This is a genomic window from Sphaerisporangium corydalis, from assembly GCF_025506355.1.
In the GTDB taxonomy this organism is placed as follows: Bacteria; Actinomycetota; Actinomycetes; order Streptosporangiales; family Streptosporangiaceae; genus Sphaerisporangium; species Sphaerisporangium corydalis.
This window is the reverse complement of record NZ_JANZYP010000012.1, coordinates 57,672-156,815: the sequence shown is the minus strand read 5'-3', so window position 1 is coordinate 156,815 and position 99,144 is coordinate 57,672. Positions and strand designations below refer to the sequence as shown.

The 99,144-nt window shown below is 71.0% G+C and carries 83 protein-coding genes, 4 tRNA genes and 1 riboswitch (1 of these 88 cut by a window edge); of the genes, 41 read left to right on the top strand and 46 right to left on the bottom strand.

Annotation, left to right across the window (positions count from 1 at the left end):
• Positions 1-63 precede the first annotated feature (63 nt).
• Positions 64-1,674: a DUF1996 domain-containing protein gene (locus NYZ98_RS11835; RefSeq protein ID WP_262842674.1), complete on the bottom strand. Its 1,611-nt coding sequence runs from the start codon at positions 1,672-1,674 to the stop codon at positions 64-66.
• 348 nt (positions 1,675-2,022) lie between these two features.
• On the opposite strand from NYZ98_RS11835, the gene NYZ98_RS11830 reads away from it, so the two are divergent.
• Both NYZ98_RS11830 and NYZ98_RS11825 read left to right on the top strand, forming a co-directional pair.
• Positions 2,023-2,463: a hypothetical protein gene (locus tag NYZ98_RS11830; protein ID WP_262842673.1), complete on the top strand. Its 441-nt coding sequence runs from the start codon at positions 2,023-2,025 to the stop codon at positions 2,461-2,463.
• Positions 2,460-2,876 carry a hypothetical protein gene (locus NYZ98_RS11825; protein WP_262842672.1) on the top strand — a complete coding sequence of 139 codons (417 nt, stop codon included), beginning with the start codon at positions 2,460-2,462 and terminating at the stop codon, positions 2,874-2,876. The genes NYZ98_RS11830 and NYZ98_RS11825 overlap by 4 nt, the downstream gene beginning before the upstream one ends.
• A 134-nt stretch (positions 2,877-3,010) precedes the next feature.
• Here the strand turns inward: NYZ98_RS11825 and NYZ98_RS11820 are convergent, their stop codons facing one another.
• On the bottom strand, positions 3,011-3,202 hold the full coding sequence (locus NYZ98_RS11820) for a ferredoxin (protein ID WP_262842671.1): 192 nt from the start codon (positions 3,200-3,202) through the stop codon (positions 3,011-3,013).
• Between the two features lie 14 nt (positions 3,203-3,216).
• A complete protein-coding gene (locus NYZ98_RS11815; protein WP_262842670.1) occupies positions 3,217-4,413 on the bottom strand; it encodes a cytochrome P450 in 1,197 nt (398 codons plus the stop codon).
• Positions 4,414-4,536: 123 nt separating this feature from the next.
• Here NYZ98_RS11815 and NYZ98_RS11810 point away from each other — a divergent pair, with 123 nt between their 5' ends.
• From NYZ98_RS11810 to NYZ98_RS11795, 4 genes are all read left to right on the top strand, one after another.
• The gene (locus NYZ98_RS11810) at positions 4,537-5,202 is read left to right on the top strand and encodes a TetR/AcrR family transcriptional regulator (protein WP_262842669.1); all 666 of its coding nucleotides are present in this window, start codon (positions 4,537-4,539) and stop codon (positions 5,200-5,202) included.
• Between the two features lie 224 nt (positions 5,203-5,426).
• Positions 5,427-8,351: an ATP-binding protein gene (locus NYZ98_RS11805; RefSeq protein ID WP_262842668.1), complete on the top strand. Its 2,925-nt coding sequence runs from the start codon at positions 5,427-5,429 to the stop codon at positions 8,349-8,351.
• A 132-nt stretch (positions 8,352-8,483) separates the two neighbouring features.
• The gene (locus tag NYZ98_RS11800; RefSeq protein WP_262842667.1) at positions 8,484-9,584 is read left to right on the top strand and encodes an alpha/beta hydrolase; all 1,101 of its coding nucleotides are present in this window, start codon (positions 8,484-8,486) and stop codon (positions 9,582-9,584) included.
• A gap of 7 nt (positions 9,585-9,591) precedes the next feature.
• Positions 9,592-11,982 (top strand): GMC oxidoreductase, encoded by a 2,391-nt coding sequence (locus tag NYZ98_RS11795; protein WP_262842666.1) that lies wholly within the window; start codon positions 9,592-9,594, stop codon positions 11,980-11,982.
• A 143-nt stretch (positions 11,983-12,125) separates the two neighbouring features.
• Here the strand turns inward: NYZ98_RS11795 and NYZ98_RS11790 are convergent, their stop codons facing one another.
• A complete protein-coding gene (locus tag NYZ98_RS11790) occupies positions 12,126-12,767 on the bottom strand; it encodes a DUF4142 domain-containing protein (protein WP_262842665.1) in 642 nt (213 codons plus the stop codon).
• 166 nt (positions 12,768-12,933) lie between these two features.
• On the opposite strand from NYZ98_RS11790, the gene NYZ98_RS11785 reads away from it, so the two are divergent.
• Together NYZ98_RS11785 and NYZ98_RS11780 are read left to right on the top strand one after the other, a co-directional pair.
• A complete protein-coding gene (locus NYZ98_RS11785; protein WP_262842664.1) occupies positions 12,934-13,485 on the top strand; it encodes a sigma-70 family RNA polymerase sigma factor in 552 nt (183 codons plus the stop codon).
• On the top strand, positions 13,482-14,330 hold the full coding sequence (locus NYZ98_RS11780) for a zf-HC2 domain-containing protein (RefSeq protein WP_262842663.1): 849 nt from the start codon (positions 13,482-13,484) through the stop codon (positions 14,328-14,330). The genes NYZ98_RS11785 and NYZ98_RS11780 overlap by 4 nt, the downstream gene beginning before the upstream one ends.
• Positions 14,331-14,510: 180 nt before the next feature.
• On the opposite strand, the gene NYZ98_RS11775 is transcribed toward NYZ98_RS11780, so the two are convergent.
• Together NYZ98_RS11775 and NYZ98_RS11770 are read right to left on the bottom strand one after the other, a co-directional pair.
• Complete coding sequence (locus NYZ98_RS11775; protein WP_262842662.1) at positions 14,511-15,998, bottom strand: NADH-quinone oxidoreductase subunit NuoF family protein; 1,488 nt, start codon at positions 15,996-15,998, stop codon at positions 14,511-14,513.
• Positions 15,995-16,510 (bottom strand): hypothetical protein, encoded by a 516-nt coding sequence (locus tag NYZ98_RS11770; protein WP_262842661.1) that lies wholly within the window; start codon positions 16,508-16,510, stop codon positions 15,995-15,997. Before NYZ98_RS11770 ends, NYZ98_RS11775 begins: the two co-directional genes overlap by 4 nt.
• A gap of 521 nt (positions 16,511-17,031) precedes the next feature.
• Here NYZ98_RS11770 and NYZ98_RS11765 point away from each other — a divergent pair.
• Positions 17,032-17,778, top strand: coding sequence for a GNAT family N-acetyltransferase (locus NYZ98_RS11765; RefSeq protein ID WP_262842660.1), 747 nt, complete (start codon positions 17,032-17,034; stop codon positions 17,776-17,778).
• 15 nt (positions 17,779-17,793) lie between these two features.
• Here NYZ98_RS11765 and NYZ98_RS11760 read toward each other — a convergent pair whose 3' ends face one another.
• Positions 17,794-18,441 (bottom strand): response regulator, encoded by a 648-nt coding sequence (locus NYZ98_RS11760; protein WP_262842659.1) that lies wholly within the window; start codon positions 18,439-18,441, stop codon positions 17,794-17,796.
• Positions 18,432-19,679, bottom strand: a complete 1,248-nt coding sequence (locus NYZ98_RS11755) for a sensor histidine kinase (RefSeq protein WP_262842657.1) — start codon at positions 19,677-19,679, stop codon at positions 18,432-18,434. The genes NYZ98_RS11760 and NYZ98_RS11755 overlap by 10 nt, the downstream gene beginning before the upstream one ends.
• A 212-nt stretch (positions 19,680-19,891) precedes the next feature.
• Between NYZ98_RS11755 and NYZ98_RS11750 the strand changes: the two genes are divergently transcribed.
• A complete protein-coding gene (locus tag NYZ98_RS11750; RefSeq protein ID WP_262842656.1) occupies positions 19,892-21,274 on the top strand; it encodes an acyltransferase family protein in 1,383 nt (460 codons plus the stop codon).
• A 50-nt stretch (positions 21,275-21,324) separates the two neighbouring features.
• Here the strand turns inward: NYZ98_RS11750 and pgeF are convergent, their stop codons facing one another.
• Complete coding sequence (pgeF, locus tag NYZ98_RS11745; protein WP_262842680.1) at positions 21,325-22,017, bottom strand: peptidoglycan editing factor PgeF; 693 nt, start codon at positions 22,015-22,017, stop codon at positions 21,325-21,327.
• Positions 22,018-22,404: 387 nt separating this feature from the next.
• Complete coding sequence (locus NYZ98_RS11740; RefSeq protein WP_262842655.1) at positions 22,405-23,091, bottom strand: DUF4232 domain-containing protein; 687 nt, start codon at positions 23,089-23,091, stop codon at positions 22,405-22,407.
• A gap of 883 nt (positions 23,092-23,974) precedes the next feature.
• Between NYZ98_RS11740 and NYZ98_RS11735 the strand changes: the two genes are divergently transcribed.
• Positions 23,975-25,024 (top strand): hypothetical protein, encoded by a 1,050-nt coding sequence (locus NYZ98_RS11735; protein ID WP_262842653.1) that lies wholly within the window; start codon positions 23,975-23,977, stop codon positions 25,022-25,024.
• Between the two features lie 23 nt (positions 25,025-25,047).
• Here NYZ98_RS11735 and glgA read toward each other — a convergent pair whose 3' ends face one another.
• The gene (gene glgA / locus NYZ98_RS11730) at positions 25,048-26,223 is read right to left on the bottom strand and encodes a glycogen synthase (protein ID WP_262842652.1); all 1,176 of its coding nucleotides are present in this window, start codon (positions 26,221-26,223) and stop codon (positions 25,048-25,050) included.
• Between the two features lie 67 nt (positions 26,224-26,290).
• On the opposite strand from glgA, the gene glgC reads away from it, so the two are divergent.
• The 3 genes from glgC (at position 26,291) to NYZ98_RS11715 (ending at position 29,656) form a co-directional block, all read left to right on the top strand.
• Positions 26,291-27,526 carry a glucose-1-phosphate adenylyltransferase gene (gene glgC / locus NYZ98_RS11725; protein WP_262842651.1) on the top strand — a complete coding sequence of 412 codons (1,236 nt, stop codon included), beginning with the start codon at positions 26,291-26,293 and terminating at the stop codon, positions 27,524-27,526.
• Positions 27,527-27,601: 75 nt separating this feature from the next.
• A complete protein-coding gene (locus NYZ98_RS11720) occupies positions 27,602-27,916 on the top strand; it encodes a DUF5709 domain-containing protein (protein WP_262842650.1) in 315 nt (104 codons plus the stop codon).
• 168 nt (positions 27,917-28,084) lie between these two features.
• A complete protein-coding gene (locus NYZ98_RS11715; protein WP_262842649.1) occupies positions 28,085-29,656 on the top strand; it encodes a hypothetical protein in 1,572 nt (523 codons plus the stop codon).
• A 12-nt stretch (positions 29,657-29,668) separates the two neighbouring features.
• On the opposite strand, the gene NYZ98_RS11710 is transcribed toward NYZ98_RS11715, so the two are convergent.
• The 4 genes from NYZ98_RS11710 to NYZ98_RS11695 form a co-directional block, all read right to left on the bottom strand.
• Positions 29,669-30,694 (bottom strand): mechanosensitive ion channel family protein, encoded by a 1,026-nt coding sequence (locus tag NYZ98_RS11710; protein ID WP_262842647.1) that lies wholly within the window; start codon positions 30,692-30,694, stop codon positions 29,669-29,671.
• A gap of 70 nt (positions 30,695-30,764) precedes the next feature.
• A complete protein-coding gene (locus tag NYZ98_RS11705) occupies positions 30,765-31,760 on the bottom strand; it encodes a ribonucleotide-diphosphate reductase subunit beta (protein ID WP_262842646.1) in 996 nt (331 codons plus the stop codon).
• Entirely contained in the window at positions 31,760-34,003 is a 2,244-nt protein-coding gene (locus tag NYZ98_RS11700) for a ribonucleoside-diphosphate reductase subunit alpha (protein WP_262842645.1), read from the bottom strand. The genes NYZ98_RS11705 and NYZ98_RS11700 overlap by 1 nt, the downstream gene beginning before the upstream one ends.
• Positions 34,004-34,117: 114 nt before the next feature.
• A riboswitch (cobalamin riboswitch) is annotated at positions 34,118-34,317 on the bottom strand.
• Positions 34,318-34,496: 179 nt separating this feature from the next.
• Complete coding sequence (locus NYZ98_RS11695) at positions 34,497-35,459, bottom strand: Bug family tripartite tricarboxylate transporter substrate binding protein (RefSeq protein WP_262842644.1); 963 nt, start codon at positions 35,457-35,459, stop codon at positions 34,497-34,499.
• Between the two features lie 124 nt (positions 35,460-35,583).
• Here NYZ98_RS11695 and NYZ98_RS11690 point away from each other — a divergent pair, with 124 nt between their 5' ends.
• Together NYZ98_RS11690 and NYZ98_RS11685 are read left to right on the top strand one after the other, a co-directional pair.
• Positions 35,584-37,956, top strand: a complete 2,373-nt coding sequence (locus tag NYZ98_RS11690) for a DEAD/DEAH box helicase (protein ID WP_262842643.1) — start codon at positions 35,584-35,586, stop codon at positions 37,954-37,956.
• Between the two features lie 387 nt (positions 37,957-38,343).
• The gene (locus tag NYZ98_RS11685; RefSeq protein ID WP_262842642.1) at positions 38,344-39,372 is read left to right on the top strand and encodes a polyprenyl synthetase family protein; all 1,029 of its coding nucleotides are present in this window, start codon (positions 38,344-38,346) and stop codon (positions 39,370-39,372) included.
• A gap of 58 nt (positions 39,373-39,430) precedes the next feature.
• On the opposite strand, the gene NYZ98_RS11680 is transcribed toward NYZ98_RS11685, so the two are convergent.
• Positions 39,431-40,102, bottom strand: coding sequence for a response regulator transcription factor (locus NYZ98_RS11680; RefSeq protein WP_262842641.1), 672 nt, complete (start codon positions 40,100-40,102; stop codon positions 39,431-39,433).
• 127 nt (positions 40,103-40,229) lie between these two features.
• A complete protein-coding gene (locus NYZ98_RS11675; RefSeq protein ID WP_262842640.1) occupies positions 40,230-41,552 on the bottom strand; it encodes a sensor histidine kinase in 1,323 nt (440 codons plus the stop codon).
• A gap of 209 nt (positions 41,553-41,761) precedes the next feature.
• Here NYZ98_RS11675 and NYZ98_RS11670 point away from each other — a divergent pair, with 209 nt between their 5' ends.
• Both NYZ98_RS11670 and NYZ98_RS11665 read left to right on the top strand, forming a co-directional pair.
• Positions 41,762-42,550 carry a peptidase inhibitor family I36 protein gene (locus NYZ98_RS11670; RefSeq protein WP_262842639.1) on the top strand — a complete coding sequence of 263 codons (789 nt, stop codon included), beginning with the start codon at positions 41,762-41,764 and terminating at the stop codon, positions 42,548-42,550.
• A gap of 202 nt (positions 42,551-42,752) precedes the next feature.
• Positions 42,753-43,745 carry a sigma-70 family RNA polymerase sigma factor gene (locus tag NYZ98_RS11665; RefSeq protein WP_262842638.1) on the top strand — a complete coding sequence of 331 codons (993 nt, stop codon included), beginning with the start codon at positions 42,753-42,755 and terminating at the stop codon, positions 43,743-43,745.
• An 87-nt stretch (positions 43,746-43,832) separates the two neighbouring features.
• On the opposite strand, the gene NYZ98_RS11660 is transcribed toward NYZ98_RS11665, so the two are convergent.
• The 5 genes from NYZ98_RS11660 to NYZ98_RS11640 all read right to left on the bottom strand — a co-directional run bounded on the left by NYZ98_RS11660 (position 43,833) and on the right by NYZ98_RS11640 (position 48,798).
• Complete coding sequence (locus tag NYZ98_RS11660; protein ID WP_262842636.1) at positions 43,833-44,987, bottom strand: pirin family protein; 1,155 nt, start codon at positions 44,985-44,987, stop codon at positions 43,833-43,835.
• Positions 44,988-45,035: 48 nt separating this feature from the next.
• On the bottom strand, positions 45,036-46,856 hold the full coding sequence (gene glmS, locus NYZ98_RS11655; protein WP_262842635.1) for a glutamine--fructose-6-phosphate transaminase (isomerizing): 1,821 nt from the start codon (positions 46,854-46,856) through the stop codon (positions 45,036-45,038).
• 16 nt (positions 46,857-46,872) lie between these two features.
• A complete protein-coding gene (locus tag NYZ98_RS11650) occupies positions 46,873-47,148 on the bottom strand; it encodes a hypothetical protein (RefSeq protein WP_262842634.1) in 276 nt (91 codons plus the stop codon).
• Between the two features lie 92 nt (positions 47,149-47,240).
• Complete coding sequence (locus NYZ98_RS11645; RefSeq protein WP_262842633.1) at positions 47,241-47,996, bottom strand: ABC transporter permease; 756 nt, start codon at positions 47,994-47,996, stop codon at positions 47,241-47,243.
• Positions 47,986-48,798: an ABC transporter ATP-binding protein gene (locus NYZ98_RS11640; RefSeq protein WP_262842632.1), complete on the bottom strand. Its 813-nt coding sequence runs from the start codon at positions 48,796-48,798 to the stop codon at positions 47,986-47,988. The genes NYZ98_RS11645 and NYZ98_RS11640 overlap by 11 nt, the downstream gene beginning before the upstream one ends.
• A gap of 57 nt (positions 48,799-48,855) precedes the next feature.
• Between NYZ98_RS11640 and NYZ98_RS11635 the strand changes: the two genes are divergently transcribed.
• The 5 genes from NYZ98_RS11635 to NYZ98_RS11615 all read left to right on the top strand — a co-directional run bounded on the left by NYZ98_RS11635 (position 48,856) and on the right by NYZ98_RS11615 (position 50,027).
• Positions 48,856-49,503: a TetR/AcrR family transcriptional regulator gene (locus NYZ98_RS11635; protein ID WP_262842631.1), complete on the top strand. Its 648-nt coding sequence runs from the start codon at positions 48,856-48,858 to the stop codon at positions 49,501-49,503.
• Positions 49,504-49,641: 138 nt separating this feature from the next.
• Positions 49,642-49,713, top strand: a tRNA-Gly gene (locus tag NYZ98_RS11630).
• Between the two features lie 10 nt (positions 49,714-49,723).
• A tRNA-Cys gene (locus tag NYZ98_RS11625) sits at positions 49,724-49,794 on the top strand.
• 75 nt (positions 49,795-49,869) lie between these two features.
• A tRNA-Gly gene (locus NYZ98_RS11620) sits at positions 49,870-49,941 on the top strand.
• A 14-nt stretch (positions 49,942-49,955) separates the two neighbouring features.
• A tRNA-Val gene (locus NYZ98_RS11615) sits at positions 49,956-50,027 on the top strand.
• A gap of 112 nt (positions 50,028-50,139) precedes the next feature.
• Here NYZ98_RS11615 and NYZ98_RS11610 read toward each other — a convergent pair.
• From NYZ98_RS11610 to NYZ98_RS11600, 3 genes are read right to left on the bottom strand one after another with little or no spacing between them, the layout of a single operon-like run.
• Positions 50,140-51,003: an SDR family oxidoreductase gene (locus NYZ98_RS11610; RefSeq protein WP_262842630.1), complete on the bottom strand. Its 864-nt coding sequence runs from the start codon at positions 51,001-51,003 to the stop codon at positions 50,140-50,142.
• Complete coding sequence (locus NYZ98_RS11605; RefSeq protein WP_262842628.1) at positions 51,000-51,437, bottom strand: SRPBCC family protein; 438 nt, start codon at positions 51,435-51,437, stop codon at positions 51,000-51,002. The genes NYZ98_RS11610 and NYZ98_RS11605 overlap by 4 nt, the downstream gene beginning before the upstream one ends.
• Positions 51,434-51,865, bottom strand: coding sequence for an SgcJ/EcaC family oxidoreductase (locus NYZ98_RS11600; RefSeq protein WP_262842627.1), 432 nt, complete (start codon positions 51,863-51,865; stop codon positions 51,434-51,436). The genes NYZ98_RS11605 and NYZ98_RS11600 overlap by 4 nt, the downstream gene beginning before the upstream one ends.
• A 390-nt stretch (positions 51,866-52,255) precedes the next feature.
• Here NYZ98_RS11600 and NYZ98_RS11595 point away from each other — a divergent pair, with 390 nt between their 5' ends.
• The 3 genes from NYZ98_RS11595 to NYZ98_RS11585 all read left to right on the top strand — a co-directional run bounded on the left by NYZ98_RS11595 (position 52,256) and on the right by NYZ98_RS11585 (position 57,196).
• Positions 52,256-53,740 (top strand): fibronectin type III domain-containing protein, encoded by a 1,485-nt coding sequence (locus tag NYZ98_RS11595; protein WP_262842626.1) that lies wholly within the window; start codon positions 52,256-52,258, stop codon positions 53,738-53,740.
• 25 nt (positions 53,741-53,765) lie between these two features.
• Positions 53,766-56,639, top strand: coding sequence for a peroxidase family protein (locus NYZ98_RS11590; RefSeq protein ID WP_262842625.1), 2,874 nt, complete (start codon positions 53,766-53,768; stop codon positions 56,637-56,639).
• A 176-nt stretch (positions 56,640-56,815) separates the two neighbouring features.
• Positions 56,816-57,196, top strand: a complete 381-nt coding sequence (locus NYZ98_RS11585) for a DUF427 domain-containing protein (protein ID WP_262842624.1) — start codon at positions 56,816-56,818, stop codon at positions 57,194-57,196.
• An 82-nt stretch (positions 57,197-57,278) separates the two neighbouring features.
• On the opposite strand, the gene NYZ98_RS11580 is transcribed toward NYZ98_RS11585, so the two are convergent.
• The 3 genes from NYZ98_RS11580 to NYZ98_RS11570 form a co-directional block, all read right to left on the bottom strand.
• Positions 57,279-57,713 (bottom strand): CBS domain-containing protein, encoded by a 435-nt coding sequence (locus tag NYZ98_RS11580; protein WP_262842623.1) that lies wholly within the window; start codon positions 57,711-57,713, stop codon positions 57,279-57,281.
• Between the two features lie 93 nt (positions 57,714-57,806).
• Complete coding sequence (locus NYZ98_RS11575) at positions 57,807-59,045, bottom strand: dihydrolipoamide acetyltransferase family protein (RefSeq protein WP_262842622.1); 1,239 nt, start codon at positions 59,043-59,045, stop codon at positions 57,807-57,809.
• 1 nt (position 59,046) lies between these two features.
• Positions 59,047-61,224, bottom strand: a complete 2,178-nt coding sequence (locus NYZ98_RS11570; protein WP_262842621.1) for an alpha-ketoacid dehydrogenase subunit alpha/beta — start codon at positions 61,222-61,224, stop codon at positions 59,047-59,049.
• A gap of 139 nt (positions 61,225-61,363) precedes the next feature.
• On the opposite strand from NYZ98_RS11570, the gene NYZ98_RS11565 reads away from it, so the two are divergent.
• The 4 genes from NYZ98_RS11565 to NYZ98_RS11550 are packed head-to-tail and all read left to right on the top strand — an operon-like array spanning position 61,364 to position 65,253.
• Positions 61,364-61,870 (top strand): VOC family protein, encoded by a 507-nt coding sequence (locus NYZ98_RS11565; RefSeq protein WP_262842620.1) that lies wholly within the window; start codon positions 61,364-61,366, stop codon positions 61,868-61,870.
• Positions 61,867-62,565, top strand: coding sequence for a GntR family transcriptional regulator (locus NYZ98_RS11560; RefSeq protein WP_262842619.1), 699 nt, complete (start codon positions 61,867-61,869; stop codon positions 62,563-62,565). Before NYZ98_RS11565 ends, NYZ98_RS11560 begins: the two co-directional genes overlap by 4 nt.
• Positions 62,562-63,035 carry a (2Fe-2S)-binding protein gene (locus tag NYZ98_RS11555; protein WP_262842618.1) on the top strand — a complete coding sequence of 158 codons (474 nt, stop codon included), beginning with the start codon at positions 62,562-62,564 and terminating at the stop codon, positions 63,033-63,035. The genes NYZ98_RS11560 and NYZ98_RS11555 overlap by 4 nt, the downstream gene beginning before the upstream one ends.
• A 37-nt stretch (positions 63,036-63,072) precedes the next feature.
• Complete coding sequence (locus tag NYZ98_RS11550; protein WP_262842617.1) at positions 63,073-65,253, top strand: molybdopterin cofactor-binding domain-containing protein; 2,181 nt, start codon at positions 63,073-63,075, stop codon at positions 65,251-65,253.
• A 173-nt stretch (positions 65,254-65,426) separates the two neighbouring features.
• Here the strand turns inward: NYZ98_RS11550 and NYZ98_RS11545 are convergent, their stop codons facing one another.
• Positions 65,427-65,891, bottom strand: coding sequence for an ATP-binding protein (locus NYZ98_RS11545; RefSeq protein ID WP_262842616.1), 465 nt, complete (start codon positions 65,889-65,891; stop codon positions 65,427-65,429).
• Between the two features lie 215 nt (positions 65,892-66,106).
• Here NYZ98_RS11545 and NYZ98_RS11540 point away from each other — a divergent pair, with 215 nt between their 5' ends.
• The 4 genes from NYZ98_RS11540 (at position 66,107) to NYZ98_RS11525 (ending at position 69,257) form a co-directional block, all read left to right on the top strand.
• On the top strand, positions 66,107-66,946 hold the full coding sequence (locus NYZ98_RS11540; RefSeq protein WP_262842615.1) for a helix-turn-helix domain-containing protein: 840 nt from the start codon (positions 66,107-66,109) through the stop codon (positions 66,944-66,946).
• Positions 66,940-67,158: a DUF397 domain-containing protein gene (locus NYZ98_RS11535; RefSeq protein ID WP_380706332.1), complete on the top strand. Its 219-nt coding sequence runs from the start codon at positions 66,940-66,942 to the stop codon at positions 67,156-67,158. The genes NYZ98_RS11540 and NYZ98_RS11535 overlap by 7 nt, the downstream gene beginning before the upstream one ends.
• 31 nt (positions 67,159-67,189) lie before the next feature.
• A complete protein-coding gene (locus NYZ98_RS11530) occupies positions 67,190-67,855 on the top strand; it encodes a TetR/AcrR family transcriptional regulator (RefSeq protein ID WP_262842614.1) in 666 nt (221 codons plus the stop codon).
• 415 nt (positions 67,856-68,270) lie between these two features.
• Complete coding sequence (locus NYZ98_RS11525) at positions 68,271-69,257, top strand: FAD-dependent oxidoreductase (protein WP_262842612.1); 987 nt, start codon at positions 68,271-68,273, stop codon at positions 69,255-69,257.
• A 6-nt stretch (positions 69,258-69,263) separates the two neighbouring features.
• On the opposite strand, the gene NYZ98_RS11520 is transcribed toward NYZ98_RS11525, so the two are convergent.
• A complete protein-coding gene (locus NYZ98_RS11520; protein WP_262842611.1) occupies positions 69,264-70,283 on the bottom strand; it encodes an LLM class flavin-dependent oxidoreductase in 1,020 nt (339 codons plus the stop codon).
• Positions 70,280-70,639 (bottom strand): VOC family protein, encoded by a 360-nt coding sequence (locus NYZ98_RS11515; protein ID WP_262842610.1) that lies wholly within the window; start codon positions 70,637-70,639, stop codon positions 70,280-70,282. Before NYZ98_RS11515 ends, NYZ98_RS11520 begins: the two co-directional genes overlap by 4 nt.
• Before the next feature lie 98 nt (positions 70,640-70,737).
• Between NYZ98_RS11515 and NYZ98_RS11510 the strand changes: the two genes are divergently transcribed.
• Both NYZ98_RS11510 and NYZ98_RS11505 read left to right on the top strand, forming a co-directional pair.
• Entirely contained in the window at positions 70,738-71,346 is a 609-nt protein-coding gene (locus tag NYZ98_RS11510) for a TetR/AcrR family transcriptional regulator (protein WP_262842609.1), read from the top strand.
• Positions 71,347-71,740: 394 nt separating this feature from the next.
• Positions 71,741-72,769, top strand: a complete 1,029-nt coding sequence (locus NYZ98_RS11505; protein ID WP_262842608.1) for a glycoside hydrolase family 11 protein — start codon at positions 71,741-71,743, stop codon at positions 72,767-72,769.
• A 213-nt stretch (positions 72,770-72,982) separates the two neighbouring features.
• On the opposite strand, the gene NYZ98_RS11500 is transcribed toward NYZ98_RS11505, so the two are convergent.
• From NYZ98_RS11500 to NYZ98_RS11475, 6 genes are all read right to left on the bottom strand, one after another.
• Positions 72,983-73,855, bottom strand: a complete 873-nt coding sequence (locus NYZ98_RS11500) for a DUF3037 domain-containing protein (RefSeq protein WP_262842607.1) — start codon at positions 73,853-73,855, stop codon at positions 72,983-72,985.
• 178 nt (positions 73,856-74,033) lie between these two features.
• A complete protein-coding gene (locus tag NYZ98_RS11495; RefSeq protein WP_262842606.1) occupies positions 74,034-75,128 on the bottom strand; it encodes a hypothetical protein in 1,095 nt (364 codons plus the stop codon).
• 4 nt (positions 75,129-75,132) lie between these two features.
• Positions 75,133-76,344, bottom strand: a complete 1,212-nt coding sequence (gene fxlM / locus NYZ98_RS11490; protein WP_262842605.1) for a methyltransferase, FxLD system — start codon at positions 76,342-76,344, stop codon at positions 75,133-75,135.
• Positions 76,345-76,371: 27 nt separating this feature from the next.
• On the bottom strand, positions 76,372-77,670 hold the full coding sequence (locus tag NYZ98_RS11485; RefSeq protein WP_262842604.1) for a lanthionine synthetase C family protein: 1,299 nt from the start codon (positions 77,668-77,670) through the stop codon (positions 76,372-76,374).
• Positions 77,667-80,507, bottom strand: a complete 2,841-nt coding sequence (locus NYZ98_RS11480) for a lantibiotic dehydratase (RefSeq protein ID WP_262842603.1) — start codon at positions 80,505-80,507, stop codon at positions 77,667-77,669. The genes NYZ98_RS11485 and NYZ98_RS11480 overlap by 4 nt, the downstream gene beginning before the upstream one ends.
• A 50-nt stretch (positions 80,508-80,557) precedes the next feature.
• Positions 80,558-80,710, bottom strand: a complete 153-nt coding sequence (locus NYZ98_RS11475; protein WP_262842602.1) for a hypothetical protein — start codon at positions 80,708-80,710, stop codon at positions 80,558-80,560.
• Positions 80,711-81,017: 307 nt separating this feature from the next.
• Here NYZ98_RS11475 and NYZ98_RS11470 point away from each other — a divergent pair, with 307 nt between their 5' ends.
• Positions 81,018-82,442 carry a hypothetical protein gene (locus NYZ98_RS11470; protein WP_262842601.1) on the top strand — a complete coding sequence of 475 codons (1,425 nt, stop codon included), beginning with the start codon at positions 81,018-81,020 and terminating at the stop codon, positions 82,440-82,442.
• Here the strand turns inward: NYZ98_RS11470 and NYZ98_RS11465 are convergent.
• The 5 genes from NYZ98_RS11465 to NYZ98_RS11445 form a co-directional block, all read right to left on the bottom strand.
• Positions 82,439-83,452 (bottom strand): NAD-dependent epimerase/dehydratase family protein, encoded by a 1,014-nt coding sequence (locus NYZ98_RS11465; RefSeq protein WP_262842599.1) that lies wholly within the window; start codon positions 83,450-83,452, stop codon positions 82,439-82,441. The two genes, NYZ98_RS11470 and NYZ98_RS11465, sit on opposite strands and share 4 nt — an antisense overlap.
• Before the next feature lie 882 nt (positions 83,453-84,334).
• Positions 84,335-85,795 (bottom strand): NAD-dependent succinate-semialdehyde dehydrogenase, encoded by a 1,461-nt coding sequence (locus NYZ98_RS11460; protein WP_262842598.1) that lies wholly within the window; start codon positions 85,793-85,795, stop codon positions 84,335-84,337.
• Positions 85,796-85,809: 14 nt separating this feature from the next.
• On the bottom strand, positions 85,810-87,045 hold the full coding sequence (locus tag NYZ98_RS11455) for a M24 family metallopeptidase (protein WP_262842678.1): 1,236 nt from the start codon (positions 87,043-87,045) through the stop codon (positions 85,810-85,812).
• Between the two features lie 5 nt (positions 87,046-87,050).
• Positions 87,051-88,019, bottom strand: a complete 969-nt coding sequence (locus NYZ98_RS11450; RefSeq protein WP_262842597.1) for an NAD(P)-dependent oxidoreductase — start codon at positions 88,017-88,019, stop codon at positions 87,051-87,053.
• Positions 88,020-88,097: 78 nt separating this feature from the next.
• Positions 88,098-89,159 carry an alpha/beta hydrolase family protein gene (locus tag NYZ98_RS11445; protein WP_262842596.1) on the bottom strand — a complete coding sequence of 354 codons (1,062 nt, stop codon included), beginning with the start codon at positions 89,157-89,159 and terminating at the stop codon, positions 88,098-88,100.
• Between the two features lie 106 nt (positions 89,160-89,265).
• On the opposite strand from NYZ98_RS11445, the gene NYZ98_RS11440 reads away from it, so the two are divergent.
• On the top strand, positions 89,266-90,834 hold the full coding sequence (locus NYZ98_RS11440; protein WP_262842595.1) for a phytoene desaturase family protein: 1,569 nt from the start codon (positions 89,266-89,268) through the stop codon (positions 90,832-90,834).
• A gap of 133 nt (positions 90,835-90,967) precedes the next feature.
• On the opposite strand, the gene NYZ98_RS11435 is transcribed toward NYZ98_RS11440, so the two are convergent.
• From NYZ98_RS11435 to NYZ98_RS11420, 4 genes are all read right to left on the bottom strand, one after another.
• Complete coding sequence (locus NYZ98_RS11435) at positions 90,968-91,720, bottom strand: ABC transporter ATP-binding protein (protein ID WP_262842594.1); 753 nt, start codon at positions 91,718-91,720, stop codon at positions 90,968-90,970.
• Positions 91,717-93,681: a branched-chain amino acid ABC transporter ATP-binding protein/permease gene (locus NYZ98_RS11430; RefSeq protein WP_262842593.1), complete on the bottom strand. Its 1,965-nt coding sequence runs from the start codon at positions 93,679-93,681 to the stop codon at positions 91,717-91,719. The genes NYZ98_RS11435 and NYZ98_RS11430 overlap by 4 nt, the downstream gene beginning before the upstream one ends.
• Positions 93,678-94,556, bottom strand: a complete 879-nt coding sequence (locus tag NYZ98_RS11425) for a branched-chain amino acid ABC transporter permease (RefSeq protein ID WP_262842592.1) — start codon at positions 94,554-94,556, stop codon at positions 93,678-93,680. Before NYZ98_RS11425 ends, NYZ98_RS11430 begins: the two co-directional genes overlap by 4 nt.
• Positions 94,557-94,657: 101 nt before the next feature.
• Complete coding sequence (locus NYZ98_RS11420) at positions 94,658-95,941, bottom strand: amino acid ABC transporter substrate-binding protein (protein ID WP_262842591.1); 1,284 nt, start codon at positions 95,939-95,941, stop codon at positions 94,658-94,660.
• Between the two features lie 210 nt (positions 95,942-96,151).
• On the opposite strand from NYZ98_RS11420, the gene NYZ98_RS11415 reads away from it, so the two are divergent.
• The 3 genes in view from NYZ98_RS11415 to NYZ98_RS11405 are tightly spaced (each overlapping or abutting the next) and all read left to right on the top strand, a layout consistent with a single transcriptional unit that may run on beyond the window.
• On the top strand, positions 96,152-97,060 hold the full coding sequence (locus NYZ98_RS11415) for an ABC transporter substrate-binding protein (RefSeq protein WP_262842590.1): 909 nt from the start codon (positions 96,152-96,154) through the stop codon (positions 97,058-97,060).
• Positions 97,057-98,220 (top strand): MFS transporter, encoded by a 1,164-nt coding sequence (locus tag NYZ98_RS11410; protein WP_262842589.1) that lies wholly within the window; start codon positions 97,057-97,059, stop codon positions 98,218-98,220. The genes NYZ98_RS11415 and NYZ98_RS11410 overlap by 4 nt, the downstream gene beginning before the upstream one ends.
• Positions 98,217-99,144: the 5' portion of a LacI family DNA-binding transcriptional regulator gene (locus NYZ98_RS11405; protein ID WP_262842588.1), read on the top strand. The gene runs 152 nt beyond the window's last position; 928 of the gene's 1,080 nt are visible here — the first part of the coding sequence; its start codon is at positions 98,217-98,219; its stop codon lies beyond the right edge, outside the window. Before NYZ98_RS11410 ends, NYZ98_RS11405 begins: the two co-directional genes overlap by 4 nt.

Sequence of the window (99,144 nt, the reverse complement as noted above, 5' to 3'; positions counted from 1 at the left end):
GGGGGCCCCCCCCCCTTCTCCGGTATCGGACAGAAGCGGTACCGGCTCCGGAAGGGACTGCGATCAGCCGCAGCGCCTGCCGGTGTTGATGCAGTTGACCGCCTGCTTCATCAGGTTCTCCGGCATCACGTTGATGAAGTCGCCGTGGTCGGTGACCGGCTTGTGCAGCTGCTCAGGGAAGCTGTCGAGCGCGAAGCCCGGGCCGGGAGGCAGGTTGTAGGTGATGCGCTGCTCCAGCTTGGGAATGGCCTGGAACCCCGCGGGGCACGAACCGTCGGCCGCGGTGAACGCGACGTGGGTGCGGTGGTTGGCGCTGTCGATGTTCTTACCGTCCCAGCAGCTCTGGAACTGCAGGAGCCGGACGACCTGGCTGCCGCGCGGGCAGATCGGGTACTTGTCCTTGAGCTGACGGTTCTCGAACCCCGTGCAGGTCCACCGGGCGTTGGCGTTCGTCGGCCCGTTGGTGAACGACTTGGCGTCGCCGGTGATGATGCGCAGGAAGGTCGGCATCGCGACGACCTTGCTGGTGGCGTTGCCGCTCAGCGTGATGGTCGCGGTGGCGGGGCGCACGATCTTGCCGATGTTGCCGTCGAGGCCGCCGCCCGCCTTCTGGGCGTCGTTCTCCTGGCCGCTCTGGAGACGCACGACCGGCCAGTAGTGCGTGGACTTGTCGCCGTTGGAGCACGTGGTCCCAGCAGCCTGCAGGCTGTCGTTGGTCGAGAAGCCGCTGGTGTCCAGGTTGCCGACGTAGTCGTGCACGTGGTGGGCGCCGTTGGTGACCCCCGGTGCGACGATGACGTTGTCCGAGTTGTGGTGGCCGTTCTCGTTACGCCCGCATCGGGAGACGAACGTGCCTCTCGAACCCGCCTGCCCGACGCGGGGGCGGTCGACGTTCGGCTGCACCTTGCGGATGTCGACGAAGTCGTCAGGCGAGGGGCCGGTCGCGCCACCGGTCGCCGAAGGACTCGGGGTCGGCGTCGCCGAGGCGGGGGGAGCGGAGGGATCGCCGCTCGGGTCACCGCTCGGGTCGCCCGACGGCTGCGCCGAGGGGTCGCCCGACGGGTCCGCGCCAGGACCAGGAGGCGTGCTCGGGTCGCCCGACGGCTGCCCCGTGGGGTCGTCGCTGGGCGCCGGAGTGGCCGGCGGGTTCGTCGTCGGGTCGTCGGACGGTGTGGGGGCCGGCGTCTGACCGCCGCCGCCCGCGCCGTTCTGCACCGAGCAGGAGGTCAGCCCGGAGAGGTTCGCCCTGCCGCCGGCCCGCCGGAGCGAGTTGGCGATGCGGTTGACGCTGATCGAGCGCTGAACCCTCAGCGGGTTGAGGACGAAGCCACGGATCTGGCTGTTGCTCGCCCTGTTGCCGAGCCTGGCGAGCCGCGAGTTGGCCTGCGCGATCTGCCGGTCGATCTGGGTCAGGTCACGCTGTACCTGCGTCCGAGCGGCGGCCGGGATGTTCGGCACCCTCTCGGCGACCGACGGGCAGTTCACCGTCCGGGCCATGGTCGTGCTCACTAAGCTGGAACCGGCGTTGACGGTGAGGCCCGTCAGCGACACGTCCGTACTAACGGCCTGCCCAGCCGGGATCAGGCTCGCCGCGACGAGGCTGACCCCCGCCCCACCCAGGGCAAGGACACTCAGGACGGGCCTGAACCGCCGTCTAAGCTGCATTCGGATCATTCGAACTCCTCCCGGAGTACGTACACATGGCGGCATTGGTTGGTGCCCCATCGCCACGAGGTACGCGGGGTGGGCCGGAAGGGTTCGATGATTCGCGAAAAGTTTTATTTCCGCGCGACGCGATCGTGATCCCGGAGGTCTCCCGGCCCCCTCGGGCGCGGCCCCGGCCGCCGTGCGGAGGCAGCCTGCCCGCCCTCGGTCGCCCCCGCGAAGGTGTGTTCTCTCGCGCGCGTACCCGCGCGGCGCACGCGCCTTCTGAGGAATACCGGATCGGGGTGAACCGAACGCCTCATCCCCGCGTACCCGATGACGGTGACTTCTGCAGGACCACTGGATCGGAGATCTGCCATGGGACGCCCCAGCCCCGCCACTCACGTGGCCATGCGCGCGACCGCCCTACTCGGGTCCGTCCTCACCCTCGCCCTTCTCACGGGGTGCGGCGGCGGCGAGACCACGGACAAGCCGGCCCTGGCGGCCGGGAACTCGGCCGCCAACGCCGGGCCGCCCGCCACGCTCAAGCAGCTCGCCACCAAGACCGGCTGCAAGAAGCCCGAACTCCAGACCGACGCCGACGAGCTGCGCCAGGGCGTGTGCAAGACCTCCAAGGGCCAGTACACCGTCACCACCTTCGCCACCGACAAGGGCAAGTCCGACTGGCTGGAGGAGGCCAAGCGGTGGGGCGGCAACTACCTCGTCGGCACGCGCTGGGTCATCGCGGGCAACGACCCGGGGATGCTGCAGACGTTCAGTCAGGCGGTCGGCGGCAACATCGTGACGTCCACGCCATGATCGCCGCCAGGAGGGTGGCCGCGCTGGCCGGCGCGGCCGCCGTGCTCGGGGTCCTCGCGGGCTGCGGCGCCGCGAACGGGGCCACCGCCGCCGCCCCGTCCACCGTCGAGGAGATCGCGATGCGGACGGGCTGCGGCAGCCCGAAGATCCAGGTCGACGCCGCCGAGCTGCGGCAGGGCATGTGCAAGACCTCCAAGGGCCAGTACTCCGTCACCACCTTCGCGACGGAGAAGGGCAAGCAGGAGTGGCTCGACGACGCGCTCAGCTACGGCGGCGCGTACCTCATCGGCACGCGCTGGATCGTCCTCGGCAACACCCCCGAGATGCTGGAGTCCTTCCGCGGGCTGCTCGGGGGCAAGGTGCAGGTGGGCGGGCACAAGATGCCGTCCGGCGCGCCGATGCCGGGGCACTAGCCGGGCGGGCGGGCGCCCGGGGGGACGCCACGCGACGCCCGGCGGGCACGGACCCTCAAAGACCTCAAGGACCCTGAGCACCTCAGGACCCCAGCACCTCAAGGTCCCCTGAGCACCTCAGGACCTCGAGTGCCTCATGACAGCGACAGGGCCCCGGACGGGCACACCTGAACGGCGCGGCGGACCGCCGCCCGCCTCGCCTCCGGCGGCTCGGGTTCGAGCACCAGCACGGTGCCGTCGTCCTCGCTCTGGTCGAACACGTCGGGAGCGGTGAGAACGCACATCCCCGCCCCGATGCACCGATCGGTGTCCGCGTTGATCCGCATGTGTGGTGAACCTCCTACCAGGCGACCGGCAACCGGTGAACGCCGTAGATGGCCATATTGGACCGCATCTCCACCTCCTGCGGTGGGATGGCGAGGCGCAGGCCCGGGAAGCGCCGCAGCAGCGCAGGGTATCCGATGCGCATCTCGATGCGGGCGAGCTGCTGGCCGAGACACTGGTGGATGCCGTGGCCGAAGGCGAGGTGCCCGGTGGCCTGCCGTGTGATGTCCAGGTCGTCGGGGGCCTCGAAGCGCTCGGGGTCCCGGTTGGCCGCGCTGATGGACAGCGTGACCGCCTGGCCGGCCTTGATCACGCGGCCCTCCAGCTCGACGTCCTCGGTGGCGGTGCGCACCGGGCCGATGTGCACGATCGTGAGGTAGCGCAGGAGCTCCTCGACGGCCGAGTCCACCAGCGAGGGGTCGCGGCGCAGTGCCGCGAGCTGCTCGGGGTTGTCCAGCAGCGCGTACGTGCCGAGGGCGAGCATGTTGGCGGTGGTCTCGTGGCCGGCGACCAGCAGCAGCACGGACGCGCCGGTGATCTCCTCGTCGTCGAGCTGACCGGTGGCGACCAGCCCGCTGATGAGGTCGTCGCCCGGGTCGCGGCGCTTGGCGGCCACCAGCTCGCGCAGGTAGCCCATCAGGTCCGACAGCGCCTCACGCACCTGCTCGACCGAGGAGTCGAGGTTGAGCAGGGTCGCGGAGTCCTTCTGGAACCGGTGGTGGTCGGCGTAGGGGACGCCCAGCAGCTCGCAGATGACCAGGGAGGGGATCGGCAGCGCGAACATCTCGACCAGGTCGGCCGGGGAGCCGGCCTTCTCCATGGCGTCCAGCCGGTCCGAGGCGATCTTCTCGATCCTGGGCTCCAGGTCGCGCATCCGGCGGACGGTGAACTGGCCGGTGAGCAGGCGGCGGAAGCGGGTGTGCACGGGCGGGTCCTCGCGCAGGAAGAAGCCGGGGAGCTTCGTGAGCGTCTGCTGGGACAACCGCTGCCCGATCGGCGGGTGCATGACCTCGATGCGGGTACTGAAACGGGGGTCGGCGAGCACCGTGCGGACCGTGGAGTGGCGCGTGGCGAGCCAGCCCACGTGACCGTCCCCGAAGATCATGGGCCTGAGCGGGCCTTCGCCGCGCCAGAGCCGCAGCTCAGAGGGCGGGTCGAACGGGGTGTCCCGGGCGAGGGGAAGCGGGACGGGGTCGGACAGGGCCTTGGTCATGACGCGCTCCTTGGACTTGACAGCCGTCGAAACTGGCGGACCTTCCTGTTGTCACCAGAAAACAGTACCTTCTTTGAAATTGCAATGGATGAAAGAAAGCATCGGATGTAGTAAAGTTCCCCCATGGACCCTGGGCCGGGTTTGCGGGAACGCAAGAAGCTGCGGACGCGCCGCGCGCTCATCGAGGCCGCCCTGCGGCTGTTCGAGGAGCGGGGGTACGAGGAGACGACCCTCGCCGAGATCGCCGCGGCCGTCGACGTCTCCACGCGCACGTTCTTCAGCTACTTCGCGAGCAAAGAGGACGTGGTCTTCTACGACACGCGCTGGCGTGTCGAACGGGCCATCGCGATCATCGAGGGCCGCAGGCCAGGCGAGCCGGTGGCCTGCCTGCTGGGCCGGGTCGCCGACGTCGTCCTCGGCCCCGGCGCCGAGCCGGTCCTGGAGCTGAGCCCCGCCCGCGCCCGGTTGATCATGTCGGTCCCCGCCCTGCGCGCCCGGGGACTGCACCTGCTGTTCGAGGTCCAGCGCGAGCTGGCGGAAGCGCTGCGGCAGGCCTGTCCCGGCGAGCTCGACCGGGTGGAGGCCGCCGCGGCGATCGGCTCGTTCGTGGGGGCGGCGAAGATGGCCGCCATGGCAGGCAGGGACCAGGGCGACCCGCCGGCGGCGATCTGGGAGGCGGCCCGCAGGGGCGTCGACATCGCCGTGAACGGGCTGTGCTCACTCGGCGTCACGCCCGCGGAGGCGACCAGGACACCAGACATCACCAGCGGATTAGCTACGAAAGGGTAACCGATCAGGGGATGTCGCGCGCATTCCATCGGGAAAAGGTTTGATCGGGGTGATCGGCTCGCCACCGGCCTGTTTTACGACAAAATCATCCTCCGAGGGTGTCCGCGTGGTGAGCCCTCGACCGTGAACACCGCGTGCCCTCGGGAGTCCCGCGCCAAGTCCGTGGCGGAATTCGATTGCGGCGCGGCTGTTCGTGGTGTTCCGTCTCGCTGTGGGGTGCAGACATGAGCAGTCGTGAGACTCTGCCATTCGGCGAGGGCGCCGAGACGGTCCTCACCGGCGGGTCTCCTCTCGTCGGCCGGGGCGACGCGCTGCAGGCGTTCGCCCAGACGGTCGAGGCGACGGTCACCGGCGGGTTCCAGTTCCTGGCCGTGGTCGGCGAGCCGGGGGCCGGCAAGACGCGGCTGCTGGCGGAGCTGACCGCGCTCGCGGGCACGCGCGGGCTGACCACCCTGTGGGGCCGTGCGGCGGAGTTCGAGCAGATCATGCCGTTCAGCGCGCTGGTCGACGCCCTGGACGACCACCTCGAGGCGCGCGGCGAGGAGGTCTCCGACCGCCTGGGCGCCCCGCAGGCGCGCCAGCTCGCCACTGTGTTCCCCGCGCTGGCCGCCAAGATGCCCGAGGAACCCGAGGACACCGGGCCCGGCGAGCGCGCCGACCAGAGCGGCATGGTCCGCTTCCGGCTGTACCGCGCGCTGCGCCAGCTCATCGACGAGCTGGCCGCCCCCGCCGGGCTCGCGCTGATCCTGGACGACGTGCACTGGGCCGACGACAGCTCCGCCGAGTTCCTCGACCACCTGCTGCGCCACCCGCCGCGCGGCAAGGTGCTGGTCACCGTCGCCTACCGCCCCGCGCAGGTCACCCCGAGGCTGGCCGCCCTGGTGCTGAGCGCGGGCGCCAACGGCCGGGAGGTCACCGTCGGCCCGCTCAACCAGGCCGAGGTGGAGGAGTTCCTCGGGCCGCGCGTCAACCGCACGCGCGGCCGCGCGCTGTACGAGGCCAGCGGCGGAAACCCGTTCTACCTGGAGGCGCTGGCCCGCATGGGCCGCCTGGAGGTCAGCGAGCTGCCCGCGACCGTGCGCGCCGCGCTCCAGGTCGAGCTGGGCGACCTGTCCCCCGGCTCGCTGCTGGTCGCCCAGGCGGCGGCGGTGACCGCCGACGAGTTCGAGCCGGCGCTGGCGGCGGTCACCGCCCAGGTGCCCGAGGAGGCGGCGCTCGCGGCGCTGGACGAGCTGGTGGCCCGCGACATCGTCCGCCCGGCCGCAGCGGGCCGGTTCCGGTTCCGCCACCCGCTGGTGCGCCAGGCCGCCTACCAGTCCTCGGCGGCCGGCTGGCAGCTCGCGGCGCACGCCCGGCTGGCCGTCCACCTGGCGACCCTCGGCGCCCCGGCGACCGTGCAGGCCCATCACGTGGAGCGGTCCGGGTCGTTCGGCGACCAGCGCGCCGTCACCACCCTGATCACCGCCGCCCGCGCGGTGGCCGCCCAGGCGCCGGTGACCTGCGCGCACTGGCTGCGCAAGGCGCTGGACCTGATGCCGGTGGAGCCGGGCACCCTGGAGAACCGGCTGGAGCTGCTCATGGAGCTCAGCCGGGCCCAGGGCGTCAGCGGCCGGCTCGCCGAGGGCCGCGACACCGCCCGCGAGCTGCTGCGGCTGCTGCCGGCCGATCAGCACGCCCGCCGGGCCAGGGCCGCGCGCATCTGCGCGCTGATGGAACGCCAGCTCGACCGCCCCCACGAGGCCAGGGCCCTGCTGCTGGACGAGCTGAGCCGCATGCCCGACCCGAGGGCCGCCGCCGCGATCCCGCTGCGCATGCGGCTGGTCGCCGAGAGCATGATGCGGGTCGACTTCCGCGCCGCCCAGGCCGTGCTGGACCTGATGCCCGACTCCGACGACGACTGGGAACCCGACCTGGCCATGGCGGTCGCGGCGCTGCGCCCGATGCCCGCCTACGCCGCCGGGCGGATGGACGACGCGCTGCGCATGGCCGACGCGGCCGACCGGCTCATCAGCACCGCCCTGGACGAGCACCTGGCCGAGTGGCTGGACGCGGTGGCGTGGCTGTGCTGGGCCGAGACCAACATGGGACGCCACTCGGTGGCGCTGCGGCACTTCGAGCGCGCCGCCGACGTGGCCCGTTCCACCGGCCAGACCTACATCCTGACCAACCTGCTGGCGGGCAAGGCGCGCACGCTCATCGTGCTCGGCCGCCTGCCCGAGGCGCTGGAGACGGCGGAGGAGTCGGTCGAGGGCGCCCGCCTGCTGGAGTCCGGCCAGCAGCTCGTCTTCGCGCTCACCCAGCTCTGCCTGGCCTCGGCCTGGTCGGGGGACTTCGACGTCGCGGTGCGCGCCGGCGAGGAGGCGGTGGCCGCCGGGGTCGGCGGCGGCGAGGTCTGGGGGAACATGGCGCGCAACGCCCGGGGGGTGGCCCTGGTCGCCGCCGGACGGCTGGAGGAGGGCGTCGAGGCCCTGATGGACGCGTGCGGCGGTTTCGAGAACCCCCGCCTGGACCGGGGGACGCTGCTGGCCTCCTGCGAGCTGCTGGCCTGCACCGAGGCGGGCCGGGGGAACCACGCCGAGGCCGCCAGGTGGGCCGAGCGCGCCGCCGGCCTGGCCCACCCCCACCTGCCGACGTTCTCCGGCCTGATCCCCCTGGCCCGCGCCCACGTCCTGCGCGCGAGCGACCCGGCCGCCGCGGCGGCGCTGGCCGAGGAGGCCGCGATCCTGCTCACCGCAGGCGAGCGGCGCATCGACGCCGGCCGGGCGCTGCTGGTGGCGGGCCTGGCGCACGGCGAGGCCGGCCAGCGCGGCCCGGCCCGTGAGAAGCTGCGCGACGCCACCGAGGTCTTCCGCGACTGCGAAGCCCGCGCGCTGGAGGGCCAGGCCGTGCGCGAGCGCCGCCGCCTCGGCGTCCGCGTGTCGGCCTCCGCCCCCACGGGCCCGGCCGGGCCGGGCGCCTCGCCGTACGGGCTGTCGCCCCGCGAGCTGGAGATCGCCACGCTGGTGGCCGGAGGGCTGACCAACCAGCTCATCGCCGAGCAGTTGTTCCTCAGCGTGCGCACCGTCGAGACCCATCTGTCCCACGTCTTCGCCAAGCTCGGCGTCGGCTCCCGCGTCGGGGTGGCCACCAAGCTGAACCGGAACGCCTGATCGGGAGTCTCACCTACGGAGCCTCGTGCTCCACGTACGGGGTTCCCGCGTCCATGTACGGGGTTTCCACGATGCCGCGCACGCCGGGCGATTGGCATTGTTGGAGCGGGTCGCGACCAGGAGGACGGTCAGATGGAGCACCGCATACCGAGGTACACGCTGGAGGGCGTGACGGGCGCCGAGGTTTCGGTGCATCCTTTCTCGACCGAGGACGAGCTCGGCCTGACGTTGACGCGGTTCCTTGGGGAGGAATCCGACGACGTCGTGCTGCTCGTCCACGGGCTGACGTCGTCCAGCGACATGTTCATCATGCCCGAGCACCGCAATCTGGTGAGTTTCCTGCTGGACAGCGGTTTCGGCGACGTCTGGACGCTCGACTTCCGGATGAGCAACCGGTTCCCCTACAACATGGAGACCCGGCGCCAGACGCTGGACGACATCGCGGCCTTCGACCACCCAGCAGCCATGAAGGAGATCCGCCGTCACGTTGGGGCACGGCGGATCCATGTCATAGCGCACTGCCTGGGCTCGGTGTCGTTCCAGATGAGCCTGTTCGGCGGAGCGGTCGAGGGCGTCACCAGCATGGTCGCGAACAGCGTGGGGCTGACCCCGCGGGTCCCCGCCTGGGCCCGCGTCAAGCTCGCCGCGGGGCCGGCCCTGCTGGAGTACGGCCTCGGCCTGTCCTACCTGGACCCGCGGTTCAACGACGCACCGCCGCTGACCCGCCGGTGGCTGATGTCCCGCGCGGTGTCGTTCTTCCATCCCGAGTGCCGTGAGCCGGCCTGCCACATGCAGAGCTTCATGTGGGGCAGCGGGCGGCCGGCGATGTACCGCCACGGCAACCTCGCGCCGGAGACCCACCTGCAGGAGCGCCTCGCCGACCTGAACGGCGCGGCCGACGTCAACTACTACCGGCACATCCACAAAATGGTGCGGGCCGGGCGCGCGGTGAAGTTCGACCGGGACGACCCGGCCCACGCGCGCCTGCCCGACGACTACCTCGCGGGCGCCGAGCGCGTCGAGACGCCCGTCCTGTTCGTGACCGGGGACCACAACGACGTGTTCACCGACTCGAACGTCTTCTGCCACCGCGTCCTGGACCGGCGGGTGCCCGGGCGTCACGAGCTGCAGGTCATCTCCGGGTACGGGCACATCGACCCGCTCATCGGCAAGAACGCCCATGTGGACGTGTTCCCCCGCATCCTGGACTTCCTCAAGCGGAACGCCGGCTGACGAGCTCATGAACAAGGCGAGGGCGCGTCGCGCCAAGTACGACGAACACGTGGACGTCGTGGTCGTGGGGTCCGGCTTCGGCGGCTCCGTCGCGGCGTACCGCCTGGCCTCGGCGGGGCTGTCGGTGGTGGTGCTGGAGCGGGGCCGTGCCTACGCGCCGGGCATGTTCCCGCGCAGCCCCGCCGAGATGGGCAAGGCCTTCTGGGATCCCCGCGAGGGCCACTACGGCATGTACGACGTGTGGAGCTTCGGAGGCTGCGACTCCGTGGTGTCCAGCGGGCTCGGCGGCGGCTCGCTCATCTACGCCAACGTGCTGATGCGCAAGGACGAGCGCTGGTTCGTGCACGAGGAGCCGCTCGCCTCGGGCGGGTACGAGTCGTGGCCGGTGTCGCGCGCGGACCTCGACCCCCACTACGACGCCGTCGAGGAGATGATGGGCGCCACGCCCTACCCCCTCGGCCACTCCGCCTACGCGGGCACCCCGAAGACCATCGCCATGCGGGACGCCGCCGCCGAGCTGGGCCTGGAGTGGAGCCTGCCGCCGCTGGCGATCAGCTTCGCCCCCTCCCCCGGCGCCGATCCCGGCCTCGGGCTGCCCATCGCCGAGGCCCCGTACGGCAACGTGCACGGGGTGCAGCGCCGTACCTGCCGGCTGTGCGGCGAGTGCGACATCGGCTGCAACGACGGGGCCAAGAACAGCCTCGACCACACCTACCTGTCGGCGGCCCGCCGCGGCGGCGCCGACCTGCGCACGCTGCACGAGGCGCGGGCGTTCCGGCCGCGCCCGGGCGGCGGCTACGCCGTGGACTACATCCGGTACCACCCGGCCACCGGCACCCAGACCATCACCTGCGACCGGCTGGTGCTCGCCGCCGGCACCTACGGCACCACGTACCTCATGCTGCGCAACCGCGCGAGCATGCCGGGGCTGAGCGGCATGCTCGGCAGCCGCTTCTCCGGCAACGGCGACCTGCTCACGTTCCTGCTGCGGGCCAAGGACCGCAGCCGCACCCGCCCGATCGACGCCAGCCGCGGCCCGGTGATCACCAGCGCGATCCGCCTGGCCGACGACGTGGACGGGCCGCGCGAGACCGGCCGGGGCGCCTACATCGAGGACGGCGGCTACCCGGCGTTCGTCAACTGGCTGGTCGAGGGCGCCGACGTGCGCGGCGAGATCGGCCGGGGGGCGCGGTTCGTCGCCGACCGGCTACGGGCCCTGCTGTCGCACGACACCAACCTGTCGGCGGAGATCGCCGACCTGGTCGGCGACGGCGAGCTGTCGGGAAGCTCCCTTCCCCTGCTCGGCATGGGCAGGGACGTGCCCGACGGGCGGCTGCGGCTGCGCGACGGCAGGCTGGACGTGGAGTGGGACGCCGCCGCGAGCGAGGAGTACTTCGACCGGCTGCGCGCCACCATGCGCCGCATCTCCGACGTGCTCGGGGCCGAGCACGCCGGGCTGCCCGCCTGGCTCGGGAAACGCGTCGTCACCGTCCACCCGCTGGGCGGCGTGCCGATGGGGCGGCACCCCGGTGAGGGCGTCTGCGACGCCTTCGGCGAGGTGTTCGACCACCCCGGGCTGTTCATCGCCGACGGCGCGGCCCTGCCGGGCCCGGTGGGGGCCAACCCGTCGCTGACCATCGCGGCACTGGCCGACCGCATGTCCACCCGGCTGCTCGAACGGGGCCCGGTGGCGGCATCGCACAGGAAAGAAGGACAGGTCCTCATGACCGTGGAGACCGGACAGGCGCTCATCGGCCCGTCCGACGAGGCGATGGGCCTCACGGCGGGCGATCCCGCCACGCGTACGTCGCTGTCGTTCAGCGAGGAGATGGGCGGGTTCATCTCGCTCGGGGTGACCGATCCGAGGTCCGGCGACGTGACCGGGCGCTCGGACGGCGACCGCCTGTCGTTCCGGCTCACCATCAGCGTCGACGACGTGAACCACTTCCTGGCCGAGCCCGAGCATCGCGCCCGGGCCGAGGGCTGGGTGGACGCCGCCTTCTGCGGGGGCCGGCGTCCGATCGAGCGGGGCTGGTTCAACCTCTTCGCGCCCGGCGGCACGCCCGACCGGCGCGAGATGCGCTACCGGCTGTGGTTCACCGACGACCAGGACCGGCGCCGGACCCTGGTCGGCTGGAAGGACGTGCACCACGGCCCGGCGACGCGGCTGTGGCTCGACACCTCGACCCTGTTCACGCGTCTGCTGCAGGGTCACGTACCGGAGGGCGAGGACGACGAGGCGGAGATGGTCGGCGCGGGGACGCTGCACATCCAGCCCGTGGACCTCGCCGCGACCCTGAAGAGCTTCCGTACCGAGGGGCCGCACGGCGTCGCCGCGCTGGCCCGGTTCGGGAGATTCTTCGTCGGTCAGCTCTGGGACGTCTACGGACCGGGGTGAGGCGGAAACCCCGAGGCGGCCGATCGGTGAGGGGGAGGTGGATCCCCCGCCGATCGGCCGCCGGCCCCGGGGGGTGAGGCGGCGCCGGTCGCGGTCGAGCGCGGCACCTCGGTGAAACGGATGGCTCTGGACGCCTTCGTCCCCTACTTGGAGGGGGCAGGGGAGGGAGGCGGGGGCGTCGGCAGGGCGGCGAAGTCGACCCTGCCGGTGCTTTCGAGAAGGGTCATGTGCTTCATCACCACATCGACCGCGACCTGCGCGAAGGACCGGATCTCCGAGTTCTTGGTGCCCGCGCGGACGACGGCGACCGCGGCGAACACCTTGCCGTGCGCCGCGCGCAGCCGGTCGGCGAAGGTCTTGTCGTACTCGTCGCCGGTCTTGGTGGACAGCTCGGCCATCCACCCCTGCTGGTCGGCGTTGGGCGTGCTGGGAAGCTCCACGTTCAGCTTGGCCGCCAGGGCCCGCACCTGCTCGTCGAGCTTGGTGTGGTCCTCGATGAGGTGGCGGCCGACCTCCTTGACCCGGGCGCTGCCCGCGCGCTGCTGCGCCTGCTGCCCGGTCGGGATCTCCCACAGGCCCGCCTGACGGACCCTGATCAGGAAGTCACGGTCCGCGGGGCCGATGGGGCCCGACTCGGTGTCGGCGAAGTCGCCGGGGGCGGCTCCGCTGGCCGACGTGATGCCGTTCGGGGCGATCATGAACACCGCGACGGTGGCGATCACCAGGAACGCCAGTGCGGCGAGAACCTCGACGATCCGCATGGACTTCAGTTGAACTCGGTTCACCGAACGCTCTCTTCCCCTCGTGTCCCGGATCCCTCGGGCGCGCTTGTCAGGAGGAGGTACGGCGACGGTTCAGCATCGGTTCACCCAATGTGGTGAGATTTTCGAATCTTTACGGAAGTTACGCGATTTGCTCACGCGACGCGTGATCCGCTGCCACCATGTGCCTGTGCAGCGTCATCGCAGCGTCCGGTCCTTACCGGAGGAAGCCCACGACGAATCGGAAGAGCAACTGGTCACCACGCTCTACCGCGAGTTCGGCGGTCCCCTCCTCCGCAATGTGCGCAGACTGACTGGAGGCGACCAGCAATGGGCAGAGGATGTCGTACAGGAGACGGTCTTTCGCGCGTGGCGGAACGCGGGCAAGCTGAACAGGGAGCCCGGTCTCCTGTGGGCGTGGTTGATGACCGTCGCCCGCAGGATCGTCATCGACGCCCACCGTCAACGCTCCGTACGCCCGCAAGAGGTCGAACCTGACAGGCTCGACAGCGTCGCCATTCCCGACGGGTCTGAGCCGATGCTGTCGGCGATGGTCGTATCGGAGGCCCTGTACAGCCTCTCGGAAGAACACCGGGAAGCTCTCGTGCAGACCTACCTTCACGACCGTACGATCAATGAAGCGGCAGAAGTGCTGGGAGTTCCGCCCGGGACGGTCAAGTCCCGGGTGTACTACGCGCTTCGCGCCCTCCAGAAGACGATGAAGGAGAAGGAGAGGGGGTGACCGGTCTCATGGATTCACCCCCTCACGTCGAGGTGGCCGCCTACATCCTCGGAGCCCTGAACAAGGAGGACTCCGAGGCGTTCGACCTCCACCTGCTCGACTGCGCCAGCTGCCAGGACGAGCTACGGGACATGTACGAGCTGCCCGACGCGCTGGATGTGATCAAGCGCGGCATGAAGGGCACGGTGAACGGCGCGGCCCGGGGCACGGTGAACGGCGCGGGGCACGGCACCAACGGCGCTACGCGCCCCTCCGTGAACGGCTCCGCCCACAATGGCGTCGTCCAGGACCTGTGGTCACCCCATCCGCGCCAGCGCGCCCCCGTCCCGAGCCACCGCCGGGCCGACCCGCGCGTGGACCGGCCGCGCGACGAGCTCGCCGCGGCGCGTGCCCGGCGCCGGCGGGCCATGTGGCTCGGTGTCGCGGCGGCCCTGGTCATCGGGGTCACCGGTACCACCACGGCGCAGCTTCTGTGGCCGCGCGACGACGCCTCGACGGTGTCGATCGCCGCGGGCCCGACCGATCTCAGCGAGGGCACCAGCCCTGACACCGGCGTCAGCGGCTCGGTCGGCCTGGCCCCCAAGGGCTGGGGCACCGAGGTGGCGTTCCAGCTGAGCGGCGTGCGCGGGCCCGAGCGGTGCAGCCTGGTCGCGGTCTCCCACTCGGGGGACACCGACATCGTGTCCGGCTGGCGGATTCCTCCTGGTATGGGGTATGGGGTACCGGGACATCCTGATCCGCTGCGCCTGACCGGCGGCACGGCGCTCGCCAAGTCCGACATCGATCATTTCGAGGTACGCAGGGAGGACGGGGTCAGGCTGCTCGCCATCCCCGTCGTCGCCTGAACCGCACCAAGGGGAACGGGGAGCGGGCAGGGGGCTCGCGAGGGGGATGCCGGCCAGGCCGCCGCGCCTGGCCGTGATCTCCGGCATGCCGGGCCGTCCGGGACGGCCGACATGCCGGGCAGGGCCGCGAGGACGGGTCACCGCGGCCGTGCGACGGGGACGAAACCAGCCTTCTATCTCCTACCGCCTGCTCTCGGTCGGCGCGGGAGTGAGCCGCAGCGCGAGCGCGGGGCACATCTCGATGGCCCTGCGCGCGTCGCCTTCCAGCCGTCCGGGGACGGACGCGGTGCTCACCACGGGGTAGCCGTGCTGGTCGAGCCTGATCAGCTCGGGGACGACCAGGGAGCACAGGCCGTGGCCCTCACAGCGTGACCAGTCGAGGATGAGCTGCGCCTCGGCGGCGCGCGAGGCCGGTTCGACCGGCAGGGGCAGCACGCCGCGCACCGGCAGCCCGCAGGTGCCGTAGGCCGCGTGCGTCATGATGTCCTCGGCGAAGACGTCGATGGCGGACAGCACGAACCGCGCGGTGCCGTCGGGGTGCCCGCAGGCGCCCCGGCCCTTCATCGTCGCGGCGGCGCGCTGGACCGCCTCGATGTGCCCGTTGCCGTCGGCGAGGGCGCCGAACGCCTGCGCCAGGTCCGGCAGGCCCATGTAGCAGGGCCCGCACTGCCCGGCGCTCTGGCCCGCCATGTACCGCGCGACCCTGGCGGTCTCGCCGAGCGGGCAGGACTCGAATCCGAGCGGCACGACGATGCCGGCGCCGAGGGCGCCGCCGAGGGCCTCGAAGCCCGCGCGCGACACCTCCGCGCGCTCCACCGCCTCGGGGGTCATCCACTTGCCGTGGTACCCGCCGAGCAGCACGCCCTGGCCCACCGTCGCGTCGCACAGGTCCAGCACCTCGCGGAGCCTGACCCCTGTCGGGGTCTCCACCACCGCGGGGCGCCGGGCCGATCCGGTGACGCTGAGCAGTACCGTGCCCGGTTCGGAGGGCAGGCCCACCGACGAGTACATGTCCACGCCCAGCATCGCCATGAGGGCGAGCTGGGCGTAGGTCTCGGCGTTGGAGAGCATGGTGGGCATGCCGCTCACGCCGCTGTCGCTGGAGCGGACCTTGCGTCCCGGCGGGATGGGACGCTCGCCGTTGATGCCGCGGACCAGCGCCCCTCCCTCACCGGAGATGAAGCGGTCGGGCATGCGGACCACGCGGACCGAGTCCGTCATGCCCCGCTCGTGGATGGCGTTGAGCAGGGAACGCTCGCCGGGCCCGCCGTGGGCGACGCCCACGACGGTCTCGACGGCGGAGAGTGCTCTGGCCACCAGGTCGGCGCCATCCAGGATGAGGTGCGGTGCCCGGGTGAGCAGCACCTTGTCCTTGTGCGCCGCGGGCTCGCCCTCGGTGGCGTTCACCACCACCGTGATGGGCGCGCCGCGGCGCCCGGCCGAGTCCACCACGGCCCGGAGCTTGCGGGCGAAGGGGAAACCCGCACCGCCCCGGCCACGTAGGTCGCCGAGTTCGGCGAGCGCGATCAGGTCGTCGATCGGCAGCCTCGGCATGTGACCGTGCACCCGGCGATGGGTGTCGTAGTCGAGCCGGGGCGAGCTGTCGAGGCCGGCGGTCAGACGACCGGGGCCGATCCTGAAAACGTCCTGCACACCGTATGTGGTCAACGCCGTACCTCCTTTCTCAACGTGACCCAGAACTCCTCGTCGAACACGTCGTCGACGCGGATCTGCTCGGCCTTGCGCCCGATGTTGGCGGGGCGCACGGCGGCCGGGCCGTCCTTGGGTCCTCGGGTCACGACCAGGCGTACCAGCATGGCCAGTGCGACACCGACGAGGGAGCCGACGTAGCACATGGTCACCCAGCCGGCACCGGGCCGGCCGGCGGTCAGCCCGTGCACGATGGAGACGGGCCACGACACGTAGGCCAGGGTGTGCAGCATCCGCCACATCCAGGGCCATCTCATGCCGACGAACCGCCCGCGGAACGCGCCGGTGGCCGCGACCAGGATCATCAGGTCGGAGGCGATGGTACCGAGCCCGACGGCGAAGCCGGCGGACCCGCTGAACGGCAGGACCGCGTCTGACGCGCCCACACGCCCGCGCATGATCTGCATGATGACGTGGGTGATCAGGAAGCCCACCGCGAACACGGCGAAGGCCCTGTGCAGTCCCTGCATGAGCACTCGGTTGCGTACCGAGAGGATCAAACGATCGGTGGCGGCCAGTCCGACCACCACCGTGCCAGTCAGTCCAAGGAGAGTGAACACCCCCGCGTAGAAGATGAGGAACTCTTGTACTGCGACGAGTACCGACGCTCCGAGGAGAGCCGTACCCGCCAGTAGCGACGTGGACGTGAACAGACCGACCACGATTGGGGCCCGTGATCGAGTCCGTTGCGGAGCTCGTCGATGTCGCGTTTGGTTCATCCCGTCCTCCGCCAGATAACGCGACCGGCCTGAACCGGACAACGTGCCGCTGGGTGCCTACCGGGATCTATCGGGACATTTGCGCGCGCGATCACACTAGCGCCTCCACAGCCCCGCTGGTACCAGAACGTTACAGAATTTCGGCGCGCCTGAAGTTTGCACAAGTCCGGGATCGTATCACTGTACAAAGCAGACTTATCCTGATATAAGATCACAAACTCACCGGGTAAATCAGTGGCCGGGCGCCGTGACCGGCTCTAACGTTTGCAGACGTGGAGACTCTCAGCCGCCTGACGGTCAACGATTCCGACGGCCGTCCGGTGCTCAGCTACGTCGAGGGCACCCGCGACGGACGCCCGTGCGCCGACCTCGCCCAGGTGCTCGCGCCCGGGGCGGTCGAGACGGTGCTCCGCGAGATGCCGGGCTGGGTGGTCTCCGGCGACGAGGACTTCGGCCGGCGCCTGATGGAGGCCGGCGGGCGGCGGCTGCGGCACGCCCACGCCTACTCCTGGGACCTGCGCGCCGACCCCGCCCCGCCCGAATGGGCCGAGACCGGCTACGGCGTCGTCGCCTGTGACGCCGTCCCCGCCGCCGAGGTCTTCCCCGCGTGGCGCGGCGCCTATCCCCCCGATCACCCCGACCACCGCACGGGCGACGACGACGCCCTGCTCGCCGGCGACCTGGCGCCGATGCTCTCCGGGGAGGCCTACGGCCCGCTGCTCCCCTGCGGCGGCCTGCTCCTGCGGGAGGACCGGGTCGTGGCCGGGGTCATGGTCGGCGCGTTCGCCGGCGACCCCCCGTTCCACGGCCCCTGGGTCCTGGACATCTTCCGCGACCCCCACCCCCGGTTCGCCGGACTCGGCGCCGTCATGCTCCGCCGCGCCCTCGCGCTCGCGACCATGCACGGGCTGCCCGCCCTCGGGCTCGCCGTCACCGAAGGCAACCCCGCGCGGCGCGTGTACGACCGCCTCGGCTTCCGCCGCACCCGCACCACGATCAACGTGATCATCCCTGGGTGACGCGGCGGCCCGCCGTCAGGACCGCAGGTAGGCCAGGACCGCGAGCACCCTGCGGTGCTGGTCGCCGTCGTCGGCGTACAGCCCGAGCTTGTTGAAGATGCTCCGCACGTGCTTCTCCACCGCGCCGTCGGTGATGACGAGCTGGCGGCCGATCGCCGGGTTGGACTTGCCCTCGGCCATCAGCCCGAGCACCTCGCGCTCTCTTGGGGTCAGCGAGCCCAGCGGGTCGTCCCTGCGCCGCCTGACCATGAGTTGCGCCACCACCTGCGGGTCGAACACCGTGCCCCCTGAGGCGACGCGGCGCAGCCCGTCCAGGAACTCCTCCACGTCGGCGACCCGGTCCTTCAGCAGGTAGCCGACGGCGCCGCGGGCGTCGGCGAGCAGGTCGTCGGCGTAGGAGACCTCGACGTACTGCGAGAGGATCATCACCGGCGAGCCGGGGACCTGGCGCCTGGCCTCGACGGCGGCTCGCAGCCCCTCGTCGGTGAAGCTCGGCGGCATCCGGACGTCCACGACGGAGATGTCCGGGCGGTGCTCGGCGACGGACGTGACGAGCGCGTCACCGTCCCCCACCGCCGCCACCACCTCGCAGCCGAACTCCTCCAGCAGCCTCACCAGGCCTGATCGGATGAGAACGGCGTCATCGGCCACGACTACCCGCACGGCACCTCCGCGATGATCAACGTCGGCCCGCCGACCGGTGACTGGACGATCAGCTCGCCGTCCACCGCGCGGAGCCTATCTGCCAGACCGGCCAGGCCGTGTCCCTTGGCGACGTGCGCGCCGCCGACCCCATCATCGCCGATGGCCAGCAGCAATGTGTCACCGGTGCGGCTCAGGGACAGCGTGCACAGTTCCGCCCTGCTGTGCTTGGCGATGTTGGTCAGCGTCTCGGCCGCCACGTAGTAGACCGAGTTCTCCACCACGGCGGTGTACCGCTCGACGGTCTGCACGTCGAGTTCCACCGGGATGGTGCAGCGGCCGGCGAGGGCCGCGAGCGCGGGGGCGAGGCCCCGGTCGCTCAGGATCGGCGGCGCGATGCCCCGGGACAGGGCCCGCAGCTCGTCGAGCGTCTCGCGGGTCGCGGTGATCGCCTCCGACAGCGTCGCGTGCGCGGCCTGCGGGTCCTTCTGCAGCTGCCGCTGGGCCCGGGACAGCTCCATCGCCAGGTACACCAGGCGCTGCTGCGGCCCGTCGTGGATGTCACGCTCCAGCCGGCGCAGGGCGCTGGCCTCGGCCGACACCGCCGCCGCCCGGCCTTCGGTGAGATCGTCGATGCGCTCGTGCAGCTCGGCCACCCCGGTCAGCAGGGCCCGGCCGAGCCCGGCCTGGAGCAGCGCGGCGCCCCGGACGATCCCGGGCAGCGTGATCGCGAAGACCGCGCCCATGACCAGGTAGAACGCGCTGTCGATGACGTACCCCCTGCCGAACCCGAGCAGTTCGGGGAGCTGGGTGTTGCCGGGGATGTTGGAGGTGATCCAGCCGTAGAGGGGGTACAGCAGGCCCGTCACGGTCACGGCCCACCACACGACGGTGACCACGAAGGTCACGATCGCGACCGGGAAGACCACTATGCCGTGCAGCAGGTCGAGCCAGGACTGGCCGTTGGCCAGCGGCTGGACCAGCCGGCGTGCCCAGCCGGCCGTCTCCGGGGGCTTCTTGTAGCGGGGGCGGGCCACCGGGCGGCCGAGGATCTCGGGGAGCCAGCGCCGCTCCACGTCGGCGAACCCGCGCGCCACCAGCATCGTCACGGCGAGCACGGGAAGCCCGACCCAGACCACCAAGGTGCCGAGCCCGGCCGACAGGCCGGCGGTCAGCAGGCTGAAGCTCAGGATGGCGAGGGGGAGCCCGAGCAGGGTGTACCTGGTGTCGGTGCCGAGGTGCTTGAGGAGGGATCTCATGGCGTCAAAACTACGAGCGCGGCCCGGGCGCGTTCGAGCCCGTGCGCAGGCCTCACGAAGGTAGGGAAAGCCCTACTCGGAACGGTCATGTGATCTCCCCTGAAGACACCAGTATCCGTCACTGCGCCGGCGGGTCCGCCAGCGAGAGCCTCGTGTCATCGGAATTCCTGATTTTTCCTGAACTCCCCCCTTGACGATACGAGGTGTCCCCCGTGCGCACCCTGCTCGACCGACCCGTGCCCGCCCCCCGGACCGAGGTGACCGGCGGAGGGACCACCCTCCCGGCCGCCGCTCCCCCGCGCCACGGCCGGCCCGGCCGGGACCTGTTCATCGACCTGCTGCGCCTGTTCGGCATCGCCGTCGTGGTGCTGGAGCACTGGAGCATCCCCGTCCTGGCCTACGCCGGCGGCACGATCTCCACGGGGAACGCGCTCACCGCGCCCGGCGCCTTCGCCGTCACGTGGATCACCCAGGTGATGCCGCTGGTCTTCTTCGCCGGCGGCGCCGCCAACGCCATCAGCCACCGGTCGCACCTGGCCCGCGGCGGCGGGGAGCCGCTGTGGCTCGCCGGCCGGGTGCGGCGGCTGGCCTGGCCGGTGCTGCCGCTGGCGGCCGTGTGGATCCCCCTGCCCCACCTGCTGCTCGCGCTCGGCCTGCCCGCGCAACCGGTGGAGACCGCCGCCCGCCTGGCCGGCCAGCTCCTCTGGTTCCTCGCGATCTACCTGGTCGCGGTGGCGCTCACGCCGGTGCTGCTCCGGCTCGGCGAGCGGTACGGGGGCCGGGTGCCCGCCGCGCTCGCGGCCGGGGCCGTCCTGGTGGACGTCGTCAGGTTCAACGGCGTCGAGGCCGCCGGGTACCTCAACATCGGGCTCGTCTGGCTGGCGGTGCACCAGCTCGGGTTCCTGTACGCGAGCGGGCGCCTGGCCGGGTTCCGGCTGATGGCGGCGGGCGGCTTCGCCACGGCCGCCGCCCTGGTCGCGTTCGGGCCGTACCCGGGCAGCATGATCGGGATGCCGGGCGCCCCGATGTCCAACATGGCACCGCCGACCGCCGCGCTCCTCGCCGTCGCCTTCGGCCAGATCGGCCTGGCGATGCTGCTCCGCCCCTGGATCATGCGCCTCGCGTCCCGGCCCGTCGCCGGCCGGGTCGTGGCGTGGGCCGGCCCGCGCATGATGACCGTCTACCTGTGGCACATGAGCGCGCTGTTCGTGGTCGCGGGCGTGACCGTGGTCGGCCTGGGCGTCGCCACCCCGGCGCCGTTCGGGGCCCCGTGGCTGGCCGGCTGGCCGTTCTGGCTGGGCGCGCTCGCGCTCACCGTATGGCCGCTCATCCGGCTCTTCGCGCGGTTCGAGGAGCCGCCGGCCGGCCCGCGCACCGACCCCGGCTGGGCCAGGGCCGTCACGGCCACGGCGCTGGCGGGGGCCGGGCTGCTCACGCTGACCGTCACGGGCTTCGTCCCGGGGGTCGCGCCGATGCTGGGCGCCGCCGCCGTCCTCACCGCCGTGGCCCTGGTCACCCCGATCACCCCCCGCGCCCGCGCCGTCCCCCGCCGTTCGCCGAAGATGACCGCTCGTGAAGGGGCGGCCCTCCGGTGAGCACGGCCGCCCACGACGGACGGGGGCTCGTGACGGACGGGGGCTCGTGATCAGTCGCCGGGCGTCAGCCAGACATAACCAGCGAAACGGCCGGTCAGCCGCTCCCTGCGATGGGAGTAGAGACCGGCCGTCTCGATCGTGCAGCGGTCGTCGTGCCGGACGTCGTCCACGCCCGCGCGCTTGAGCTGGGCGGCGATGCCCGCCCGCAGGTCGAGCGCGGGAGTGCCCGCGGGGGTGGCCGACCACGTCTCCGGCAGGACCGACGCCACCTGCTCACGCAGCGCGTGGGGCACCTCGTAGCAGGTGCCGCAGGCCAGCGGGCCGACCAGGGCGACCAGGTCGGTCGCGCCGTGGGAGCGCATCGCCTCCACCAGCGCGGGCACGACGCCGGCCGTCGTGCCGACCCGGCCCGAATGGGCGCCGCCGACCACGCCCGCCACCGGATCGGCGAGCAGGACGGGCGCGCAGTCGGCCGCGAGTACGGCGAGACCGAGCCCCGGACGATCGGTGTAGACGCCGTCCAGCGAGGGCGGGTCGGTGCCGAACGGCTCGGCGGTGTAGGCCACGTCACGGCCGTGGACCTGGCGCATGAACACCACGTCCCTCGGATCGAGCCCGAAGTCCTCGGCGGTCCGCGCGCGGTTCGCCGCGACGGCGGCGGGATCGTCGCCGACCGACCCGCCGAGGTTGCGCGTGCCGTACGGCCCGGCGCTCACCCCTCCGTGGCGGTCGGTGAACGCCATCCTGACCCGGTCGATCGCAAGCACCACCCCAGACTACCGAGCCCCGCCGCACCGGCCGCCCCCGATTTCCGCAGCGGCCGGACATCCCCCCTGAATGCGGCGGAAGCCGGACGCCCCCGCAGGAAGGCGCGGGAGGCAGGATGTTCCCGCAGGTGAGCGGGCGATCTGATGTCTTCGCCCGGGGTGCGCGGGAGGCCGGTTGAACCCTGATGTCGATCTTCACGTAGACAGAACTGAAGCCGAGATGCCCCATCCACAGATCAGATCGGAGTCAGACACACGTGGACGTTCCGCTACCAATCGCGTTGCTCATCGCCGGCGGGATCCTGCTCATCCTGTGCTTCATGCTAGGCATATTCCACCCCTGACCTGGCGAAAGCACCTTGATCACCGCAGGACGCGGGTGCCTGGGGCCATCGGGGACAGGTCGATGCGGCCGTCGTCGCACGGGGCCGCCCGGAAGGGGATCTCCAGATGGGTGCCGACCTCGTCGGGCGGAAGGATGATCAGGCGCGCGGACTCCGGGCACCTAGTCTCTCGCCCGGTCGGCACCACGGTCCAGTGCACCAGCGCGTGCGCCCCCGCGCCCGGCCTCAGGGTGACCCGGTGCGCCTTGGCGGCGTCCCTGCGCGTCCGGGTACGCAGCACGTCGCCCCTGGCGTCGATCATGATGAGCCCGGAGAAGCCGTACACCCAGCACGTGCGCTTGGACTTGTTGATGAAGATCAGCGCCGCGTTGCGCTGGCCAGCGCCCGCGTCCACGGCGCTGACGCGGGCCGCCAGCGCTCCGCTGTGACACCGGCCGGCCGCCGCCGTGCTCGCGGAGGCCCCTCCCGCGTGCACGGTCTGGGCGGCGGGCATGGTCTGGGCGGCGGGCCCGTCGCCCGTACCTGAGCCCTCCCCTGCCGGGCCGCCCGCCCCGCCCGCTTGACCGCCCGCCGCCGGCGCGACCGCCGCCGGTGGGGTGCCGGGGCCGGAGGGCGCCACCGAGCCGCAACCGGCCGACGCCATCATCAAGCCCGCCGCCACGGCGAGGACCACGGCCGGCCGGCGGACGTCGTTGCTTCGCTTCATGACCAGTACGACGCATGCCCGGCGGCTTTTGTTCGGTTCCAGGCGCATGTCGCACGCTTGTCGCACGCCCCTGTCGTGTGCCGCGCCCGCTTCCCGGCCGGTGAACCGCGTCGTCGCGGGCGACGGATCATGCTCTTCACGGGCGCAATAGAGATCATCGACCCGGGCGAATCACTCGCGGAGCGGCGGAAGCGCGTGAATACCCACCGTGCGGTGATTCGGTCGGCACATCACCCCGAAATTCGCCAACCGGGCGGGCGGCCGTACCCACATATCCGGTCACAATACTCATTATGGATGGGGGCCGGGCTCGGGACGAAAACTGTCGTTGACCTGCTCTAGAGTTGTGGATGACCATTCGCCTACCGGCTTCCGGGAGACGTCACGACTTCAGGTGTGGCGCCGCTTTCTGGTAGGACAATTCCCTAGATTAGGACATCTGACTGGCCATAGCGACTTGCCATTTACCTCACGTAAACTGCCGTAATTATGATGACTCAGCCCTTATCCGCGACCGGCGCTGATTGACGACCTTCGAGAGGGAAGTGCTTTGGTGAACGAATCCGGCTCCGGTTCTGTCTGCGGCCGCTGCGGAACCGACGCGGGACACCTCGCCGCGTGCCCCCGCTGCGGAGCACCCCTCCCCCCGAGGTCCCTCCGCGACCCTGGCTTCCCCCCGCAGGAACCCCTCTTCCCCGGCCCCCCCTCACACAACCCGCCCCCCGAATACCCCCCGCACGACCCAGCCCACCCGTACCCCCCGCAGGGGGTCACTTCCCGCAGGTTCGCGCCGCAGGATCCCTCCCACGGATACCCCCCGCACGAGGCCCCCTCCCAGGCCTTCACCCCTCAGGACCCTTTCCATGGGCGCCCCTCGCAGGAGGTGCCTTTCCACACATTCGCGCCGCAGGATCCCTCCCAGGCGTACGTCCCGCAGGAGCCCCCCTCCCGTGGCTTCGGGCCGAGGGAGCCCACCCGCGTGTATCCGCCGGAGGAGGTCTCCTCCCCCTTGTTCGGGCCGCAGGAGCCGTCCGCGCCGCCGTCCCGGGCCGGGTCGCACCGGCCGCCGAAGGGCCCGGCGCGGCGTACCGGCCGCACGGTCGTCATCGTGGCCGGAGTGGTGCTGGTCTGCGGGCTCGCGTGGTGGTTCCTCGCCGGCCTCAACGTCGGCGGCGCGGGCGACGCGGCGAGCCGGGAGACGGTGGCCGCCTCGGAGGACGCCGCGGTCGCCGGAGGTCTGGACGGGGACGTCCCGCCGCCCCCGCCCGTCTCGTCCCTGGCAGGGAGCGATTCGCAGACGGGCGACCCGGCGGCGAGCGGCCCGGCCGGCGACCCCGCCGACGGCCTGACCCAGGGCGACCGGGCCGAGGGTGACCAGGCGGAGGGCGACCAGGGGGATGGCGATCCAGCGGACGGCGACCAGGCGGAGGGTGATCCGGATGAGGGCGACCAGGCGGGAGCCGAGCCCTCGGCGGCGCCCGCGTCCGGCCGGGCCGCCGAGCAGGCGACGGCGATCGACGGCCTGCTCTCCGACAGCACCGACGCGCGTTCCGGACTCGGGAAGGCGATAGCGGACGTCAGCAAGTGCGACCGCGCCGGCGAGGCGGTCATCCGCAGGATCACCGCCTCGCGAAGCGGGCAGCTCACCCAGGCGCGGAGCCTGGAGGTGGACGCCCTGACCGGCGGGGCGGCGCTGAAACGGTCCCTCGTCGAGGCCCTCGACGCCTCACAGAAGGCCGACGCCGCGTTCCTCTCCTGGGCGTCGCGCCGCCTGGCGGGGGGCTGCCGGGGGGCGATCACCGACGATCCCGACTACGGCACCGGCCTGGCCAGGTCCGAGGACGCCAAGGCGGCCAAGCTGCGGTTCGTCGAGGCCTGGCGCCCCATCGCCGCCGCCCACGACCTCACCGCCCGCAGAGGCGACCAGATCTGACCCCGCCCACGACGGGCCCGCGGTCAGAGGAGGCTGGTGTAGAGGGATTGGGTGCGGGTGGCTATGGCGGGCCAGGAGAAGTGGCCGACGGCGCGCCGGCGGCCCGCCTCGCCCATGGAGGCGGCCAGGGCGGGGTCGGCGAGCAGGGTGTTGACCCGGTGGGCGATGGCGTCGGCGAACGCCTCCGGGTCCTTGGGCTCGCCGTCGATCCCCTGGTCGATGGGGATGAGCAGGCCGGTGGAGCCGTCGGCCACGACCTCGGGGATGCCGCCGGTCGCGGTGGCCACGACGGCGGTCTCGCAGGCCATGGCCTCCAGGTTCACGATGCCCATCGGCTCGTACACCGAGGGGCACACGAACACGGTGGCGTGGGTGAGGATCTGGATGACCTCGCTCCTCGGCAGCATCTCGGAGATCCAGACCACGCCCGCCCTGCTCTCCCGCAGCTCGCCGACCAGCCCGGCGACCTCGGCGGCGATCTCAGGGGTGTCCGGGGCGCCCGCGCACAGCACGAGCTGGGCCTCCGGGGCGAAGGAGCGGGCCGCGCGCAGCAGGTGGACCAGCCCCTTCTGCCGGGTGATGCGCCCGACGAAGACGACGTACGGCCGGTCGGGGTCGATGCCATGCCTGCTCAGGACGCCGGTGCCCCGGTCGGGCGCGTACTCGCCGGTGTCGATGCCGTTGTGGACCACCGCGACGCGCTCGGCGGGGATCTCGGGGTAGCAGGCGAGCACGTCGCGCCGCATGCCCTCCGAGACGGCGATCACCGCGTCCGCGCCGAGCAGCGCGGTGCGCTCGGCGAAGGACGACAGGGAGTACCCGCCGCCGAGCTGCTCGGCCTTCCACGGGCGCAGCGGCTCCAGGCTGTGCGTGGTGACCACGTGCGGGATCCCGTAGAGGAGCTTGGCCACATGCCCCGCGAAGTTGGCGTACCAGGTGTGGCTGTGCACCAGGTCGGCGCCCTCGCAGGCCGAGGCCATCTCCAGGTCGACGCCGAGGACCTGCAGGGCCGCGTTCGCGGTCTCCAAGCCGCCGGGGACCCGGTAGGCGTCCACGCCGCCCTCGTCGCGGCGGGCGCCGAAACAGCGGACCCGTACGTCGGCCAGGGTCCGCAGTTCCCTGGCGAGGTACTCGACATGGACTCCGGCCCCGCCGTACACCTCGGGCGGGTATTCCCGGCTCAGCAGATCGACGCGCATGGGGCAACCTTAGCGTTTCGGGAAGTTTCGCCGGGTTTAGCTGGGTAAAGGCGGGTAACGTCTGCGTATGACGACGTCCAGAATCCTCGCGATCGTGCTGGCCGGTGGCGAGGGCAAGCGGTTGATGCCGCTCACGGCAGACCGAGCCAAGCCCGCGGTGCCGTTCGGCGGGATCTACCGGTTGGTCGACTTCGTGCTCTCGAACCTGACCAACGGGGGCTATCTCAAGATCGTCGTCCTGACGCAGTACAAGAGCCACAGCCTGGACAGGCACGTCACGCGGACCTGGCGGATGTCGACCATGCTCGGCAACTACGTCACGCCGGTCCCCGCCCAGCAGCGGCTCGGCCCGCGCTGGTTCGCCGGCTCGGCCGACGCGCTGTTCCAGAACCTCAACCTGATCTACGACGAGCTGCCCGAGCACTGCATCGTCTTCGGCGCGGACCACATCTACCGCATGGACCCCCAGCAGATGGTGCGCCAGCACATCGACTCCGGGGCCGAGGTGACCGTGGCCGCGATCCGCCAGCCGCTGGCGCTGGCCGACCAGTTCGGGGTGATCGAGACCGACCCGGCGGGGCACCGGATCGTGGCGTTCCGCGAGAAGCCCACCGACGCCATCGGCCTGCCGGACGCCCCCGACCAGGTCTACGCCTCGATGGGGAACTACGTCTTCAAGACCCAGGCGATGATCGACGCGCTCCGGGAGGACGCGCTCGACCCGGCCAGCAAGCACGACCTGGGCGGGAACATCATCCCGATGTTCGTGAAGTCCGGCGGCGCCGAGGTGTACGACTTCGCGAACAACGTCGTGCCCGGTTCCACCGAGCGCGACCGGGGCTACTGGCGTGACGTCGGGACCCTGGACGCGTACTACGACGCCCACATGGACCTGGTGTCGGTGCACCCGGTGTTCAACCTGTACAACGACCGCTGGCCGATCTACACCGGCCACGACCCGCTGCCGCCCGCCAAGTTCGTGCACAACGACGGCGACCGCGTCGGGCACGCCGTCGACTCGCTGGTGTCACCGGGCGTGATCGTCTCGGGGGGCACCGCCTCGCGCTCGATCCTCTCGCCCGGCGTGGTGCTGCACTCCCACTCCCAGGTCGAGGACTCGGTGCTCATGGGGTGCGTCAAGGTCGGCAGGGGCGCGATCGTCCGGCGGGCCATCATCGACAAGAACGTCGTGATCCCCGACGGCGCCCGGATCGGCCTGGACCTGGACCACGATCGCTCGCGCTTCGCCGTGACGCGGGAGGGCGTGGTCGTGATCGGCAAGAACGAGGTCATCGAGAGGTAGCGCCCGCGACCCAGGTGAGCGACATTGTTTCCGCCTTTAGGCGAGTTAGTGGCAGATGGGGGTAAGGGCCGGAGTATGACCGAAACAACACGGGGGCCCGACGACATGGGCGACGACGAGCAGCTCACCGAGATCGAGGAGTGGACCGAGAACCTGCCCATCGGTCACGAGATCATCGAGGACGATCCCGAGGACCGGGACGGGATCACCCGCCGGGTCTGGCAGGAGGCGCCCGACCGCTCGCGGGTGCCGCGCGAGGAGCACCGGTTCGTCGCCCCGGACGAGGGCGCCCATCCCGACGAGGAGTCCGAGGAGTACGCCCAGGAGATCGGCCGGGACGAGGGCGACCTGTCCGCCGAGGAGCGGGCGATGCACATCGAGCCCGAATGACCCCGGCGCGCGTCCAGCCGGACCGGACCCCCGCGCGCCGAACCGGATGATCCCGGCGGCCGGTCGTGACCGCCGCCGTGCTCCGGACGGTCCCGCGCGGGCCGCGAGCGGCGGGCAGATCTGATCAAGACCGGTTGAAGGCCACGGTCCCGCGCTAAAGTCCCGGATGTGCGGAGATCACGACCTTTCTGGCGGCTGACGCCGGCCGAGCGGCAGGTGTGGGACGCGTACCCGTCCGGCGCCTGGGTCGACCTGCGGACCGGTGACGCCGCGCGCGACGACCCCGCCGGCGGCGCGGGGTGGGGGCGGGCCAGGACCGTGCGCGCCGAGCTGATCGTCGCGCTCCTGCTGGGCGCGCACCCCGCGCGGGCCGGGCAGGTGGCGGGCCTGCGGCTCGCCGGGGCGCGGATCGTCGGCTCGGTCAACCTCTCCGACGCGACGATCACCACCAAGCTGCACCTGCTGAGCTGCCACCTGTCCGGCGTCGTGTCGCTCACCGACGCGACCGTCAGGGGCGTGCGCTTCCGTGGCTGCGACATCCACCGCATCCGCGCGGCCCGCTGCACGGTCGACGGGCTGTTCGAGCTGGACGCGTGCACGGTCCGCGCGGGGGTGCGGCTGGACAACGCCCACGTCACCGGGCAGCTCCGCCTGGCCAGGTCCCGGCTGCACGCGCCGGACGGGCCGCAGACCGCCACGGAGAGCTTCAAGGAGGACAAGAGCCGGCCGTTCACCGACGCGGAGAAGCGCGAGCGCGGCTGGGACCAGAACCACTGGGCGCTGTGGGCCGGCGGGCTGACCGTGGACGGCGGCGCCTTCTGCCGGGACATGCGGACCGTCGGCGGGCTCAGGATGATCGGGGCCCGTTTCAACAGCGGCCTGTACCTCCAGCGCGCGGTGATCAAGGCCAACGGGCCGCACGCCGTGTACGCCGACCACATGCAGGCGTCGAGCGTGGAGTTCAGCGCCGGGTTCACCGCCGAGGGCACCGTGCGGATGCGCGGCGCGCGGGTGGCGGGCGTGCTCTCCTTCGACATGGCCGTGCTGGACGCCGACGACCGCTGCCTGCACCTCAGCCACATGCAGGTCGACGAGCTCATCCTGCGGCCGTCCTCGGCGCGCGGGGAGGTCAACCTCGGGTACACCCGGGTCGGCGTCCTGCTCGACCACCCCGAGGCCTACCCCGGGCACGTGCGGCTCAACGGGGCGACCTTCGAGTCGCTGCGGGGCGACATGACACCGGCCGACCGGCTGAGCTGGGTGAGCCGTGACCCGGAGGGCTACCGGCCGCAGCCGTACGAGCAGCTCGCCGCCTGGTACCGCAAGATCGGGCACGACCCGGAGGCGCGCGGCGTCCTGCTCGCCAAGCAGCGGGCCCGGCGGGCCACCCGGCGGGTCCCGGGCCGGATCGCCGGCTACCTGCTGGACGTGGTCGTGGGGTACGGGCACCGCCCCTGGCTCGCCGGGGTGTGGTTCGCGCTGCTGCTCGCCGCGGGGACCGCCGTGTTCGCCACCCATCCGCCCGCCCAGGTGGGCCTGGACGAGCGGCGGATCTTCCACCCGTTCCCGTACACGCTCGACCTGCTGGTGCCGGTGAGCGTGTTCGAGCAGCGGGGCGCCTGGGAGCCGGTGGGCTGGACGCAGTGGCTGGCGAACGTCCTCATCGCGTCGGGCTGGATCCTCGCGACGGCGCTCATCGCGGGCGGCACCCGCGTGCTGCGCCCCTCGAACACGTCCTGAACCGGGCGCCGCCTACCCCTCCACGCGGAAACGCGGGAGCGAGTCCGGGTGGTGCTCCCGGATGTAGGCCACCAGGTGCTCGCGGATGTCGCACTTGAGGTCCCACACGCTCGGCGCGTCGGAGGCGCTCATCAGCGCCCGCAGTTCCACCAGCCCGTTCGGCTGGACGTCGGTCACCTGGAGGGTCCAGTCCTTCTGGTCCCACAGCGGGTGCTCGCGCAGCCGCCGGTACAGCTCGGCCCTGATGTCCTCGACGGGCACCGACCAGTCGACGCGGAGCATGACGTGCCCGATGACCCGGCTGCCGTGCCGCGTCCAGTTCTCGAACGGGGTCGCGGTGAAGTGCGAGACCGGCAGGATGAGCCGGCGCTCGTCCCACAGCCGCAGCACCACGTAGGTCAGGGTCAGCTCCTCGATGCGGCCCCACTCGTCGTCGACCACCACCACGTCGTCCAGCCGGATGGCGTCGCTGAACACCAGTTGCAGCCCGGCGATGAGGTTGCTCAGGGTGGACTGCGCGGCGATGCCCGCCACCACGCCGAGGATGCCCGCCGAGGCCAGCAGCCCGGCGCCGAGGGCCCGCACGGCCGGGAAGCTGAACAGCATCGCCCCCATGGCGACGACGATGATGACCGCCGCGGCCACCCGGCGCACCAGCGTGATCTGGGTGCGGATGCGGCGCGCCCTGCGGTTGCCGTCGCCCTCGACCATGCCGAGGCGGGTCAGCACGACGTCGGTCACCGCGTACGCCGCCTGGACGACCAGCCAGGCGACGCACGCGATGAGCAGCACGGTGACGGTCCGCTCGACGGCCTCGTCGCCGAACTGCCCGGACATGCCCGGCGCGTACACCCGGTCGAACGCGACCACGCCGGCGGTCGCGAACCCCGGCCACGTGCAGCGGTCGACGAGCGGGCCCGCGAGGGAGAAGCGGCCGTTGACGCGGCGGGACCGCAGCAGCCGCCTGAGCAGCTCGACCGCCACGATCGCCGCCAGCACGACCGCGACCAGGACCACCCAATTCACCGCTGAGGACACCGCCGCGCTCCCTTCGTGCCGTCGTACCGTGCGCGGGCCTTCTTACCGTGTGCGGGGGGAAAGGCGGGAATCAGAACGCCTCGTCGAGGCGCACGCTCCCTTCCACCGCGACCTGGTAGGCCGACACCCTGCGCTCGAAGAAGTTGGCCAGCTCCTGCACGTCCTGCAGTTCCATGAAGGCGAAGGGGTTGGCCGTGCCGTACCGTATCGGCAGGCCCAGGCGGGCCAGGCGCCGGTCGGCGACGTACTCCAGATACTCGCGCATCTGGCCGGCGCTCATGCCGGCCAGGCCGTCGCCGCACAGGTCGCGGGCGAAGGCCAGTTCGGCCGCGACGGCCTCCTCGACCATCCGGGTCACCATGCCGCCCAGCTCGTCGTCGAACAGGTCCGGCTCCTCGGCCCGCACGGTGTCCACGACCGAGAACGCGAACTCCATGTGCATGGACTCGTCGCGGAACACCCAGTTCGTCCCGGTGGCCAGCCCGCCCAGCAGCCCCCGCGAGCGCAGCCAGTACACGTAGGCGAAGGCGCCGTAGAAGAACAGTCCTTCGATGCAGGCGGCGAAGCAGATCAGGTTGAGCAGGAACGCCCGGCGGTCGTCCCGGGTCTCAAGGCGGGTGAGCCCGTTGATCGAGTCGATCCAGCGGAAGCAGAACTCCGCCTTGTCCCTGATGGAGGGGATGTGCTCCACGGCCGCGAACGCCTTGGCCCGCTCGTCGTGGTCGGGCAGGTAGGTGTCCAGCAAGGTGAGGTAGAACTGGACGTGCACGGCCTCCTCGTAGAGCTGGCGCGACAGGTACAGCCGCGCCTCGGGGGCGTTCACATGGGTGTACAGGTTGAGCACCAGGTTGTTGGCCACGATCGAGTCGCCGGTGGCGAAGAAGGCCACCAGCCGGTTGATCAGGTGCCGCTCCCCCGCGTCCATCTTCGCCAGGTCGGCGAGGTCGGACTGCAGGTCCACCTCCTCGACCGTCCAGGTGTTGCGGATCGCCGCCCGGTACCGCTCGTAGAACTCCGGGTACCGCATCGGCCGCAACGTCAGGTCCATTCCGGGGTCGAGCAACATCACTGGCACGCCTCACAGATCTCGGGGTTCTCAAGGGAGCACGCGACCGCGTCCGGGTCGGGCACGGCCGCGCGCGCCCCGGGGGCCACGGGGGCAACGGCCAGGGCCTCGGCGGCCACGGTGGTCTGCGCGATGCGCGTGGCCGGGCGCGAGCGCAGGTAGTAGGTGGTCTTCAAACCGGCCCGCCAGGCGTAGGCGTACATCGAGGACAGCTTGCCGATCGTCGGGGTCGCCATGAACAGGTTGAGCGACTGCGACTGGTCGATGTACGGCTGCCGCGCGGCGGCCAGGTCGATCAGGGACTTCTGCGGCAGCTCCCAGGCGGTGCGGTACAGGCCCCTGACCTCTTCCGGGATCGCGGCGATGCCCTGGACCGACCCGTCGGCGCGCTTGAGCTCGTCCCTGATCTGCGGGTTCCACAGCCCAAGGCCCTGGAGGTCGCGGACCAGGTAGCGGTTGACCTGGAGGAACTCGCCCGACAGCGTCTCGCGCTTGAACACGTTGGACACCTGCGGCTCGACGCACTCGTAGCATCCGGCGATCGAGGCGATGGTCGCGGTCGGGGCGACGGCCAGGAGCAGCGAGTTCCGCAGGCCGGTCTCGGCGATGGTCTCCCGCAGGGCCGCCCACTCGGCGGGGTGCGCCGGGTTCGCGGCCGGGAAGTGGTCCAGGTGCAGGACGCCGCCGGCGGCGCGCGTGTCGGCGTACGACGGGTGCGTCCCCCGCGACCGCGCGAGGGCAGCGGAGGCGCCATAGGCGGCCAGGGCCATCTCCTCGGCGATCCGCGTGGACAGCGCGAGCGCCTCAGGGGAGTCGAACGGGAGCCGCAGCGCGAAGAAGACGTCGGCCAGGCCCATCACGCCGAGGCCGATGGGCCGCCAGCGCAGGTTGGCCGCCTCGGCCTCGGGCGTCGGGTAGAACCCCCGGTCGATGGAGGCGTCCAGGAAGCGGACGGCCGTCGCCACCGTGGCGCGCAGCCGCGCCCAGTCGACCCCGTCCTCCCCGAGGTGGGCGGCCAGGTTGACCGAGCCGAGGTTGCACACCGCGGTCTCGGCGTCGCTGGTCACCTCGAGGATCTCGGTGCACAGGTTGGACAGGTGGATGACGTTCTCGGGGCGGGCGGTCTGGTTGGAGGCCCGGTTGGCGGCGTCCTTGAAGGTCATCCAGCCGTTGCCGGTCTGGGCGAGCGTGCGCATCATGCGGCCGTACAGGGCCCTGGCGGGCACCTGGCGGGCGTACCGCCCGGCGGCCTCGGCGGCGCGGTACGCGGCGTCGAACGCGTCGCCCCACAGGTCGACCAGCTCGGGAACCTCCTTGGGGTCGAACAGCGACCACACGCCGTCGTCCTCGACGCGGCGCATGAACTCGTCGGGGATCCAGTTCGCCAGGTTGAGGTTGTGGGTGCGCCGCGCGTCCTCGCCGGTGTTGTCGCGCAGCTCGAGGAAGTCCTCGACGTCGGCGTGCCAGGGTTCGAGGTACACGCAGGCGGCGCCCTTGCGCCGGCCGCCCTGGTTCACGGCCGCCACGCTGGAGTCGAGCGTGCGCAGCCAGGGGACGATGCCGTTGGAGTGCCCGTTGGTGCCCCGGATGAGCGAGCCGCGCGACCGCACGCGGGTGTAGGAGATGCCGATGCCGCCCGCGTACTTCGACAGGCGCGCGACCTGGCCGTAACGCTCGTAGATGGCCTCCAGCTCGTCGCGGGGCGAGTCGAGCAGGAAGCAGGACGACAGCTGCGGGCGACGGGACCCGGAGTTGAACAGCGTCGGCGAGCTGGGCAGGTACGACAGCGTGGACATGAGCCGGTAGAGCTCGGCGGCCTCGGCGACGGTTCCGGCCAGGCCGCACGCCACGCGCAGGAAGAAGTGCTGCGGCCGTTCCAGGACGCCACGGGTCACCGGGTGGCGCAGCAGGTAGCGGTCGTAGACGGTGCGCAGCCCGAAGTACTCGAACCTGGCGTCCCCGTCGGGGTCGACCAGGTCGTCCAGCTCGGCCTGGTGGGCCTGGACGAACGCGTTCAGGGCGTCCTGGACGAGTCCGGCCGCGTGCGTGGCGGCGATCGAGTCCGAGAACGACCGCACCCCGTGCGCCGCGGCCTCGTCCACGATCTCCGCCGCCAGCAGCCCCGCGGCGAGCCGGGAGTTGGCGGGGTCGGTGACGACCCGGGCGGCGGCCTCCTCGATGGCGAGCCGCCTCGCCGCCTGATCCTCCCGGATCGGCGCCGGCAGGTCGCGTGTCACGGTCATGTGCTCTCCCTCATAGCGTTCGGATCCCCGCTGTGGGAGCACGCGTCGGAGCACGACCGGTGGACCCGCCGGGCGGGCACGCCGGAAACCCCGCCCGCGGCCCTCCCTCGGGGCCTGGACGACACGTCACCGGCAGGTCTTCGGACTCGCGGGCGCCTGGCTCGTGCCTACTGGCCGTCGCTTCCCAGGCCGGGGCCGGCCCAGTGCTCGAATGACGGCGGTCGTTCCCGCTCACCGCTGCGGGGCAGCCCCGGAATCGCACCAGGTTCCCTCTTGCCTCGCCCCAAGGGCGAACCAGCAACGATCAGGATCCTACATCTAGTGGCCACCCGCACAACAACCCCTACAGGTTGTGTTCGAGGTCGTCACGTACCGCCACCCTCCCCCTAGGCGAAGGATGCGTCATACGCGCAGGACGAGGGTCACGGTAAGGGCCGTGTCACCCGTGCGGGCCGTGTCACACGCGCAGGCCGGAGTCACGGTAAGGGCCGTGTCACACGCGCAGGCCGAGGTCGCCGAGTGCGCGGCCCAGCCGGGCGGTCTCCACGCGCAGCCACTGGCGGAAGTCCTCGCCCTCCAGGTAGAGCGGCGTCCAGCCGTCGCGCGCGCACAGCTCGGTCCAGCGGGCCGACTCGGCGACGTCGTGGCACAGGCCGGACAGGGCCGCCCGGTCCTCGTCGGGCAGGTCGGCCGAGCCGAGCAGGCCGCGCCAGTCGGCGCAGGACAGGTGGACGTCGCACTCCAGCAGTGTCGGGGCCCGCACGCCCTGGATGCGGTCGGGCGAGGAGACCGCGAGCGCGTGGAGCTCCCCTGTCCGCACGCGGTCGCGCACTCCGGCGTGGCCGCCGAGGGCCGCCGCCACCCGCCCGCCGGCGAGCGCGGTGACCGCCTCGGCGCTGGTCGGGTAGGCCACGTAGTGCAGCGTGCGGGCGTCCACGCCGAGGCTCTGGGCGAGCATGCCGAACAGCAGGTGGTCGACCCCGCCCTCGGCCCTGCCGCCGACCGCCACCCGGGCCGGGTCGCGCCGCATGGCGTCGGCGAAGGCCCCGAACGTCGCGAGGCGGGAGGCGGCCGGGACGACCAGCACCTCCCACTGGCCGCAGAGCCGGGCCAGCGGGGTGGTCCCGGCGAAGGCCGTGGCCTGCCGGACCGGGGGCACGGTGCAGACCAGCGCGGGCTCGGCGAGCAGCACCTGGTCGGCGCGGCGCGCCCGGGTGAACTCGGCCAGCGCGGCGCGCGCCGGGCGGTCGACCACCCGCAGGCGTCCCACCAGGCCGTCCCGCTCGGCCGCGCCCGTGAGCGAGCGGGCGAGCCGGTCCGCCTCGCCTCCGTACGGGCCGGGGACCATCATCGACAGGGACGTCGAGGCGAGCTTGCGCGAGCCGGTGGCGCTTCCGCAGCCGGCGGCCAGGGTGACGAGCCCGGCGCCGAGCGCGAGCACCTGCCGTCGACGCATCGTTAACGCCCTTTCCCCCGATATAAGACTAAATGCCCAGTTTGGCGGCCTCGCACACGAGTTGTGGCCGCGGCGTGCCCGGCACGTGTAATCATGTGACCCAGTCGCGGCGAAGGGCGGAGATGTGGGCGAGGTGACGGCCGGGGAGGCGCGGGCGCCCACCACCAGGCAGGCCAGGGCGATCCTGCTCCAGGCCGGCCGCCTCCTCTCCGAGTCCCGCACCCTGCTCGCCGACCACGCGCGCGCCAGGGACGAGGTCCAGCGGGCCCTGGCCGGGCTGCGGGCGGAGCTGGCCAGGGACGAGCTGGCCGCCATCCCCGTCGCCCGCCTGAAGGACGTCACCGGCGGGCGGCTGCGCCTCGGCGCGATCGAGCAGGCCGGCTACGCGACCGTCAAGGACGTCCTGGACGCCACCCCGTACGCGCTCCAGCTCGTCCCCGGCGTCGGCGCCCGCACCGCCGCCCAGGTGATCGCCGCCGCCGGGCAGATCGCGCGCGCCGCCGAGGAGACCGTCACCTTGCGCATCGACGTCGAGCGGCGCGACCCCCGGGCGACGGCGCTGCTGGTCGCGCTGAACCGGCTGGTGACCGCCGGCCCCGACCTCACGCGGGCCTGCGACGCCGCCACGGCGGTCGACGCGAGGCTGACCCCGCTGCTGCCCGGCGCCCGGCCCGCCCAGGGGTGGCTGCGGATGATGCTCGCCGGCCGCGCGGGACGCGAGCGGGCGCGGGAGTCGCTGGCGCGCATCGGCGCGTTCCTGGCGGAATCGGCCGCGAGCGGCACCCGGATGCTGCTCGCCCAGGCCGCCGTGGACCTGCTCCGCCCGCCCGTCCAGGCCGTCGAGGCGTGGATCGACTTCGAGATCCAGGCGCCCGAGTACTACAGCCTGCTCGCCGAGATCGCCGCCCTGGAACCCGACCGGGTCGCCTCTGAGGGGTTCGTCCCGAGCGACCTGTCCGCCCGGGTCAACGCCCAGGCGCTGGACGACACCCACCGGCGGGTCTCGCTGCGCGGCTACCAGGCGTTCGGCGCCCGCTTCGCCCTCGCCCAGGGCCGGGTGATCCTCGGCGACGAGATGGGGCTCGGCAAGACCATCCAGGCCATCGCCGCCCTCGCGCACCTCCGGGCCGGGGGCCACACCCACTTCCTGGTCGCCTGCCCGGCCAGCGTGCTGATCAACTGGTGCCGCGAGATCGAGACGCGCAGCACCCTCAGGCCCTTCCGCGTGCACGGGTCGGACCGTACGGGCGCCCTGGCGGAATGGGTGCGCGGCGGCGGGGTCGCGGTGACCACGATCGACGCGCTGCACCGGCTGGAGGTCCCCGCCGAGGTGACGCTCGGCATGCTGGTGGTCGACGAGGCGCACTATGTGAAGAACCCCGAGGCCCGGCGGTCCCTGGCCGTGGCCCGGTGGTGCGCACGCACCGGCCGGGTGCTCTTCCTGACCGGGACCCCGATGGAGAACCGCGTCGAGGAGTTCCGCACCCTGGTCGGCTACCTGCGGCCCGAGATGGTCCCCGAGATCCGCGCCAGCGACGCCGCCGCGGGCCCGGAGGCGTTCCGCCGCGCCGTCGCCCCCGCCTACCTGCGGCGCAACCAGCAGGACGTGCTCACCGAACTGCCCGATCTGGTGCACGTGGACGAGTGGGAGGAGCTCAGCGCGGCCGACTCCGACGCCTACCGGGCCGCCGTGGCGGCCGGGAACTTCATGGCCATGCGCCGCGCCGCGTACGCCGTCCCGGAGAAGTCGGCCAAGCTCGAACGGCTGTGCGAGATCGTGGAGGAGGCGGCGGGCACCGGACTGAAGGTCGTCGTCTTCTCCTACTTCCGCGACGTTTTGTCCACCGTCCGAACCGCCCTCACCCCCGCGAACCCCACCGGCGACCTCGCCCCGGAAGCCGTGAGCCCGACCCAGGACGCCACCGAGCCGACCCGGGACACCGCCGATCCGGTCCGGGGAGGCGCCGGCCCTGTCTGGGGAGCCGCCGGCCCTGTCTGGGGAGCCGCCGGCCCGATCCAGGACGCCGCCGACCCGGCCCGGGGAGCCGCCGGGCGGGTTCACGGGCCGATCTCCGGAGGGCTGCCGCCCGCCCGGCGTCAGGAGATCGTGGACGAGTTCACCGGCGCCGACGGGCACGCGGTGCTGCTCTGCCAGATCCAGGCCGGCGGCGTGGGGCTCAACCTGCAGGCGGCCTCGGTGGTCGTCCTCTGCGAGCCCCAGGTCAAGCCGACCATGGAGAGCCAGGCCGTCGCCCGCGCCCACCGCATGGGACAGGTGCGCAAGGTCCAGGTCCACCGCATCCTGGCGGCCGACAGCGTGGACCAGCGCATGCTGGAGATCCTCCGCACCAAGAGCAGGCTCTTCGACGCCTACGCCCGGCGCAGCGACCTGGCCGAGTCGGCGCCCGACGCCCTCGACGTCTCCGAGCAGTCCCTGGCCCGCGAGATCGTCGAAGCCGAGCAACGCCGCCTCGCCCTTTCCACCACCGACTCCTGAACAAAGGGCCTCGCTCCGCTCGGACTGTCTTCTTGGAGCTTCGCGGTATCAAGGCGGCTACGACCTGGCAAGGACCCGGCGAAGCCCTCAGAGCACGGCCCGAGCGGAGTGAGGCCCTTAACCAGATCAGGCCAGTGACCTGTTGGAACCACCGGAATCCCGCTGTCCAGGGTCTCTCCCCCGTACGGGGGAGGGGGTTCCCGTGCCGGGGGGAGTCGCCGGGGTGGGTGATCGCGCGATCGTGAGGTGTGCGGATCTTCCGCGCTTTCCACCAAGGGGGACACCTTGCCTTCCACATCGCTCTTGCCGACGTCCCCGGACGCCCCCGGCCGCGGAACGCGGCGGCGCGGCGCCCGCGCGGCTCGTGGACGACGGGGCTGAGCGGCCGTGCCGACCATCACCGACGACACCCTCGCCGCCTGGACGCGCCGCTCGCTCGACGCCGTGGAGGACCTGCTCCGCACCACCTTGGACACCCCCGGCGACCCGTTCCTGACCACCGTCGCCACGCACCTGCTCGCGGCGGGCGGCAAGCGGGTGCGGCCCACGCTGGTGCTCCTGGCCGCGCGGTTCGGCGACCCCGACCGTCCCGAGGTCGTCCGCGCCGCGGCGGCCGTCGAGCTCATGCACGTGGCCTCGCTGTACCACGACGACGTCATGGACGAGGCGGCCACCCGGCGCGGCGTGCCGAGCATCAACGCCAAGTGGGGCAACCGCGTGGCCATCCTGGCCGGTGACTATCTGGTCGCCAGGGCCGCCGAGCTGGCGGCGCCGCTGGGAGCGGCCGCTGCGGAGGAGCAGGCCCGCATGCTGACCCGGCTGGTCACCGGGCAGCTCCGCGAGACGGTGGGCGCGGGGCCGGACGCCGACCCGGAGCGCTACTACATGAGCGTGATCGCCGACAAGACCGCGGCCCTGTTCACGCTCGCGACGCGGCTGGGGGCGCACGCCGCGGGCGCGCCCGCCGGCCACCTTGAGGCGCTGGGGGCCTACGGTGAGGCGCTCGGCATCGCCTTCCAGCTCGCCGACGACGTCCTGGACGTCACCCAGCCGACCGCGCGGGCGGGCAAACCGGCCAACGCCGACCTGCGTCAGGGTGTGGCCACGTTGCCGGTGCTGCGGGCCCTGCGCGTGCGAGGCCGTGGCCAGGGGCGGCTCAGGAACAGGCCGGCCCGGCTGCGCAGGATGCTGGCCGGGGGGCCCATCACCGACGCGGGCGACCTGGCCACCGTGACGCGGCTGCTCCAGCGCTCCCCCGGGCTCGCCGAGGCCCGCACCGAAGTGGAGCGCTACGCGGACCGCGCCAGGCGCGCCCTGCTCCCGCTGCCCGCCTCACCCGCCCGCGACGCCCTGGCCGACATGTGCGACCAGCTCATCTCCCGCTGCGACCCGGCACCCCCCGCCCAACCGGCCTAACAAACCACCCCAGAGCCGGCGGACCGGACCCGTGCTCCTGACGGGGGCGAGGGTTCGGTCATCCGACCGGGCTGACGAAGCCGGACTCGTAGGCGACGATCACGGCCTGGGTGCGGTCGCGGGCGGCGAGCTTGGTGAGCACGTTGCCGACGTGCGTCTTGACCGTCTCGGCCCCCACTGTCAGCCGGGCGGCGATCTCGGCGTTGGACAGGCCGGTGGCCATGAGGCGCAGCACCTCCTCCTCCCGTTCGGTCAGCCGGGCCCGCCGGAGCCGGTCGCCGGCGGGCCCGCCCGCTCCCGCGCCGCCGTACGCGCCGGCCAGCCGGCGGATCGCGGCGGGGAAGACCAGGGACTCGCCGCGCGCGACCACCCGTACCGCCTCCACGACCTCCGGCGGCCGGGTGCGCTTCAGCAGGAACCCGCTGGCGCCCGCGCGGAGCGCCTCGTACACGTGGTCGTCGTTCTCGAAGGTGGTGACGACCAGCACCCTGGGCGGCCGGGCCGACGCGGCGAGCAGCCGCCGCGTGGCCTCGATGCCGTCGATCGCGGGCATCCGCACGTCCATGAGCAGGACGTCGGGACGGGTGCGGGCCACCATGTCCATGACCTCGGCGCCGTCGGCCGCCTCACCCACCACAGTGAGGCCGGGCTGGGCGTCGAGGATGACCCGCAACCCCACCCGGACCAGCTCCTCGTCATCGACGATCCCCACCCGGATGTCCGCGCTCATCCCGAACCCCCGCCCGACACCCTGATCCTCCCACTCACGACGAAACCCCCGCCGAGCGCCAGATCCCTGCACTCACGACGAAAGCCCCGCTCGACACCGGATCCCCCGCTCACAACGGGTCTCCCGCTCACAACGCGTCTCCCGCCGGAAGCCGGACCGAGACGCGCCACTGGCCGTCGTCCGGGCCGGCGGTCATGGCTCCGCCGAGCAGGGCGACGCGTTCGCGCATGCCGTCCAGCCCGCGCCCGCCCTCGCGCCGGGGCGCGTCCCCGGTGACCGGGTTGGCCACCTCGATCGCGAGCGTACGGCCGTCGACGGCGACGCGCAGCGCCACCGGCACCGGGCCCGCGTGCCGGAGCACGTTCGTCAGGCTCTCCTGGATGATGCGGTACCCCTCCGCGGACACCGAGGGGGGCAGGGAGGCGACCGAGCCCTCGACCTGGGTGCGGACCTCGACCCCGGTGCCGCGCGAGTGCGCCACCAGACGGTCCAGGTCGGCCAGCCGGTGGCGCGGCCCGTCGTCGGGCGGCCGCTGCGGCGGGCCGCCGGCCGATCCAGGGGCCGGCGCCCCATCGTCCGGCATCTGGTACATCACGCGGTCGGCTGGGCCGCCGTCGCGGAGCATGCCGAGCACGCGGTCGAGGTCCTCGGTGGCGGCCCGGCCCGCGTCCTCGATCGCGACCAGGGCGCGGCGGGCGAACCCGAGGTCGGTGTCGAGCAGGTGCAGCGCCGCCGCGGCCTGCAAAGTGGTGACCGTCAGCGCGTGCCCGATGGAGTCGTGCAGCTCGCGGGCCAGCCGGTCGCGCTCGGCCATCCGCGCCGCCCGCGCCTCGAGGGCCGCGATCCGCTCGGCCGGCGAGGGGCCGAGCAGGACGGGCGCCATGACCGCCGCCAGCGCCCCGAGGCCCGCCACGGCGTACAGGACGCCGACGAGCAGCACGGCGCCCGCCAGAGACAGCCACCCGGGGTCGTGCTCGTCCAGCGGCCCGACGCGGACGCCGGCGACCACCTCCCCCGCGATGCCGAACCGCTGGACGAGGAGGACCACGCCCAGCGCCAGCGGGACGAGCACCAGCGTGACCACAACGCCGCCGATCGCGAGATGGACGGTGAACCACAGCGCCGCGCGCAGCCGCGTCTCCCGCTCCTCCCGCCAGGAACCCGCTGAGGCGGGCGGATCAGGCAGGGGGACGCCGAGCAGCGACCGCGCGGCGACGATCTCCAGCGCGCGCGTGCCCCGCAGGAAGGGGGGCACGGCCGCGATCAGGACGGTCAGCGCCATGACCGGCAGGACCAGGCCGCGCGGCGTCCGCTCCCCGGCCAGCGCCCGCGCGAAGGCCGCCCCCGCCAGGACGTACGGCAGCAGCAGCACGCCGCCGAGCAGCAGGTGGACCCCGCGCCGGTAGGTGGCACCGCTCACCAGCGGGGCGACCACGGCACGCACGCTCACATCGGCCATCCTCTCGCGTCCCACTTTGCCACTTCGAAACACTCGCATTGCCGGGCCCATACTCCCGTACCATCTTCGTTACTCAAAGTAGTCAGACGATTACGTTTATGATAACGTCCCGCTGTTCCCCCAGGCGGGACGACATGCCCCGCCCGCTCCGAGGCGGATCCCGGCCGCCGGGGTCCTGGCACAGACGAAGGAGATGGACCGTGACGACCCAGCAGTTCACCACGGAGACCCGTCGCAACGTCGAGCGTTTCCTGGCGTTCTCCGAGCACGTCGGCGAGCTCCACGAGCAGGAGGTGCTCGACGTCCTGCGCGAGCAGGGCATCACCACGCTGGAGTCGCTGATCCGGCACACGCTCAGCGCGCCCCGGTCGGCCGCCCCCGTGCCCGCCGAGCCCGCCTGGCCGGGCGCCGCGTCCGCGTCCGAGGGCTCCGTCCACCGCCCGCCGTCCATGGCCGTGGTCGTGGACGGCGTCGAGCACGCCCCCGAGGACCTGCGGCGCTTCGACGGGCAGCCCCTGCACTTCGTGGCGAGCCGGGGCGCCGGCGGTGAGCCGCGCCTGCTCGCCTTCACCGACGACCAGCCGCTGCGCACCGCCCTGTGGGTGTCGTCGCTGCTGCGCGAGCAGGAGCGAGCGACCTCGGCGGCGAGCGCGTCCGCCCCGTTCACCAAGGGCCAGGTGCAGATGTTCCAGCACCACAACTTCGACGGCGACTGGTTCTGGCTGAGCGCCGGGTTCGGCTACAACGACCTCACCCGCGTCTACCACGGCCCCATCTGGTCGAGAAGCGACTGGAACGACACCATCAGCTCCATCTCCGCCACCGACTGCAACGTGACGTACTACGAGCACATCAACTGGGGAGGCAGCTCGTTCTTCTCCCCGGCGTACACGGGGAACCCGGCGGACGGGCACGCCTGGGGCGACCTCGGGTCCATCGGGTGGAACGACCGCATCTCCTCGGTCGCCAACTGGGGCGTCCCCCGCTGACCCCCACCACCTTCCCGAGGGAGCCGCCAGGGACCGGCCGCCCAGGCCGGTCCCCTTCCCATCGGCGCCGTGCGTCTTCGGCCGGTCGGTGGGGTTGTGGTTTTGTCGGTGGTCTCGTCTATACAGGAATGGCACGTGAGGAGGCCGTTCACCGGCGCGAACGAGGCGCGGGGGGTCCTCAGGTGGGAAAGGAGCGAGCGTCATGGTCATGGCGGACGAGCAGGTGGACGAGTTCCCGCGTCTGGCGGACCCCTTCAGGCGGGAGCTGCTGGCCCACTGCTATCGCATGACGGGCTCGATCCATGACGCCGAGGATCTGGTACAGGAGACCTACCTGCGGGCCTGGCGCGCCTACGACCGGTTCGAGGGGCGCTCCTCACTGCGCACCTGGCTCTACCGCATCGCCACCACCACCTGCCTCACCGCGCTGCGGAGCCGGGGCAGGCGCCCGATGCCGACCGGCCTCGGCACCGCCGGCTCCGACCCGGACGACCCCCTGGTCGACCTTCCCGAGGTGGCGTGGCTGGAGCCGGTGCCGGACGCGATGGTCGGCGCCGCGCGGTCCGACCCCGCCACGATCGTCACCTCGCGCGAGAGCATCCGGCTGGCCCTGATCGCGGCCCTGCAACATCTGCCGCCCCGGCAGCGCGCCGTCCTGATCCTGCGTGACGTCCTGCAGTGGCGGGCGGCGGAGGTGGCCGAGCTGCTCGGCGTCACGACGATCGCCGTCAACAGCAGTCTGCAGCGCGCCCGGGCCCAGCTCGACCGCTCGGCGCCGGTCGAGGACGAGATGGCCGAGCCCGAGTCCCTCGACCAGCGTCTGCTGCTCGACCGCTACGTCGCCGCCTTCGAGCGCAAGGACATCCCGGCCATACTCGAGCTGTTCACCTCCGACATCGTCTGGGAGATGCCGCCGTTCGCCGCCTGGTACCACGGCCCCGAGCCCGTCGGCCGCCACCTCCACGCCCGGTGCCCCGCCCGCCCCGGCGGCCTGCGCCTGGTCCCGGTCGAGGCCAACGGCCAACCCGCGTTCGCGATGTACATGCGCGACGAGCACGGCGAACTGCGCGCCTTCGCCCTCCAGGTACTGACCGTCAAGGCCTCCGGCATCACCCACGTCGCGAACTTCCTCGACACCCGCCTGTTCCCCACCTTCGGCCTCCCCCCGACCCACACGGCCCTAGCAGTGGCATAACCCATCACAAAATCGCCCACTCCCCCGGTCAGGCCTCGCGAGGCGCGGGTGCAAAGAAAACGCCCATAGTTCACTTGCCCGTGCTGGTCAGCGGTGGCGGCCTCGGGGTTTGAGGGGGGTGGCGGGGAGGGTGGGGGCCGGGAGGGGTGGGCCGTCGTAGGCGGTTACGGTGCCGAAGTCGGTGCCCTTGGACCATTCATCGCGGAACTCGGTGATTTCCTGGTGACTGCGGCCGACGAAGTTCCACCACATGACGATCTCCTCCTCGAACGGCTCGCCGCCGAGGAGCAGCACCCGGCTGGGACGCCGGGCGCGGAAGGTCAGTTCGGACCGCCCGGAGCCCAGGTAGAGCAGCGGACCGGGCTCAAGAGGATCTTCACCGGACTCGGCCTCCCCGGGCTCGGCGGCGGCCTTCGTGTCGTCCGGCTCGGCACCAGGGCCGATCTCGGCGGCGGGGCCGATCTCCCCGCTGGGGCCGGTCGCAATGGCGGAGCCGGTCGCGGTGGCGGGGGCGGTCGCGGTGGCGGGGGCGGTCGCGGGGGCTGGACCCGGCTTGGCGGCGGGGTCGGTTTCGGGGTCGGTGACGTCGATGGCGCCGGTGAGGGTGAGGAGGGCGTATTCGAAGGCGGGGTCGAGGGGGAGGGTGAGGTGGGACTGGTCGTCGAAGGTCAGTTCGGCGCCGACCAGCGGGGTGTGGATCCTGGCCGGCGAGGTGACGCCGGCCAGTTCGCCCACGATGACGGTCACCCGCACGCCGAGGCCGGTCAGCACGGGCAGGACGGGGTGGTGTTCGAAGGCGGGCTCGATGTGCCGGGCGCCCTCCGGGAGGGCCACCCACAGCTGCACCCCGTGCAGCACGCCCTCGCGCACCGACTCCTCGGAGTGGGAGATCGCGCGGCCCGCGGTCATCAGGTTCAGCCGGCCCGGGTCGACGAGCTGCTCGCTGCCGATGCTGTCCCGGTGGAGGATCTCGCCTTCGAGCAGCCAGCTCACGGTCTGCAGCCCGCTGTGCGGGTGCGGCGGCACCCGCATGACCGCCGTCTCCGGGCCGTAGTGGTCGAGGAAGCACCAGGCCCCGACCATCCGGCGGTCGCGGTTCGGCAGGGTCCTGGTGACCTTCATGCCCCTCGGTCCCCCGAGGACCACGTCGCGGCCGGGCAGCAGCTCGCGTACCGGACCCTCGCCGGCGGCGGCCCGGCCGCCGCACACCGTCTCCCGGGGTTCCCGTTCCAGGTTGCTCACGCGACGACCTTATGTCGCCCTCGCACCTGGTCGGCCCCGGGGGCGGGGTCACTCGACGGTGACGCTCTTGGCGAGGTTGCGGGGCTTGTCGACGTCGCGTTCGAGGGCGACGGCGGCGTGGTAGGCGAGGAGCTGGAGGGGGATGCCGAGCAGGATGGGGTCCAGCTCGACCTCGTTCTTCGGCACCACGATCACGTCCTCGGCGAGCTTGCTGTCGGGCACGCGGTGGCCGACCATGAGCACCTTGCCGCCCCGGGCGCGGATCTCGCCGAGCGTGGTGAGGTTCTTGTCGAGCAGTTCGTCGTCGGGCACGATGGCGACGGTCGGCATGTCGGGGCCGATCAGCGCCAGCGGGCCGTGCTTCAGCTCGCTCGCCGGGTACGCCTCGGCGTGCACGTAGGAGATCTCCTTGAGCTTCTGGGCGCCTTCGCGGGCGACCGGGTAGCCGCGCACGCGGCCGACGAACATCATGCTGGGGTTGGTGGCGTACTTCTGGGCGAGCGCCTCGATGGCGTCGCTCTGCTTGACGATCTCCTCGATCTGGTCGGGCAGCCTGCGCAGGCCCTCGACGATGCGCCGCCCGTCGGCGGGCGACAGGTCGTGGACGCGGCCGAAGTGCAGGGCGATCAGAGCGAACGCCACGGCCGTCGAGGTGAACGCCTTGGTGGAGGCGACCGACACCTCGGGCCCGGCGTGCAGGTAGACGCCGCCGTCGACCTCGCGGGCGATGGCGCTGCCGACGGCGTTGACGACGCCGAGCACCCGCCCGCCCTTGCGCTTGAGCTCCTGCACGGCGGCGAGGGTGTCGTAGGTCTCCCCCGACTGGCTCACCGCGACGTACAGGGTGTCGTGCTCGACGACGGGGCTGCGGTAGCGGAACTCGGAGGCCGGTTCGGCGTCGGCGGGGATGCGGGCCAGCTCCTCGATGAGCTGGGCGCCGATCTGGCCGGCGTAGTAGGCCGAGCCACAGCCGATGATCTTGACGCGGCGGAAGGCGCGGGTCTCGCGGGGGTCGAGGTTGAGGCCGCCGAGGTGGGCGATGTTGAACCGGGCGTCGAGCCGGCCGCGCAGCGTGCGGGCCACCGACTCGGGCTGGTCGGAGATCTCCTTGAGCAGGTAGTGCTCGTAGCCGCCGGTGTCGTAGTGGCCGGCGTCCCAGTCGACGGTCAGCGGCTCCTTGGAGGTGGCGCGGGCGTCCATGGTGAAGGTGTGGAACCCGTCGGCCTTGAGCACGGCCAGCTCGCCGTCCTCCAGGTGGACGACCTGCCGCGTGTAGCGGACCAGGGCCGCCACGTCGGAGGCGCAGAACATCTCCTTCTCGCCGATGCCGATGACGATCGGGCTGCCGTTGCGGGCGACCACGATCTCGCCGGTGCGCTCGGCGTCGATCACCGCGATGCCGTACGTGCCGACGACGCTCTTGAGCGCCTTCCTGACCGCCTCCTCCAGGGAGTCGGTGTCCTGGACGGTACGGCCGATGAGGTGGGCGAGCACCTCGGTGTCGGTCTCGGACAGGAAGACGGCGCCGTCGGCGACTAGCTTGGCGCGCAGCTCGTCGGCGTTCTCGATGATCCCGTTGTGGACGACGGCGATGCGGTCCTTGCCGTCGAGGTGGGGGTGGGCGTTGACGTCGTTGGGCACGCCGTGGGTGGCCCAGCGGGTGTGCCCGATGCCGAGGCCGCCCTTGAACCTGCCCGGTACGACCGCCGCGAGGTCGGCGACCCGGCCCTTGACCTTGCGTACCTTGAGCCCCTTGTTGCTGACGACCAGACCGGCCGAGTCATAGCCCCGGTATTCGAGGCGCTGCAGACCCTCCAGGAGGATCGGCGCCGCATCCTTCGGTCCGATATAGGCGACAATTCCGCACATTTCGATCTCCTTGGCGCTAGCCGTACACGATGCGGCGCAGTTGGCGCAGGGACAGCTCGGGTGCCGCGACACGGCGGGCGGTCAGCTCACCGGCGATGCCGGGGAAGATCTGGTCGTTGGTGAGGCCCCTGGCCCTGAGCTCGCCGTGGCGGCGCCGGACGAACTCCTCGACGGACTCGGAGAAGTACGCCACCACCTCCGCCACCACGCGGGCCGCCTCTCCTGGCCCGAGCGGCGTCGTCCGGGTAAGGTGCGCGATCAGATCATCGTAGGAATGCCGTGCCGTGGACACAGGCGAGGACTTTACGCAGGAAAACGATGGCACGCCAAGAATCCTGCCCGAAATCGGGCAGGATATACGCGATCCCTGGCTCGTGACGGCCCTCAGAGCAGTCTGCTGCGTCCCCAGCCCCGGCTCAGCGCGACGCACGCGGCCGTGCCGGCGACCACGCCCAGCGCGGCGAGGATCCCCGCCGGCCGGAGCGTCGCCGCCACGTCGCCCCGGACGGCGGCCTGGAGCATGGAGACCGCCCAGTATCCCGGCGAAGCGGGCGCGATCGCCTGCGCCCAGGGCGGCATCATCGCGACCGGCACGAACGCGCCGCCGAGCGTGCTGACGGCCATGGCCCCGACGTCGCAGACCGCGCTCAGCTCGCCCTGGCTGCGGACCAGCGCCGCCACCGCCGTGCCGATCGCGAGCAGCGCGAACCCCCATACGGCGACCGCCATCGCGAGCAGGAGCACCGGACCGGTCACCGGCATGCCGACCACCGCCGAGCCGAACGCGAGCAGGATCGCCTGCTGCACGGCGAGGATCACGAAGACCGGGATGGCCTTGCCCGCCAGCAGCTCTATCGGCCTGGCCGGCGTCGCGCGCAGCCGGTCCCAGGTGTGCCAGGTGCGCTCGCTCAGCGTCGCCGTCCCCACGATCGACAGGGACAGGACCGAGAACATCACCAGCATGCCGGTGACCGCCTGCGTCGGGCCCTCGGTCATCGAGCCGCCGTACAGGGGCTTGAGGACCAGCATGAGCGCCATCGGCATGACCAGGTAACTGATCAGATGGCCGGGGTCGCGCAGGCGAAGGATCGTGTTGTGCCTGGTGAGGACGGCCACGCGGTGGAGCGGGTCATGCCGCATGGGCCACCGCCCGGTACAGGTCGTCGAGGGACGGCCGCCGCACGTCGATCGCGCGCACCGGCCGGTCGAGACCGGCGAGCAACTCGGCCAGCGTCGCGGTCGGATCGGTGGTGGTGACGCGGATCTCCTCGTCGTCCATGCTCAGCCGCACCTCCCCCGGCAGCCCTCCGAGCAGCTCGGCGGCGGTGCCGCGCGCGATGATCCTGCCCGCCCTGGCCACGGCGAGGGTCGCCCCGAGGTCGGCCAGCTCGGGGAGGTAGTGCGTGGTGTACACGACCGCCGCCCCCTCGGCGGCCCGCGCGGCGACCGCGTCGAGCAGGGCCTTGCGGGTCTCCGGATCGGCGCCGGCGGTGGGCTCGTCGAGCATCAGCAGCGCCGGGCGGTGCAGCATCGCGGTCGCGGCCTGGGCCCGCCGCTGCTGCCCGCCGGACAGCACCCCGACGTGCCTGTCGAGGAACCCCGTGAGCATGAGCGACTGCGCGATCTCGTCGATCGCGCGGGCGAGGGCGCGCCGCCGCAGGCCCGCGAGCCCGCCGAACAGGCGCAGCGTCTCGCGCACGGTCAGGCTCGGGTACAGGGCGAGCCGCTGCGGGGCGAACCCGGTCTCCGCCCTCGGCACGCCGACGGTCACCTGCCCCTCGTCCGGCTTGACCAGCCCGGACGCGACCTCGGCGAAGGTCGTCTTTCCCGCGCCGTTGTGCCCCACCAGCCCGACGATCTCCCCGGCGCGGGCCTCCAGCGAGAACCCGTCGAGCGCGAGGGTCGCGCCGAACCGCTTGACCAGCCCTGTGACCTTGAGCATCGGCCCACCCCTTCTTAATCTACACCGTAGACTACTCTACGGTGTAGACTGCGGCAAGTGGGGAAACGGAAGATCAAGACCGAGCGCCGGCCCGAGATCCTGGACGCCGCGCTGGCCATCGCCGCCGAGCGAGGGCTGGACGCGGTGTCGATGCGCACGGTCGCCGAGCGCGTCGGCGTCACACCGATGGCGCTGTACGGCTACTTCGAGGGCAAGGACGCGCTGCTCGACGCCCTCGTGGGACTCCTGCTGTCCGACCTGCCCGCGCCGGACCCGTCCGCGCCCTGGGAGGAACGGCTGGAGCTGATCGCCAACGGCGCCCGGGACACCGCGCGCAGGCATCCCGCCGTGTTCCCCCTGCTGTTCTCCCGGCCCTCGGTCACCCCCGCCGCCGTCCTCGTCGTCGACCTGCTCTACCAGGCCCTGCTGGACGCGGGCGTCCCCGAGGCGCACGTGCCGAGGGTCGAACGCCTGGTCAGCACGTTCGTGCTCGGCTTCGCCGTGTCCGAGGCCGGCGGGCGCTTCTCGGCGGGGTCGGCGGACGCCCGTTCCCGGCGCGGCGGGCCCGAACCCGGCCACCTGCCCGCGCACCACCGGCTCGCGGCCCACCTGGACGCCGCCGTGGACTGGGACGCGGAGTTCCGCGCCGACCTGGAGGACCTGATGTGGACGATCAAGGCCGCGGCGGCGCGCGGGACGGGCTGATCGCCGCCGATCGCCCGCCCCGCGCGGGGCGATCGGAAACCTGGCGTTCACCTACGGCTCGCGCCGCCGACTGCGCACACCGAGTCGCCGGACGCGCTAGAGTCTTTGCGTGGCCGGGGATCGCTCCCCGGTTTTCACGCGGACGTGGCTCAGTGGTAGAGCATCACCTTGCCAAGGTGAGGGTCGCGGGTTCGAATCCCGTCGTCCGCTCGGAAATCCTGGTGGAGTGGCCGAGAGGCGAGGCAGCGGCCTGCAAAGCCGCGTACACGGGTTCAAATCCCGTCTCCACCTCTGCGGGATCACGCACCTGCGAGATCCGGTAAAGTTGTACAGGCATCGCTCGGGAACCGTTTTCCGAGTGATCGTGCGGACGTGGCTCAGTGGTAGAGCATCACCTTGCCAAGGTGAGGGTCGCGGGTTCGAATCCCGTCGTCCGCTCTGATTCTCATCGAGGGCGATTAGCTCAGTGGGAGAGCGCTACCTTGACACGGTAGAGGCCACTGGTTCAATCCCAGTATCGCCCACCCTCCGAAATCCCCAGGTCAGCCGACCTGGGGATTTCGTTTTTCCCGGCCGACTCCGGCGCTGCGGCGGGTCAGGGCCGGAAGGTCAGAACCGGCCGGAAGACCGTGCGGGTCAGGGCCGGAAGAAGGCCGCGTGGCCGGTGGCCCACTCGGCGAACGTCCTCGGCGCCCGCCCGGTGAGGTCCCGCACCGTCGGCAACAGCCAGTCCTTCTCCGGCAGGTTCAGCTCCCGCGCCTGGCGCACCAGGTCGAGCACGGCCTCGACGACGAACGCGGGCATGTAGCGGCTCATCCGCTCGACGTGCTCGGCCTCGGACACCTCCTCCACGGTGATGTCGAGGTCCAGCACCCGCGCCAGGGTGCCCACCCGGTCGCGCGCGCTCTGGTACTCCCCGCCGCTGATGGGATGGATCTTGCCCTCGTGTCCGGGCCGGAGCAGCGACACGCTCGCGACGGCGGCGATGTCCGCCGGGTCGACCACGGCCGACCGCAGGTCGAGGAACGGGATCCGCAGGACCTCCCCCGACCGGATCGCCGGGGCCCACTGCAACGCGTTGGACATGAACTCACCCGGACGCAGGAGCGTCGCCGCCAGACCGGCGTCGGCCAGCGCGGCCTCGGCGATCAGGTGCCCGGCGGCGATCAGGTTGCCGGGGTCGCCGGCCGCCGAGGCCGACGACAGCGCCGCCACGCGCGTCACCCCGGACGCCGCGATCATGGTCGCCGCGGGGCCGGCGGCGCCGGTCGCCGACCGGGTGGCGTCCAGGAACAGGAAGACCCCGTCCACGCCGCGCAGCGCGTCCGGCAGCCCGTCGCCGGTGGTGAGGTCGCCGCCGAGGACCTCGGCCCCGGCGGGGAGCACGCCCCTGGCGCGGGACGGGTCGCGGGTGAACGCGCGGACCCGCTCCCCCGCGGTGAGCAGCCGCGTGACGAGCTCGCGGCCCACGTGGCCGGTGGCGCCGGTGACAAGGATCATCCGTTCTCCTCGATCTTTCGTGCCAGGCCCGTGACGGCCCGCCGTACGGAGTCGCTGTAGCCGACGAACAGCCGGTTGGCCAGGGGTACGGCCCAGCGCAGGTGGGGGGCGACGTTGAGGACCCGGTACGTCACCCGGGTGCCCGCGTTGTCCGGGTCGAAGCTGTATTCGCCCCGGTACCACCAGTGGCCCTGGACTCCGATGGTGCGGCGGGCGCGGTCGACGTCGATGTACAGCAGGTGCTGGCCGCCGGAGTGGGCGTCGAACCTTTCCGGGCCCCCGCTGAGGACGAACTCCCTGACGCCGTCGGCCAGCAGCCAGAGGTTGTCCCTTCCCACGCGCCCGGGGCGGACGGCCATCACCAGGTCGAGCACCTTGTCGAGCGGGGTGCGGATCACGTCGCTGGCCTCGGCGACCGTACTGCGGCGGCTCACGGCCGAGGCCCAGGGGAACCGTCCCAGCCCGGGATCGGGGTCTCGCGGGTGTTCTGGAAGGAGGCGATCCGCCACGCGCCGTCCTGCTCGACGGCCACGTGGGTGACGACGCTCGTGGCGCCCGGCTGTCCGGGCTCGCGCACCGGCGACTCGGCGACGGTGACGCTCACCGCGACGCCGGGCCGCAGGAAGCGGATGGACGGTTCCGGGGCGGGGCCGTCCTGGCCGCCCATGGGGATCTTGGCGAACAGCGCTCGGTGCGTCTCGGCGATCTCCCGCGCGCCGCGGATCCGCTGGCCGAACCAGGTGATGTATTCGGCGTCCTCGGTGAACAGCTCGCCGTACGCCGTGGCGTCGCCGGCCGCCCACGCGGCGGCGGCCCTGGCGAACAGGTCGAGGATCGGCCCGGGGTCATGGGCGATGGTCATCTGCTCATCTCGCTCTCTGGGGATGGCCCGCGATGGGGTGAGGCAGTCTTCATTAGTGCACGTTCGCTTATTGCAAGTGGCAATATTTCAGTACGCCTCGATCACGTCAAGCGCCCGCAGACCGTCCCAGGCCCGCGGACCGCCCCGCATGCCCTATGACGGGGGTCACTCCAAGCCGCGTCCGAGCCGCCCCCCGCGAGCCGCCCTGGGGGCCCGGCGGGAGGCGCCGGCACGTTACCGCGACGTTTCTTCGATACTTTTGCCAAGCATTGACAAATGGCCCTGGCCTGGTGATACCTTGCTGGAGAGAGAGCGCTCTCTGCATGCCCCGCGCCGACCGGAACCGGCGTCGCGGATCACCCCAGACCCCCCAGCCCTGGGAGTTGTGTCATGCACAAAGCACTAGCGGCACGGGCCCTCATCGCCCTGCTGACGTTCATCGCCGGAGGCGTCGGCATCGCCGCCGCCACCCCCTTCGCGGCGACCGCCGCGGCGGTCCCCGCCACCCCCGACGAGATCGAACTGACCGCCCACAGCGACTCGTCCATCGAGGTCGAGTGGGAGGCCAGCCCCGGCGCGACCAGCTACCGGATCTACCGGGGCACGGCCTCCGGCGCCGAGGGCAACACGCCGATCGCGACCGTGAACGCGCCGGCCACCAGCTACGACGACATCGGACTCAGCGCGACGCCGACGTACTTCTACCAGGTGAGCGCGGTCAACTCCTCGGGCGAGTCCGCACGCACGCCCGAGGACGCCTCCAAGACCCCGCCGCCGATCGGCACCGGCGGCAACGTCGCCGGGGTGCCCGCCGGCAACGGCTGGGTCTACTACTGCAAGGACGCCCTGCTCGGCGGCTTCGACTGGTTCCAGACGCTGAACGGGTGGTTCCCCGACGTGCTGGGCTCCTCCGGATCCGACTCCCCCGGTGACCGGGTCGTCGACATGGCGTACGCCGAGGACGGCTCGATGACGTTCAACAACGTCGTCGTCCCCACCAGCGGCCTGTACACCGTGGACTGGCGGTACGCCTTCCAGGGAGGACTGTTCCCCGGCGTCAACAACCGCCAGATGGGACTCAAGGTCAACGGCACCGTCATCACCCGGACGCAGAGCTTCCCGATCACCGGCAGCTTCGACGTCTACCAGCACTCGGCCCTGCAGGTCCAGCTGCGCGCCGGGGTCAACTCGATCAGCCAGATCGCCGTCAGCGACCACGGCCTGTCCCGGGTGGACCAGATGACGGTCACCCCGGCGACGGCGTCGGTGCCGTCCGGGCCGACCGGCCTGACCGCGACCCCGGCCGCCGCCTCGGTCAAGCTGACGTGGACGGCGAGCGCGAGCGGCGCCCCGACGTCGTACCGGATCTACCGGGGCACCAAGTCCGACGGCGAGGTCAACACGCCCGTCGGGACCACCAACGGCACCACCACCACGTTCACCGACACCGGGCTGCGCAACGGGACGACGTACTACTACTTCGTCTCGGCGGCCAACGCGGTCGGCGGCTCGCCGAACTCGGCCGAGGTCACGGCGGTGCCCGGCGGGACCACGCCGACGGTGACCCCGACCCCGACGCCGACCGTCACGGTCACGCCGCCCACCGGCGCGCCCGGCGTCCCGTTCGGCGTCGTGATCAGCCCCAGGGCCGGCGACATCCTGCTCCAGTGGGGTTACCAGGCGAACGCCACCTGGAACGTCTACCGCTCGACCACCCCGGGTGGCGAGGGCGCGACGCCGTACGTGCACGTCACCTCGCCGACCTACGTCGACCGGGCGGTCACCGCGGGACAGCGTTACTACTACCAGTTCAGCGCCGTGAACGCGGCCGGGGAGAGCGCGCGGACAGCGGAGTCCAGCGCCCTCGCCCAGTAGCCCATCTCCAGCAGGGATTAGGTCGATGCAACCTGTTCCTCCCTCGGCGGGCCGGCTCCCCCGGCCCGCCGCCGGCGGGCGTCCTCAGCGCCGCCGCCGTCACCGCGTCCCCTCCGTCGTGGCCGTGCTCGCGCTGCTGGCCGGCCTGGTCGTGGCCATGGGCACCCCCGCCCAGGCCGCCCCCGCCCTGCTGTCGCAGGGCAAGCAGGCCACCGCGTCGACGATCGAGGCCGTCGGCACCCCCGCCTCGGCGGTGACCGACGGAAACACCGGCACGCGCTGGTCCAGCGCGTTCAGCGACCCGCAGTGGGTCCAGGTCGATCTCGGCGCCAGGGCCGCGATCAGCCAGGTCGTGTTCACCTGGCACACCTCCTACGCCGTCGCCTTCCAGGTCCAGGTCTCCGACGACGCCGCCGCCTGGACGACGCTCTACTCGACCACCACCGGCACCGGTGGCGTCCAGACACTCAACCTGTCGGGGACCGGCCGGTTCGTCCGGATGTACGGCACGGCCCGGCACACCGTGTACGGCTTCTCGCTGTACGAGTTCCAGGTCTACGGTTCCTTCGTCCGGGCCGGCTGCGGCACTGCCGACCTGGCGCTGAACCGGCCGGCGTCCGCGTCCTCCGTGGAGGGCGCGGGCACGCCGGCGTCGGCTGCGGTCGACGGGGACGCCGGCACCCGCTGGTCCAGCGCGTTCGCCGACCCGCAGTGGATCCAGGTGGACCTCGGCTCGTCGCAGCGCGTCTGCCAGGTGGTGCTGAACTGGCAGAACTCCTATGCCACCGCCTTCCAGGTCCAGGTCTCCGACAACGCCGCCGCCTGGACGACGCTGTACTCGACCACCACCGGCACCGGCGGCGTCCAGCGGATCGCGGTCGCGGGCGTCGGCCGTTACGTGCGGATCCACGGCACCGTGCGGCGCACCGCCTACGGCTACTCGCTGTGGGGGCTGGAGGTGTACGGCCTCCCGGCCGCCCCGATCCTCGGGACGTGGGAACCGGAAAGCCTCACCGGCGCGGGCAACAACCCGTTCACACCGGCCCTGGGCAGCGTCGGCACGAACTACGCCCGCAAGGCCCCCGCCCGGTACGCCGACGGGAAGGGCCAGGTGGTCGCCGGGCCGAACGCCCGTTATGTCTCCAACCGGGTGTTCAACGACACGAATGTGAATGTGTTCTCGGAACGGGGGGTCACCCAGTGGGGGAATGTGTGGGGGCAGTTCCTGGACCACACCATCGGGTTGCGGCAGGAGAACGGGACCGCGGCCGACATCCCCTTCGATCGCACCGACGCGCTGGAGTCGTTCACCAATGATCTGGGGGTGGTGCCGTTCACCCGCACGGCCGCGGCGCCGGGTACCGGGGTGTCCAATGCGCGTCAGCAGGTGAACACGGTCAGTTCCTTCATTGACGCGTGGGCGGTGTACGGCGGGACCGATGCGCGGCTGGACTGGTTGCGTGAGGGGTCGGTGGACGGCAACCCGGCCAACAACAACGCCACCTTGCTGCTGCCCGGCGGGTATCTGCCCCGGCGTACCAGCCGGGGCAACGCCGCGACCGCGCCCGCCATGCAGGTCGACGGCCGGTTGCTGGGCAACCCGACCAACGCCGCCGTCGCCGGAGACGTCCGCGCGAACGAGAACATCGCGCTGACCGCGACCCAGACGTTGTTCGCCCGCGAGCACAACCGGATCGTCGCGGCGTTACCTGCCTCGATGTCCCAGCAGGACAAGTTCCAGCTCGCCCGCGCGGTGGTGATCGCCGAGCAGCAGTACATCACCTACCACGAGTTCCTCCCCGCGATGGGCGTCACGTTGCCCACCTACCAGGGCTACGACGATCACGTGGACCCGAGTCTCTCCAACGAGTTCGCCACCGTGGGGTATCGCGCTCACAGTCAGATCCATGGGGAGATGGAGTTCGAGACCACCGCCGCCCGCTACACCCCCGCCACCCTGGCCGCGCTGGAGGCACAAGGCGTGGAGGTGGAACTCGACGGTGCCGACGTCGACCTGGCCGTCCCGCTGAACGTGGCGTTCTTCAACCCTGATCTGGTCAATCAGATTCAGCTGGGCCCGGTGCTGGCCGGGATCGGCGGGGAGTCGGAGTACAACAACGACGAGATGATCGACAACCAGCTGCGCAGCGTGCTGTTCCAGGTCCCGGTGGCCGGCAACCCCGCCTGCCTGGACGGTCCCACCCTGCCGGCGTGTTTCCACGGGGTGGTCGACCTGGGGGCCATCGACCTGCAACGCGGCCGCGACCACGGCATGCCCGCCTACAACCAGCTGCGCGCCGCCTACGGGCTGCCCGCCAAGTCCTCCTTCACCGCCATCACCGGTGAGTCCACCGACGCCTTCCCCGCCGACCCGCTGCTCACCCCCGGCAACGAGATCAACGACCCCCAGAGCCTCGACATCGTCCAGCTGTTCGACATCAACGGCGTCCCCACCACCCTTGCGGCCGACAACGCCACCCGCGTGGTCCGCCGCACCACCCTGGCCGCCCGCCTCAAAGCCGTCTACGGCACCGTGGCCAACCTGGACGCCTTCACCGGCATGCTCGCCGAAAAACACGCCACCGGCTCAGAACTGGGCGAACTCCAACGCGCCATCTGGCGCGACCAGTTCACCGCCGCCCGCGACGGCGACCGCTTCCACTACCAAAACGACCCCCTGCAAACCGTCCTGCGCCAGCAATACGGCATCGACCACCGCAAAACCCTGTCACAGCTCATCGCCCTCAACACCGACATCCCCCCAGCCGACCTCCCCACAAACGTCTTCCTCCTCCCCACCAGCCCAGCCCTCACCACCCCGCAAACCACCGCGACGACGACCACGGCTCCGGCGGCGTCCACGCGCCGTCACGCGGAAGGAGTGGCCCAGACGCCCTAGGCGGGCCAGGAACATGAGCCGGGTGGAGGCGCGAGGGTCTTCCACCCGGCTCTTCCGCACAGACCGGTCTGTCGAATCTCGACGCGGCCGACCGGAACAGACGGGGCAGGACGGGGGTTGTGGGAAGTGGGCGCGCCCCGGGGCGGTCGCGCCGTCTCCGAGGAAGGAACGCGATCATGACCCGCCTGCCCGTGGAACCCGGTCCTGACCACCCGATCACCATCGAGGCCGGCACGGCACGCGTCACCGCCCGCGTCGGTGACACCGTCATCGCCGACACGACCTCCGCGCTGACGCTGCGCGAGGCCAGCTACCCGCCGGTCCACTACATCCCGCTCAAGGACGTCGACCCGTCCGTGCTGCGCGAGAGCCCCACCCTGACGTACTGCCCCTACAAGGGCGACGCCTCGTACTACCACCTCGCCCTCGACGGCCAGGAACTCACCGACGCCGTCTGGACGTACCGCACCCCGTACCCCGCGGTGACCTCCATCGCCGACCACGTCGCCTTCTACCCCGACCGGGTGACGGTGGAAGAGGAGCCCGCGGCCGGCTAGACGGCCCTGCCTGGACGAAAGCACGCGACGAATCCCCAGGTCGTCGACCTGGGGATTTCGCTTTCCCTGACGGCCGGCCGGGTCAGGCGCCCGCGTAGATGCGGTGGACGAACTCGGCGAGTTTGTTGTCGGAGAGTTCCTTGGCGAGGTCGGCCTCGCTGATCATGCCGACGATGCGGTCGTCGTCGAGCACGGGGAGGCGTTTGATCTGGTGCTGCTCCATGGTGGAGAGCGCCTCCTCGACGCTGGTGCCCGCGTCGATCCACACCAGGCCGTGGGCCAGCTCACCCGCCGTCGTCCGTTCCATGTCCATGCCCTCGGCACAGCACATGACCACGATGTCGCGGTCGGTGATGATCCCCTTGAGCCGGTCGTCGTCCCCGCAGATCGGCAGCGCGCCGACGCCCATGTCGCGCATCATCCGTGCGGCCATGAGAAGGCTGTCGCTCTCGCCGATGCACTGCGCTCCCTGGTGCATGACGTCCTCGGCCCTCTTGCCGCTTCCTTCGTTGATCATCGGTACCCCCCGAAAGATCGATGAGTTACTTTGGGGACTTCTACCCGACATGCCCTAGATTAATGGGATATGTCGTGAAAGGTCCTGTTATGTTCAGGCCAGGATTCGCAAAGGGTTCTCGACCAGCGACAGGAACGTGCGCATCCACTCGGCGGCCACCGCGCCGTCGACCGGCCGGTGGTCGACCGAGAGCGTCACCCGCATCACGGTGCCCGCCCTGACCTTGCCGCCGTCCACGACCGGCTCGGTCCTGGCGGCCCCGACGGCGAGGATCGCGGCCTGCGGGGGGTTGATGATCGCCGCGAACTCCTCGGTGCCGAACATGCCGAGGTTGGTCACGCTGAACGTGCCGCCCTCCAGCTCCTCCTGGCGCAGCCGGCCCGCTTTGGCCCGGTCGGCGAAGTCCCGCACGGTCGTGGCCACCGACGAGACCGTCATCCGCTCGACCGACCGGAGCACCGGCGTCACCAGGCCCCGCTCGGTGGCGATGGCCACCGAGAGGTCGACCGTGGAGTACGACCGGATCGCCTCCGGGGTCCAGATCACGTTCATCGCGGGGACGAGCGTGTGCGCCTGGGCCGCGGCCTTGATCACCAGGTCGTTCACGGAGATTCGCACCTGGCCGCCGTCGTTGAGCCGCCGCCTGAGCTTCAGCAGCCGGTCGACCCGGGCGGTGCCGCGCAGGTAGAAGTGCGGCGTGTCCTGCTTGCTCGCGGTCAGCCGGGACGCGACCGCCCTGCGCAGCCGCGAATGCGGCACGTCGGTGAACGACGCCGAGGCCTTGGTCCACGAGAGCCCCGCCGCCACCGGGGCGGCGGGGGTGTTCGCGCTCGCGATCGCCGCCTCGACGTCCCTGCGGACGATCCGGCCGTTCGGGCCGGTGCCGACGATCTTCTCGTACGGGATGCCCGCCTCGCCCGCCATCCGGCGTGCCAGCGGGCTCGCGAACACCCGCCGTACCACCCCGTTGACGGCGGGCGCCCCCGTCTGGGCCGCCGCGTCAGGGACGTCCCGGCGTTCGGGGGCCGTCACATGCGGCGGGACGGCGAGGCCGAGCTCGGCGAGCAGCGCGCCCAGGTCCGCCACCTTCTCCCCCGGGTCGCCGAGCAGCGCGATGGGCGCGCCGACCTCGACGCCGGCGCCCTCGGGCACCAGGGTCTTGAGGAGCACGCCGGCCGCCTCGGCGGGGACGTCGACCACGGCCTTCTCGGTCTCGACGGTCGCGATCACCTCGTCGGCGGCGAACGGGGCGTTCTCCGCGATCGACCACCCCTGGAGGACGGCCTCGACCGCGTTCGCGGCCACTTCCGGCATGCGCAGCAGCTTCGCCATGTCAGTACCCGGTGATCTCGTCGAGCTTGGCGGCCGCTTCCTCGCCCTTGGCGATGGCCGCGCGCTCCAGGACCTTGCTGATGCTGGGCGAGGCCTCGCCGCCGGTCAGGCGGTGCACCGGCCCGTCCAGCCAGTCGAAGTACCGCCGCTGGATCTCGTCGGCCAGCCACCCGCCGTAGGAGGTGCCCACCGCGCCCTGCTCGGCGATGAGGACGTTGTTGGTCTTGCGGACGCTCTCCCCGATGGTGTCCCAGTCGACGCTGGCCCGGTCGAGCCAGCGCAGGTCGATCACCTCCGCGTCGACGCCGCCGGACGCCACCGCCTCCAGCACGTAGTTGGTCATCGCCAGGTAGGTGAGCACGGTGATCTTCGATCCTGACCTGCGGACCGCTGCCCTGCCGACCGGGATGCAGTAGTCGAGGTCGTCCACGGGCCCGTCGCCCGTCGAGGCGTACAGGTCGACGTGCTCCAGGACGACCACCGGGTCCTTGCACCTCAGCGCGCTGTTCATCAGGCCCACGTAGTCGAAGGGGGTCGAGGGCGCGACGATGCGCCAGCCGGCGGAGGTCGCGAAGATCCCCGCCGGGTCCATCGAGTGCTGGGAGCCGTACCCGGTGCCCATCGCGACCTTGCTCCGCAGCACGAAGGGCACCTCGCCGTCGCCGCCGAACATGTGCCGGGCCTTGCCGATCTGGTTGAACAGCTGGTCGGCGGCCACCCACATGAAGTCGGCGTACATGAACTCGACCACCGGCTTGTACCGGCCATCGAGCGCGATGCCGCCGCCGAGCCCGGCGAAGGCGTTCTCGCTGATAGGAGTGCCGAGGACCCGGTCGGGGTGCGCCTCCTTGAGGCCCTTGGTCGCGCCGTTGGTGCCCCCGTTGAGACGGTGGACGTCCTCGCCCATCACGACGATGGTGTCGTCGGTGGCCATCCGCCGGGCCATCACCCCGGCGACGGCGTCGATGAACCGCTGCTCGGCGACGGCCCCGGTGAAGTCCGCGCGGTCGGCGAACCGGGCGCCGGCGAACTCGCCGAGGTCGCCCCGCACGCCCACGTCGGCGAAGTCCGGGTCGGGCCACTCCTCCGGCCTGATCCGGCGCTGCCCGGGCTTGCCGCCCGGCACCGGTTCGACGAGCTCGTCACCGATGCCGGACATCAGCGCCTTCGCGCGTTCGGTCGTGGCCTCGATCTCGGAGGCGGTGAGGACGCCGCGCCGCAGCAGGTGCCCGGAGAGCTGCGCGATCGGGTCGCGGTCACGCCACTCGCGTTCCTCCTCCTTGGTGCGGTAGCCGAACGCGCTGCCGGGGAAGGGGCCGTTCTGGTGGAAGTAGCGGTAGACGTCCGCCTCGATCACGGCGGGTCCCCGGCCGGCGCGCATGTGCGCGAGGGCCTCGCGCATGGCGAGGTGGACGGCCAGCGGGTCCATGCCGTCGACCTTCCAGCTCGGGATGCCGAAGCCTGGCCCACGGGCCGAGAGCCGGGGCTCGCCGGTGGCCTCGCGGACGCTGGTCGAGACGGCGTACTGGTTGTTCTCGATGAAGAAGCACAGGGGCAGGCGCCAGGCCGAGGCCAGGTTGAGGGTCTCCAGCGTGGAGCCGATGTTGGCGGCTCCGTCGCCGAAGTAGGTGACCGCGACCGCGTCGGTGCCGGCCTGCCGGTGCGCCCACGCCGACCCGGCCGCGAGGGGGACGCCGCCGCCGACGATGGCGTTGGTGCCGATGGCGCCGGCCTCCTTGAGCTGCAGGTGCATGGAGCCGCCGCGCCCGTGGCTGAAGCCGCGGTCCAGGCCGCAGATCTCGGCCATGCTCCTGAGCAGCACCGCACGCACCTCGGCGGAGAACTCGCGCCGGGGGTCGATGCCCTTGGGCTCGACGTGCGCGAGGACCTTGGCGAGGAACTGGTGGTGGCCTCGGTGTGAGCCGTTCACGGTGTCCGCGCTGGTGAGCGACAGGATCGAGCCGACGGCGCCGCCCTCCTGGCCGATGCTCGAATGCGCGGGGCCGTGGATCAGCCCGGCCCGGGCGAGCTCCAGGACGTACTCCTCGAAGGTGCGGATGAGGACGAGCTGGCTCAGCATGGCGGTGAGCAGGTCCGGGTCGGCCTCGTCCCAGTCGGCCTCGGTGGCGACGACCTCGACCCACGGCACGGCGGGGCTGAGGCGGTTGTGCTCGGTCATGAGGCTCTCCATGCAATCGAGTGCAGGATTTACAGACTGACACATGATGGGATCCGATGAACAGGCTTTACTCCCCTGGACGCGGGAAATCCGCCGGGACTATGCTGCATTGGATCCAATGACAGCGGAGGGACACAGGATGAGCACCGGACTCCCCGGGCTGGCCCGCCTGGACCACATCGGCTTCACCGTGCCCGATCTCGGCCAGGCCAGGGACTTCCTCGTCGACGTGCTCGGCTGCGAGTACATGTACACGCTGGGCCCCTACCGGCACGACGACACCGGGTGGATGTCCGAGCACCTCAACGTCCACCCGCGCGCCGTGATGCGGGAGCTGCACTTCTTCCGGTGCGGCGGCCAGGCCGTCTTCGAGGTCTTCCAGTACTCCGCGCCCGAGCAGGCCACGACGCCCCCGCGCAACAGCGACGTCGGCGGCCACCACGTCGCGCTCTACGTCGACGACCTGGACGTCGCGGTCGCGTACCTCAGGGAGCGGGGCGTCACGGTGCTCGGCGAGCCGACCGCGAGCAGCGGCCCGAGCGAGGGGCAGCGCTGGGTGTACTTCCTGTCCCCGTGGGGCATGCAGTTCGAGCTCGTGTCCTACCCCGCCGGCAAGGCCTTCGACCACCGGCCCCCGGTCCGATGACCACCCTCACCCGGCCGGCCGGGTCGAAGGCGAACGGCGGGCCCGAGAACGCGGCGAGCCGGCGCATCGCGGGCTACCTGCGCGAGGCCATCCTCAGCGGCGAGATCGCCCCCGGCGAGCGGATCCGGCAGGAGGACGTCGCCGAGCGCTTCGGGGCCAGCCGCCTGCCCGTGCGCGAGGCGCTGCGCATGATCGAGGCCGAGGGCCTCATCGACAGCCAGACCCACAAGGGCGCCTGGGTCCCCCGGCTGAGCGGGCACGAGGTGGACGTGATCTACCAGATGCGCGAGCGCCTCGAACCGCTCGCGCTCGCCGAGAGCCTGCCCCACCTCACCGAGGACGACCTGCGCCGGCTTGAGGCGATCCAGGAGCGCATCGAAGCCGGTGACGGCATCGGCGAGTTCCTGGCGCTCGACCGCGAGTTCCACCTGCTCACCTACTCCGGCTGCCCCATCGACCAGCTCTCCTCCATGGTCGTCCGGCTGTGGAACTCCACCCAGCACTACCGGCGGGCCTTCATGCACCTGACCGGCCCCGGCCGGCGCTGGGTGATCAACGCCGAGCACCGGCTGCTCCTGGACGCCATCGCGCGGCGCGACGCCGTGGACGCCGAACGGCACCTCGGCGGGCACATCCGCCGCACGCGCATCGAGCTCTCCGCCCACCCCGAGGTCTTCGAGGGGACGGCCCGATGACCCGGGCGTTCGAGCTGACCGTCAACGGCGAGCCCGTCCGCGTCGAGGCCGACCCGGACGCGACGCTGCTCCACGTGCTGCGCAACGTCCTGGACCTGAAGGGGACCAGGTTCGGCTGCGGGCTCGGGTTGTGCGGGGCGTGCTTCGTGCGGATGGATGGCAACGTCGTCCCGTCCTGCGACGTGCCCATGTGGTCGGCGGCGGGCCGGACGGTCGTGACCGTCGAGGGCCTGAGCGCCGGCGGCGGGCTGCACCGGGTGCAGCGCGCGCTCCTGGACGAACAGGCCGCGCAGTGCGGCTTCTGCATCTCCGGGATCATCATGAGCGCGGCGACCCTGCTCGACGCCGACCCCGCGCCCGGCGAGCGGGCCGTCATCGAGGCGCTCGACCGCAACCTGTGCCGGTGCGGCGTCCAGCGCCGCGTCGTGCGCGCCATCGTGAACGCCGGCGCCGCCGAGGAGACCCCATGACCCCGCTCGTGAACGCCCGCTCTCCCATGGGGATCTCGTGACCACCGTGCGGGCGCCGTCCATGCCCAAGGACCTCGCGGCGAACCCGATCCTGTCGCGATGGGTGACCGTCCACCCCGACGGCGGCGTGGACGTACGGGTCGGCAAGGTCGAACTCGGCCAGGGGATCCTGACCGCCCTGGCCCAGATCGCCGCCGACGAGCTCGGCGTCGAGCTGGAACGCGTGCGGATGCGGCCCGCGAACACCGCGTCCGGCCCGGACGAGGGGCTGACGTCCGGGAGCATGTCGATCATGCACTCGGGCGGCGCCGTGCGCGTGGCGTGCGCCCAGGTCAGGGCCCGGTTCACCGCCGAGGCGGCGCGGCGCTGGGACGTCGGCGCCGCCCGGGTCACCGTACGGCGGGGCTTGCTGGAGTGCGGCGAGCGGGTCACCTCCTACGGCGCGCTGGCCGGCGCCGTCGACCTGGACGTGCCCGCCGACCCCCTCGCGCCGTTCACCCACGGCGGGAAGGCCGTGGCCGTCGGCACGAGCGCGCCCCGGCTGGACCTGCCCGACAAGATCGCGGGGCGGCCGAGGTTCATCCACGACCTGCGCCTGCCCGGGCAGTGGTTCGGCAGGGTGGTGCGCCCACCGTCCCCGGGCGCCGCGCTGCGGCACGTGGACGAGGGCCGGCTCGCGGGGATGGACGTCCTGCTGGTCAGGGACGGTTCCTTCGTCGGGGTGACCGGCGCGGACGAGGCGGAGGTGTCCCGCGCCGCCGAGGTGCTGCGGGCCGCCGCGAGCTGGGACGAGCACGACACGCTGCCCGACGAGGACGGCCTGCGCGACTTCCTGCGCTCCGGCCCCCACGAGACCCTCCCCGTCCTCACGCCTCCCCTGGACGGCTCGGGTCCGGACGGCTCGGAGGCGCCGGACGGCTCGGAGGTGCCGGCGGGCGGTGCGGCGCGGCCGGTCGCCCGTGGCCTGCGGGCGAGCTACGGCAGGCCGTTCCTCGCGCACGCCTCGATGGCGCCGAGCTGCGGCGTCGCCCGCTGGAACGACGACGGGACGCTGTCGGTGTGGAGCCACAGCCAGGGCATCAACGGGCTGCGGAACGCCATCGGACTCGCCCTCGGCCTGGACGCGGACCGGATCGAGGTCGAGCACGCGGAGGGCGCCGGGTGCTACGGGCACAACGCCGCCGACGACGCGGCGTTCGACGCCGTCCTGCTGGCGCGCGCCGTCCCCGGGCGGCCCGTGCACGTGCAGTGGAGCCGGCGCGACGAGCTGGCGTGGTCGCCGTTCGGGTCGGCCATGTCGGTCGAGGTGGCGGCCGAGGTGAGCGAGTCGGGGGCGGTGCTGACCTGGGACTACGACGTGTGGAGCCAGGGGCACACCAGCCGCCCCGGGTTCGCCGGCGTGCCGGGACTGCTGGCGGCCGGCCACCTGGAACGGCCCTGGCCGCAGCCCCCCGCGGTCGACCCGCCGCCGGCCGCCGGGTCGGGCACGGTGCGCAACGCGGTGCCGATCTACGACTTCCCGCGCCGCCGGGTCACCGGGCACCGCCTGCTCAGGGCGCCGCTGCGGTCGTCGGCGCTGCGCGCTTTGGGCGCCTTCATGAACGTGTTCGCCATCGAGTCCTTCATGGACGAGCTCGCCCTGTCCGCCGGGGCCGACCCGCTGGAGTACCGGCTGGCGCACCTCGGCGACGCGCGCGGGCGCCGGGTCCTCACCGCCGCCGCCGACGCCTCCGGCTGGGGCGCCCCGATGCCCGAGGGCTCGGGTCGCGGCATCGGGTTCGCCCGCTACAAGGACAAGGGCGCGTACTGCGCGGTGGTCGCCGAGGTGGAAGCCGAGCAGGAGATCCGCGTTCCCCGGCTGACCATCGCCGTGGACGTCGGCCTGGTGGTGAACCCGGACGGGGTGCGCAACCAGATCGAGGGCGGGGCCACCCAGGCGGCGAGCTGGACGCTGAAGGAACGCGTCCGCTTCGACCGCCGCCGGGTCACCAGCGACGACTGGGAGAGCTACCCGATCCTGCGCTTCAGCGAGACCCCGGAGATCTCCGTGATCCTCGTCGAGGCCCCGGGCCTGCCGTCCGTGGGCGCGGGCGAGGCGGCCCAGGGCCCGACCGCGGCGGCCATCGCCAACGCCCTCGCCGCCGCCCTCGACATCCGCCTCCGCGACCTCCCCCTCACCCCCGATTCCATAATCGCCACCATCAACGCCACCCCCTGACCCACTCCCCCTGAACGTGCCCACCCCAAAGCCCACGAGCCCGGGCCAGCCGGAGCGGTCAGTCCTCGAAGTCGCGAGTTGACGAAAGTGCACGGCCACGACCGTTTGGGTGAACGGACGGGCGACGTGGCAGGTCAGGAGGCGGTCGCTGAGATCGGTGGGGCGAGGAGAGATCATCGTCCGGCCACCTGAAACCAGACGACATGCCCTGCGCGGTCTTCGTACGCTCCCCACTCAGAGGCGATCTGATCGACCAGCCACAACCCTCGCCCCCCGTCACTGTCAGCGCTCAGCGGTCGCATACGCGGCACGTGTTCAGATGACCCCTCGTCGATCACGGCCACATGCAGGGCGTGGCCGTCGTCCGCTACCACCAGTCGCACCACGCCGTGCGCCCTACGCCCGGAGTCAGAGTGCCGCACGGCGTTGGTCACCAGTTCGCTCACCAGAAGTTCGACCTCATCGACCTTCGGATGACCGGCCGCACCGAGCAACTCCCGTACATACGCTCGCGCCATCGAGGCTGAGAGGTCCGCACCCGGGAGTTCGAGGGTGCCCAGAAGACCTAAAGTCCTCACGGCACCCACCAATCTAACCAAATGCCGAAATTCGGACTCTGATGTGATTGCCATGCTCATTGCCTCACCTGCGGGACTACGGCGGTCATACATGCCGGATGTTGCCCGGCATGTAGCTGTTCTTTGATTAGATTGCCCGCGTCGTACGGTGTTCAGGAGGCAGAACTCAAGTCCATGGAAGGTCAAAGAATGCCCCGAGCCTGGACTGTCGAGGACTGGATCACGCATATGGACTGCGTGCCGAACACCCTGGTCTCCAGCAATATGAAGAAAACATGAGAGATGAGATGCCTTACGCACCCGAGACACCACGTGAGCGATTCGGGAATGAACTGCGCCGACTGCGCGAGACAGCCGGATTGTCGCAGAATGCGGTGGCAGTGCGTCTACAGGTGACCCAGACCCACGTGTCACGACTGGAGATGGGGAAGCGGACACCGCAACTGAGCCAGGCCGAGACGCTGGATCAGCTTTTCGGGCTGACCGACAACAGGTACTTCGTCGGACTACGTGAGCGCATGACCGCGCGTCCAGGTGGGCCAGGCTGGTTCATGCGCTGGGTGGAGGCGATCGAGCCGGAAGCCCTGATCCTGCGGAGCTGGGATCCGCTCCTGATCCCGGGCCTCTTGCAGACCGAGGCGTACGCACATTGCATCTTCGCGGGAGCGCCTGACGCCATTCCCGACGAGATCGACGATCGGGTGCAGGCACGAATCCGAAGAAGGATGATTTTGGACCGCGAGAGGCCGCCCGCGATCTGGGCTCTGATGGATGAATGGGTCCTACGTCGCCCTATCGGCGGCGTATCGGTTATGTGGGAGCAACTGGACTATCTACTACAGATATCCCAGCGGCACAATGTGAACATCCAGCTCGTACCCGGCGACAATCCATGCACGGCGGGCCTGTCGTCGGGGTTCGTGCTCGCCCAGCTTCCAGACGCAACCGTGGTCGTATCCGTGGAGTCCGCGGGCCGAGGCGAAATCAGCGCAGAGCATGACCTAGTAACCCGTATATGGGGTGCCTATGACAAGATACGATCCGAGGCATTCCCTGTCGGCACCTCGCTCAAGATGATCAAGGATGCACGAGATCAATGGAACCCAGCATGCTGAACATCGACCTGTCCAAGGCCGAGTGGCGCAAGGCGCGGCGGTCAGGGTCGGAGGGTGGGAACTGTATCGAGGTCGCCCGTAACCTGCCGGGCGTCGTGGCGGTTCGTGACAGCAAGCAGCCCGACGGCCCTGTGCTGCTCTTCGGTTCAGGCGGATGGTCGGAATTCGTCGGCACCGTGAAAACCTCAAGCCTTGACGTGCTATTACATTGAATAGAGCGAGCCATACTGATAACTTCGCCGCGTGAACGATCCAGCGGCGAGCGGGCGGAGTCCGGCTGATGCGCCGTCGGCGCGGCGGTCGTATCAGTCGCCGCTGCGTGAGGAAGGTGCCGCCGCGACGCGCACCCGGATCGTCGCGGCCGCGCGTGAGCTTTTCGCGAGCCGAGGGTTCGGTGGTACGACCGTGGCCATGATCGCCAAGCATGCCAAGGTCGCCACGCCCACGGTATACGCGACGTTCGGGACCAAAGCGGCGATCGTCGGCGAGATGATCGCGAGGCTGGAGGCGGAGGCGGACCGCGACCGGTGGGGGTCGCGCATCCAGGAGGAACCCGATCCGCGCCGCAAGCTCGGGCTGTACGCGTCATTCCTCCGGAAGCTGTACTCCAACGGGCGCGACATGTGGGCGGCGGCGATCAACGCGGCGAGCGACCCCGCCGTGGTCGAACTGCAGAACCACGGAGAGCGCGAATCGAGGGAGTGGCTCGCGCCGATCATCGCGTCCCTGGACGAGGCCGGCGAACTCGCCGCGCACCTCACCCGCGACCAAGCCATCGACCGCGCGTGGATGCTGAGCGCGCTTGAGCTCTACTTCCGTGGCACCACCGGACTCGGCTGGACCGACGACCAGTACGAGAGCTGGCTCGCGGAGATCCTCGGCCAGCAGCTGACCCGCCAAGGCGCTTAGCCGGACCAGGGCGTATCGCCGGCGGTCGCCGAGTCCGGCGGGAGCGTCGATCGCGGCCGACGGCTGCTTCTCGCCCGTTAGCCGGACCACATCCGTTAGCCGGACCACACCCATTGGCCTGACCACACCCGGTGAACGCGCATGCGGAGATGTACCGCGAAGACCGCCGTAGCGTCGCCGACCCACCTTCCCAACCCCCCTACCCTCTCAAATGGATATACTTGACTATATTGATTAGGTCAAAGTAGTATCAATCTTACCGGGAGGGCTCCCCCATCCCCCGGTGATCACGACCTCGACGTGCTCACCCGCCCTCGCCGCGCAGGGAGCCCGAGACGGCCGCGCCCTCTACACCGCCTCCGGATTCTCGTAGTCATCACAACCATCTCGATCGGCACCAAGTAAGGAAACAGTCATGCGAGTCATCGTGATCGGGGCGGGCATCGGCGGCCTGGCCCTCGCCCAGGCCCTGCGTAGCGTCCCGCTGCGCGTGCTTCTCGCGCACGGGCTCGACGACGCGATCCGCTGGGGCAGCGAGTACGTCGGCCACGAGACCCACCCCGACGGCACGGTGACCGCGACCTTCGCCGACGGCTCGGCCGACCACGGCGACCTGCTCGTCGGCGCCGACGGGGCCACCTCCCGGGTGGCCACGGCACTCGCGGGCAGGCCGACCTCGTCGCCTGTCGGCATCGGTGGCATCGCCGGCCGCAGCCCGCTCACGCCGGAGATCCGGGCGCTCCTGCCCGATCTGCTGCGTATCGGCTCCATCCTCGCCGTCGGCCCCGGCGGGACGAGCATCTTCATCACGTTGCAGGACACCGTCCCCGGGCCCGCGCTCGACCCGGCGCTCTGCGTCGACGTGCCCGCGTTCCCGGAGCCACCGGTCGTCTACTGGGGGGTCAACGTCGCGCTCGACCGGCTGCCCAACGCCCGCAAAATGGGCGCCGAGGCCGCCGTGCGCGCTGCGGGCGACCTGTTGCGCGGCTGGTCACCCGTGGTACGGAAAATCGTCAGCGGGGCCGATCCGAGCAGCGTGGGCACGTTCCAGTACCACACCTGCGACCCCGACGCGCATCTCACGCCCTGGCCATCGGGCACGGTCACCGCGCTCGGCGACGCCGTGCACGCCATGCCCCCGACCGGCGGGCGTGCCGCCGCGACCGCGATCCGGGACGCCGACCTGCTGGCCACCCACCTGGCGGACGCGGCCAAGGGCCTCACGACGATCCCGCTCGCCGTCCACGAATACGAACGCGGCCCCGCCGCCTACGCCGCCGACGCCGTCCGCGTATCGCTGAAGCCCATCGTGTGGCAACGACGCCTCGCCAACCCGGCCCTCGGACAACTCGTACGCGTGGCCACCGCGATCGCCTCCCCCCTGACCGCAGCCTTCCGCTGACCGGGGTTAGGCGCGGTTTGGGGGCGAAGCGGCCGCTCGGGCGAACGCCTCCAGTTCGCCGGGGATGTCCGGGCCGGCGGGGACGTACACGACCTCGGTCACCCGGGCGGCGCCGGCTTGGTCGAATCGGACGGCGATGGAGGCGTCGTCGCCTGTCCACCCGGCTTGCGTGATCGCCGGTCCGGCGGCGGTCACGACGGCGCGGTCGCGTTCGGTCAGCTCGGAGAGATGGCCCTGGTGGACGACAAGGTGCCGTTGGCCTTCGGGGCGTTCGGCTTCGATCGCGGCACGCCACTGCCTGCCGCCGGGCAGGGCATCGACCGCGTCGTCGTTCGAGTTCTGCCACACGGCGTGAACGATGCTGGCGTAACCGGGGCCGGCGGCCTCGATGACGCGCGGGCTGGTGTGGTCCTCACCCGAACGCAGGACGGTGCCGAATCTGAGCAACGCGCACTCCGTCCATCCTCGATCGCCTTCCGCCGGGATGCCGGTCGTGACGACGCCTGACACGTCGAGCTCCCGCGCCGCCGTGAACCCTTTCGGTCCTGAGGCCGCCACCCACAGCGGCACGTCCATGGGACGCGACGGGCCGAAGCCGGGCAGGTGCATCATCTGGCACGGCCGACCGTCGATCTCGACGACCTCACCGTTGAGCAGCGCCCGTACCTGCCGGATATATCGGACGGTGCCGGCCCAGGTGACGGGCTTTTTTCCCAGGGAGAGCCGCGCCGTGTAGCCGGTCCCGATGGCGACGACGAGCCGATCGGGTGCCAGCTCGTGAACGGAGCCGATGGCTGACGCGGTCACCATCGGGTGACGCAGGCCCGGTACGGCCACTCCGGTGGCGAGTCCGATCCGGTCGGTCGCGGACGCGATGCGGGCCAGGGCGATCCACACGTCGCCGTGCAGCGCCGGCGAGTCGAACAGCCAGAGGCGCCGGTACCCGAGCCGTTCGGCGAGCCTGGCCTTGTCGACGACGTCGGCGGTCGGCGCGAGCGCGCAGGAGTAGCCGGGGCGGGTCGTCATGAGGCGGGTTCCCACAGGGCGATCGTGGCGCCCTTCGGGTCCTGGATGACGATCACTGAGCCGGCGGGGAAGTCCACTCGTGGTCGCACGATGGTGGCGCCGAGTTCCGTCGCGCGCATCGCCGCGTCGTCCAGGCCGGTCACCGGCGCGTACGGGATCCACTGCGGCGGGCGATCGTCGTCCCCGGCGAGCGGTGTGAAGCCTCCCCACGGGCCGTCGACGTCGACGAACATCGGGATGGTCGCGGGTCCTGATGGCACGTCGGCGACGGTCCAGCCGAACAGCTCGGTGTAGAAGCGTCGTGAGACCTCAAGGTCGGCGGTCCGGAGGTCCATGAAGACGAACGGCTGGGTCACGATGGCCCCTTTCTTCGTTCGGGGTAGATTAGGACGAACGTCCCGAACATTAGGACGTGTGTCCTGAAAGTGCAATCGGGCGGGTATGCTCCCCTTCCATGGAGTCGTCTTCGGAGGGTCAGGCCAGGAGGTGGTCGCCCAATCAGCGTGCCAAGCAGGAACAGATCATCGAGGCGGCCAGGGAGGTCATCACCCGAGACGGCCTGGCCGCGTGCACGGCGCGCGCGGTTGCGGACGCCAGCCCGCTGACCAAGAGCGCGATCCACTACTACTTCGATGACATGGACGAGATCGTCGACCTCGCGATGGCACGTCACATGAGCGGCTGCCTCGATCGCATCGGCGACGCGGCGAACCGGCACGAGCGACCTGTGGATCGCTTCTGGGCCGCCGTCCGAACGTACCTGGAGATCTTCGCGGAGCGGCCGAACGCGGCACTCCTGTGGTTCAGCTACTGGGTCGACGTAGGGCAGAAGGGCCGCCTTGAGCCGATCGACCGGATGCACCAGGCGATGATCGGCGTTCTTCACGATCTCCTGGCCGATGTTCCGGTCGACGATCCCCCTGCGCGAGCCCACGCGTTGTTCTCCTACCTCCTCGGCACCCTCACCCAGCAGGCCGTACGTCCGGTCCCGTTCTCGGAGTTGATGCCGGAGATCGCCACCGTGTGCCGTCTGGACTCCGCGGACAGCTCTCGCACTGTCTGAGTGACCCGCGGTCGCTCTTCCCAATCCTGTCGGGCGTCCGAAACTTTCATCGACCAGCCCTGATCAGAACTGCCGTGGATAACCATTGATCAGGACAAATACGGTGTCATCAGCCCTTGATCAGTACATGGCGTTCGCAATCTTTCGGGAATCGTTGACAACTTTCAGGATCGGGCTAACACTGTCGCCATCGACAGGGTCAGACCACCGTCGATCCGGGTCACCCGCCGCGCGGCCTGGTCCTCCGGTCGTCGTCGACCGCACGACGACCGGCCAACACCGCCGCGTCGTGCGACACCAGGGCGTGGTGGCCGCGTCCCCGGCCACCGGCGGTCCTGCTCTGTCGTATCTCGCTGCCTGCCCCCGCCGGCCTTCACGAGGAGGAAGCACGCACATGAACGACGCCCCCGCCCGCCCGAGGAGCCGCGGACGCGCCAGGCCCCTCATCGGACGTGTCTTCGCTTTCGGGCCGCTCATCGGCCGTGCCCTCGCCATGGCGCTGGTCGCGGTCCTCACGATGTTCCCCAGCATGGCCAACGCCGCCATATCGACCAACCAGACCGGCACCAACAACGGCTACTTCTTCTCGTTCTGGAGCGATGGCGGTGGGTCGTCCTCCATGGAACTCGGATCCGGCGGCAACTACAGCACCTCATGGAGCAACGTCGGGAACTTCGTCGCCGGTAAGGGCTGGAGCACCGGCGCACGCAGGGCCGTGACCTACTCCGGCAGCTTCAACCCATCCGGCAACGCGTACCTGACCCTCTACGGCTGGACGAGAAACCCGCTGGTGGAGTACTACATCCTCGACAACTGGGGCACCTACCGGCCCACGGGGTCGTACAAGGGCACGGTCACCAGCGATGGCGGGACCTACGACATCTACCAGACGACGCGCACCAACGCCCCCTCCATCGATGGCATCAGGACCTTCAATCAGTACTGGAGCGTACGGCAGTCGAAGAAGACCGGCGGAACCATCACCGCCGGCAACCACTTCGACGCGTGGGCCCGTTATGGAATGAACCTGGGCAACCACGATTACCAGATCCTCGCGACCGAGGGATACCAGAGCAGCGGGAACTCGAACATCACGGTCGGCGGCTCCACCGGTGGTGGCGGCGGAGGCGGCGGTGGGGGTGGCGGCGGCGGAGGCGGCGGCTGCACCGCGTCGCTGTCCGCGGGCCAGCAGTGGAGTGACCGGTACAACCTCAACGTCGCGGTCAGCGGCTCGACCAACTGGACCGTCACGATGAACGTCCCGTCCCCCGAGAAGATCATCGCCACCTGGAACATCAGCGCCAGCTACCCCAGCGCCCAGGTCCTGACCGCCAGACCCAACGGCAGCGGCAACAACTTCGGCGTCACCATCCAGACCAACGGCTCCACCACCTGGCCCACGGTCTCCTGCAGCGCATCCTGACCCCGACCCCGAACCCTCAGGCGCGGCGGCCCCAAACCGCCGCGCCACACGCCGCTAATGGAGCGCCTTAGGCGCGCGTTTTCCGGTGCCCACCGCGCGGGCAGGCCAGATCAGACCCCGGCCATGAGGCCGGGGACCTGCCCGGCCGGGGGTTCACAGCACGGGTGAAACGGCTCTCGCCTCAGCCGAGGTGAGAGCCGTTCGCATGTACGGTTAGCGCAACTCGGAGACCAGCTGCGCCGCGCGACGCCCGACCGCTTCGACGTCCTCCAGGGGGTGTACATCAGCGTTCAGGCCGGCGAACACCTGTTCCGCCTCTTCGTAGGCGACGATCTGCTCGGGTGTCGTCGGGGTTGCTATGACGACCTGCAGATCGACGTTTCGGGTGATCGTACTCATGCGGTTCTGTGTGTCGACGACACGGGCTTCCTCGCCGCCGCGCAGCCGTTCCATCGCGTACGCCCACGCCTTGACCTGTTGTGACACCTCGTCGAGTTGCGCTCTACGGAACGACCATGCTTGCGTGAGTTGCACCGTCCGGCCGTTCGCAATGGCGAAGTCGATCGTGGAGTGAACGTGGGCACCGATGTGAACCTGCGCTCGAGGCCGTACGAAAGGTTCGGCCACACGAGCTTGGCGGTACGCCTGCCGTAGCCCTCTGTTCAGGTCGTACTTGGTGACTGATTGTTCGCGAGGTTCCGCGATCGGATCGATGATGAGATGCCCGAAGACTATTTCGAGTGCCTCTTCTGCGCTGTCGGCCAAGATCGGCGCTGGCATACTCAATTGCACCACATTGCGGTGGTTTCGATGCTTGTTGAGCAGCCAGTCCTCGCCCAGCGGGTCGAATCCCTCGTCCAACCCGCTACGACTTTGATCGATCTCAGCATCTACTTCGAACACGAAGCTCGCTGCGGCCTCCAGCGCGGACGCCCCCGCGATCTTGCGGATCCGATCGACCTTGCTGAGCTGGCGAATCGACCAGTCTCCAATGTCCGGGTTACCAGCGATCGCACCGAAATTCACGAACTCCCCGGTCCGCGGATCAGGAAGACAGCGGACAATTGAGTACAGATAAAGGCTCATATGGCCTGTGGCTCCCATCAATGAACGCACAGATGCGGTCGGCTATCGCTGGTATCGGGTACTTAGGAGACCAGCCGAATGCTTCCAGATCGGGCCGACCAGAGCGGACCACGGCCATGAAGCCGACGACCTGCTCGGCCCCAGCCTTGAGTACGACCTGCGACTCGGATAGATCATGCTACGGCCGCCGGGAAAGCGCCTCTCTGAGCGAGGTCTCGGCGGTGGTCATGGCCATGCGGAATTGGTCCCAAAGTTCGATGGGCATGGTTCCTCTTCCCAGGCACGAGACCTGCACAAGGCTGGTCAGAACTCTTCTCGCTGTCGCGGGGATCAGGGATGCGCATCCCGCGTGGGCGAGTACCTCGCGGGCCGCGTAGGCGTCCTGCGACCGCTGGACGTCGATCGCGATCGTGTGAGCCAAACGCGGACCGAATCGTTCGTCGACGAGGTCGAGAACCACCAGGCCGAGACGGGTTCGAAAAACAACCTGCGTGGATGGCCCGCCAAGCGGGAGATAGCGATCCACCAGGGAGATAGGGTCACCGCTTTCGCTGCTTGTGAGAACCGCCAGACCAGCTGCCACGGTCCGTTCCCACGGGGTGGGCGTATCGGTTTCTGTCAGGAGACATGTGGATGTCCGGCGGTCACCGACTGCGCGGTGGGCGATGATGGCGATCTGGCGACCGTCGAGGAGGCTGCGACTTATGCCGCGATGATCTTGGACGTGCTGAAGTGCCTGACTCCAGCGCCCCGCCTGCGCCAAGGCTCGGATTCCATCGGCGAGAAGCACAGTCCATAGCCATTGAACGATTTCACGGTGATCGTCGGAGCTGTGGGTCACGTTGCCGAGGTCGATGACCGTGCCACCGAAGGTGCCGGTCGCGCTATGGCGGACAGCGGTGAACAGCGTTTCGATCAGATGGTGAGCGGCGGTGCCGTTGCCCTCTCGCGCGAGAAGGCGACCGAGGTTGACGAGCGGTTGTAGAGCGAGTTTCGCGGTCGCCGCATCGAACGGCTGGGCGTCGTGGAAGATCTGGAACTGTCTCCAGCACAAGTCGCGGGCCAGGGAGGAAAAGCCGCAATCGCTTGCGACCAGTGCGCCGAGGTTGTGCGCTTCGGCTGCGATCCTCGTGGCTTCCTCAGGATAGTCGGACCCGCTGTCCGCCAGGTCGGCGACCTGGCGGACACGTACGTCCAAAGGGTGGCAGACGGGCCTGCCGCGGGGCACGAGGGGAAAGCGGCGGGCGACGTCCTCGCGCAGTTCGGGGATCATCCCGTCACCAGGTGACGGCCAAGAGCGTATGGGGTTTGTCGATGACCGTCGTGGCGGTGACCTGGACCGGTTTGAAGTACACGTCGATGCGCGGGGTGGTGTCGCGGTGGTTCGTGTCCCAGTCCCTGATCCGCTCCAGGAGTGAGGTCGTGAGGCGGTCGCGCTCAGGTCCGTGGGCACGGACGCCGAGTTCGAAGAGAGTGCCGTCACCGACGGGATCACTGGGCCGGATGGTGAGGTAGGCGAAAGAGTCGATCTCGTTGGTCACGGCAGCGCCGCCCCACCTGAAAGCCGGTGTCGCCAGGTCGGTGTCGACGGCCTCAGGTTGCGCGACGATCCGGCAGAATTCACGACTGGTGGTCGCCAGCCACAGGTCTAGGTCCTGGAAAGACGGGCCTGACGGGATCGAGATCCCGGACCAGGAGCGCAGCGCGGGCTGAGAGAGTGCGCGGGCGAGGGCGTGGGAAGGCGCGGTGCGTCCGTCGCCAAGGAGGAGGGTGACGCCATCGATGAGGGGGATGGCAGGCTCCGGTCGGGCGCCGATGCCGCGCATGGCCAGGAAGCCGCAGGTCACCATTGATCGACTGACTAGGTGGTCGTCGTGAAGGTCGAATGCGATGGAGCGGGTCGTTCCGCCGATGATCCGCAATGGCACGACGAGCCGTCCGGCCGGGGTGAGCTGCTGCCGCCAAGCCGGGGGCAGGTCCCACGCTCCTGCGGTGACGATGATCCGGTCGTAAGGGCCGGCGGGCGCGTAGCCGTCGGCGCCGTCGGCGCACCACACCTCGACATGCCCGTAGCCGGTGGAGGCCAGAGCCGCTCGTGCTCCGTCAACGACGTCGGCGTCGATATCGATGGTGACGACGTGACCGTCCGGCCCGGCCAGCTCGGCCAGGAGGGCGGCGTTGTAGCCGGTTCCGGCTCCGATCTCCAGCACGCGGTCTCCAGGCCGGACGTCGAGTTGCTCCAGCATCACGGCGACGACTCCAGGCGCGGAGGCCGAACTGAGCGCTACCCCGGCGATGTCCCGTTTCGTGACAACAGCATCGTCAGGGGCGTAGGCCGTTTCCGACGAGACGTCCGGGACGAAGGCGTGCCGGGGTACCGATCGCAACGCGGCCTCATTTCGGCCGGATTTGATCGTCCCGCGCGCGAGCAAGAAGTCGACGAGGTCGGCACGGAGCCGCTCGGTGGTTTGACGGATGTCGGTGTCCATCGTGGCAACCTATCTTCGGTCCTGGGATCACTCGGGGAGCGAAACGGACGTGGGCAGCAGGAGGGCGGCGGTCCATGTCGTGGGCGGCTTGCGGGTGGCCAGTCCGCTCCGGTCGGCCAGAGCTAGGGCGATTCCGGCCGCACCGACCAGGAGCCCCGGCTCATCAATGGTTCTGCCGTGGTCGCGATGCTGGAAGCAGAACGGAAGCTGCGGATCGTACTGCGCGATCAGGGCGTCGGCGGCGAGGTCCGCAGTGACGTGGCTGCCGGTCAGTCCGGCGCAGAGCAGCACTCCCGCGCTTCCGTGACAGACCGTAGGCCCTTCGGTGTCCCATTCACCGGTTCGGACGGCGAGGGCGTCGATCGCGGAGCGAGCCGCCTCGATCAGGCGCGGGTCGGCCACCGCACGACCGGCGGCGAAAAGAGCGGCGCCGATGCCCGGCGCGCCGTAGCACCAGGCGTCGCGGCGGCCTCGGCTACTTGGGCTGGTACTGGTTCCGGCGAGGTCGTCAACGGTGACCTGCGGCGGCCAGCTATCGCCGGCCCGCCACTGGAGCAGCCAATGGGCGGCGGTCCGGATCGCATCGGGCTGCGCGGCGCAACCCCGTCCCGCGAGCTGGCACTCTGCCAGGAAGGCCAAAGGCCCGGCTATCCCGTGAGCGAGTCCGGTGTTCGCGGCATCGCAATTGTGCGGGTCGGAAAGCGCGGCGGGGTTGTGTGGTTGCGGTCTCCACCAGCCGGGTTTGTCCCTGCGAGGTGTTTCGATCATGGTGGTGAGTGAGTTGCTCGCGGCTAGCAGCCCTGATTCGGCGTCGAGGTGTCCAGCTTGGACGGCAGCGAGGAGGATTCGGCCGATTCCCGACAGGCCGTTGATCAGATCGTAGGTCTGCCAGGGCATTCCTGCCTGACTGGCGTCTAGCCAGTCCTGCTGCCAGGCTGCTATCGCGATGGCCCGGGCAGTCAACCACTCGACGGAGCGACGGACCGCCGCCTGGTATGGCCCGGGGTCGGGTAGGTAGGGGGTTCCCAGAATCAGGGAGGCGGCGAGCGCGCCTACACCGTTGAACACTCCGCCTGTCCGTGGAGGCGCGGAGATATTCATACGGGCGGCGCGGGTCCAGTGGAGGTCTGCCGCCGTCGCGAAGCGCGGGTGACACCTGGACAGGCGGGCGTGCAGGAGCGCGGTCCCCGCCAGACCTCGCGACAGAGAGGTCGCCGCGGAACCGGCCGCGGTGATGATCGGTTCGGTATCCAGAAGCCGGTCGGCGATGGCGAGGGCCGCCCCGGCGGAGTCGGTGGTGCGGGTTCCGGGGGAGGTGGTGGTCATCGGGATCCCTCGGTGAGGTGGGTGTGGCGCGCGATCAGGTCGATGGCCAGCGCCCGGATGAGCTGTTCGCGGGCGGGTGCCAGCCGGTTGCAGTGCAGGTGGATCAAGTCCGAGGCGATGCTGGCGCCTCGCGCTGGGGGGAGGACGGAGGCGTAGGCGTACAGCGCCAGTTCCCAGCCGGGCGGGAATGGGTTCCGAGCGGCCTGTATCCGCCGTCTCAGGGTGTTCGCACGCCTGTGGGATTCCCGATCGAGTCGCACGGCTGGGATGGCACCATTGCCGACCCGTCTGGCGATCATGGCCGCCGTGATCGCGGCGATGGTCAGCCGAGCATCCTCCTCTCGGGTGGCGGACAGGACATCGAGGGCCAGCCGACTATCGGCGTCGAAGAATTGTTCCGCTGCGGTGATGGCGGCTGTTCCGCCATATCGCTCGATCTCTTGGTCGTAGGGCTCGACGCAAAAGCTGAAGATCAGACGCTGACGTATGAGATCAGCCGCCCACCGTGACAGGAACGGCAGGACGATGCCATTCACGTCCACGGGGTCGGCGTGGAACCGGACTCGGAGGTGCTCACCGTGCCGCAGGTCGTAGTAACGGAGCCAGAACCATCGGTCCCAGCGCCGGGGTATCTCCCTTACCCGGCGGGCCAGCGATCGCAGGACTTCTTCGTGGCAGCTGGAGGGAGCCTGGATGGCGAGTGACAGCCAAGGTCCACCAGGGAGGTACAGGCCGGCCCCGCGCTGGCGAATCGGAGGCGCGGCCACGGCGGAGACCGGCGGGGAGACGACTCCATCGAGGGAGACGACCAGCTCCAGAATATGGCCCCCGCCGGAGCCGGGGAGGACGGCAGCGGTGAACTGGTCGCCTCCGTGCGGAGCGGTAACGGCCGTAATACCTCGCCGAACATAACGGCCCAGCAGCTCACGATCATCGACCCGCCGCAGATCCAGTAGCAGTTGTCGGTCAACGTCATCGGTGGCCACGACGTCGGGAGGCTGCGGCCAGGCTGTCGACCGCCATGAGGTGAGCGCGGCCTCCCACCGGTCCGAGGTCGCAGCGGCCCACACAAGGTGCTTCGGCAGGACCCAGCGGGCGGGCGTGAGCCAAGAGTCCCGATAGCGGACGGCCGGGGTGAACGGAGCGGTACTGGTCCCCCATGACCAGCAGTGCCAGGGACGCTCCCCCGCGTGGCCCACCAGGGCCAGGAACCGGGCAACCGGCGGAAGTAACGACAAAGCGACCCGTGAGTACAGGACGGGAATGACACGCTGGTCGTGGACCTGTGACCACACGAGAAGACGTCGACCGTCGGAGAAGACCGCCAGGTCCGGGAGATTCAGATCACCGGGCCGCGGCGGGATCCCTACCGGGATGCGGTGGGGGACGAGCCCGGTCCCCGCTGTGACGGATGCCGCGGCGTCGATACGGGGGCGCACCACCAGTTCGGCGACAAGGGCGCCGTCTTTGGTCTCGGGGAACTCTGAGGGCAGTCCGAGCAGTGGAACGAACCGGCCACTGGTCGACAGCGCGTCCTGGGAACCGCCAGACACCGCCAACTGGAATGGGCGGTCCGCCGCCGGTGTGATGTCACCGGCGAGGATGCGAACATAGACCTCCGCGCTACGTGGGACCGCAGCCTTGCTGCGGTTCGTCAGTCGGTCCACGGTCGCTTCATCCAAGACGATCTCGGTCCTGCCCTCGGAGACTGCGTCGGACAGCAACCGAGCCAGTACCGCTTCTCGGCCGACGTCGCCATTACCGGCCCCGATGGGGGCGACAGCGTCGACCGGGCCGAGACCGGTGACGGGATCGAGGACATCCAGAAGCGGAACGGCTTGCGAGGTTCCGTAGCGGGTGAGGAACCGCTGATGGTAGTCGGTGAGCGGGTCGGTGCCCCAGCCGATCCGCCACAGGAGACCGGCGGCTTCAGCGGCCTTCTCCGCCACCTGAACGGGCAGCACTACGGTGGCATCTACAACGGTGTCAACGCGCAGCAGGCGATCCGCCGGAAGGATCGACTGGGCGACGGCGGACGAGCCGGTGAGAAGCTCCAGCCGCTTCAGGCTGCCCGCCCTATGTTCGTCAGCCTCGATGAGACGATCACGGAGCTGTTCCAAAAGGTGGTACTGCGGAAGATCGGCCGGGAGCCGGTCCAGCAAATGTCCCAGAGGATCGGCGCGCGGATCATCGGGGAGGAGATCGTGCAGCAGGAAACCACCATCGATCAGTTCCCGCAGGAACTTCGGCCCCGACCCCGGAGCCGCTTGCGGCCACCGTCTCTCCAGCTCAGCGCTCGCCCATACCGCCGGCAAACCCTCTCGGCAGGCTCGCAGGACGAAGGCGGTCACCTCCGTGTTGCGGACGCTGACCGTCATCGGCTGCGATGGGCCGCCACTCATTGGGCGCTCGATCTCCCAGCGATCTCCTCGCATGAAGGCGAGGTTGCTGGTCGTCAGCCTCGCCTTCGACAACCCTCCGGCTTCGCTTATGATCGAGCGCGCCAACAGGCTCAGCCATTGTGGATCGGGGTTCGTGACGGTTCGGTGATGCGCTCCAAGGCGCAGGTGCGGTTCGTCTGAGAAGACGGCGGGGGCGACACCCGCGAACACTCCGTGTGGGGTGGTGCGTATCCGTGACCGTATGTCGTAGGCGCGCCAGGTCAACGCTCCTGGACCGGAATGGTAGGCCGCGTTCCGCGCCGATCCGCTAGCCACTGTCACCGCTTCGTCGAGCAGTGGGTCCGTACGGTCGGTGTCGTGGCCGAAGTCATCCGCCGGGCGCAGAGGAATGCGCGCCAACGCGCTGCTTCGGGCTGTGAAGATTGGACGGGCCACAGCCAGACTCCCTTGTTGAGGGCCGTGGCCCGTCGCATGGTCAGGTGGCTTCAGCTCTGCGGGTCGGGGTAGCGGCAGGCGGGCTGCGTGCCGCAACCGTTGTCGGTAATCGCATCGACGGCCAGCAGGTTGCCGTCCACCATTCTGGCGTCGAGATCGAACAGATCAATTGTGAGGTCATCCAGGACTTTGCTGCCATTCATGGGACAACTCCATTTCTGGTGGCGCACCAGGTTCGGACCTCTTGGGCGCCGTGGACGGGATGTGTAGCTTTCGTTTTTCCATCGCGTGGTTCTTGGGCGTGAACTGAGCATGACGGGCGACGGAGTGACTTCGGGAGGTCGCCGACGGTGACTTCTCACGGCCCATCGCGACGCCGGTGTGACTTCTGCGTGACGTGTCCGGGACATCTTCGACATGTCGGCCGGATTACCTATCACCGCTGGTCTCGGCCGCTTACGCTGCGGGCGACAGTACGCGCAGGGAAAGGGCCGGCTTGCAGTGGAGCAGGTGGAGGAGACCTACCTCAAGCAGCTTGTCCGGGCACGAGACTTGCTGCCATACAAACGATTTGTCCGTATTTTTGAGAAGACGGCTCGTGATCTCGAGTTGCGTGGGCTCAGCGTAGAGCGGCGCCAGTATCTGCGGTGGTTGGCCGGTGAGCTGAAGGGGCTTCCGCTACCGGATGCCTGTGTGGTCCTACAGACGATGTTCGGCCACCCGGCCAGCAAGTTGTTGACCAAGATGCCTGTCCAGGTGGATGTTCCTGCTCCTGACATGGATGCCGAGACGATCGACTTGTCATCGCAATGCGGTGCAGCACGTTCGACGGCCGAGTCCGTAGCCGGGCGCAACGCCCGCCCTATTCCCCTAAACCTCCGTGAGTTGATGATGTCCGCTGCCGAGAAGTCTCGTGATTCAGCTGCCCATGCAGAAACAGCGCTAGGCCGATCTGCCCTGGAAATTCTTGAGAGCGACGTGGTAGCGCTTGCTCGAAGCTACCTTTCCCAGTCGCCTATCGTAATGTTTCCCAAGATCAGCGACTTACGCACTCAAGTGGAGGGCAAAACACGGCAGACTCGGCACCCGGACCAGCTTCGTCACCTGTCCTTCTTGAATGGTGTGCTGTGCGCTCTGCTGGCGGAGGCGAGCATCGACCTGGGCGAGCACCAGATGGTTAACGACCACGCCTGTGCCGCATGGGTCCACGCCAATAACATCGGGCACGTGCCACTTGCGGTGTGGGCACGTGGCATGCAGGCGACCTCTGCCTACTGGAACGACGCTCCCAATGACGCCCTGGTCGCGATCAGCCGTGCCGAAGAACACCACCCCAGCGGGGTGGCATCGGCACGCCTGAACAGCATCAGAGCACGCACCTGGTCACACCTGGGGAACACTGAGCGGACGCTCCAAGCCGTGCGGAACGCTCAAGATGCCCGTGCCAACGCACGAGACGATGAACACGATGATTTGGCCTACGTAGGCGGCGTCTTCAACTGGGATCGTGTGCGGGAAGAGCGGTGCGCATCAACTGCGGTTCTCGAACTGATCCAGCGCCAGGACGCCGAATTGGACCCGGCGGCATTGCACTGCTTCACCAACCTGATTCTTGCTCATTGCAACCGGGCTCTGACCATGTCACATGCCGCGCCTTTCGAACAGCGCTCCACCATCGTTGAGGCGACCATCCTCTCGGACATGGCCACAGCCCGGCTTTTCCTCGGCGACGTGTCCGGCGCCTGTAACACGCTGCGCCCCGTGTTCAGTCTTCCGGGAGACATGAGAACCTTCCCGGTACTTCACCGGTTGCGAGGGATGCGCATCCCGCTTGCACAGATTCAGGCTACTCGCGCAGTCCATGAACTGACCGAAGCGCTCAGGGACTTCAACGCCGGATCGACGGTGCGGGCGCTTCCTCCGGGGACGCTTTAGCAGGCGGCCTCCGTGCGGGTGTCCCATGTCGCGAGGAGCTCCACTTCCCGTTCGCGCGAGATACCCAGCTCTGCGGCCCGTTCGGATGAGACTGCGGCGCCGCCGCGCAACCATTGCCAGGTGTCAGCGATGGTCTCTTCCAGCGGCCGACATCTCAAGCCCGCGGCCTTGGCCCGGGTAGCGTGCACGTTCCAGGTGCCTTCATAGTCCCGCCATAGGGGCAGGCCGACCCATTCGGGGACACCGTGCTCGCGTAGGAACGCATCCTCGACCCAGATCAGCTCGGCGCTGGAGTGAGTCACCTTGATGCAGGTGTGTAGGAATTGCCCGAATGTGGAGTGGCCGATTGGCGCGGTCACGTTGTACGACCCGGCAAGACCCTGATCGGCGACGTCGAGAGCGAACGCGGCGACGTCGCGTGCGTCCACGGGCTGGATCGGCCAGTCGGGTCGGCCGGGAGCGAGTACCCGGCCTCCGGCAAGGACCCGGTTCAACCACCAGGGGACACGGCCAACGTACTCGTTCGGGCCGAGGATGACACCGGGGCGTAGCAACGCGGCGCGGTCTCCATAGCAGTTAGAGACGGCCTGCTCGCAGCCGGCCTTGAGTCGGCCGTACTCCTCGGCGTCGCTCTCCCCGGCTGGGCCGACTGGGGTGTATTCCCGTACGGGCGAGTCATCAGTGAGCGGAAGCGTGGGCCAACCTTCATAGACGTTGACCGTGGACACGAAGACGTAGCGTGTGGCCGACCCGTGCAGGATGCGGGTGGAGTCCTGGACAAGCGTGGGGGTCATGCCACTTGTGTCGATGGCCACGTCCCAGTCGCCCTGCGCGGCGAGAACTTCCAGGTCCTCAGCGCTGGTGCGATCGCCACGCACGGCCGTGACACCGGGCACGTCGGCACCGGACGCGCCACGGTTGAACGTCGTCACCCTGTGACCGCGGCGAAGCGCCTCTTCCGCTACCGCGCGCCCGAGGAACTTCGTACCCCCGAAGATGAGAAGTCGCATGAGTCAGATCCTGGCGTACTCCCGGGCCGACAGGCCAATCTCCCGTCCTTTCCGTTGACCATGTAGGACGGTCAGGATCACGCACTTACGCCGCCCGTCCATCATGCGCTCCCGACAGATGTCGATAAGGCAAGAGAACGTCAGATCAGGAGCCGAGGGGAACTTGCTTCACTTTCTCTAAGCAGTCGGGACAGACGGGCAGGTCGACCGACCTTGCCACGGCATCCGGGGTGGCCTGCTGGAGAGATCCCAAAGCGGTGACGCCCGGCTGGCGTCCGGTCTCCGGATCGACCAGAAAGGTCGTGACCTCCCCTGGATCAAAACCGAACTCGCGCTTACACCGTAAGAGCGACCTGTCTCCGCAAACCTGAGCGTACGTCTCCGAAATCGCCGGGGACCGCGTTGATCGGAGGCCTGGTGACGTTATCCGCCATGACATCGGCGGCAACGGGAAGGCCAGGGTTTGTGGAGTTTGGTGCGGGTCGGCGGTGAGGGTCGCATTTGGGAGATCGTGCGCCGGAGGCGCTCCATTTTCCCGGTGCGGCGTCCGGAGGCAACCGGAAAGGCGGAAGGTTCGGCCCTGCGGCTGGGATCAGTGGGCGGGTCGGCGGAGGCGGTCATCGGTGAGGGTCGCATCAAGAGATCGCGCGCCGGAGGCGCTCCGTTTTCCCGGTGGACGGTCTTCTGAAGTAAGGCCGAAGGAGGAGTTCGGTTCTGCCGCTAGGTCGGGGGGCGGGTCGGCGGAGGCCGTCAGCGGCGAGGGTCGCGCTGGAAATGACGCGCGCCGGAGGCGCTCCATTTCGGGCGGGCACACCTGAGAGACGTACGGCCCCGCCACTTCGGCGGGACCGTACGTTGTTGGCGGGAATGGGTGGAGGGGGGTTACCAGTTCACGGCGATGTATTTGGCTTCGGTGTAGTCGAGCATGCCCTCGTGGCCGCCCTCGCGGCCGACGCCGCTCTGTTTCACGCCGCCGAACGGGGCCGCCGGGTCGCTGACCAGGCCGCGGTTCAGCCCGACCATTCCCGATTCGAGCCGTTCGCTGACCCGCAGGCCCCGGGCCAGGTCGCCGGTGTACACGTAGGCGACCAGCCCGAACTCGGTGTCGTTGGCCAAGCGGACCGCCTCGTCCTCCTCCTCGAAGGTGACGATCGGCGCGACCGGCCCGAAGATCTCCTCGCGCAGGATCGGGGAGTCGGGGCGCACGTTCACCAGCACCGTCGGGTCGTAGTAGAACCCCGGCCGGTCGGGGCGGACGCCGCCGATGACCGCCTTGGCGCCCTCGCCGACGGCGGCGCGTACGAGGCCGTCGACCTTGTCCACCGCCTCCTGGTTCACCAGCGGCCCGACCTCGGTGCCCTCCTCGGTGCCGGGGCCGACGGTCAGCGCCGCCATCTTCGCGGCCAGCCGCCTGCCGAACTCCTCGGCGACGGGCGACTCGACGTAGAACCGGTTGGCGGCGGTGCACGCCTCGCCGGCGTTGCGCATCTTGGCGATCATGGCGCCGTCGACCGCCTGGTCGAGGTCGGCGTCGGCGAACACGACGAACGGCGCGTTGCCGCCGAGTTCCATGGAGGTGTTGAGCACCTGGTCGGCGGCCTCGCCGAGCAGGACCCGCCCGACTTCGGTCGACCCGGTGAAGGACAGTTTGCGTACCCTCGGGTCGTGCAGCATGGCCGACACGACGGCGCCGGACCGCCGGGCGGGCAGCACGTTGACGACCCCCGGCGGCACCCCGGCGTCGGCGAGGATGGTGGCCATCGCCAGGGCGGTGAGCGGTGTGTCGCTGGCGGGCTTGAGGATGACCGTGCAGCCGGCGGCCAGGGCGGGGCCGATCTTCCTGGTCGCCATGGCGGCGGGGAAGTTCCACGGCGTCACCAGCACGCAGATGCCGACCGGCTGGTGGACGACGACGATGCGGTTGGCGCCCGAGGGCGCCGTGACCACCGACCCGTTGCCCCGCACGGCCTCCTCGGCGTACCACCGGAAGAACTCGGCGGCGTAGGCGACCTCTCCCCTGGCGTCGGGCAGCGCCTTGCCGTTCTCCAGGGAGATCAGCAGGGCGACGTCCTCCGCCCGCTCGGTCATCAGCTCGAACGCCTTGCGCAGGATCTCGGCACGCTGCCGGGGCGCGGTGGCGGCCCACGGGCCGGCCGCGGCGTGCGCCGCGTCGACGGCCGTGATGGCGTCCTCGACGGTGCCGTCGGCCACCGTGGTGATGACCCGCCCGGTCGCCGGGTCGAGCACGTCGAACCGCCCGCCGTCGCCGGCCGGGACGGCCTGGCCCGCGATGTACAGGTCGGTGAGCAGGTCGCCCACCGTCACCTGGCTCTTGTCTCCCATGGGTGACCCTTTCTTCAGTACGGGTTGGCGACGACCAGGCTCTGGGCGGGGAACAGCGTGAGGACGCGTGGCCCCTGCTCGGTGATCACGATCTCCTCCTCGATGCGGGCCGCCGAGAAGCCGTCGTCGGCCGGGCAGTACGTCTCCAGCGCGAACACCATGCCGACCTGGAGTTCGATCGGCTCGCGCATGCTGTTGAGCCGGGAGATGATCGGCCGTTCGTGCAGGCCGAGTCCGAGCCCGTGGCCGAACTGCAGGCCGAACGCGGCCATCTCGTCCTCGAATCCGAACTCGGTCGCGGCCGGCCAGACGGCGGCCACCTGGTCGGTACCGGCCCCTGCCCGCACCGCGCCGATCGATGCGTCCATCCACTCGCGGGCCCGGGTGTAGGCGTCGCGCTGGCTCGGGGTGGCGCTGCCGACGCTGAACGTCCGGTAGTAGCAGGTGCGGTAGCCGTTGTAGGAGTGGATGATGTCGAAGAACGCCTGGTCGCCGGGGCGGATCAGCCGGTCGGAGAAGTTGTGCGGGTGGGGGTTGCACCTCTCGCCGCTCACGGCGTTGACGGCCTCCACCTGGTCGGAGCCCATCTCGTAGAGGCGTTTGTTCGCCAGCGCGACGATCTCGTTCTCGCGGATCCCGGGTTTGAGCACCTCGACGATGTCCTGGTACACGCCGTCGACCATGGCCGCGGCCTGGGTGAGCAGCATGATCTCGTCGGCGGACTTGATCAGCCGGGCGTCGAGCATGAGCTGCTGGGCGTCCACGACGGACAGGCCCTGGCGTTGCATCTCGAACAGGAACGGCGGCTCGACGATGTCGACGCCCACGGGGGCCCCGGCCAGGCCGGCGTCCTCCAGCATGCCCTTGATCTGGCGGATCGCGCTTTCCATGAGCCCGGCCGTGGGGGCGATGGCGCCGCGCATGCCGAGCATGCCCGCGTGGCAGTCGGCCGGGTCGAGCCACGGGCTGTACAGGCGGTGGTGGCGCGCCGCCGACCCGAAGTCCCACAGCTTGGGTTCCTCGCCGCGGATGAGCAGGGCGTACCTGGTCATCTTGTCGCCGAGCGCGCCGCCGATCCAGGTCTGGGTGGTGTAGCGGATGTTGTAGAAGTCGAAGAGCAGGAAGGCGCCGCACTCGCTCGCCTCCAGGGCCGCGCGCGCCCTGCCCAGCCGGTGGTCCCGGAGCCGGCCGAAGTCGACGCGCTGCTCGTAGTCGACCCCCATGTGCCCGGGCGCGGGCAGCGGGGCCATGGCCGTCACAGCGCGTCTTTCCCGGCGGCGGCGCCGAGGCCGTCGTCGACCACGACGTTCTCGGGTTTGAGCGTCATCCCCGAGGCGGCGGCCTGGAGGTCGAGCAGGATGGAGAAGTCCTCCTCGGTGCGCCCGCTGCCGACGCTGGCCTGGACGAGCTGGGCGGTGAGGGCGGTGACGGGCATGGGCACGTCGAGGCGGCGGGCGGCGGCGAGGCCGAGGTCGAAGTCCTTGCGCAGCAAGATCGGGGTGAACGTCGGGGTGTAGTCGAGGTTCACGAACGCGGGCGACTTGTAGCGGGTGAACGCCGACCCCATGACGCTGTTGTTCAGGAACTCCAGGAAGGCGTGCCGGGGGACGCCGCCCTTCTCGGCCAGCACGGTGATCTCGGCCAGCGTCTGGGTGACCACGCCCAGCATCAGGTTGTGGGCGATCTTCACCAGGCGCGCGAGGTCGCCTTCGCCGACGTAGGTGACCGACCTGCCGATGTGCCTCAGCAGGTGGGCGACCTTGTCGTAGGTCTCCTTGGGCCCGGAGACCACGATGCTGAGCGCTCCGGCCCTGACGACCTTGCCGTTGCCGCTGACCGGGGCGGCGAGGAACCCGACCCCTCGTTCCTCGCACGCGACGCGCATCGCGGCCGACGACTCGGTGGAGACGGTGGAGCAGTCGACGACGATCCCGGGGAGGTTCCCGGGGTCGGTGAGCAGCCCGCCCTCGCCCAGCAGCACCTGTTCCAGGTCGGCCGGGGTGGAGACCATCGTGAGCACGACGTCCTTGCCGCGCAGGCCGGCGATGGTCTCGCAGACCGCGGCGCCGTCCCGCTTGAGGGGCTCCGCCTTGGACAGGGTGCGGTTCCAGGCGGTGAGGTCGACGCCGGCCCTGGCGACGCGTTGCGCCATCGCGACGCCCATGCGGCCGGTTCCGATCCAGCCGACCAGCGGACCGGGAGCGCTCGTAGTCGAATCAGTCATCTGGTTCCGCCTCTGCAATCGTTTGCTGCACAAATTAGGAGGTGATCACGCGCCTGTCAAGAAGGCGCGGCCGGGGGCTCAGCGCAGCCGTTCGGCCACCCAGTCGGCGGTGTACGGGCGGTGCCACGGCGAGACGTTGGCGCAGCCGTGGTTGCCCTGTTCGAGCATCAGCAGCTCCACGCCGCCACCGCCCGCGGTCGCCGCGAGCCGCTCGGCCTGCCGCCACGGGATGAGCCGGTCCCGGCGCCCGAACACGATCAGCAGCGGCACCCGGATCCGCTCGGCCTGGCCGTCCATGCTCAGGGTCGAGGCGATGCGGTGCGCCTCCTTCTCCGAGGCGGCACCCGACCTGACCTGGAACGTCTGCCGGGTGAGGTCCGGAAGCCCGTCCCAGCACTCGCCGAAGTCGTAGGGCCCCGCCAGGGCAACGCAGGCCCTGACCCGGTCCCCGACGGCGGCGGCGACCCGGGGCGCGTAGTACCCGCCGAGGCTGACGCCCCACACCGCGATCCTGGACGCGTCGACGTCCGGCTCGGCGGCGAGCGCGTCGAGGATCGCGTGCCCGGGTGCCGACCAGTCCCCCCGGATGGGCAGGTCGTACTCGGCCTCGCCCTGCCCCGGGCCGTCCACGCTGAAGGTGGCGATCCCTCGCCGCAGGAACGTCTCCTCGGTGGAGCGCAGCTCCTCCTTGGCCGAGTCCAGGCCGGACAGCATCACGACGGCGGGGTGCGGACCGGGTCCGTCCGGGAACCGCAGCACGCCGGCGAGCACGGTGCCCTCGAAGGGGATCTCGACCCGGCGGCCGGACGGGGACAGGTGCGGCAGGGCGGTGGTCAGGCAGTCGACCGCACGGCGGTGCGCCTCGCGCATCTGGTCCAGGTCCTCCACGAACACGAACTTGGCGAAGTGGTGGTAGACCGAGGCGCGGGACAGGTGCTGACCGGCCGAGACGAACCGCTCGGCGGCCAGGGCGTCGCGCCCGAGCGTCTCGTGCTCGGCGGCGACCGCCGACCAGGACGCGCACCAGTCGGCCCAGTGTTCGAGCCCGCCGGTGACGCGCTCGAAGTCGGAGACCGTCACCCCGTTGGCGATGAACCGGGGCGCCCAGTGCGCGATGGCGGAAGCGACGCGATCATCCATGAGTGGACCACCAATCTTCGTACTTGCAAACGAGTGCGGTCTCGTCCATTGTGAGTCGACCGTCACGACCCGAACCGCTCGGGACGGGACGGACTTGGAGGAAACGATGGACGGCCGGGGTTTCGAGGAGCTGCCCGAGGCGGTGGACGTCGTCGTCCTCGGCGCGGGCCACAACGGCCTGGTGTGCGCCGGGTACCTGGCGGCGGCCGGGCTGGAGGTGCTGGTCCTGGAGGCCCGCGACGTCCCCGGGGGGAACACCGTCACCGAGGAGCTGACGCTGCCGGGGTTCGCCCACGACTCGTGCTCCAGCGCCCACGTGCTGATCCAGTCCAACCCCCTGCTCCGGGACGACGAGCTCGGCCTGCTCGGGACCTACGGGCTGCGGTACGTGATGACCGACCCGGCGGTCGTGCTCCCCCAGCCAGGCGGCGACGCCCTGGTCATGCACCGCGACCTGGACGGCACCGCCGGCGAGATCGCCCGCTGGTCGCCGGCCGACGCGGAGTCGTTCCGCGCGCTGATGGCCGAGTGGTCCGGCGGCCTGGCCGCCGTCCACGGCAGGTGGGGGTCCGGCCTGCCGCTCGGCGACGGCGGCGCGGCGGACCGGTACCGGGCCCTGCGGCGCGCGAGCGCGTGGGACGTCGTCCACGAGCGGTTCACCGACCCGGCCGTGCGCTCGTTCATGCTGTGGCTGGCGCTCGCCACCATCCAGGACCCGCACCGGCCGGGCACCGGCGTACTGCCCTCGTCCATCGCCGCCGGCCGGCTCGCGTTCGGCTGGACCACCCCGATCGGCGGGTCGGGCGCCCTGCCGGACGCGCTGATCAGGCAGATCGAGGCGCACGGGGGCCGCGTCGCGTGCTCGGCGCCGGTGTCGGCCGTCGACGTCGAAGGGGGACGGGCCGTCGCGGTGCGCACCGATGACGGCCGCAGGGTGCGGGCCCGCCGCGCGGTGGTGTCCAGCGCCCACCTGGCGCGGCTCGCCGGCATGATCAGCGGCATCGAGGTGCCCGCCGACCTCGCCGAGGCACGCGACACCTGGCGGCCGGGGCTCAGCGTCTTCGCCGTCCACGCCGCCCTGCGCGGCAACCTCGGCTTCCATTCGGGCAAGGGGCCGATCCGGAGCGCGGCCGGCGGGTTCGGCGGCACCGAGGGCGTCGCCCGCCAGATCGCGGCCTTCCACCGGGGCGAGACCGACGCGACCGACCCGTGGCTGCTGGTGGTGGACCAGACCGTGGCCGACCCGAGCCGGGTGCCCGGCGGCGGCGCCACCTTCAAGATCCTCACCATCGCCCCGTACGAGCGGGCGGACGGGCGGTCCTGGGCGGAGAGCAAGCAGGAGTACGCGGACGCCGTCCTCGGCGTGGTCCGGTCGCGGGCCGGCGGGCTGGAGCCGGAGGACATCCTGGCCCTGCGGGCCGAGTCCCCGGTCGACGTGGCCGCTCACAACGTTCACAACCTCGGGGGTTCCTGCCACGGCGGCGAGTTCCGCACGCCGTCGGGCGAGGTGCTGCCGGGGTGGCTCTCGTACCGGTCCTCGGTCCCTGGGCTGTTCCTGACCGGCGCGACCACGCACCCGGGCGGCTCGGTCTCCGGCCGCCCGGGCCGCAACGCCGCCCGCGTGGTGCTCACCGACCTGGGGATCGACCCGGCGCGGGTGATGGGCGCGAGCTGAACGGGCACGGACCGGCCGGCCCGGCAGGAGGCGTTCCACGCCGGCGCGGACGACGGGCGCGAGCTGAACGGGCGCGGCCCCGCCGGCGCGGATGACGTGCGCGAACGGCGGGCGGGGGGCGGCCCCGCCGGGCTCAGCCGGCGGGCGCACGTGTGCTCCCCGACGGGGCGGTCGTGCCGCCGAGGTACAGCGACGCGATCTCCGGGTGGTCCCTGACCTTCTCGGCGGTGTCGCTGAGCCGGACCCGGCCGCCCTCCATCACCACGCCGTGGGTCGCGAGCCCGAGGCCGAGGCGCACGTTCTGCTCCACGAGCAGCACCGTCGTACCGGCCCGGTTCAGCTCCTGGATCAGGGCCGCGACCCCGGCCAGGCTGCGCGGGTCCAGGCCGAGCGAGGGCTCGTCGAGCAGGATCAGCCGGGGGTCGAGCATGAGGCAGCGCGCGATCTCCACCATCCGCCGCTGGCCGCCGCTCAGGTTGCCCGCGCTGTCGCCGGCCCGCTCGGCCACGATCGGGACGCGGTCCCTGACCATGTCGAGGCGCTCGCGCAGCAGCCGGCGGTCTTTGCGGATCAGGTAGCCGCCCATGAGGATGTTCTCGTGCACCGACATGGCGGGGAACAGGGCGTGCGACTGCGGGACCTGGGCGATCCCCCTGCGCAGGACCTCGTCGGGCGCCCGGCCGCCGATCGCCTCCCCGTCCATGGAGATCTCGCCCGCGCTCGGCCTGAGCAGCCCGCTGATGACGCGGAGCACCGTCGACTTGCCGGCGCCGTTCGGGCCGACGATGCAGGTCACGGTCCGCTCGGCGCAGTCCAGGTCGACGCCCTGCAGGACGGCGCCCCCGCCGTACCCGGCGACGACCCCCTTCATGGACAGCACGGTCACTGCACCGCCTCTCGCGTCGTCACGTCTCGCGGCGGGTCGTCCGGCGCGGGCCGCCAGTCGTCGCCGAGGTAGGCGTCCAGGACCACCGGGTCCTCCCGGATCGTCGCCGGCGGGCCCTCGGCGATCGGCCGGCCTCGGGAGAACACCACGACCGGATCGCACAGCTCCAGGACCAGGGGGATGTTGTGCTCGACCACCAGGAACGTGACCCCGCCGCGGTTCAGCTCGCGGATGACCTCGGTGAGCCGCCCGAGCAGGCTGGGGTTCACCCCGCCGGCCGGCTCGTCGAGCAGGATCAGCTTGGGCCGCAGCATCAGCACCTGGGCGAGCTCGACCAGCTTCTGCTGGCCGTAGGACAGCGAGCCGGCGCGCTGCCCGGCGAACCGGCCGAGGCCGACGATGTCGAGCAGCTCCCGCGCCCGCGCCGCCTCGTGCCCGCTGACCGCGCCCGCGAACATCGTCCGCCAGCGCGAGTCGGGCAGCGGCGCGACCACGTTCTCCTGGACCGTCATCTCCTTGAACAGGCGGGTGACCTGGTAGGTGCGCCCGAGGCCGAGGTGCCCGCGCCGCCAGGGCCGCATCGCGTCGATCCGCTCGCCGTCGAACCAGATCTCCCCCGCGTCGGCGGCCATGCCACCGGTGACCAGGTTGAACAGGGTCGTCTTGCCCGAGCCGTTCGGGCCGATCAGCGCGGTGACGCTCCCCTTGCGGACCGTCAGCCCGGCGCCGTCGACGGCGATCAGGCCGCCGAAGGTCTTGGACACCCCTCGGACGTCGAGCAGGACCTCCCCTGGCGCCACCCGACCGGCCGCTTCGGCCCGTTCGAGTGCCCGCTCCCGGACGGTCACCACACCCTGGCCGGGCGCCGGTTCGGGGGCGGGCGCGGGATCCTGGCCGGGCGCGGGTTCGTGAGCGAACGCGGGTACGTGAGCCGTCGCGGGTTCGTGAGCGGTCGAAGGGGCGCGGCCGAGGGCGCCGGCCTGGTCGGTGTACTCGACGTCCGCCGGGTGGCGCCGCAGCCACCACGCCTGGAGGGCCGGCAGGATGCCCTTGGGGACGAACAGCACCACGAGCATCAGCGCGAGGCCGAACAGCAGGACGCGCGACTGGGTGCCGCCGCCGTACACGGTGGCCGCCTCGCCGGCGAGCTGGACCAGGAAGGCGCCGACGACCGGCCCGTACAGGGTGCCCCGGCCGCCGGCCAGGGCGGCGAGCACGATGGTCACGCTGCCGAGGATGGTGAACGACCCGACCGGGTTGATGAAGGTCAGGTAGTAGGAGTACACGCCGCCCGCCGCGCCGATGAAGAAGGCGCTCGCGGCGTACCCCACGATCTTGAAGCGGGTGGTGTCGACGCCGATGGAAGCGGCCTTGCCCTCGTCCTCGCGGATCGCGACCAGCCCGGTGCCGAACTTGGTCCGCCGCAGCCAGGCGCTGAACAGCACGGTGAGCACCAGCAGGCCGAGGAACAGGTAGTAGAAGGGGATGTTCTGGAAGTCGCGGCTCCAGAAGGGCAGTTCGAGGGTGATGCCGTCCGAGCCGTGGGTGAGGCCCCTGGAGTTGATCGCGAGGATCTGCGCGGCCAGCAGCATCGCGATCGTGATGATCACGAAGGCGTGGCCCCGGGTGCGCAGGACGACCGACCCGATCAGCATCGCGACGACCACGGCGGTGACCCCGCCGAGCGGGGCGATCCACAGCGGGTTGATCCCCCACTGGAGGGCCAGGATGCCGACGGTGTAGGAGCCGAGGCCGAGGAACATGCTGTGGCCGAGCGAGATGTAGCCGGCGTAGCCGGAGATGATGTTCCAGCTCGACGCCTGGATCGCCAGCAGGAAGCCGAGCAGCATGACCGCCTGCGGGTACGGCTGCCAGGGGTTGACCACCGGGTACACCAGGAGCGCGACCAGCACCAGCGCGGCGGCCAGGTGGGCGCGGGGGATCGCCCGCAGCCGGGTCATACGGCGTCCTCGCGCAGCTTGGCGCCGAACAGGCCCTGCGGCCGGATCAGCAGCACCACCATGATCACGACGTAGAAGACCAGCGTGGACCAGCCGAGTGACCCGTAGGTGGCCGTCAGCGTCTCGGCCAGGCCGAGGATGCCCGCGCCGACCAGGGCGCCGGGCAGGCTGCCCATGCCGCCGAGCACGACGATCCCGAGCAGCCGGGAGATCCAGTCGTAGTGGGAGGCGGGGAAGAAGGGGTACAGCACCGACAGGATCGACCCGCCGACGCCGGTCGTCGCGCTGCCGATCGCGAACGCCAGGGCGGCGGTGCCGGTGGCGGCGACGCCGACCAGCGCGGCGCCCGAGGGGTTCTGCGTGGCCGCGCGGATCGCCCGGCCGGTCCAGGTCCTGGTCAGGACGAAGTACAGCACCCCGAGGACCACGACGGCGGCGAGGAAGCCGAACACCTGCGTCTTGGGCAGCGAGATGTCCCCGACGCGGTAGGACTCCTCGAAGTAGGACGGGGCGGCCGACCTGAACCTGTTGCCGGCGACCACGTTCAGTACGCCCTCGATCACCAGCGCGAAGCCGAAGGTCAGCAGCACCGACATCGACGCCGAGGACCCCCGGATCCGGGAGATCAGCAGGCGGTAGACCACCCAGCCGAAGCCGAACATGAGCGGGGTGGTGACCAGGGAGGCGACGATCGGGTCGATGCCCGTCCGCTGCCACAGCCACCAGGTCAGCATGGCCACCAGGACCAGGAACGCGCCCTGCGCGATGTTGATGATCTGCATGACCCCGAAGATCAGGGTGAGCCCGGAGGCCATGAGCGCGTACACCCCGCCGATCAGCAGGCCTAGGATGATCGCCTGTACAAGTTGTGTCATCTCGAGAACTCCTCGTCGGCCCTCCGGGGCCGCCGCCGGGCGGGCCGGCGGCGGGCCGCCTCCAGGCGGGCTTGGGGGTTACGGCCGCTTGCGAGTTACGGCTACTTCCAGGCGGGCTTGGGGTTGACCACGGTCTTGGTCGTCGCCACGTCGGCGGGGCCGACCACCTCCACCTTTCCCGACTGCCACTGGGCGAGCAGGAACCTGCCCTTCGGCTCCCCGGTCGCCCCCCAGCTCAGCGGGCCGAGGATGGTGTCGACCGTGTTGGCGTGCAGCCAGTCGCGGATCTTGTCCTGGTCGATCGACCCGACCTTCTCCGTGGCGGCCTGCAGCACCTGGGCCGCGGCGAACGCGTCCGCGGCGTCCTCGGCGGGTGCCGCACTGTACGCCTTGGTGTAGGCCGCGACGAAATCGGGGTTGAGCGGGGTGGACGCCTTCTCGTTCCAGCTCACGGTGTAGAAGACGCCCTCGGTGTTGGCCACGCCGACGCCGTCGCTGTACTGGCCGGCGTTGCTGGGCGCCGAGGTCTGGAACAGGATCTTCGGCGAGTAGTTCAGCTGCTTGAGGCCGCGGACCAGCCCGACGCCGTCCTCGAACACCGCGCCCTGCGCGATCAGGTCGGGCTTCTTGCCGGCGATGCTGCTGGCGACGGTCTGGAAGTTGGTCGTGTCGGCGGGGTAGAGCGAGGTGTACACGGTCTCGACGCCGAGCGCTTCGAGCTGCTTTCGCATCGACTCGATGACGGGCTGGGCGAAGGGGTCGTCCTGGCTCGGGTAAGCGGCGGTCTTGGGCCGGTCGGCCTCGGGCAGCGACTTGATCCAGTCGACGAAGACGTCGGCCTGGTGCGGCGCGGTGGCCGGCTGGGCGAAGAACAGGTACTTGAAGTTCCGCTCGAACATCTTGGGCGCGCCGCCGGCCGGCTCGACGAAGACCATGCCGTTCTTCTCGGCCACCGCCGAGGCGGGGTAGTTCAGCAGCGAGGAGAACGTGCCGAGGAGCAGGTCCACCTTGTCCTGGGTGATCAGCTTGGTGTAGTCGGCGACCACGGTGTCCTGGTTGCTCGCGTCGTCGGTGATCTTGATCTCGACCTGCCGCCCCAGGATGCCGCCCCTGGCGTTGACCATGTCGCGCCACACCTCGTAGCCGCGCTTAGCCTCGCCGCCCGGCTGGGCGAAGTCGCCGGTCAGCGGCAGCGAGACACCGACGACGATGGGCTTGTCGACGTCGGAGGCGGCCGTCTCGGACGGGCGTTGACCGCAGGCGGTCAGGGCCAGGACCGCCACGACGGCCAGCGTCACCGCGCCCCGGGCTCGACCGCGCCGGCGTGGAACCTCGTGCGACGACCCGGCGCGGGTCTCGGATTCCCCTGGGATCGAAGCGGTCATGAGCCCTCCTCTGTTAACGTTTGCCGCTAGGCACTAACCGCAAACGATTGCGCTGGCCAGCAGCATGAAGTTGCGATCCTGTTAATGTCAAGGGGTGCGAGGGGTTTCGCGCCGCTGTTCATGCAATCGAGTGCGGTCAGATCGGTCGGCCGGCCCCCGGTGGCCGGCGGCCTGCCCCGGTGCCGCCGAGAAGGAACGGAGCCGCCCATCGTGACCGAGGAACTCGTCGTCGGCGCGTTCAGCCCCTCGGTGCTCCTGCGGGTGAGCCGCCGCCTCGGCCTGCTCGGCGAACGGGGCCTGCTCGTGCGCGAGGAACCCGTCCCCTCCTCGCCCGCGCAGTTCCGCGCGCTCATCGACGGCGGCCTGAACGCGGCGCTGACCAGCCCCGACAACGTGGTCGCCTACCGCTTCTCCCCCGGCAACCCGCTGGGCGAGACCGCCGACGCGCGCATCGTCGCGGCCGTCGACCGGGGCCTCGGGCTCGGCGTGTACGCGCGGCCCGGCCTCACCACGGCCGCCGACCTCAAGGGCGCGGCCATCGGCGTCGACGTCCCCGGGTCCGGGTTCGCCTTCGGCCTGTACGCGCTGCTCGCCTCGCTCGGCCTGGAGCAGGGCGACTACCGCGTGGTCCCCCTCGGCTCCACCCCCCGCCGCCTGGACGCGCTCCTGGACGGCCGGTGCGACGCCACGATGCTCAACGCCGGCAACGAGCTGCGCGCCGAGGACGCCGGGGCCGTCCGCCTCGCCCGGCTCACCGACGTCTGCCGCCCCTACCTCGGTACGGTCCTGTGCGTGGTCGGGGACCGCCGAAGACCCGAGGTCGACGCGCTCGCCGGCGCCCTCGGCCACGCGGCCCGCGAGATCGTCTCCGGCGGCGCCGGCCCCCTCGCCGCCGAGGAGGCCGCGGACGCGCTCGGCCTGTCCGCCGCCCTGGCGGCCAGGTACGTCGAACGGCTGCGGGACCCCGACGAGGGGCTGGTCACCGACGGGGTGACCGACCCCGGCGCGATGGCCACGGTCGTCGGGCTGCGGCAGCGGTACGCGCCGCGGGCCGACGACGCGCTCGCGACCGCGCTGGACCCCTCCCGAGGGCTCGTCGACCCCCCGGCCCGTGCATGAGCGCTCCCGCACCGCGGCTGCTGCAGGCGACCGCGCTCGTCAGCACCCTGGACCGGTTCGCGATGCCGCCGATGCTGATCGCGATGGCCCACGAGCTGGGCGTGCCGCTGTCGGACATCGTGCGGGCGGCCGGCGCGTACTTCCTGGCCTACGGGCTCATGCAGCCGGTCTGGGGGATGGTCTCCGACCACCTCGGGCTGGTCAGGACGATGCGCATCGCGCTGTCGCTGTCAGCGGTGTGCACGACCGCGGCCGCGTTCTCCTCGACGACGCTCGGCCTAGGCGTGGCCAGGGGGCTGGCCGGGGCGTGCTTCAGCGCGGCCATCCCGGCGAGCCTGATCTACATCGGCGACACCGTCTCGGCCGGCCGGCGGCAGCGGGAGGTGACCGGCCTCATGGCGGGCGTCGCCGTCGGGACGGCGCTGGCGTCGGTGGGCGCCGGGGCGCTGGCCCAGTTCGCCACCTGGCGCGCCGCGTTCGTGCTGACCGGCCTCGCCGCCCTCGTGCTCGCGCTGGTCCTGGGCCGGCTCCCCCAGCCGCCGCTCACGCGCGCCCACGAAAGCGTGCTCGCGCCGCTGCTGGCCGTCGCCCGATCCGGGCCGTCCAGGCTGGTGCTGCTGCTGGCCTTCGCCGAAGGGGTCGTGCTGCTCGGCGTGCTGACCATCCTGCCCCCGGCCGTGGAGGCCTCGGGCACCAGCGCGACCGTCGCCGGCGCGGTCACCGCCGTGTACGGGGTGGTGGTGCTCGCGTTCGCCCGCGTGGTGGGCGCGATGTCGCGCCGCATGCACACCTCACGGCTCATCGCCATCGGCGCGGTCGCCGCGGCGGCGGCCTGCGGGCTCGCCGCTCTGTCGCGGTCGCCCGCGGTGGCGCTGGCGGCGGCCGGCCTGCTCGGCGTCGCCTGGGCCTCGATGCACTCCTCGTTGCAGACGTGGGCCACCGAGGTGCTGCCGCGTGCGCGCGCGACCGTGGTCTCGGCGTTCGCCGGCGCGCTCTTCCTCGGCAGCGCCGTCGCGGCCGCGTTCGTCGGGGGACTGGCGCAGGCCGATCGGTACGCTGAGATCTTCGGCTGGGCCACGGCACTGGCGATCCCGCTCGGGCTGGTGGCCACTCTGGCACGCGCACGTTGGATCCGACCCGAAGGAGAGCCCGGTCGATGAGACCCGACCAGCCTGCCGCGCTCCAGGCGACCGCGGAGCCGCGGCGCCCGCAGGCACGGCAGCCCTCCACGCTCCGCGACGTCGCCGAGGCCGCCGGCGTCCACGCCGCCACCGCCTCACGGGCGCTGAACCCCAAGACCCAGGGGCTGGTGAGCGCCGCCACCGCCCGGCGCGTGCTCAAGGCCGCAGAGACCCTGGGGTACCAGCCCAACCCCATCGCGCGGAGCCTGAAGACCTCACGGTCGTTCACCGTCGGGCTGGTGCTCCCCGACCTGACCAACCCATTGTTCCCGCCGATCGTGCGGGGCATTGAGGACGTGCTCGCGCCCGGCGGCTACAGCGCCTGGATCGTCAACACCGACAATGACCCCCAGCGGGAGCTGGCGCAGATCGAGTCGCTGCGGTCCCGCCAGGTCGAGGGGCTCATCATCGCCACGGCGCGGCTCGACCACCCGCTGCTGCGGAAGATGCACGACGAGGGCGTCAGGATGGTCTTCGTCAACCGCCGCGTCGAGAACCTGGACGTGCCCACGGTCACCGCCGACGACGCCACCGGCATCGCGCTCGCCGTCAAGCACCTGGCCGACCTGGGCCACACCCGCATCGCGCACCTCGCCGGCCCGCAGAGCACCTCCACCGGGGTCGTCAGGTCACGGGCGTTCCGGCACGCGATCCGCGACCACGGGATGGCCGACGACCCGTCGCTCGTCGTCGAGTGCGCGCGGTGGAGCGAGGCCGACGGCGCGGGCGCGATGCGCGAGCTGCTCGGCCGGGACGACCGGTTCACCGCGGTCGTGGCCGGCAACGACCTCATCGCGCTCGGCTGCTACGACGTGTTCGCCGAGCGCCGCATCTCGTGCCCGGCCGACATCAGCGTGGTCGGGTTCAACGACATGCCGTTCCTGGACAAGCTCAGCCCGCCGC

What these genes read in the sequence shown, in the direction of transcription:
- NYZ98_RS11440 (WP_262842595.1), top strand. Translation starts at nt 89,266, where the DNA reads ATGGACGGCCGGGGTTTCGAGGAGCTGCCCGAGGCGGTGGACGTCGTC.
- NYZ98_RS11770 (WP_262842661.1), bottom strand. Translation starts at nt 16,510, where the DNA reads ATGCAGGGACTGCACAGGGCCTTCGCCGTGTTCGCGGTGGGCTTCCTG.
- NYZ98_RS11525 (WP_262842612.1), top strand. Translation starts at nt 68,271, where the DNA reads ATGCGAGTCATCGTGATCGGGGCGGGCATCGGCGGCCTGGCCCTCGCC.
- NYZ98_RS11805 (WP_262842668.1), top strand. Translation starts at nt 5,427, where the DNA reads ATGAGCAGTCGTGAGACTCTGCCATTCGGCGAGGGCGCCGAGACGGTC.
- NYZ98_RS11510 (WP_262842609.1), top strand. Translation starts at nt 70,738, where the DNA reads ATGGAGTCGTCTTCGGAGGGTCAGGCCAGGAGGTGGTCGCCCAATCAG.
- NYZ98_RS11600 (WP_262842627.1), bottom strand. Translation starts at nt 51,865, where the DNA reads ATGACCATCGCCCATGACCCCGGGCCGATCCTCGACCTGTTCGCCAGG.
- glgA (WP_262842652.1), bottom strand. Translation starts at nt 26,223, where the DNA reads ATGCGCGTCGATCTGCTGAGCCGGGAATACCCGCCCGAGGTGTACGGC.
- NYZ98_RS11815 (WP_262842670.1), bottom strand. Translation starts at nt 4,413, where the DNA reads ATGACCAAGGCCCTGTCCGACCCCGTCCCGCTTCCCCTCGCCCGGGAC.
- NYZ98_RS11410 (WP_262842589.1), top strand. Translation starts at nt 97,057, where the DNA reads ATGAGCGCTCCCGCACCGCGGCTGCTGCAGGCGACCGCGCTCGTCAGC.
- NYZ98_RS11450 (WP_262842597.1), bottom strand. Translation starts at nt 88,019, where the DNA reads ATGACTGATTCGACTACGAGCGCTCCCGGTCCGCTGGTCGGCTGGATC.
- NYZ98_RS11595 (WP_262842626.1), top strand. Translation starts at nt 52,256, where the DNA reads ATGCACAAAGCACTAGCGGCACGGGCCCTCATCGCCCTGCTGACGTTC.
- NYZ98_RS11520 (WP_262842611.1), bottom strand. Translation starts at nt 70,283, where the DNA reads ATGACGACCCGCCCCGGCTACTCCTGCGCGCTCGCGCCGACCGCCGAC.
- NYZ98_RS11575 (WP_262842622.1), bottom strand. Translation starts at nt 59,045, where the DNA reads ATGGCGAAGCTGCTGCGCATGCCGGAAGTGGCCGCGAACGCGGTCGAG.
- NYZ98_RS11755 (WP_262842657.1), bottom strand. Translation starts at nt 19,679, where the DNA reads ATGAGATCCCTCCTCAAGCACCTCGGCACCGACACCAGGTACACCCTG.
- NYZ98_RS11425 (WP_262842592.1), bottom strand. Translation starts at nt 94,556, where the DNA reads ATGACACAACTTGTACAGGCGATCATCCTAGGCCTGCTGATCGGCGGG.
- NYZ98_RS11555 (WP_262842618.1), top strand. Translation starts at nt 62,562, where the DNA reads ATGACCCGGGCGTTCGAGCTGACCGTCAACGGCGAGCCCGTCCGCGTC.
- NYZ98_RS11795 (WP_262842666.1), top strand. Translation starts at nt 9,592, where the DNA reads ATGAACAAGGCGAGGGCGCGTCGCGCCAAGTACGACGAACACGTGGAC.
- NYZ98_RS11810 (WP_262842669.1), top strand. Translation starts at nt 4,537, where the DNA reads ATGGACCCTGGGCCGGGTTTGCGGGAACGCAAGAAGCTGCGGACGCGC.
- NYZ98_RS11665 (WP_262842638.1), top strand. Translation starts at nt 42,753, where the DNA reads ATGGTCATGGCGGACGAGCAGGTGGACGAGTTCCCGCGTCTGGCGGAC.
- NYZ98_RS11585 (WP_262842624.1), top strand. Translation starts at nt 56,816, where the DNA reads ATGACCCGCCTGCCCGTGGAACCCGGTCCTGACCACCCGATCACCATC.
- NYZ98_RS11460 (WP_262842598.1), bottom strand. Translation starts at nt 85,795, where the DNA reads ATGGGAGACAAGAGCCAGGTGACGGTGGGCGACCTGCTCACCGACCTG.
- NYZ98_RS11825 (WP_262842672.1), top strand. Translation starts at nt 2,460, where the DNA reads ATGATCGCCGCCAGGAGGGTGGCCGCGCTGGCCGGCGCGGCCGCCGTG.
- NYZ98_RS11705 (WP_262842646.1), bottom strand. Translation starts at nt 31,760, where the DNA reads ATGTTGCTCGACCCCGGAATGGACCTGACGTTGCGGCCGATGCGGTAC.
- NYZ98_RS11560 (WP_262842619.1), top strand. Translation starts at nt 61,867, where the DNA reads ATGACCACCCTCACCCGGCCGGCCGGGTCGAAGGCGAACGGCGGGCCC.
- glgC (WP_262842651.1), top strand. Translation starts at nt 26,291, where the DNA reads ATGACGACGTCCAGAATCCTCGCGATCGTGCTGGCCGGTGGCGAGGGC.
- NYZ98_RS11475 (WP_262842602.1), bottom strand. Translation starts at nt 80,710, where the DNA reads ATGAATGGCAGCAAAGTCCTGGATGACCTCACAATTGATCTGTTCGAT.
- fxlM (WP_262842605.1), bottom strand. Translation starts at nt 76,344, where the DNA reads ATGGACACCGACATCCGTCAAACCACCGAGCGGCTCCGTGCCGACCTC.
- NYZ98_RS11445 (WP_262842596.1), bottom strand. Translation starts at nt 89,159, where the DNA reads ATGGATGATCGCGTCGCTTCCGCCATCGCGCACTGGGCGCCCCGGTTC.
- NYZ98_RS11835 (WP_262842674.1), bottom strand. Translation starts at nt 1,674, where the DNA reads ATGATCCGAATGCAGCTTAGACGGCGGTTCAGGCCCGTCCTGAGTGTC.
- NYZ98_RS11580 (WP_262842623.1), bottom strand. Translation starts at nt 57,713, where the DNA reads ATGATCAACGAAGGAAGCGGCAAGAGGGCCGAGGACGTCATGCACCAG.
- NYZ98_RS11800 (WP_262842667.1), top strand. Translation starts at nt 8,484, where the DNA reads ATGGAGCACCGCATACCGAGGTACACGCTGGAGGGCGTGACGGGCGCC.
- NYZ98_RS11570 (WP_262842621.1), bottom strand. Translation starts at nt 61,224, where the DNA reads ATGACCGAGCACAACCGCCTCAGCCCCGCCGTGCCGTGGGTCGAGGTC.
- NYZ98_RS11820 (WP_262842671.1), bottom strand. Translation starts at nt 3,202, where the DNA reads ATGCGGATCAACGCGGACACCGATCGGTGCATCGGGGCGGGGATGTGC.
- NYZ98_RS11680 (WP_262842641.1), bottom strand. Translation starts at nt 40,102, where the DNA reads ATGAGCGCGGACATCCGGGTGGGGATCGTCGATGACGAGGAGCTGGTC.
- NYZ98_RS11465 (WP_262842599.1), bottom strand. Translation starts at nt 83,452, where the DNA reads ATGCGACTTCTCATCTTCGGGGGTACGAAGTTCCTCGGGCGCGCGGTA.
- NYZ98_RS11455 (WP_262842678.1), bottom strand. Translation starts at nt 87,045, where the DNA reads ATGGCCCCGCTGCCCGCGCCCGGGCACATGGGGGTCGACTACGAGCAG.
- NYZ98_RS11645 (WP_262842633.1), bottom strand. Translation starts at nt 47,996, where the DNA reads ATGCGGCATGACCCGCTCCACCGCGTGGCCGTCCTCACCAGGCACAAC.
- NYZ98_RS11430 (WP_262842593.1), bottom strand. Translation starts at nt 93,681, where the DNA reads ATGACCCGGCTGCGGGCGATCCCCCGCGCCCACCTGGCCGCCGCGCTG.
- NYZ98_RS11535 (WP_380706332.1), top strand. Translation starts at nt 66,940, where the DNA reads ATGCTGAACATCGACCTGTCCAAGGCCGAGTGGCGCAAGGCGCGGCGG.
- NYZ98_RS11830 (WP_262842673.1), top strand. Translation starts at nt 2,023, where the DNA reads ATGGGACGCCCCAGCCCCGCCACTCACGTGGCCATGCGCGCGACCGCC.
- NYZ98_RS11740 (WP_262842655.1), bottom strand. Translation starts at nt 23,091, where the DNA reads ATGAAGCGAAGCAACGACGTCCGCCGGCCGGCCGTGGTCCTCGCCGTG.
- NYZ98_RS11495 (WP_262842606.1), bottom strand. Translation starts at nt 75,128, where the DNA reads ATGATCCCCGAACTGCGCGAGGACGTCGCCCGCCGCTTTCCCCTCGTG.
- NYZ98_RS11640 (WP_262842632.1), bottom strand. Translation starts at nt 48,798, where the DNA reads ATGCTCAAGGTCACAGGGCTGGTCAAGCGGTTCGGCGCGACCCTCGCG.
- NYZ98_RS11545 (WP_262842616.1), bottom strand. Translation starts at nt 65,891, where the DNA reads ATGAGCATGGCAATCACATCAGAGTCCGAATTTCGGCATTTGGTTAGA.
- NYZ98_RS11540 (WP_262842615.1), top strand. Translation starts at nt 66,107, where the DNA reads ATGAGAGATGAGATGCCTTACGCACCCGAGACACCACGTGAGCGATTC.
- pgeF (WP_262842680.1), bottom strand. Translation starts at nt 22,017, where the DNA reads ATGGCGTTCACCGACCGCCACGGAGGGGTGAGCGCCGGGCCGTACGGC.
- NYZ98_RS11420 (WP_262842591.1), bottom strand. Translation starts at nt 95,941, where the DNA reads ATGACCGCTTCGATCCCAGGGGAATCCGAGACCCGCGCCGGGTCGTCG.
- NYZ98_RS11565 (WP_262842620.1), top strand. Translation starts at nt 61,364, where the DNA reads ATGAGCACCGGACTCCCCGGGCTGGCCCGCCTGGACCACATCGGCTTC.
- NYZ98_RS11610 (WP_262842630.1), bottom strand. Translation starts at nt 51,003, where the DNA reads ATGATCCTTGTCACCGGCGCCACCGGCCACGTGGGCCGCGAGCTCGTC.
- NYZ98_RS11485 (WP_262842604.1), bottom strand. Translation starts at nt 77,670, where the DNA reads ATGACCACCACCTCCCCCGGAACCCGCACCACCGACTCCGCCGGGGCG.
- NYZ98_RS11505 (WP_262842608.1), top strand. Translation starts at nt 71,741, where the DNA reads ATGAACGACGCCCCCGCCCGCCCGAGGAGCCGCGGACGCGCCAGGCCC.
- NYZ98_RS11500 (WP_262842607.1), bottom strand. Translation starts at nt 73,855, where the DNA reads ATGAGCCTTTATCTGTACTCAATTGTCCGCTGTCTTCCTGATCCGCGG.
- NYZ98_RS11700 (WP_262842645.1), bottom strand. Translation starts at nt 34,003, where the DNA reads ATGACCGTGACACGCGACCTGCCGGCGCCGATCCGGGAGGATCAGGCG.
- glmS (WP_262842635.1), bottom strand. Translation starts at nt 46,856, where the DNA reads ATGTGCGGAATTGTCGCCTATATCGGACCGAAGGATGCGGCGCCGATC.
- NYZ98_RS11590 (WP_262842625.1), top strand. Translation starts at nt 53,766, where the DNA reads ATGCAACCTGTTCCTCCCTCGGCGGGCCGGCTCCCCCGGCCCGCCGCC.
- NYZ98_RS11720 (WP_262842650.1), top strand. Translation starts at nt 27,602, where the DNA reads ATGACCGAAACAACACGGGGGCCCGACGACATGGGCGACGACGAGCAG.
- NYZ98_RS11695 (WP_262842644.1), bottom strand. Translation starts at nt 35,459, where the DNA reads ATGCGTCGACGGCAGGTGCTCGCGCTCGGCGCCGGGCTCGTCACCCTG.